Origin of the sequence: Streptomyces sp. NPDC057854 (assembly GCF_042797055.1) — a bacterium.
In the GTDB taxonomy this organism is placed as follows: Bacteria; Actinomycetota; Actinomycetes; order Streptomycetales; family Streptomycetaceae; genus Streptomyces.
Window position 1 is genome coordinate 690,954 of sequence record NZ_JBHVMF010000001.1, and the last position, 113,076, is coordinate 804,029.

A 113,076-nucleotide genomic window follows, 5' to 3' on the forward strand; every position below is an offset into this window, starting at 1 on the left:
CTGGCGGCCGGTGGTGCTCATGGCGCGCCTCACTTCCGGATGACGGAGACGTTCTCGCAGTCCAGGGTCTGGTAGCCCTGGCGGATGACGGCGAAGGCGCGGTCCCGCACCTCCAAGTCCTGGCCGGTACGCTTGGCGGCTTCGCGCGCCTTCGGCGTGTCGGCATTGATGAACTGCTGGTACAACGGGCACAGAACCTGTCCGGTGACCCGGTCCTGTATGCGTTCGATCTCCTGGGCCTGATGACGCATATCGGCCCCCATGAGGATGACGGCGATCAGCATGATGAAGATCAGGCCGAAGGCTATGCCGAGCGCAAGTACCATCCTTCGCTGCTTCTGCTGCCGCTCCTCCACTGTCGAGATACGTATACCCGACCTGTCGGCTATGGATTCCATTGCGGCTATCAGGCGGTCCGCCTGCGCGATCAGACGCTCCGTCTGATCTACAGGCATGCCCCTGCTTGCATCATTGGTTGTCATGTGCCTGATTCACTATTCGGGTTCAGTAGTCGGCCCAGAGCCTCCACTGCATCTTCTGTGCGCTTCAGCGCCTCCGCCATTATCTCTTCAGACGTGGCTCCCTCAATGGTATCCCTCGCCTTCAATGCCTCCAATGCCTGGAGCAATACCTCCCTATCTCTCTCCCGAGTCAGCTTCTTACTGAGATAGCTGGCAACGACCTCGCGCTCCGCCTCACGCTGCGCCGAGTCGTCAGGAAGCGGAAGCCTGTCCACGCCGGCCATCTCCGGGGAGATCAGCTTCGCCGTCACCGCCAGCCGAAGCGGATTGACATCGAAGAACTCGGCGATCTTCTGGGCGGCTTCGGGGGTAGGGAGGGTCCCCTTCTTCCATCGGGTCACCTGCGGGTCACTCACCCCGGCGAACTTCGCCAACTCGGCTTGACTTTTACCCGAGTTGGCGATGCTGCGAGCCAGCCATTCGCCCCAGTATTCCTGGTCTTTCCTGAGCCTCTGCTTCATGCGCCTTCCCCTTTGAGGGGTGTTCGTCGAACCCAGAGGTTGGGGGCCCGAGTTCCTTGTTGGGGTGAAGAAGGCCGGGATGTAACCACGGCCACCTACTTTTCGCAAGTACCAGACAGCTCCACGATTGCACCACCCGCAAGCAGGAGTCAAGCCTTTACGGGATCAGCAACCCGTTCCGACCAGCAAGTCTTCGCCTGTTTGCAAGGGATTCGTGGCCCAAAAAAATCTTGTCATTTGATCGACTGGCGCAGCTTTCTACAGAGCAAAAAGATCTTGAACTTTGCGATCGAGAGGGGTTGCATTCGGTGAAAAACCGGCGCAGGATTACAACCAGAGCAAGTCGGACAGGCCGGTCAATCCGGACACCGTAAGGCAGGCTCTGGGACATGTGGAACCCCCATGACGTCAGGCCGATGGGCTCGCAACAGCGGATCGGAACCTCCTGGTCGTCCCCACCGACAGGGCACCGCCCCTCCCCAAGAAAACGGCAGCGTGGAGCGATAGCACGTCCCCTGGAGGCAACGTGCGAAGGTCCTCGCGAAGACGAACAACTTCGACGCGTGGACGCCCTGCCAGGCGAACCCCTTAGCGGGGAGCGTGAGGCGGGATGCGCCTGAGGGTGCTGCGACGAAAGGGCCTGAGGCCCCGAGCGCGATGACCGTCGATCTCATACACCTCTTGCGGGCGGGGACCTCTTTGGGTCCCCGCCCGACAAGGGCGACATTCATCCCGGCCTGATGACGGAGGCCGGCTTCAGGATTCAGAGCGGCGACTGCGCGATCCCAGGTACGCGTTGAGATCGACGACGTTTTCAGGTGCCGCAGTGAGGAACCGCTTCCCTCGGAGGGATTCGTTGCGGGCCGCAATCTCCGCCTGCACACCCAGGTATCGCTCTGTAGTCTCAGCCTTCTGGTGCCCCAGAAACACCATGGTCTGCCTCAGCGCATGGTCGTGCGATAGGTCATGGCGTAGTCGGTCGAAGTAGATTCGAGCAGCGGATCTTCTCAGTACGTGCCACGCTTCGCGCGATTCAACGCGTATTCCGCAGTCCGCATAGAGCGGCTTGAGCTGATTGTGGCACCACTGATAAGAGATGCAGCGGGTGGGGTCGTAGTTACGCATCCCCCGACCGTGGAATGCATGCCTGTCGAATCCAGGGAACATGTAGTGATCCGGGAGGGCCGGTCCCACATTCGTTGTGTACCAACCCATATACGAGCGAATCTCCTCTTCCAGGTCAAGCGTTACGGGCATCTCGTCATATGCGCCCGTCTTCTGAATCCATACCGCCAATTCTCCGGTATGGATGTTGAGATCTTGAATCTTGATCTTTCTGACGTCTGATATTCGGAGTGCGGTGAAGATTGCGACCGCGACAACGCCTCGCATGATGGGGTTCGGCGCTCGCTCCATAACCAGGGCCAGCTCGGCCTCGGTCAGACGAGTCGGCGGGATTTGCGGCTTCGGGCCGCGCTGTCGGAATGCGGGTTCCGGCAGGGCCGGAGCCTGCCGCACCCACCCCTGCTCCACTCCGTATCTGAGGAAGGAACGCAGCGCCGCGCGGTATGTAGTAGCCGTGTTCGGATACAGCCCGTGGAGGATCCCATCCTTCCCGTACAGGAAGTCGGCCAGGTCGTCGCGCGTCAGGCCGGCGAAGTGTCGGCGGGGGTAGGCGGCGGCGAGCTGCCTGGCGATCCTCTCGTAGGTCCTGATCGTTCCCGCAGGAACGTGGCGTCTCTTCATCGCGTCCCGGTACGCGATGTACGCCTCGTGAAGATCTGGGCTGGCACGCATGGGGAAATTCCGTTCTTCTACACACATGGTATAGATCTGGGCACATGTGTGCAGAAGACCACTTCTACCCCGAGGTGGTGGACCCGGTGACGGGCGAGGTGCTGCCGGACGGCGCGGAGGGCGAGCTGGTCTTCACCTCCCTCACCAAGGAGGCGATGCCGGTGGTTCGCTACCGCACCCGGGACCTCACGCGGCTGCTGCCGGGCACCGCGCGGCCCGCGTTCCGCCGGATGGAGAAGGTGACGGGCCGCAGCGACGACATGATCATCCTGCGCGGGGTGAACCTCTTCCCCACCCAGATCGAGGAGATCGTGCTGCGGACGCCCGGCGTCGCCCCGCACTTCCAGCTGCGGCTGACCCGGGAGGGCCGGCTCGACGCGCTGACGGTACGGGCGGAGGCGCGCGCGGACGCGACGCCCGGCGACCGCGCGGAGGCGGCCCGGGCGATCGAGCGGGCGGTCAAGGACGGCGTCGGCGTCTCGGTCGCGGTCGAGGTGGTGGACCCGGAGACGCTGGAGCGGTCGGTGGGCAAGCTCAAGCGGATCGTGGACCTGCGGGAGAAGTGACCGTCCCGGGGTGGGGCGGCGCGGAGTACCCACTTTTTAGTGGGTACTTGTCGCCGCCGGCGCCCCGGGAGAGGGTGAGGACGTCGGCAGGGACGGCGCCTCTCACGGATCCGGAAGGGAGCGGGAGTCAGGAGGCGACGGCCCGCTCCTCGGCCAGCCGGTCGAGGTGGTCGTGGCCCCAGTCGGAGAGCGGGGCCAGCGCGAGGGAGAGCGCGCGCCCGGCGTCCGTCAGCGAGTAGACCGTCTTGGGCGGCACCACGTCGTGCGTCTCGCGGTGCACGAGGCCGTCCGCCTCCATCTCGCGCAGGGTCTGGGTCAGCACCTTCTCGCTGATCCCCGGAATCTGCCGGCGCAGTGCGCCGGGACGGTGCGGCCCGGATTCCAGCAGCCACAGCAGCAGGGTCTTCCACTTGCCGTCGATCACCGAGATCGCGGCGGCGACCCCGCAGACCGCGTCGCCGTCGTCGAGGCGGATGCGCGCCATCGTCGTCCCTTTCCCGATCCGTGCGCGGCCGGTCCGCCGCGTCCCTCCACCTTAATCCGCACGTCACCGCACAGGAGTTCACGCATGTCCGTCACCACCGAGTCCACCCCGTCCCAGCCCGCCGTCACCGTGCTCGGGCTCGGCCCGATGGGACGCGCGCTGGCCGGCGCGTTCCTCGCGGCCGGGGTCCGCACCACGGTGTGGAACCGCACGCCGGGGCGCGAGGGCGACCTCGTCGAGCGGGGGGCGGTCCTGACGGCGAGCGCCGCCGAGGCGGTCGCCGCGAGCCCGCTGACCGTGATCTGCATGGTCAACTACGACGCCACCGACGCGGTGCTGCGCCAGGACCCGGTCGTGGCCGCGCTCAAGGGCCGTACGCTGGTCAACCTGTCCGCCGACACCCCCGGGCGGGCCCGGGACACCGGCGCGTGGGCCGGGGACCACGGCATCCGCTACCTCGACGGCGCCATCATGACGCCGGCCGTCACGATCGGTTCGCCGGCGGGCGTGTTCCTGTTCAGCGGCCCCGCCGGGACGTACGAGGAGCACAAGGCGGTCCTCGACGGGCTCGGCGGCACCCACACGCACCTCGGCGAGGAGGTGTCCCGCGCGGCGGCCTTCGACATCGCGCTGCTCGACATCTTCTGGACGTCGATGGCCGGGTACGTGCACGCGCTGGCGCTGGCCGACGCCGAGGGCATCACGCCGCGCGAGCTGGCCCCGTTCGCGCAGGGCATCGCGCAGATCCTGCCGCCGCTGTTCGAGGAGCTGGCCGGGGACGTCGAGGACGGCACGTACTCCGGCGCGATCAACCCGGTGACCTCGGCGGTGTCCACCATGGCGCACGTCGTGCACGCCGCCGAGGACCACGCCATCGACTCGGGCGTCATGCGCGCGGTCGAGGGGCTGGCCCGCCGCACCGTGGCGCTGGGCCACGGCACGGACGGATTCTCCCGGGCGGCGGAGGTGCTGCGCCGCCGCTGAGCCGGTCAGGCGCCGGCGTACCGGTCGCGCAGCTCCCGCTTGAGGATCTTGCCGCTGGCGTTGCGGGGCAGGGCATCGGCGAACACGATCCGCTTCGGGGCCTTGAAGGACGACAGGGTCCCGCGGGCGTGGGCGAGGAGTTCGTCCTCGGTGACGTCGCCGCGCGGCACCACCACGGCGGTGACGGCCTCGATCCAGCGGTCGTCGGGCAGGCCGATCACGGCCGTCTCGGCGACCGCCGGGTGCGTGTAGAGGGCGTCCTCGACCTGGCGGGAGGCGACGAGGACGCCGCCGGAGTTGATGACGTCCTTCACCCGGTCGACGATCGTCAGGTACCCGTCGCGGTCGCGGACCGCGAGGTCGCCGGAGCGGAACCAGCCGTCGCGGAAGGCGGCGGCGGTCTCCTCCGGCTTGGCCCAGTACCCCTCGCAGAGCTGCGGGGACCGGTAGACGATCTCACCGGGGGTGCCGTCGGGGACGTCCCGGCCGTCCTCGTCGACGACCCGCGCCTCGACGTGCCGGACGGGCCGGCCGCAGGAGTCCATGCGGCCGTCGTGCTCGTCCGGGCCGAGGACGGTGGCGAGCGGGCCGATCTCCGACTGGCCGAAGCAGTTGTAGAAGGCGAGCCCGGGCAGGCGCGCGCGCAGCCGCTCCAGGACGGGCACCGGCATGATCGAGGCCCCGTAGTACGCCTTGCGCAGCGCGGACAGGTCCCGGCGCTCGAAGCCGGGGTGGTTCGCCAGGGCGATCCACACGGTCGGCGGGGCGAACAGGCTGTCCGCACGGCCCTCCTCGACCAGCGCGAACAGGGCCTCCGGGTCGGGCCCTTCGAGGAGGGTGCTCTCCGCGCCGACCGCCAGGTAGGGCAGCAGGAAGACGTGGGTCTGCGCGGAGTGGTAGAGCGGCAGCGCGTGCACCGGGCGGTCGTCCTCGGCGAGGTCCAGGGCCTCGACGGCGCTGGCGTACTCGTGCACGAGCGCCCGGTGGGTCATCATCGCGCCCTTGGGCAGGGCGGTGGTGCCGGAGGTGTACAGCAGCTGCACGAGGTCGCGGGGGTCGCTGTCGGAGTCGTACGGCTCCGGCTCCGCGAGCGCGTCGAGGAGCGAGCCCGGCGCGTCCCGCAGGGCCCGGACCGGCACGCCGGCGGGGATCCGCCCGGCGAGCGCGGGATCGGCGAGGACCAGCGAACTCCCGGACTGGTCCAGGAGGTAGGCGAGGTCGTCGCCGGTCAGGTGGTGGTTGACGGGGACGTGGACGAGACCCGCGCGGGCGCAGGCCAGGAAGGCGATCAGGTAGGCGTCGGAGTTGTGCCCGTACGTGGCGACCCGGGCGCCCGGCACGAGTCCCGGCTCGCGGCGCAGCACGGCCGCGGCGGTCGAGACGGCGGCGTCCAGCCCGGCGTAGGTCCAGGCGCGGTCCGCGTACCGCAGGGCGGTGCGGGCGGGGACGCGCTCGGCGCTCGCGCGCAGCACGCCGTCGACGGTGCGGTGGAGGAGTCCTCGTTCCATGGCTGGATCCTGGGCGCGGGCGCACAGGGGGTCAAGTACCGGGACGCCCGCGGAAAACCCGCGGCCTCGGATACCGAACGGGATGTTGACAGTGCGGGCGGGTGCTGGCTCCATGGCCCGACGAGCACCTACCGCTCCGTTGGGAGGCACCCATGCCTGTCCGCATCCCACTCCCCCGCCGTTCCCGAGGACGGCTCGCGCCGGTGTGCGCGGCGCTCGCCGCCCTCACCGCGGGGCTCCTCCCCGCCACCGCCGCGGCCGGCCCGCCGGGCCCCGACCGTGAACTCCGGCCGTCCGCGGGCCGGCTGAGCGCCGTCGTCCGGTACACCGAGTACGGCGTGCCGCACATCCTGGCCAGGGACTACGCGAACCTGGGCTTCGGCACCGGCTGGGCCCAGGCCGCCGACCAGGTGTGCGTGCTCGCCGACGGCTTCGTCACCGTCGCGGGCGAGCGGTCCCGCCACTTCGGGGCGTCCGGCACACCGGACGGCTCGCTCTCCTCCGCCGGCACCAACCTCGCCGGCGACCTGTACTTCCGGGGCGTCAAGGACGCCGGCACGGTCGAGGCGCTGCTCCGCACCCCGGCCCCGGCGGGCCCGAGCGGCGAGCTGAAAGAGCTGATGCGGGGGTGGGCCGCCGGGTACAACGCCTGGCTGCGGCAGAACCGGATCACCGACCCGGCCTGCGCGGGCGCCGCGTGGGTGCGGCCGGTGACGGCCGTGGACGTGGCCCGGCGCGGCTTCGCCCTGTCGGTGCTCGGCGGCCAGGGCCGGGCGGTCGACGGCATCACCGCGGCCCGCCCGCCGGCCGCGGGCGCGGCGGCGCGCGCGGCCGGGGAGCCGTCCCCGGAGGCCGTGGCGGAGGCGGCGCGGGCGCTGTTCGCGCCGGAGAACGCCACCATGGGCTCCAACGCGGTCGCCTTCTCTGGCGCGGTGACGGCGAACGGGCGCGGGCTGCTGCTCGGCAACCCGCACTATCCGTGGCAGGGCGGCCGGCGGTTCTGGCAGGCGCAGCAGACCATCCCCGGCGAGCTGAACGTCTCCGGCGCCTCGCTGCTCGGCACCACCGTCGTCAGCATCGGCTTCAACGAGAAGGTCGCCTGGAGCCACACGGTCGCGACCGGCGTGCCGCTGAACCTGCACCAGCTGACGCTGGTCCCGGGCGATCCGACGGCGTACCTCGTGGACGGACGGCCGGAGCGGATGACGCCGCGGACGGTGACGGTGGCGGACCGGGACGGCGCCCTGGTGACCCGTACCCAGTGGTGGACCCGGTACGGGCCGGTGACGAGCGGGCTCGGCGCGGGCCTGCCGCTGCCGTGGACGACGACCACCGCGTACGCGCTCCACGACCCCGGGGCGGCCAACCTGCGCGGCTCCGACACGGCCCTGGGCCTCGCCCGCTCCCGCTCCACGGCGGACGTCGCCGCGGCGCTGCGCCGCACCCAGGGCCTGCCGTGGGTGAACACGATCGCGGCGGACGCGGCCGGGCACAGCTACTTCGCGCAGGCGCAGGTGCTGCCCCGGATCACCGACGAGCTCGTGGAGCGCTGCTCCACCCCGCTCGGCCGGGTCGTCTACCCGGCGTCGGGCGTCGCCGTCCTCGACGGCGCGCGGACGGCGTGCGCGCTCGGCTCGGACCCGGACGCGCTGCAGCCGGGGATCTTCGGGCCGTCCCGGCTGCCGGTGCTGGAGGACGCCCCGTACGCGCTGAACTCCAACGACAGCGCCTGGCTGACCAACGCGGACCGGCCGCTGACCGGATACGAGCGGGTCTTCGGGACCATCGGCACGCCGCGCTCGCTGCGGACCCGGGGCGGCATCGCGGACGTGGCGGCGATGGCGGCGCGCGGCCGGCTGACGGTGGCGGACCTCCAGCGGCAGCAGTTCGCCGACCGGGTGCCGGCCGCCGGGCTCGCCGCGCCGGACCTGGCGGCCGCCTGCCCGGCGGCGCTGCCGGCGGAGCCGGGGGCGTGCCGGGTGCTGGAGGCCTGGGACGGCACCATGGACGCGGACAGCCGGGGCGCGCTGCTCTTCGACCGGTTCTGGCGGAGGTTCACCGCCTCGGTGCCGGTGGCGCGGCAGTGGAAGGTGCCGTTCTCCGCGGCGGATCCGGTGCGGACCCCGCGCGGGCTCGACACGGGGACGGCCGGTTTCGCGCAGGCGCTGGCGGACGCGGTGGCGGAGCTGCGGGCGGCGGGGATCCCGCTGGACGCGCCGCTGCGCGACCACCAGTTCGTGGTGCGGGGCGGGGAGCGGATCCCGGTGAGCGGCGGGACGGAGTCGCTGGGCGTCTGGAACAAGACGGAGGCGGTGTGGAACGCGGCGGCCGGCGGCTACGTGGAGGTCGCCCACGGCACCAGCCACGTGCAGGCGGTCGGCTGGGACGGCGGGCGCTGCCCGGTGGCCCGCACCCTGCTCACGTACGGCCAGTCCTCGAATCCGCTCTCGCCGCACTTCAGCGACCAGACGAAGCTGTACGCGGGCGAGCGCTGGGTCGTCTCCCGCTTCTGCGAGAAGGACATCCTGCGCTCGCCCGCGCTGCGGGTCGTGGTGGTCAGGGACTGAACGACAGGAAGACGAAGGCGGCGAAGAGCGCGAGGTGGACGCCGCCCTGGAGGAGCGTGGCCCGTCCGGGCACCACGGTCAGGGCGCTCACCACACCGGTGAGGGCGAGCAGGACCATGTGGAGGGGGCCCAGGCCGAGCACCAGGGGCCCGGACAGCCAGATGGAGGCGAGCGCGATCGACGGGATGGTGAGGCCGATGCTGGCGATCGCGGAGCCGTAGGCGAGGTTGAGGCTGGTCTGCACGCGGTTGCGGCGGGCGGCGCGCACGGCGGCGAGCGTCTCGGGCAGCAGGACCATCAGCGCGATGACGACACCGACGACGGCCTTGGGCAGCCCGGCCGACTGCACGCCGTCCTCGATGGTCGGGGAGATCACCTTGGCGTTGCCGACGACGGCGATCAGCGCGACCAGCAGCAGGCCGAGGCTGGCGAGGGTGGCGGCCTTGGTCGGCGGGTCCGCGTGGTCGTCCTCCGCGCACTCCTTGCCCTCGGGGGTGACGGGGAGGAAGTAGTCGCGGTGGCGGACGGTCTGGACGCCGACGAAGACCGCGTAGAGGGCGAGGGAGGCGACGGCGGCGAAGACGAGCTGGGCGCCGGAGAACTCGGGGCCGGGCTGGCTGGTGGTGAAGGTGGGCAGCACCAGGGTCATGGTGGCGAGGGTGCAGACGGTGGCGAGCGCGCCGCCGGAGCCCTCCGCGTTGAAGACGGCGACGCGGTTGCGGAGCGCGGCGACGAGCAGCGCGAGGCCGACGATGCCGTTGCAGGTGATCATGACGGCGGCGAAGACGGTGTCCCGGGCGTAGGTCGCGGTCTTCTCGCCGCCGCCCGCCATGAGGCTGACGATCAGTCCGACCTCGATGACGGTGACGGCGACGGCGAGGACGAGGGAGCCGAAGGGCTCGCCGACCCGGTGCGCGATGACCTCGGCGTGGTGGACGGCGGCGAGGACCGCGGCGGCGAGGCAGAGCGCGACGGCCGCCACGGCGAGGGCCGGCAGGTCGCGCCCCCAGGCGAGCACCAGCGCAAGCAGGGCCACCACCGGCCCCCACGTGGTCCACTCCCGGGTCAGCGCCTTGGTGCTCGAACTCATCCGTCCTCTTCCTGCTCGTGGGCCGGACTCCCGCCGCCGGGGGCCGGCCCGTTCCGGTCATTCTTCTGCGTCGGCCAGACCGTGCTCGTACGCGGCGAGGGTGTCGATGAACATCCGCCGTTCGGCCGGTCCCAGCGGGGCGAGGGCCGCCCGCCAGGCGCCGGCGCTGCGGCCGAGCCAGCCGTCGATGGCGCTCCTGCGCTCCTCCGCGATCGACACGATCTTGCGCCTGCGGTCGGCGGGGTCCTCGTGCCGCTCCAGGACCCCCTTCTTCGCGAGGTCCCCCACCATCAGGCTGACGGTGGTGGGGGCCACCCCCAGCCGCGCGGCCAGTTCGTTGACGCTCTGGGGGCCGTCGAAGAGGAGGTACGCGAGCAGGGAGAGGTGACGGGGCGCCAGCGTCAGCGACGCCAGCTCCTCCGGCACCTTGATGCGCTTGACCCGCCCCACCATCCGGGGCATGAGCAGCAGCAGCGTCCGGACGGCGTCGTCGACGTCCGGACCGGTGGCGCCGCTCGCCCCGCGGTCGGTTGACACCCTGGACCCTCCGATTTAGCTTTGCTTTCAAAGCAAATAGATCTGTCGTGATCGATGCTACCGGAGGGCTCCGCCATGTCCGCGTTCAACCAGCAGGTCATCGAGGAGTTCCGGGCCCACGGAGGCCGCGTGGGCGGCATGTTCGAGGGCGCGGACCTGCTCCTGCTCACCACCCGGGGTGCCCGCAGCGGGCGGGACCACACGACGCCCGTGGTGTACGTACGGGACGGGGCGCGGCTGCTGGTGTTCGCGTCGAACGGCGGCGCGGACCGCCACCCCGCCTGGTACCACAACGTGCGCGCCGCCCCGCGCGTGCTGGTCGAGATCGGCACGCCGGAGGGGACGATCGACCGCTTCGAGGCGGAGGCCGTGCCGGCCGAGGGCGCCGAGCGCGACCGGCTCTACGCCGAACAGGCCCGCCGCGACCCGGCGTTCGCCGCCTACCAGGCGGGCACCGCGCGGACGATCCCGGTCGTCGTCCTGCGCCGGGTCGCCGGGATCGCGGACCCGTCCCGGCACGCGGCGATCGCCGCGCACCTCGTGAAGGTGCACGACGAACTGCGCGCCGAACTGGCGGCGCTGCGGAGCGGTCCGCTCGACGCCGGGCAGCGCCTCCCCGACGGGCTGGCGCGCCACTGCCTCGCCTTCTGCGGGGCCCTGCACACCCATCACACCAGCGAGGACGGCGTCTTCGACCTCTTCCAGGAACAGTTCCCGGAACTCACCGAGGACCTGGACCGCATGCGCGCGGAGCACCGCCGGGTCGCCCGCGCCCTCACCGAGCTGGAGGCCCTGCTCACGTCCGGCCCGGCGCCGGAGGTCCTGCGCGCGGAACTCGACCGGATCGCCGCCGATCTGGAGGAGCACTTCGCCTACGAGGAGGCCCGGCTGCTGCCGGTCCTCACCCGCCAGGCGCCCACCGCGTGAGCGCTCAGGTGCCGCCGGACCCGTCGTCCTCGGCGCCGTCCACCGCCGTGTCCACGTGCATCGCGGCCTCCTCCGCCGGGGCGGTGCCGTCGTCGCGGCCGACGTCGCGGGCGACCGCCCGGTCCATGTGCCCGCCCCGCGCGGCCTCCGGCACCAGACGGCCCGCGCGGGTCGCGCCGGCCTCCGCGTCCACGGGCTCGCCCTCGCCCTCGGGCAGGTCGCCGATGCCGTCGTCGGCGGCCGGCGGCACCTCCGGCTCGTCCGGCACCTCCTGGCGGAGGCGCTCGTCCAGCGACTCGCCCTCCCGCTGCTCGCGCTGCGTGGTGCCGTGGCCGGTGACGGCGCGGGGGCGTTCGGGCGGGGAGTAGCCGGGGACGGTCATGTCGTCGACGGGGTCGGTGCCGAGCGCGTTGTCCGGGTCGAGCTCGCCGGAGGGTCGGTTGTCGGCGTCCGAGTGGGTGGGCTGGTAGACGTCGTCGGCGCGGCCTTCGCCCTCACCGGGCGTGGCCGGCTGGTCGGCGGGGGACATCGCGGCTCCTTTCGTGGTCTCGTGATCCGTCGTGCGTCGGTGCGGGACGGTCGCGAGTCGGTTGTTCGGTCGGGTCGGTGCGTCGGACGGGGATCGGTGCGCCGGCCGTGGGTCGCCCGGCTCGTGGCGCGCGCGTCAGTCGGTCGCGAGGACGATCGCGTACACGAGGAAGAAGAGGGCGACCAGGACGACGACCACCCACAGCGCCACCATGGGGCCCTTCGTCCAGCCGCGGCTCAGTGGGCGGTACGGTCCGGTCGCCGTGCCTGTGCCCGATTCCGCCGGGGGCGTCTCGCCCGGGCTGACGCCGCCGCCGGCGGCGGGGTCGCCGCGGGGGTCGCCGCCCCGGGTTCCGTCGGGGGCACGCCAGGGGGTGGGGTCGGGGTTGCTCGGGGTGGTGCTCATGGCTTCCGTCTTCCTGGGACGAGGGGGTGCGGGGATCGCGGGCGCGGGGGCGCGCCACCGAGTCCCCGGCCGTGGCCCGCGGCCCGCCGGGGCCGCCGGTCACCGGGAGCGCCTCCGCCGGGGCTCGTCATGTCCCGCGACTTGCCGCTCCGGCCCGTCCGAAACCGGATCCGGCCCGGTGCTCCTGTCGGAGCCCGGGCCGGTCGCGTACGGTGGCGGTCCGGCTACGGTGCGCCGACCCCCTCTCCCCTCTTCTCCGCCCGCTCAGAGCGGGCGCTCGTGCCCCTCCCAGTACGGGTCGCGCAGGCGGCGCTTGTAGAGCTTGCCGTTCGGGTCGCGGGGCATGGCCGGGATGAAGTCGAGGGACTTCGGGCGCTTGAATCCGGCCAGGTGCCCGGCGCAGTGGGCCAGGATCTCCGCGGCGAGCTCCGGCCCCTCCGCGTACCCCTCGGCGGTCTCGACGACCGCCTTCACCTCCTCGCCCCAGTCGGCGTGCGGCACCCCGAAGGCGGCGGCGTCGGCGACGGCGGGGTGGGCGAGGAGCGCGGCCTCGATCTCGGCGGGGTAGATGTTGACGCCGCCGGAGATGATCATGTCGATCTTGCGGTCGCGGAGGTAGAGGTACCCGTCCTCGTCGAGGTAGCCGAGGTCGCCGACGGTGAAGAAGTCGCCGACGCGGCTCCTCGCCGTCTTCGCCTCGTCCTTGTGGTACTGGAATCCGCCGGTGTTCATCTTCAGGTAGACGGTGCCGAGCTCGCCGGGCGGGAGGCGGTTGCCGTCGTCGTCGAGGACGGCGAGCTCGCTGATCGGCCAGGCGCGGCCCACGGTGCCGGGCCGCTTCAGCCACTCCTCGGCGGTGGCGAACGCGCCGCCGCCCTCGCTGGCCGCGTAGTACTCCTCCACGCACCCGCCCCACCAGGCGATCATCGCCCGCTTGACGTGTTCGGGGCAGGGCGCGGCGCCGTGGAGGGCGTGCCGCATCGAGGAGACGTCGTAGCGGGCGCGGACCTCCTCGGGGAGGGCGAGGAGCCGGTGGAACTGGGTGGGGACCATGTGGGTGTGGGTGCAGGCGTACGTGTCGATCAGCCGCAGCATCTCCTCCGGCGCCCACTTGTCCATGACGACCAGCGGATGTCCGATGTGCAGGGCCGCGGCGGCGAACTGGAGGACGGCCGTGTGGTAGAGCGGCGAGCAGACCAGGTGCGTGTTCCCGTCGAACGGCCGGATGCCGAAGATGCCGAGGAAGCCGCCGAGGTGGGACTCCTCGGGGAGCCGGCCGGGCAGCGGGCGGCGGATGCCCCGGGGTCGGCCCGTGGTGCCCGAGGTGTAGTTCATGACCCAGCCGAGGGTCCGGTCGGCGGGCGCCGACTCCGGCCGGCCGTCGAGGAGTTCGGCGTACGGGCGGAAGCCGGGCACCGCGCCGACCGCGTGCCGGTGGCTCGGCGGGAGGCCCGCTCCGTCGGCGGCGGCGACGGCCGCCTCGGCGAAGCGCTCGTGCGCGAGGAGCACCTTGGCGCCGGAGTCGGCGACGATCCAGGCGATCTCGGCGCCCACGAAGTGGTGGTTGACCGGGACGAGGTAGAAGCCGGCCTGGGTGGCGGCGAGATGGGCGGTGAAGAACTCGGCGCCGTTGGGGAGGACGACGGCGAAGGCGTCGCCGCGCTCCAGGCCGGCCGCGCGCAGGCCGTGGACGAGGCGGTTCGCGGCGGCCAGCAGCCGGCCCGCGGACCACTCCTCGCCGTCGGGCGCGACGAGCACCGTGCGGTCGGGGTCGGCGGCGGCCTGCGCCCAGAAGCCGTTGGGGGGCGTGCCGTTCACGATCCGCTCCTTCCGGCGATCCGGTTGATCCGGTCGACGGCCTTCTCGAAGCCGCGGGTCAGCTCGTCGACGACCTGCTGGACGCCGCGTTCGGAGGTCATCCGGCCGACGATCTGCCCGACGGGCGTGCCGAGCAGCGGGTCGATCTCGTACTTCTGGATCCGCGAGACGGCCTCCGCGACCAGCAGCCCCTGGAGCGGCATGGGCAGCGGGCCGGGCCCGGCCGGGTCGTCCCAGGCGTCGGTCCACTCGGTGCGGAGCTGGCGGGCCGGCTTGCCGGTGAGCGCGCGGGAGCGGACGGTGTCGCCGGAGCCGGCGGCGAGGAGCTTCGCGGTGAGGGCGCGCGAGTGGAGTTCGGCCTCGGTGGTGGTGAGCCAGATCGAGCCGAGCCACACGCCCTGGGCGCCGAGCGCCAGGCCGGCGGCGATCTGCTCGCCGCTGCCGATGCCGCCGGCGGCGAGCACGGGCAGCGGGTCGACGGCGTCCACGACCTCGGGGGTGAGCACCATGGAGGCGATCTCGCCGGTGTGGCCGCCGGCCTCGTACCCCTGGGCGACGACGATGTCGATGCCGGCCTCGGCGTGGCGGCGGGCGTGCCGGGCGCTGCCGGCGAGGGCGGCGACGAGCACGCCGTGCTCGTGCGCGCGGGCGACGACGTCCGGCGGCGGCGAACCGAGGGCGTTGGCGAGCAGCTTGACGGGATAGCCGAAGGCCACGTCGAGCTGGCTGCGGGCGACCTCCTCCATCCAGCCGGTGATCCGCCAGCCCGACGCCTCGCCGTCGGCGAGTTCCGGCACGCCGTGCCGGGCGAGGACGGACCGGACGTACTCCCGGTGCCCGGCGGGGATCATGGCCTCGACGTCGGCCTCGGTGACGCCCTCGACCTTCTTCGCGGGCATCACGACGTCGAGCCCGTAGGGCCGTCCGCCGGTGTGCTTCTGCATCCAGTCGAGGTCGCGGGCGAGGTCGTCCGGGGCGGTGTACCGCACCGCGCCCAGGACGCCGAAGCAGCCGGCCCGGCTGAGGGCGGCGGCGACCGCGGGGAAGGGCGTGAATCCGAAGATGGCGTGCTCGATCCCCAGTGTGCGACTCAGCTCCGTCTCCATGGGCGCAGGATGCCGCAGCCGGTCGGGGGAGGGAAGAGGTTTTCTGATGCAGCGTCAGATTTCTGGTCGCGCGTCCGCCGGGCCGGTGCGGGGAGGGGCGGTGCGGGAGTCGGTGCGGGCCGGGAGGGGCCGGGTGCGGGAGGGTGGAGGGGTACGGGCCCGCGCGTGGCCGTGGTCAGGGGTACGGAGGCGGCCGGATGGGCGAGGCGGGGCGCGGGCGGCCGGGGGGCGTCCTGCGGTGGGGCACGGCGGCGGAGGCCGGGCTGCTGGAGCGGGAACTGGAGGGCATGGTCGAGGACGTACGGGCCTTCCTGGGGCCCTCGCCGGTGCGGCCGTGGTGCGCGGGGGCGGTGCTGCTCGCCGGGCGGGGCCGCACGGTGGCGCTGCACCGGGCGGTCGGCTGGGCGGCGCGCTGGGCCGCGTACGACGAGAGGAGCGACACCGGCGTCGAGCTCGCGCCGGCGGAGCGGGTCCCGATGACCCCGGACACCGTCTTCGACCTCGCCTCCCTCACCAAACTGTTCACCGCGCTGCTGGCGGTGCGGCAGGTGGAGCGGGGCACGCTGGAGCTCGGGGAGCGGGTCGCCGCGTACCTGCCGGAGTTCGGCCGGGCGGGGAAGGAACGGATCACGGTACGGCAGCTGCTCGCCCACACCTCGGGGCTGCGGGCGGAGCTGCCGCTGTACGAGGCGCCGGACCGGCAGGGGCGGCTGCGGATGCTGTGGGAGGAGGCGCCGCTGGACCCGCCGGGCACGGCCTACCGCTACTCGGACCTCAATCTGATCGCGCTGCACCTGCTCCTGGAACGGATCACCGGTCACGGTCTGGAGAGGCTGCTCCACGACGAGATCACCGCTCCGCTCGGGATGCACCGCACGCGTTTCGTCCCGCCGCTCTCGTGGCGGGCGGAGACGGCCGCCACGGAGGACGCCCGCCGGCCGTGGGCCCGGCTCGACCGGGGCATGGTCCGGGGCGAGGTGCACGACGAGAACGCGTACGCGATGGGCGGCGTCGCCGGCCACGCCGGCGTCTTCTCCTGCGCCCGCGACCTCGCGGTCCTCGCCCGCACGCTCCTCGACGGCGGCGCGTACGGCTCCGTCCGCGTCCTCTCCCCTGCCTCCGTCGGCCTCCTCCTCACCGACGTCAACCAGGACTTCCCCGGCCACGCGCACGGCCTCGGCTTCGAACTGGACCAGCGCTGGTACATGGGCGCCCTGTCCGGGCCCCGCACCGCCGGCCACACCGGTTTCACCGGCACCAGCCTGGTCATCGACCCCGACAGCGACACGTTCCTGATCCTGCTCGCCAATGCCGTCCACCCCGTCCGCACCTGGCGCTCGGGCTCGGCCCCGCGGGTGGCGGCGGCGCGGCGCCTCGCCCGCGCCGTCCCGGTCCGCCCGCCGGCCGGCACCGGGCCCACGGCCTGGTTCTCCGGCATGGCGGCCCCCGGCGGCGCCACGCTCACCCTCCCCCCGGTGCCGCCCGGCGCGGCCCGCCTCAGCTGCCTCCTCTGGTGGGACACCGCCCCGGGCACCGACCGCCTCACCCTGGAGACGACCACCGGCACCCCGGCCGGATGGCACCCGCTCCCCTTCGCCACCGCCCCCGCCGAGGGGCCGGGCGACCCGGTCCCGCACCCGGACGGCACCGCCACCGGCTGGTCCGGCCGCCGCTGGCACCGCCTCACCGCCGCCCTCCCCCCGGCCCCCGGCCCGCGCGTCCGCTTCCGGTACGCCACCGCCTCCGCCGCCGTCGGGCGCGGCGTCTACGTCACCGCCCTGCGCGTCCTCGACGCGACCGGCCGGCCCCTCTTCGACGAGTCCCGCCCGGCCGACGCGGCCCGCGTCGACGCGGACGGCTGGCACCGCTCGGCGGACTGAGGAACGCGTCACGAGCGACGGCTACGGCACGCCCGGGCCGGGGGTCGCGGCGGCGCGGAGGGCGGTGAGCACGGGCTGGATGAGGGGGTGGTCCTCGGCGCCGCGGCGGACGGCCGCGAAGACGCGCCGGGTCGGCGCGACGCCGTCGACGGACCGCACCACGACGTCCGTGAGGTCCATGCCGCGCAGCGCCGAGCGGGGCACGAGCGCGGCGCCCGCTCCGGCGGCGACGAGTGCGACGACGGCCCGGAAGTCGTCCGAGACGTGCTCGAAGCGGGGCGCGAAACCGGCGTACTCGCAGGCCAGGACCGTCACGTCGTGGCACGGGTTGCCCGCCGACTGGCCGATCCAGGCGTCCCGGGACAGGTCGGCGAGCGCGACGCCGTCGATGCCGGCGAGCGCGTGGCCGGGCGGGAGCACCACGTCGAAGGGCTCCGCGTAGAGCGGCACCCGCGTGAGCCGGTCGTCGTCCTCGCCGGGCGCGCCCCGGTACTCGACGGCCACGGCCACGTCCACCTGCCGGTCCAGCACCATCAGCAGGCTCTCGTCGCCCTCGGCGTCCCGCACCCGGACCCGGATGCCGGGGGCGCCGGCCGCGAGACCGGCGATGGCCGGGGCGACGACGAGGCCGATGCCGGTGGCGAACGCGGCGACCGTGACGGTGCCCGCCTCGCCGGAACCGTACGCGGCGAGCGCCGCCTCCGCCCGCTCCAGCTCGGCCAGCACGGCGTTGGCGTGGCTCAGCAGGATCTCGCCGGCCGGCGTGAGCCGGACGCCCCGGGCGCCGCGGTCGACGAGCCGGTGGCCGGTCTCCTGCTCCAGCGCGGCGAGCTGCTGGGAGACGGCGGAGGGGGTGAGGTACAGCGCGGCGGCCGCCGCCGTGACCGTGCGGTGGTCGGCCACTGCGCGGAGGATGTGCAACCGCCGTGCTTCGATCATGCGCCCAGTCTCCCAGGCCGCGGACGGGACTCGCGCCCGCGGCCGGGGAGACGGGACCCGGGCCCCCCGGTGCGGCAGGCGGGCCCGGGCTCCGGGAGCCCCGGCCCGGAGGGTCAGCCGCGGAGTTCCGCCCGGGCCGCCACGAAGGCGTCCACCGCGCGGTTCACGTCCTCCGTGGAGTGGGCGGCCGAGAGCTGGACGCGGATGCGGGCCTGGCCCTGCGGGACGACCGGGTACGAGAAGCCGATCACGTACACGCCGCGCTCCAGCAGCAGCTCGGCCATCTTCCCGGCCTCGGCCGCGTCGCCGATCATGACGGGCGCGATGGCGTGGTCGCCGGGGAGGATGTCGAAGCCCTCCTCGGTCATGCGGCGGCGGAACAGCTCCGTGTTGGCGTGGAGCTTGTCGCGCAGGTCGCCGGCGGACTCCAGCAGGTCGAGGACCTTGAGGGAGGCGGCGGCGATGACCGGGGCGAGGGTGTTGGAGAAGAGGTACGGGCGGGAGCGCTGGCGCAGCAGGGCGACGATCTCGGCGCGCGCGGCGACGTAGCCGCCGGAGGCGCCGCCGAGGGCCTTGCCGAGGGTGCCGGTGATGATGTCGACGCGGTCCATGACGCCGTGCAGCTCGGGGGTGCCGCGGCCGCCGGGGCCGACGAAGCCGACGGCGTGCGAGTCGTCGACCATGACCATGGCGTCGTACTGCTCGGCCAGGTCGCAGATCTCGTCGAGCGGGGCGACGTAGCCGTCCATGGAGAAGACGCCGTCGGTGACGATCAGCTTGCGCCGGGCGCCGCCCTCGACGGCCTGCTTGAGCTGCTGCTCCAGGTCGGCCATGTCGCGGTTGGCGTAGCGGAAGCGACGGGCCTTGGAGAGGCGGATGCCGTCGATGATGGACGCGTGGTTGAGGGCGTCGGAGATGACCGCGTCCTCGGGCCCGAGCAGGGTCTCGAAGACGCCGCCGTTGGCGTCGAAGCACGAGGAGTAGAGGATCGTGTCCTCCTGGCCGAGGAAGGCGGAGATCCGCGCCTCCAGTTCCTTGTGCACCTCCTGCGTGCCGCAGATGAAGCGGACCGAGGCCATGCCGTAGCCCCAGCGGTCCAGCGCCTCGTGGGCGGCGGCGACGACCTCGGGGTGGTCGGCGAGGCCGAGGTAGTTGTTGGCGCAGAAGTTCAGCACCTCGCCGGGGCGGCCTCCGGCCGTGACCGCGACGGTCGCGGACTGGGGGGTGCCGATGACCCGCTCGGGCTTGTGCAGGCCGGCCGCCCGGATCTCGTCCAGGGTGGCGCGGATGTCGTCGCGTACGGAATCGAACATGGGTCAGGCTCCCGCAGTCCAGTCGAGGATGATCTTGCCGCTCTTGCCGGAGGCCGCGTCGTCGAAGGCGGCCTCGTAGTCGGTGTGGTCGTACCGGCCCGTGATGACCGGGGACAGGTCGAGCCCGCCCTCCAGGAGGACCGACATGGCGTACCAGGTCTCGAACATCTCGCGGCCGTAGATGCCCTTGATCGTGATCATGGAGGTGACGATCTTCGCCCAGTCGACGGCGAAGTCCTCGCTCGGCAGGCCGAGCATGGCGATCTTCCCGCCGTGGGTCATGTTGGCGATCATGTCGCGCATGGCGTGCGGGTTGCCCGACATCTCCAGGCCGACGTCGAAGCCCTCCTTCAGACCGAGGGTGCGCTGGCCGTCGGCGATGGTCTGCTCGCCGACATTGAGCGCGAGCGAGACGCCGGTCTTGCGGGCCAGGTCCAGGCGCTCCTCGCTGACGTCGGTGATCATGACGTTGCGGGCGCCGGCGTGCTTGGCGACGGCGGCGGCCATGATGCCGATCGGGCCGGCGCCGGTGACGAGCACGTCCTCGCCGACGAGCGGGAAGGACAGGGCGGTGTGGACGGCGTTGCCGAACGGGTCGAAGATCGCGGCGACGTCGAGGTCGACGGGGACGCGGTGCACCCACACGTTGGAGGCGGGCAGCGCCACGTACTCGGCGAAGGCGCCGTCGCGGCCGACACCGAGGCCGACGGTGGCGCGGCAGAGGTGGCGGCGGCCGGCGAGGCAGTTGCGGCACTTGCCGCAGACGAGGTGGCCCTCACCGCTGACGAGGTCGCCGACGGCGATGTCGGCGACGTCACGCCCGACGGAGACGACCTCGCCGACGAACTCGTGGCCGATGGTCATCGGGGTGCCGATGGTCTTCTGCGCCCAGCCGTCCCAGGCGCGGATGTGCAGGTCGGTGCCGCAGATGCCGGTCCGCTTGACCTTGATCAGTACGTCCCCGGGGCCGGTCTCCGGCTCGGGCACGTCCGTGAGCCAGAGTCCCGGCTCCGCCTTCAGCTTGACCAATGCCTTCAATGCCACGGCTCCCGACGTGCGTGTCCTGTGATGTACGGGTCAGGGCACGCGCGCGTGCCCAAGATCCTCGGGGAGGAATCTTCCGTACCGGGGGCTCCGGGTCCATCGAGGTTTTCTTAAGCGCGCTCGCAGTTCAGCTTCACGCCGGGGCGTCGCCCCTGTTCAGGCGGGCCCCGCGGAGTGCGCGGCGGTGACGAAGGCGGCGGGAAGCCAACTCGTACGGACGCGTCCCAGCGGGCCCTCCACGGCGACGGCCGCCGCGTGTCCGCCCGCGGTGGGCACGCCGCGCACGGACCAGCCGGCGGGGAGGGCGGCGGGGTCGCGCTCGCCGAGGTAGTCCTTGGCGAGGGACCGGGCCATGCCGATGCCGAGGCCCTTGAGGTACGCCTCCTTGCGGCTCCAGACGCGGGCGAAGGCCTCGGGCGCGTGCCCGGCGTCGGCGATCTCGGCGCGTTCGCGCGGGTGGAGGGCGGGGGTCACCTCGCGGACGGTGGTGGCCTGGGGGAAGGTCTCGACGTCGACGCCGACGGTGCGGGCGGCGATGCCGATGAGGACGACGTCGCCGCTGTGCGAGAGGGAGAAGTGCGGGGCGCCGGGCGGCCCGTCGACGGCCGGCCGGCCGTGGAGGCCGGCGCAGCCGGGGCAGGGTTCCCTGCGGTACGCGACGTCGGCCGGCGCGACGCCGAGGCGCGGGGCGAGCAGGCGGCGCAGGGCGATGTGGGCGACGCCGTACCGGAGCCGGTCCGCGACCCGGAGGGGGTTGGCGAGCCGGACGCGTTCCTCGGCGTCGAGTTCGGAGGGGTCGAGGTCGTCCTCGGCGAGGTCGTTCACCCGGAGCTGCCACAGGTCGACGTCGGTCCCGGCGGGGCCGGCGTCCGGCCCGGTGAGGAGCGTGCGGGGCGCGAAGGCGGGGTCGCCGAGGGGGGCACCGGGAGAGTCGTCGATCACATGGTCATTAAATCAGCGCGGTCGGGGGCGACTTCAGGGCGCCGGACCGGCTCGCGGGGCGCCGGGCTCGCTCAGGGCGTGCCCGGCGGCGGCGGTCAGGCGGAGCCGCGGGCGTCGGCGGCGGGCGCGGTGCCGCGGCGGACGGCGTCGGCCTCGGTGTGCCTGCCGAGCCGGTCCAGGCAGTGGGTGAGGTCGGCGAGGGCGGCGAGCGTGTCCGGGTGCAGGGGGCCCAGCGTCCGGCCCCGCGCCTCGGCGAGCGACCGCAGCGGGGCGAGGGCCTCGTCCCAGCGGCCGAGCCGGCCGAGGCAGACGGCGGCCTCGCGGCGGCTGCGGAGGGTGTCGGGGTGGTCCGCGCCGAGGACCCGCCGGCGGGCGGCGTGCACGGACTGGGCGGTGTCCAGGGCCTCCTGCCAGCGGCCGAGCCGGGCGAGGTGGACGGCGAGGGCGTGCCGGACGCGCAGCGTCTCGGGGGCGTCGGCGCCCTGGGTGCGGGTGCGGACGGCGACCAGGTCGCGGCAGACGGCGAGGGCGTCGGCGTCCCGGCCGAGCCGGCCCAGGCAGGCGCTGGTCTCGTAGCGGGCGGCGAGCGTGTCGGGGTGGTCGGGGCCGAGCGAGGAGGCGCGGCCCTCGGCGACCGCGCGGTACTGGTCGAGGGCTTCCTCGGCGCGGCCCAGCCGGCTCAGGGTGTGGGCGAGTTCGTGCCGGGTGACCAGGGTGTCGGGGTGGTCGGGGCCGAGCAGCCGGGTGCGGGTGTCGGCGACGGCGAGGGCGGTGCGGTACGACTCCTCCAGGCGCCCGAGCCGGGCGAGGGTGTACGCGAGGTTGTGCCGGCAGCGCAGGGTGTCGGGGTGGTCGGGGCCGGTGGTGCGCTCCCGGACGGCCAGGACGTCGGCGTAGACCGCGTGGGCCTCCGCGTGCCGGCCGAGGCGGCCGAGGACGTAGGCCCGTTCCTGGCGGGCGGCCAGCGTGTCGGGGTGGTCGGGGCCGAGGACGCGGGTACGGGCGTCGGCGACGCGCTCGAACGCCTCCAGCGCCTCGTCCTTGCGGCCGAGCCGGCCCAGCGCGAAGGCGAGTTCGTAGGCGCTGGCCAGGGTGTCGGGGTGGTCGGGGCCCAGCACCCGGGTCCGGTCGCCCGCGACGGAGCGGTGCAGCTGCTCCGCCTCGGTCCAGCGGCCGAGCCGGCCGAGGCCGAGGCCGGCCCGGTGGCGGGCGGCGAGGACGGCGAGCAGTTCGGGGGTGGCGTCCGTGGCGGTGATGGCGGCGGCGGGGCGGGCGGGGTCGGCGATGCCGGGGGCGCCCGGTCCCGCGGTGGTCCATTCCGTGGTGAGGACGGCGGCGACCGGGTCGTGGCCGGCGGCGCGGGGCGCGCCGGGCGCGGCGGGGCGGGGCCCGCCGGTGACGGCCCGCGCCCAGGCGGGCGTGCGGCCCGCCTCCGGTACGGGGACGGTGCCGGCGCCCGCTCCGTCGGTGAGCTGCGGCGGGCGGGGCGGCAGCGGCGGCGCCAGGGGCCCGCCGTCGCCGACGGTGCGGCCGTCGACGATCCGGCGGCGCAGGTCGGAGGCGTCGCGCGGGCGCTGGTCGGGCACCTTGGCGAGCAGGTCGACGACGATCCGGTCGAAGTAGTCGGGCAGTTCGGAGCGCAGGGCGCGCGGCGGGCGCGGCACGGTGTCCCGGTGGCCGACGAGCACGGCCCAGGAGTCGTCGAGGTCGAACGGCGGGGCGCCAGTGGCGAGTTCGTACAGCACGCAGCCCAGCGAGTACAGGTCGCTGCGGTGGTCGATCTCGCCGCCGCCGATCTGCTCCGGGGACATGTAGTGCGGGGTGCCCATGGCGATGCCGGTGCCGGTGAGGCGGGAGGTGAAGCCCATGTCGGCGCCGAGGCGCGCTATCCCGAAGTCGCAGATCTTCACGGTGCCGTCGCGCAGCCGCATGATGTTGGCGGGCTTGAGGTCGCGGTGCACGATGCCCATGCGGTGGGTGTACTCCAGGGCGTCGGCGACCTGGTCGGCGATGTCGACGACCTCGTGGACCGGCAGCGGGGCGCGGGCGTGGGCGGCGAGGAGCTGGCTGAGGTTCTGGCCCTCCAGGAGCTCCATGACGAGGAAGAGCACGCCCTCGTACTCGCCGAAGTCGTGGACGACGGTGATGCCCCGGTGCTGGAGCGCCGCCGCGACGCGCGCCTCGCGGCGGAACCGCTCGCGCACCACGGTCTGCACGCCCGCGTCCTGGTGCGGGCCGAGCGGTTTGAGGCACTTGACCGCGACGCGGCGGCCCAGTGCCTCGTCGGTGGAGCGCCACACCTCGCCCATGCCGCCGCGCCCGATGACCTCGTGCAGGCGGTAGCGCCCCTGGATCAGCCTGATGTCCCCCATCGTGTGCCGCCGCCCCCGTCGTCCTCGTGCACGCTCCCCGGCCCGTCCAGTATGGCCGCAGCCTCGGACAGTGTGTACGGGTCGGGTCGGGTGTCCGGGCCGAGGCGGTCCATGGCGCGCAGGATGTGGCGGGGCGGCAGCCGCCACCGGAGCCGTGCGGGGACGCGGCGCATCAGCCGCGCGGTGGCGGCGAGGCGCCGGGTGACGGTGGCGGCGGGCGGCACGGGACGGCCGTAGAGTTCGTGGGCCCAGTCCGGCAGGGTGTCGTACGCCAGGGAGCTGATCCGTCCCCACACCAGCGCCCGGCCGGGGACGAGGGCGGGCGGCACGGGCGGCTTCCGGAGGAAGTCGAGCACGGCGAACGCGTCCTCGCCCGCGGCGAGTTCGCCGCGGACCGACGCGAAGTACGCGGCGAGCGCGGCCTCGGTGGCCGGGACGGTCGCCGGGTCGAGCCCCACGAGCCGCGCGGAGGTGCGCTGTTCGTCCACGTACCGGTCGGCGGTCCGGCCGGTCAGCGGCAGCCCGGAGCGGCGGGCGACGGAGACGTACGAGTCGATCTCGGCGCAGTGCACCCACAGCAGCAGTTCCGGGTCGTCGACGCCGAGGAGCCGGTGGATCCGCCGCACCCGCGCGCCCGCCGCCTCGGCGGCCTCCCGGGTGCCGTAGCTGAGCGTCCCGACGAAGCTCGCCGTCCGCATCAGCCGCCCCCACGGGTCCTCCCGGAAGCTGCTGTTGATCATGACGCCCCGGACGGCGACGGGGTGCAGCGCCTGGAGGTAGAGGGCCCGCACCCCGGCGATCCACATCACCGGGTCGCCGTGCAGCTGCCAGGTGACGGAGCGGGGCCCGAAGAGCCCGGGATCGGCGTCCTGCCTCATGCGTTCAGGCTACGCGCGCGGAGCCGGAAGGGACCCCGCCGGTCGCGACTCCGCGCCCCTGCCCCCCTGCCCTCCTGCCTTCCGGTCATCCGGTCATCCGATCTCCACCACCCGCGCCCAACCCGGCGGCCGGCGCAGGTGGTCGCGGTACGCGTCGTCCTCGTCGGGGCCGGAATGCCGGGGGAAGAGGCCGACGACGGTGCGGCACGGGGGCGCGTGCTCGGGCCAGGGGGTCTGGCCGTCGGTGAGGACGACGAGGGCGTCCGGGCGCGGGGTGAGGCGGAGGGCACGGGCGAAGCCGGCGCGGAGGTCGGTGCCGCCGCCTCCGACGAGGGGCACTTCGGCCTCGGCGCAGAGGCGGCGGGCGGTGTGGGCGGCGGCGTCGCAGGCGATCACGGTGACGAGGTCGCGCCGGCCGCCGAGGGCGTCGGTGAGGGCGGCGACCTCCAGGAGGGCGCTGCCGAGTTCGGCGTCGGAGACCGAGCCGGAGGTGTCGATGACGACGGCGACGTGCGGCGGGGTGCGGCGCAGGCCAGGGAGGACGACGCCCGGCAGGGAAGCGGCGCGCCGGGCCGGCCGGCGGTAGGTGTAGTCGCCGCCCGTGCCGGCCGAGGAGACGGCGGCGCGCAGGGCCCCGCCGAGGAGTTCGCGCCAGGGCTGGGGCGGGTGGCAGACCTCTTCGGCCCAGCGCTGCCACCCGGCGGGGGCGGTGCCGGGCCGGCCCGCGATGCCCTGGGCGACGCGGAAGACGACGGCTTCGCGTTCCTGCGGGGTGAGGGCGTCGGCGCCGTCGGGGCCGAGCTCCCACGGCCGGTGGTGGCCGTCGGCGCCGCTGCCGCAGTCGAGCCAGGCCATGTCGGCGGTGCGGGGCGTGATGCGGACCGCACGGACGTAGTCCTCCATCAGCAGCCCGGGGGCCAGTGCGAGCATCTCGGGGTGGAGGGCGCCGGCCGGGCGCGGGAGGGGGGCGCCGGGCCCGGCGTCGTAGACGTCGTCGTTGATCTCGAAGTCGCCGGCGATGTTCATGCGGAGCCGTTCGGCCGGGCCGTCGGCGCCGGGGCCGAGGTCGGGGGCGAGGCGGTCGCCGCGGCCGTGGTGGTCGCGGAGGAGGTGGGCGACCTCGTGGACCCAGACGCCGGCGAGGTCCCGCACCGGGGTCCGGTCGACGAACGCCGGGGACACGTACATCCGCCAGTGCCGGTCGACGCCCATGGTGGGGACGTGCCGGGTGGGGACGACCCGCAGGGCGAAGAGCGCGGTGGCGAGGTAGGGCCGGACCCGGACGGCGTAGAGGCGGGCGGCGTACAGCTTGTCGTGGTCGAGGGCCTGCCCGGCGGGGACCGGCGCGGCTCCGGGGGCGGGGGCGCTCACCGGCCGCTCCGCGCCGCCGCCGGCGCGACCGCCCGGTGCGAGAGGCCGGCCACCCCGGCGAGCCGTTCGATGGCGGCGGGCACGTCCCAGTCGTCGCGGCGGAGCGCGGCGAGGGTGGTGGCGGGGACGACGACGAGGTCCGGCGGGCCGGTCTCGGCGGCGCGGGCGAGCAGGGCCCAGGCGGCGTCCCAGCGGTCACGGGCGGGGCGTTCGCGGACGGCGGCGACGACGCCTTCGAGGGCGGCCTGGCGCCGGTCGCCGCGCTCGGGCAGGACGGCGGCGTCCGGGTCGGCGAGCAGGTCCTCCGGGTCGGGGAGGTCCATCCGGTCGAGCCAGGCGAGGAGTTCGAAGCCGGGGCCGTCGCCGACGGTGCCCCGCACCAGGGCGGACAGCACCTCGCGGGAGACGCCGGCGACGGTCGCGAACGCGAGGAGCCGCAGGGTCATGTCCCAGCTGCGCGGCGAGGGCCAGGGGCCGCCCCTGCGGGTCTCCTCCCCCGGCAGCCGGTGGACGAGGGTGGGCCGCGCGCCGAGCAGTCCGCAGACCGCCCGGCGGGCGTGGTCGACGGCCTCGGGGAGCCGCAGCGGGTCGAGGCGGGGCAGGGTGGCGCGCGGCCAGGTGCCGCCGAGGCCCCGGACGACGACGTCGTGGTCGTGGGTCCAGCGCAGGTGCACGAAGCGGTTGGCGAGCGGGGCGCTCAGCTCCCAGCCGTCGGCGGCGGAGGCGCGCGGGTTGGCGGCGGCCACGATCCGCACGCCGGGCGGGAGGGTGAGGGCGCCGACCCGGCGTTCCAGGACGAGCCGGAGGAGGGCCGCCTGGACGGCGGGCGGGGCGGTGGACAGCTCGTCGAGGAAGAGCAGGCCCCGGCCCTCGCGGACGAGCCGGACCGCCCAGTCGGGCGGGGCCATCGCGACCCCGCGGACGGCCGGGTCGTCGCCCAGGACGGGCAGCCCGGAGAAGTCGGTCGGTTCGTGGACGCTGGCGATGACGGTGGTGAGCGGCAGGTCGAGCTCCTCGGCGAGCCGGGTGAGGGCCGAGGTCTTGCCGATGCCGGGCTCGCCCCAGAGGAGGACGGGCAGGTCGGCGGCGACGGCGAGGGTCAGCGCGGCCAGCTGCTCGTCGGCGCGGGGTTCGGTGCGGGTGTCGCCGAGGAGGGCGAGGAGGTCGGCGGCGACGTCGAGCGGGGCGGGGTCGGCGGCGACGGCGGACGGCGCGGAGTTCCGGGAAGGCATGGGGGCATCACCTGGGTGGCTGCGGGCGTGCCGGGGCACGCGGACGGGTCGAGCGGGCACGCGCGCGCGTGCCGGACGGCTGCTCGCCTGCGGGTCTGAGCGGGCGAGGGGGCGGACGGGGGTGAGGCTGTGCGGGTCAGCCGGTCCGTGCGGGTGGGAGGTCCGTGCGGGTGAGTGGTCGGTGCGGCGGCGTGCCCGCGGGTCAGCGCGCGAGCGCGTGCCGCGGGTGGCCGCGGTGGTCGAGCGGTCGCGGCGCGGGGTCGGTGGCCCGCGGGCGGCGGGTGCGCCGGGGACGGCCGCGGTCCGGGTCCGGTACGGCGGGCGGCGGGGGTTCGGGGACGGTGTCGGGGCCGGTGACGCGGAGGCCCGCCCGGTAGAGCCCGTGCAGGACCCTGCGGGCGGCGGCGCGTTCGAGGGCCTGGCGGAGCGGGCCGTCGCGCAGGACGGCTCCGGGGCCGAGCAGGGCCTCGACGGCGGTGAGGGCGCCAGACGTGTCGCCGTGCGCGAGGCGGGCGCGCACGGCGTCGAGGTTCTCGGGGTCGCGGTGGGCGGCGTCGATCACCCGCAGGCAGGGCATGGGCGTCCCGGAGAGGGCCGCGAGCAGTTCCTCGCGGCGGAGTTCGGCCGGGTCGTGGTCGAGGGGCGTGAGGACGCCGCCCACGAGGCCGACGCGGTGCCGGCGGCCCTGGCACTCCACGAACCGCGTCCCGGACTCCGGGGGCTCCGCCCGCCCGCCGGGAGCGGGCCGGTGACCGGGGATCAGCGCCTCGGCGACGAGCGGGTGCAGGTCGTCGGGGGTGATCAGTCCGGCGCGGAGCAGCGCGAGGTCGGGCGGGGTCCAGGTCGCCGCGTCGGGCAGCAGCGGCGGCCGGAGGTCCGGCCGGTCGCCGCGGCCGGTCCCGGGCCGTCGTCCGGCCGGCGCGGGTGCGGTCCGGACGCCGCCGTCCGGCTCCGGGGTGACGAGCAGCCGGTGCCGGGCCCCGAGGCGTACGAGGACGGGGCCGGCGGCCCGGCCGTCGGCGGCGAGCAGCAGCCGGGCCTCGGCGGCCCAGCGGTCCACCGCCCAGCCGGGACCGGGCGGCTCGCCGGGGCCGGCCGGGAGGGCCGGCCGGCGGTCGGCGCCGGACCGGGCGCGGAGTTCTCCGGCGCGGCCGGCGTCCCACAGGTGCCGGTGGAGGTCGAGCCGGAAGCGGGGGCTGGGGTGCGGGTGCGGGTGGGCGGCGAGGGCGGGGGCGTACGGGCTCCGCCGGGGCGGGGGCGTGCCGCCGGGCGGGCCGTCCCAGAGGGCCAGCGAGATCCGCTGTCCGGCGTCGGCCCAGGCGGGCGCGGTGCGGGCCACGAGGTGGACCGGTCGCGGGCCCCGGCCGCCGGGGGGCTCGTGGTCGGCGTAGACGGCGAGGGTGACGGTGAGTCCCGGGCGGAGCAGTCCGTCCGGGGCGGTCCTCGGCAGGTGCCAGCGGAGCAGGTCGGGGGCGAGCCGGCGGAGGTCGGCGCGCACGCGTGCGGCGAGTGCGGTGCCGTGGGTGCGGGCGACGGCCCGGGGGGTCAGGTCGAGGTCCACCGCGGCGGCGGCGCAGGCGCCGGCCCAGTCGCCCGCGAGGCGGCGGGCGGTCGCGGTCTCGATCATGGAGGGCGGTACGGCGTGGGTGCGCACGTGCCGCCAGAGGGAAAGGCGGGTGTCCTCCCGCACGGGTGTCCCCATCAGGACGCTCCGTGCGCGGTGAGGACCCCCCATCGGTGTGAGGAGTGAGTGATCATCACGGGCACGGTAACCCGCTCCGTCCCGGGTGCGCCAGGGGTTTTCCGCGCCGCTCCCCGGCCGAGGGATGTTTGGTGCGATTTGACGGGATTTCATGGGGATGTCGGAATGGAAGCGTCGTTGTCCGTCCCCGCCACCGCACGACGGGAGCCGTCATGACCGCTGGACCCGAGCCCCTGAGCGAGACCGCCCGCGCGGCGCTGAACCGCGAGCTGTCCGCGCTGAGGACCGAACGGGCGAACGTCGCCGCCACGCTCGGCGACGCCGACGAGCCCGGCGACCAGGCCGACGCGGCCGACGAGTTGCAGCGGGCGACGGAGGCCGACCGGCTGGACGCGCGGATCGAGGAGATCGAGGCCCGGCTGCGGGAGGGCGCCGCGGCCGGACCGCCGTCCACCGGGACGATCGGCGTCGGCAGCACCGTGCGCGTGCGGTTCGGTGACGGCACCGAGTCGACGCTGCACATCGGCGAACTGGCGGACGCGGACGATCCGGACCTGGTGACCGCCGCGAGCCCGCTCGGCCGGGCGCTGCTCGGGCACGCGGCCGGGGACGACGTGGCGTACGCGACGCCGCTGGGCCGCACCGCCGTGACCGTCCTCTCCGTGGGGGCGCCGGGCGGCGGCTCCTGACCGGGTCCGACAGCCCCGGCGCAAACGGGGACCTGGAGGAGGAGCGCCGGGCCGACCGGAAGGGCGGCCCGGGCCACACCGTGCTGCTGGCGCTGGCGCTCGCCGTGCCGGTGGCCAAGGTCGCGTACACGGTGGGCGGCGGGGACGCCGTGCGGGACGTGTTCGTCGGCATGGAGCCGGCGAACTGGCCCGACGTGCTGCTCGGCATGGTGATCACCGATCCGCTGCTCGGTTCGGTCCTCGGCGTGGTGGTCTCGCGGGTCGTCTTCGCGGTCTTCGCGGCGCGCGGCGTCGTCCCCGCCGGACGGGGCCGGGCGGCCGGGCTGCGGCGGGCCGCGATCACCGTGCTGAACCCGCTGGCCGTCGGCGTCATCGTCGCCTGCCTGTTCGGGCCGTGGTGGGGGCTGGGCACCGCCCTCGCGGCGTGCGCGCTCCGCGTGGGCGTGGTCGTGGAGTACCGGACGGGCCGGCGGCGCCCGCACCACCGGCGTACCGCCTCGCACGACCCGGGCTACCGGCCGCCCGCGTGGCTGCGCCGGGCCGCGGCGGCGGAGCAGGGGGTGGCCCTCCTCCTCACCGCCGTCACCCTGCCCGTCCTGACCTTCGCGTCGGCGCTGGACGGGCAGGCGTGGACGTCGATCGTGGCCTGCCGGGTCACCGACGGCACGCGCGCCTCGGACGCGCGGCTGATCGAACTCAGCCGCAAGGGCAACGGCGTGGTCGGCTGGAACCTGGACGCGGAGGAGATCTCCAACGGCCTCGGCTGCACGGCGACGGAGAGCCGTTACGTACGCGAGCCCTGGTGGCGGTCCTGACCATGGGCGAGGGGCCGCACGCGCGCGTGCGGGTGAAGCGCCGCACGCGCGCGTGCGTCTCTCAGCGAGCCGACGGCACGAACTCCGGCTGGTCGAGCACGCGCAGCCAGCTGCCGTCGGGCTGGCGCCGGACGACCTGGGCGCGGGCGCCGGTGCCGTCCTTCGGCGGGGTCGAGGTGAGGGCGATGTCGCCGTTCACCAGGGTGGGCAGCGGTTCCTCCGGCTCGAAGCGGGGCCGGTGGGCCAGCACCTTCTCCCACAGGACGCGGATCGCCTCCCGCCCCACCGTCACCTCGCCCGGCGGGTAGGCCAGCACCGCGTCCTCCGCGTACAGGGCGGCAACGCCCGCCGCGTCGCCCGCGTTGGACCGCTCGACGAAGAGACGGGTGATGTCCTCGGGGCGCATGGCCTTCTCGTACTCCGGCATCGATTCCTCCTGGCTGGGGGGGTGTTCGTCGTTCCGTGCCTCCAGCCTCGCCCTCCGGTGATCAGAAGTCCAACAGATGGTTGTGCTGGCTACTAGAATCTCCAGTCATGGATCTCAGGCAGTTGGAGTACTTCGTCGCCGTCGCCGAGGAGCGGAACTTCACCCGGGCCGCCCAGCGGGTGCACATCAGCCAGTCCGGCGTCAGCGCGCAGATCCGCCGGCTCGAACAGGAGCTGGGCGCCGAGCTGTTCGACCGCTCGGCCCGGTCGGTCACCCTGACCGCCGCCGGGGAGGCCGCCCTCGCGCACGCGCGCGCGGCGCTCGCGTCCGCCGAGGCGGTCGGCCGGGCGGTGGACGAGGTGACGGGCCTGGTCCGCGGCCGGCTGACGCTCGGGATGGTCGTCGGCTGCACGGTCACCCCGCTCTTCGACGCCCTCGCCGCCTTCCGCGCCGCCCACCCCGGGGTGGACGTCCTGCTCCACGAGGACACCTCCGACCGGCTCGTCGACGGCGTCCGCGACGGCACCGCCGACCTCGCGCTCATCGGTGCCGCCGCCGCGATCCCCGAGGGCCTGGAGGCCCTGACGATCCTCAGCGAACGGCTCGTCGCCGCCGTGCCGCCCGCCCACCCCCTGGCCGCCCGGAAGCGCCTCGCCCTGCGCGAACTGACGGCCCACCCGGTCATCTGCATGCCGCGCGGCACCGGCCTGCGCGCCGTCCTCGACCAGGCGTCCGCCGCGCGGGACGTGCACCCGGCGATCGCCCTGGAGGCCGGCGCCGCCGACGCCATCGCCGACCTCGCCGCGCGCGGCCTGGGCGTCGCGGTGCTGAGCGCGTCGATGGCCGCCTCCTACGCCGACCGCCTCACCGCGCTCCCCCTCGACGACGTCGACGTCCCCGCCCTCCTGGCCCTCGTCTGGAAGCCCGCGCCCCATCCCGCCGTCCACGCCTTCCTCGGCCACGCCCGACCGGCCTTCGGCCTGCCCGTCACCGCCTGAGCCCGGCGCGGCCGGCCTACCGCCAGGGCGGCCGGACGCCCAGGTGGCGGAGGGCCGCCGCGGCGGCGCCGGCGCCGGACATGCCGTGGGCTCCGGGGCCGGGCGGGGTGGCGGCCGAGCAGAGGTAGACGCCGGGGAGACCGGTGGCGTACGGGTCGACGGCGGGGCGGGCGCCCAGGACGAGCTGCGGGACGGTCTTGGCGCCGGTGAGGATGTCACCGCCCGCGAAGTTGGGGTTGGCGGCGGCGAAGTCGGCGGGGCGGGTGACGCGCAGGCCGACGATCCGGTCGCGGACGCCGGGGGCGAACTGTTCCAGGCGGGCCAGGATCGCGCCGGTCGCGTCGCCGTCGTAGCCGTGCGGCACGTGCGCGTACGTCCAGACCGGGTGCACGTCCCCCACCGAGCGGGACGGGTCGGCGAGGTACTGCTGGCCGACGAGCACGAACGGCCGCTCCGGCATCCGGCCGTCCGTCACGTCCCGCTCCGCGCGCACCACCTCGGCGAGCGGGCCGCCGAGGTGCACGGTGCCGGCGCGGCGGGCCGGCTCCGCGCGCCACGGCACCCCGCCCTCGACGGCGAGGTCCACCTTGAAGGCGCCCGGACCGCGCCGGAAGCGGCGGTACGCGGCGGCCGTCCGGGCCGGCAGCAGGTCCCCGTACACCCCGGCGACCTGCGCCGGGTCGAGGTCCAGCAGGGTGAGGTCGGCCGGCGGCAACTGGCCGTGCCGGGTGACCCGGACGCCCGTCTCGATCCGGCCGCCGTGGGCGCGCAGCGCCGCCGCGAGGGCGTCCGTGATGGCCCGGGAGCCTCCCTCGGCGACGGCCCAGCCGGCCGCGTGCCCGGCGGTGAGGATGCCCAGTCCGATGGCCGAGCTGAAGGGTTCGGTCAGCGGGCGGTACGCGTGGGCCGCGACGCCCGCCCACAGGGCCCGGGCGCCGGGGGTGCGGAAGAGCCGGGCGAGGGCGGCGGCGGGCAGGGCGGTCGGCAGGCCGAAGCGGGCCAGCAGCAGCGGGTGGTCGGGGACGCGCAGCAACGGGCCCATGACGTCGCCGGACAGCGCCTCCCAGCGGCGTACGGACGGGGCGAGCAGGGCCCGGTAGCGGCCGGCGTCCGCGCCGAGGCCCGCGGCGGTCTCGGTGACCGAGCGGTGGAGGACGGCGGCGGTGCCGTCGTCGAGCGGGTGGGCGCAGTCGATCTCGGGGAGCCGCCAGGTCAGCCCGTACCGGTCGAGGCGGAGGTGGCGCAGGGCGGGCGAGGCGACGGCGAGCGGGTGGACGGCCGAGCAGTGGTCGTGCAGCAGCCCGGGCAGGATCGCCTCGTCGGTGCGGGTGCCGCCGCCGATCGTGCCGGCGGCCTCCAGGACGGTCACGTCGACGCCGGCCTCGGCGAGCAGGGCGGCGGCGGTGAGCCCGTTGGGGCCGGCGCCGACGACGACGGCGGTCGGGGTGGTGCCGGCGGGGCGGGCGGGGCGCGGGCGCGTGCTGCTCATGGGGCGAGTCTGCCGGGACGGCCGCCGCCCCCGCACACCGGGGGCGGCCCGGCCGCGCCGTCACGCCTCCAGGACGACCACGGCCTCGTCGGTGTACGTGAGGAACGTCAGCGTCTCCTGGAGGTACAGCTCGACGGTCTCGGCGTCGTGCCGGGCGTAGCCGATGGACACGTCCTGCCCGAGGCGGAGTGCGAAGTCGCCGCCGCGGGTGGAGAGGACGAAGCCGCCGCGGACGGCGGGCGCCCAGATCGGGGGGCCGTCGAGCATGCGGCCGAGGTGGGCGGCGATCGGGTAGCCGTGGTCGGAGGTCTCGCTGACCGCCCGGTACTCGTCGGCGCCGAGGAGGAGCGCGTACGGGCCGTCCACGCCGGCCAGGCGCAGGGCGGTGAGGGCGCGGCTGACGGCGTCGGGGTAGTCGCGGGGTTCGGCGGGCAGCGCGACGGCGGGGTGGGAGGAGGAGGCGCGCAGGCCGCGGACGCCGGCGGCCCCGTAGCCGTCGAAGACGGTGCGGTCCTCGGCGAGGGCGAGGGCGCGGGCGGCGTCCTTGACGGGCTGCCAGTCGGAGTCCATGGCGCCGCGTTCGACGTCGTCGACGGCGGCGCGGTCGACGGTGAAGGGGGCCCGGAGCTCGACCAGCGCGCGGGCCTCGCGGAGCCGGGCGCGGACGCCGTCGGCGGGCGCGGCCAGGGGGGTGAGGTGGCCGGTGCCGACGGCGGCGAGCGCGGTGCCGCCGGGGTCGGGCATGTCCACGACGCGGCGGCCGGCGACGTGGCGGCGGAAGGTGCGGCGGGCCTCCTCCTCGATCTCGGCCCAGGCGGCGGGGGTGACGGGGGCGAGTTCGCGGTGCAGGTTTCCGCTGGTGGGGGGCGTGCCGGGGAGGCTGGTCATGACACCGGGGCTCCTTTCAGGCTGCCGATGCCCAGGGAGGTCCCGGGGTGCGGTGCGTCGGCGGGGAGGACGGCGCCGGCGGGTCCGGGCTCGGGCTCGGGCTCGGGCCGGGGTTCCTCGGCGGGGCCGGGGGCGGGGAGGTCGTCGAGCAGGTCGGCGCTCGGGACGAAGAAGAGGCCGCCGGTGACGGCGGTGGAGAAGTCGAGGATGCGGTCGGTGGTGCCCGGCGGGTCGCCGAGGAACATGTTGCGGAGCATCCGCTCGGTGACGGCGGGGGTGCGGGCGTATCCGATGAAGTAGGTGCCGAACTCGCCGGTGCCGAGCTGTCCGAAGGGCATGTTCTGGCGGACGATCTTCCGCTCCTCGCCGTCGTCGTCCTCGACGGTGGTGAGGGCGACGTGGGAGTCGGCCGGCTTGACGTCGTCGGGGAGTTCGACATTGTCGGCCTTGGTGCGGCCGATGACGCGCTCCTGCTCCTCGGTGGGGAGGGCGTTCCAGGCGGTCATGTCGTGGAGGTACTTCTGGACGACGACGTAGCTCCCGCCGCGGAAGGCGGGGTCCTCGTCGGCGACGAGGACGGCTTCGGGGGCGGCGGGTCCGGTGGGGTTCTCGCTGCCGTCGACGAAGCCGAGGAGGTCGCGGTCGTCGAAGTAGGTGAAGCCGTGCGTCTCGTCGACGACGGTGACGGCGTCCCCGAGGCGGTCCAGGACGACGCGGGCCAGTTCGAAGCAGAGGTCGGCGCGCCGGGCGTGCAGGTGGAGGAGGAGGTCGCCGGGGGTGGCGGGGGCGTGGTGCCGGGGGCCGTGGAGGGGGACGAAGGGGTGCAGTTCGCGGGGGCGGGGGCCGCCGGCGAGCCGGTCCCACGCGTCGGAGGACAGTCCGGCGACGCAGGCGAGGGCGTCGTCGCGGGCGCGGAAGGAGACGGACCGGGTCAGTCCGGAGAGCTCCTGGAGGACGGCGCGGGCGTCGGTCTCGCGGCCGGGCGCGACGGTGAGGGTGAGGAAGAGGGCGGCCTTCGCGGGCGGGCCGAGGACCAGTTGGGGGACGGGCTGGGGGGCGGCCATGCGACTCCCGTCGGGGGCGGTACGGATCGGGGGAAGCGCGCGTCGCCGCGGCCGGGTCCGGCGGGCCCGGCCGCGGCGGCGTTCCTATGCGGCCTGGTCCGCCCCGGCGGGGGCGCCCTTGCGGACGGTGCAGTGGAGGGAGTCGTCGACGACGTCGGCGACGATCGTGTCGCCGGGGTCGGCCTCGCCGCTCAGCAGCAGGGACGCGACGCGGTTGTCGAGTTCGGTCTGGACGGTGCGGCGCAGCGGGCGGGCGCCGAACTCCGGCTGGTGGCCGTGGGCGACGAGGAGCTTCGTCGCGGCCTCGGTGACCTCCAGGGTCATGCCCTGGGCGTGGACGCGGTGCCTGCTGCGGTCGAGGAGGTGCTCGACGATCTGCGTGAGGTCCTGCTCGGTGAGGCTGTGGAAGACGATGATGTCGTCGATGCGGTTGAGGAACTCGGGGAGGAACCGGCCCCGCAGGTCCTCCATCAGCTCGTCCTTCAGCTCGGCCGCGTCGCCCTGGTGGGCGAGGATCCGGTGGGCGCCGATGTTGGACGTCATGATGACGACGCAGTGCCGGAAGTCGACGGTCCGGCCCTGGCCGTCCGTCAGGCGCCCGTCGTCGAGGACCTGCAGCAGGGTGCTGAAGACGTCCTGGTGGGCCTTCTCGACCTCGTCGAAGAGGACGACGCTGTACGGCTGGCGGCGGACCTTCTCGGTGAGCTGGCCGGCCTCCTCGTAGCCGACGTATCCGGGCGGGGCGCCGACGAGGCGGGCGACGGTGTGCTTCTCCTGGAACTCGCTCATGTCGAAGCGGATCATCCGGTCCTCGTCGCCGAACAGCAGCTCGGCGAGGGTCTTGGCGAGTTCCGTCTTGCCGACGCCGGTGGGCCCGAGGAAGAGGAAGGAGCCGACGGGCCGGTCGGGGTCGCCCATGCCGGCGCGGTTGCGGCGGACGGCCTCGGAGACGGCGGTGACGGCCTCGTCCTGGCCGACGATCCGGGCGTGCATCTCCTCCTCCAGCCTGAGCAGGCGTTCCTTCTCGCTGGTGGTGAGCTGGGCGACGGGGATGCCGGTGCGGCGGGAGACGATCTCGGCGATGTCGGCGGCGGTGACGGAGACGACGCCCTCGCGGCGCTCCTCGATCCCGGCGAGTTCGCCCTCGACCTCGGCGATCTCCTCCTTGAGCCGCTTGGCCTTCTCGAACTCCTCGGCGGCGACGGCCTGGTCCTTCTCGCGGCGCAGCTTGGCCAGCCGGTCCTCGCGGCTGATCACCTCGGTGGAGCGGCCGGCGCTGCGGAGCCGGACGCGGGCGCCGGCCTGGTCCATGAGGTCGATGGCCTTGTCGGGGAGGAAGCGGTCGCTGATGTACCGGTCGGAGAGTTCGGCGGCGGCGGTGAGGGCGCCGTCGGCGAACCGGACCTGGTGGTGGGCCTCGTACGCGTCGCGGAGCCCTTCGAGGATCTGGACGGTCTCCTCGACGGTGGGCTCGGGGATGAGGACGGGCTGGAAGCGGCGTTCGAGCGCGGCGTCCTTCTCGATGTACCGGCGGTACTCGTCGATGGTGGTCGCGCCGACGACGTGCAGCTCGCCGCGGGCGAGGGCGGGCTTCAGCATGTTGCCGGCGTCCATGGCGCCCTCGCCGGCGGCTCCGGCGCCGACGACGGTGTGGAGTTCGTCGATGAAGAGGACGATCTCGCCCTCGGACTTCTGGACGTCCTCGATGACCTTCTTGAGGCGTTCCTCGAACTGGCCGCGGTACTGGGCGCCGGCGACCAGGCCGGACAGGTCGAGGGCGACGACCCGCTTGTCCTTGAGGGTGTCGGGGACCTCTCCGGCGACGATCCGCTGGGCGAGTCCTTCGACGATGGCGGTCTTGCCGACGCCGGGCTCGCCGATGAGGACGGGGTTGTTCTTGGAGCGGCGGGACAGGATCTCGACGGTCTGCTCGATCTCCTCGGCGCGGCCGACGACCGGGTCGAGCCTGCCGGCCCTGGCCTCCTCGGTGAGGTCGCGGCCGAACTCGTCGAGGGTGGTGGCCGGCTGCCTGGGCGCGGCGGGAGCCGCGGTGTCGCCGCCGCGGGTGGCCTGGTCGGTGACGCCGCGCAGCGCGGAGACGTCGAGGTCCTCGGCGCGCAGGTGGCGGGAGGCACCGGATTCGGCGTCGCCGAGGAGGGCGCCGAGGATGTGCTCGGGGCCGATGTACGAGACGCCCGCGGCCTGCGAGGTGGCGTGGGCGAGCGCGAGGGTCCGCTTGGCGGCGGGGGTGAGGCCCGGTTCGGCGGAGGGTTCGGCGGCCTCGTGGGGCAGCACCTTGGCGATCTTGTCGGCGAGTCCGTCGGGGTCGACCCCGGAGCGGGCGAGCAGCCGGCGGGTCGGCTCTACCTGGGTGGCGGCCCAGAGCAGGTGCTCGGTGTCGAGGTCGGTGGTGCCGTCCTCGACGGCCTTGCGGGTGGCCGTGTTGAGGAGTTCGTGCGCCGACTCGGTGAGGAGGCGGCCGATGGGCACACGCTGGACGGCGGGCGGCGAGGACGCCGGGGACATGCCGAAGAAGCGGTTCAGCAGGTCACCGAAGGGGTCGGAGGGGCCGAAGGGGGAACCGAACGCCATCGACATGTCACGAGCTCCTGAGGGGACGCGGGGGGTCCTCCACACTCAAACCCGGCCGCCTCGGGTCCGCAAACGGAGCCGGGCGCGCGGACGCCGGCGGGTCCGCGCCTACGATCGGCGGCATGTCCCTCCCGTACCCGCCCGCCGCGCCGGTCCGTCCGGCGACGGAGGCCGACCTCGACGCGGTCGCCGCGATCTACGCGCACTACGTGGACCACACGGTGGTCACCTTCGACGAGACGGCGCCCCCGCCGTCCTTCTGGCGGTCCCGGCTGGCCGAGCTGACCGGGCGCGGTCTGCCGTTCCTGGTGGCGGAGGACGCGGGGCGGATCGCCGGGTACGCGTACGCGGCGCCGTGGCGTCCGAAGCCTGCGTACCGCCACTCCGTCGAGCACTCGGTGTACCTCTCCCCCGCGCACACGGGCCGGGGTCTCGGCGGGGCCCTGATGGGGGCGCTGATCGACGCCTGCGCGGCGGCGGGGGTGCGCCAGATGATCGCGGTGGTCGCGGACTCCGGGACGGCCGCCTCGCTCGCGCTGCACCGGCGGCTGGGCTTCACGGAGGCGGGCCGGCTGACGGCGGTGGGGCACAAGCACGGGCGCTGGGTGGACACGGTCCTGCTCCAGCGGTCCCTGGGCGGGGAGGCTGCGGGCGGGGAGTCCGCCCTGTGAGAGGGGTGTCCGCCCGGCGGGCGCGTGCGGCTAGGGTGACCCCGCCCGCCGCCGGGACGCGCGCGGCCGGGCCGTCCCGTCCTTCCCACTCCCCCGAGGAATCCGCATGCTCACGGTCAACGAGTACTTCGACGGCACGGTCAAGTCGATCGCGTTCGCCCAGGAGGACGGCCGGGCCACCATCGGCGTGATGGCGCCGGGCTCCTACGAGTTCGGGACCGGCGCCCCCGAGGTCATGCGCGTGGTGAGCGGCGCCCTGACGGTGCTGCTGCCCGGCGCGGACGACTGGCGGACGTTCGCCGCAGGGGAGGAGTTCGCGGTCCCGGGCGACAGCTCGTTCCGGCTGGAGGTCGCGGTGGACACCGCGTACCTCTGCGAGTACCGCTGATCAGACCGGTACCACCGTCGCCTCGGTCGCCTTCACGCTGGTCCAGACGGGCACGCCGTCGGCCAGGCCGAGTTCGGCCGCGGCCTGCGGCGTGATCTCGGCGACGACGTCCGGCGCCCGGCCGGAGGTGACCAGGACCCGCAGCCGGCTGCCGCTGGCCGTGATCTCGCGTACGGTGCCCGGCCAGACGTTACGGGGGCTGCCCGCGGGCTTCTCGCGGTGGACCGACACCGCCTCCGGCGCGACGACCGCCAGCGCGCGCGTGCCGGGCGGCGGAGGATCGGCCGCGACCAGGACGCCGCCGTCGTCGAGGGCCAGGCCGTCGGCGGTGGCCGTGCCCGGCCAGGCGTTGCGGCCCAGCATCCGGGCCACCCACGGGGAGCGCGGGTGCCGGGTGACCTCCGCCGGTGGGGCGTCCTGGAGGGCGCGGCCCGCGTCGAGGACGAGCACCCGGTCCGCGAGCGACACCGCTTCGACGGGGTCGTGGGTGACCATCAGGCAGACGCCGCCGAAACCGGCCAGGTGGGTGCGGAGGGTGTGCCGCACATGCGCCCGGGTCGTCTGGTCGAGCGCGGCGAGCGGTTCGTCGAGGACGAGGAGCCGGGGGCGGGCGGCCAGCGCGCGGGCCAGCGCCACCCGGCCGGCCTGACCGCCGGACAGCTGCGCGGGCCTGCGGTGCGCCAGGTGGCCCACGCCGAGCCGGTCGAGCCAGTCCTGGGCCTCCCGCCGGGCCTCGGCCCGGCCGACGCCCTGCGCGCGCAGCCCGTACGCGGTGTTGGCGAGGGCCGTGAGGTGCGGGAAGAGGGCGCCGTCCTGCGGGACCCACGCGACCCGCCGCCGGTGCGGCGGCGCGGCGGTGACGTCGGTGCCGCCGAGGGCGAGGTCCGCGTGGGCGCGGGGGGTGAGGCCGAGGAGGGCCCGCAGCAGGGTGGTCTTGCCGGCGCCGTTCGGTCCCACGACGGCGATGGTGGTGCCGGGTTCGGCGTCCAGGGTGAGCCTGGTGAAGCCGGTGACCTCGGCGCGCAGCGCCCAGCGCTCCCCGGTGGCCGGCGGCGGGACGTCCCGCGCGGGAGGCTCCGCGGCGGCCGGCTCCGGGCCGGGCTCGGCGGCCCGCGCCCGGCGGGCGCGGCCGGCCGGGGTGCCCGTCCACCGTCCCCGCAGGGCGATCAGCACGCCCATCGCGATGGCCAGCAGGAGCAGCGAGACCGAGGTGGCGGCCTCCGGCTCCTCCTGGAGCAGCAGGTAGACCTGGAGCGGCAGGGTCTGGGTGGTGCCGGGCAGGTTGCCGGCGAAGGTGATGGTGGCGCCGAACTCGCCGAGCGCCCGCGCCCAGGTGAGCGCCGCGCCCGCGAGGACGCCGGGCGCGACCATCGGGAGCGTCACGGTGAAGAAGACCCGGACCGGTGAGGCGCCGAGCGACGCCGCCGTCTCCTCGTACCGGGGACGGAGACCGCCGAGCGCCCCCTCCAGGCTGATGACGAGGAACGGCATGGCGACGAAGGTCGCCGCGAGCACGGCCCCCGAGGTGTGGAACGGCAGGGTGATCCCGAAGGTCTCGTGCAGCCAGGGCCCGAGGAGGCCGCGCCGGCCGAACGCGAGGAGCAGGGCCACCCCGCCGACGGTCGGCGGCAGCACCATCGGCAGCAGGACCAGCGAGCGGACGAACGCCTTGCCGGGGAACGGCACCCGGGCCAGCAGCCATGCCAGCGGGACGCCGAGGAGCAGGGACAGGCCGAGCGCCCAGAAGGAGACGACCAGCGAGAGCCGGAGCGCCTCGACGGTGCCGGGGGCGCTCAGGTGGTCCGCCAGGTCTCCCCACTCGGTCCGGACGAGGATGCCGAGCAGGGGCAGGGCGAGGAAGGCGACGGCGGCCAGCGCGGGCAGCGCCAGGGTGAGCGGCGGCCGGGCGCCGGGGGTGCGTACGCGCGCGCGTGTCATGGCTTCTGGAAGCCCGCGTCCTGGAGGATCTTCTGTGCCTCGGGCGTGGAGAGCCAGGTGACGAACGCGGCGGCGGCCCCGGCGTGCCCGGAGTCCTTCAGGGTGGCGGCCGGGTACTGGGCGATCGCGTTCTGCGCGTCGGGGATCTCGACGGCGTCGACCTTGTCCCGCGCGCTCGCGGCGTCCGTCCGGTAGACGAGGCCCGCGTCGGCCTCGCCCAGCTCGACCTTGCTGAGCACCGCGCGGACGTTGGGCTCCTGGGACACCGGCTTCACCTCGATCCCCTGCCGGTCGAGGATCTGCTTGCTGTACTTGCCGGCCGGCACCTCCGGCGCGGCGAGCACGACCTTCAGCTTGCGGTCCGCGAGGTCCTCCAGCGCGTCGACCTCGAAGGGGTTGCCCTCGCCGGTGGCGATGACCAGCCGGTTCTTCGCGATGACGGCGGGGGTGCCGGTGTCGGCCCTCACCTTGTCCATGCTCTTGGTGTCGGCCGTGACCAGCACATCGGCCGGCGAGCCCTGCGACACCTGGGCCACCAGTTCCTGCGAACCAGCGAACGAGAAGGTGATCTTCGTGCCCGGGTGGGACTTCTCGTACGCCGCACCGGCGGTCTTGAACACGTCGGTGAGCGAGGCCGCGGCGAGGACGGTGAGCCGGACACCGGAGGAACCGCCGGCGCCGTCCTTCGTGCCGTCGCCGGAGCCGCAGGCCGCGAGCGGGGCGAGCAGGGCGGCGGTGAGGAAGGCGGCGCCCGCGCGGCGTGCGGTGACGGCGCGGGCGGGGGTGCGGGTCATGGGGGTCTGGGCTCCGGGTGTCAGGTGCGGTCGATGTGCACGCTGGTGGACTTCACGCGGGCGGTGGCCCGCATGCCGACCTCCAGCCCCAACTCCTCCACGGCCTCCCTGGTCAGCAGGGAGACGAGCCGGTGGGGACCGGCCTGGACGGTGACCTGGGCGGCGACGTCCCCGAGCTTGACCGCCGTGACGATCCCCGGGAACGCGTTGCGGGCCGTCGTGTACGACGGGTCGTCGTCCTCGCCGTCGGCCTGCGCGATCTCCACGGCGAACGCGGCGAGCGACTTCCCGTCGATCACGCGTCGCCCGCTCTCGTCGCGGTGGGTGGCGACCCGGCCCGCGTCGGCCCAGCGCCGTGCCGTGTCGGGGCTGACCCCGAGGAGACGTGCGGCCTGTCCGATGGTGTAGGACTGCATGGGCGTCACCGTAGGCCGTCGGGGGTCGCATCTGCAACAAGATCATGCGACTATCCATCGCGGATGCGAGGGTGCTGTAGGAATCGACGAACGGCTCCGCCGCGGGGGCGGCCCGGGGACGGCTCAGGCGGCCGGGGCGACGGTCACCTTCAGGTGCTTCATGATCGGCTGGTCGCTCTGGGTGCTGTAGTCGCCGAGGGCGCACAGCACGTTCATCTCCGGCATGTAGCCGGCCGCGCAGCCGCGCGGGATGTCGTACGGGACCGCCACATAGCCCTTCAGGCAGCGGCGGCTGCCGTCCCTGGCCGTGCTCGTGATGTCGACCCGGGCCATGTCCGCGATGCCGCGCTCGCGCATGTCGGCGCGGTTCATGAAGATCAGGGTGCGCAGGTTCCTCACGCCGCGGTAGCGGTCGTCGGCGGAGTAGACGGTGGTGTTCCACTGGTCGTGGGACCGCATGGTGCCGAGGGCCAGCGTGCCGGGCTCGGGCACCACGTCGGGCAGGGGGGCGGCGGAGAACTCGGCCTTGCCGGACGGGGTGAGGAACACGAGCTCGCGGGCCGGCTGCTTGATCCGGAAGCCCAGCGGGAGCCGCACCCGGCGGTTGAAGTCCTCGAATCCGTCGAGGACCTTGGCCATGGTGTCGCGGACGCGGTCGTAGTCCTCGACGTACCACTCCCACGGTGTCGCGCTGTCCGGCAGCGCGGCGCGTGCCATGCCGGCGACGATGGCCGCCTCGGACAGCAGGTGCGGCGAGGCGGGGCGCTTCATCCCGGTCGACAGGTGCACCATGCTCATCGAGTCCTCGACGGACGTGCTCTGGACGCCCTTGCGCTGGTGGTCCTTCTCCGTCCTGCCGAGGCACGGCAGGATCAGCGCCCGCCGTCCGTGCACGACGTGGCTGCGGTTGAGTTTCGTACTCACCTGCACGGTCAGCTCGCACCGCCGCAGCGCCTCGAAGGTCAGCGGGGTGTCCGGGGCGGCGAGCGCGAAGTTGCCTCCCATGCCGACGAACACGGTCACGTCGCCGTCGAGCATCGCCTTGATGGTGCCGACGGTGTCGAGGCCGGGCGCGCGCGGCGGGTCGATCGCGCAGACGTCGGCGAGCCGGTCCAGGAACGCCGGGGCGGGCCGGTGGTCGATCCCGCAGGTGCGGTTGCCCTGGACGTTGCTGTGGCCGCGTACGGGAGAGGGGCCCGCGCCCTCGCGGCCCAGGTTGCCGCGGAGCAGCAGCAGGTTGACGATCTCGCGGACGGTGTCGACGCCGTGCTCGTGCTGGGTGACGCCCAGGCACCAGCTGACGATGCTGCGGTCGGCCTCCTCGTACACCCGGGCGGCCCTGAGGACGTCGTCGCGGCTCAGGCCCGACTGGCGCTCGATCTCCTCCCAGGGCGTGGCCTCGCACAGCGCGCGGTACTCCTCGAAGCCGTGCGTGTGCCGGTCGACGAACTCGCGGTCCAGCGCCTTCGGGTCGGTGGCCGCACGCTCCAGGACGGCCTTCGCCATGCCGCGGAGCAGCGCCATGTCGCCGCCGATCCGGGGCTGGAGGTTGAGGGTGCTGGTCGGGGTGGCGCGCAAGGTGGCCATGTCCCGGAAGTCGTGCGGGATGATCGTGCGGGTGGCGGCCGCCTCGACCAGCGGGTTCACGTGCACGATCCGGGCGCCGCGCCGGTACGCCTCCGCCAGCGCGGTGAGCATCCGGGGCGCGTTCGACGCGGCGTTCACCCCGAGGATGAAGAGCGCGTCCGTGGTCTCCCAGTCCTGGAGGTCGACCGTGCCCTTGCCGGTGCCCAGGGACGCCTGGAGGGCCCGGCCGCTGGCCTCGTGGCACATGTTGGAGCAGTCGGGCAGGTTGTTGGTGCCCAGTTCGCGGGCCATCAGCTGGTAGAGGAAGGTGGCTTCGTTGCCGAGCCGGCCGGAGGTGTAGAAGGACGCCCGGTTCGGGTCGCCGAGGCCGCGGAGCGTCCGGCCGACCAGCTCGAAGGCGTCCTTCCATCTGATCGGCACGTAGTGGTCGGTGGCGGGGTCGTAGACCATCGGCTCGGTCAGCCGGCCCTGGTCCTCCAGGTCGTGGTCGGTCCACCCGGCCAGCTCCGACACCGTGTGCGCGGCGAAGAACTCCCGGCCGACCCGCTTGGCGGTCATCTCCCACGTGACGTGCTTGATGCCGTTCTCGCAGATGTCCAGGTGGAGGCCCTTGGTGTCGTCGGGCCACGCGCATCCGGGGCAGTCGAAACCGGTGTTCTCGTGGTTCATCTTCATGATCGCCCGGGGCCCGTCCAGCGGGAGGGCGCGCTCGCGCACCATGAACCGCGTCACGCTCTTCGCCGCGCCCCAGCCGGCGGCCGGGTGGTGGTACGGGTGGAACTCGGGCTTCCCCTGGGGTTCGGGGCCGACGCGCGACTCCGCCCCGTCTTCCGGCGCGTCCTTCTCGACGGTCACGATCGTCAGCCCTTCCGGCGGAGGTACACCTCCGAGCAGGCTAAGTCCGCCCCCGGGGCCCTGCCATTCGTGCGGCGGGGCCCCGCCCTCGCGGGGGCGCGGGGGCGGGGGTCCGGCCTTCCGTGGCGCGGCCGGCGGAGGGCCGGGACCCGCCGGGCCGGTGTCGTCAGCGCCGCAGGGTGAGCAGGCCGGGACGGTAGGGCAGCAGGCCGTAGTCGGCGCCGTCGGAGGCCGGGCTGCGGCCCTGGTACAGCAGCTGGAGGTTGCAGGGGTCGACGGTCATCGTCTGGTCGGCGCTGGTGCGCAGCAGCTCGCCGTGGCTGATGTCGTCGGTCCAGGTGGCGCCGCTGTTGGCCTTGCCGGCGAAGGGGTTGCTCTCCGTCGCGGCCTGCGGCGTCCACGTGCCGTTCAGGCTGGTCGCCGTGAACGAGCGGAAGTAGCGGTCCTCGTTCGCCCCGCGCGCCTCGACGATCATGAGGTAGCGGTTCTGGCCCTGGAGCTTGTAGACCTGCGGGGCCTCGAACAGGTTCTTCACCGTGTCGCTCATGATCGTCGTGTACGACGAGCCGAAGCTGCCCGGGAAGTTCCCGAGGGGCATGCTCGCCCGGTAGATCTTGCCGTTGTCACCGGCGAAGAACAGGTACATGTTCGACCCGTCGGCGATCAGGGCGTGGTCGATGGGACCGGTGCCCGAGTCCGCGAGGGTGCCGGTGAAGAGCACCTGCTCCGCCGACCAGCCGTTCGGGTTCGCGGGATCGCTCGACGTCCGGTACGAGAAGGAGGAGCCGCCCCACTGGTAGGCGAGCACCCAGACGTTCTTCGGCGCGAAGTAGAAGAGCGAGGGCGCGACGGCGGTGAACGGAAGGGCGCTCTGGCCGGCCGCGGCCATCTCCGGCCAGGTGGTGAACGGGGTGAAGCTCATCCCGCCCCAGCCCCTGCCCGTCCCGGCGGCTCCGTGGGTCGTCCCGTAGACGACCTGCTTGCCGTTGTGGGGGGCGACGGTGAAGTCCTTGAGCGCCGCCCATTCGGGGCGGGGCTGCGCCAGCGCGCCCGTCGAGGACCAGCGGTACGCCGACGGGAGCTCGCAGGTGCCCGGGGTGCCGGAGCCGACCTTGACGAGCCGCCACTGCTGGTTGGCGCCGCCCCAGTCGTCGTACTGGACGACGTTCGCGCCGTCGGCGGTGGAGGCGCCCTGGACTTCGAGGGCCTTGCCGCTGTGGCGGGCGACGAGCCGGACGTGGCCGTCGGCGCTGTCGGCGAGCCGCCACTGCTGGTTGGTTCCGTTCGCGTCGGACCACTGGACGATCGCGGCGCCGTTGGCGGTGGAGCCGTTCTGGACGTCCAGGACCTTGCCGGAGTGGCGGGACTTGACGCGGTAGTAGCCGTCGCCGGAGGCGACGAACTGCCACTGCTGCTGGTTCTGGTCGTTCCGGGCCCACTGGGTGATGCGGGCGCCGTCGCTCGTCGACAGGTTGTACACGTCGAGGGCCTTGCCGCTGGTGCGGTTGACCAGCACGTACCAGGCGCCGGTGTCGACGGTCGCCGCGGCGGCGGGCGGGGCCGTGAGGAGGGAGGCCCCGAGCAGCAGGGACGACAGGACCGCGAGGACGAGGCCGAGGATCAGGGGCGGGCGGTGCGTTCTCATCAGGGGTGCTCCTCAAGGGGGTGGGGAGGGGAAAGCCGGGGCGGACTGCGCCCGAAAACTTTTCGAAATACTCTCGAATTCCGCGCTGCCACAAACTAGGAACGCAGGGCTTATGGGTCAACCCCCCGCGTCCATTAATCTGCGTCCGGCGACTGTTCGCGGGGTTGACAACCGTGTCCGAGCGCCCGGAAACTCGTCGAAAGTTTGCGATACCTGTCGGCGCCGACGGAATCTGCCCGGAGGAGAGAAGTTGAGCGAGCAGCGCCCGACCCTGGCCGTCATCGCCGCGGCGGCGGGAGTCTCCCAGGCCACCGTCTCCAAGGTGATCAACGGCCGCTCCGACGTCGCACCCTCGACGCGCGAACGGATCGAGGGCCTGTTACGCAGCCACCACTACCTGCCGCCCGGCCGGCAGGGCCGCGCCGGCAGATCGGGGCTCGTCGACCTGATCATCGGCGGCCTGGACAGCGCGTGGGCGGTCGAGATCCTGCGCGGCGTCGAGGCCGAGTGCGCGCACCGGACCGCGCGCACCGTGGTGTCGCTCGTCCCGCCGGGCGAGGCCGCCCCGGCCGGCCGGACCGCGCTCCCCGCACCGCACCGCAGCGACGGCGTCATCCTCGTCACCGCCTCGGTCACCCAGGCCCAGCGCACCCGGGTCGAACGGGCCGGGGCGGCGCTGGTCGTCATCGACCCGGTCGACATGCCCGGCAACGACGTGCCGAGCGTCGGCGCGACCAACTGGGCCGGCGGCCTCGCCGCCACCGAACACCTGCTGGACCTCGGGCACCGGCGGATCGCCGCGATCGGCGGACGCCGGGAGATGCTGTGCAGCCGGGCCCGCGTCGACGGCTACCGGACCGCCCTGGAACGGGCCGGGATCGAGGTCGACCGCGACCTGATCCGCTACGGCGACTTCCAGCACGAGGGCGGTTTCCGGTGCGCCCAGGAGCTGCTCGCCCTCCCCGAGCCGCCGACCGCCGTGTTCGCCGGCAGCGACCAGCAGGCGATGGGCGTCTACGAGGCCGCCCGGCGGAGCGGGCTGAGGATCCCGCAGGACCTCAGCGTGGTCGGCTTCGACGACCTGCCGGTGTGCGACTGGCTGTCGCCGCCGCTGACGACGGTGCGCCAGCCGCTGGAGGAGATGGGCCGGGTCGCCGCCCGCACCCTGTTCCAGCTGCGCGACGGCCAGCCGCTGGTCAGCCCCCGGATGGAGCTCTCGACCGAACTCAGGGTCCGGCTCTCCACCGCCCCGCCGGGGCGGACCGGGTGACCGGGCCGTACGCGGGAGGCCCCGGCGACCTTGTGTTGCTGAGCGTCCACCCCCGGAGGGGTCGTCCTCCGCCGCGGGCCGCAGGTCCTGGCTCGCGCCCCGCCCGCGGGTCGCGCGCCTCGCCGGTCGACGGGCGGCCGTGGGACCGTATCCGGGCCGGATCTCGGATTTCCCCCGTTCGCCCGATGTCCGAAATCGGGTCACGTCACAGAGAAGACGCCGTTCACTGGGCATTTTCCGTCGAAACTTTTCGACGAAAAATGCCCTTCGCTATTTCTTCACCCTCACCCCGGCATCTCCTTTTCCGAAAAGTCTTCGAAACTCTTGACACGTTTCCGCGGGGTTTCCACACTGATTCCCGAGGCCGCTCGCTCACCTTTCTCGCGCGCCACTGCGCCGGCCTCGCATCTCCGCGCCCCGGCAGCACGCGCACTCTTTTCGCCGGCGGACGCCGACGCCGCAGACACCGATTCCCTCTGCCGCGCTCAGACCCCACCGTCCGTGATGTCCTCTGGAGGTCCCTCGATGCGTTCCCCCACCCTTTCCCTGTCCACCGCACGCCGCAGAATCGGCGGGCTGTGCGCGGCGCTGATCGTCGGCGTCCTCGGCTCCGCGACCGTGCTCGTGGCGCCGCCGGCGTCGCACGCCGCCGAGAGCACGCTCGGACGCGCGGCGGCGCAGAGCGGCCGCTACTTCGGCACCGCCATCGCCTCGGGGCGGCTCGGCGACGCGACGTACACGACGATCGCGAACCGCGAGTTCACCTCGGTGACGGCCGAGAACGAGATGAAGATCGACGCCACCGAGCCGCAGCAGGGCCGGTTCGACTTCACCGCCGGCGACCGCGTCTACAACTGGGCGGTGCAGAACGGCAAGCAGGTCCGCGGCCACACCCTGGCCTGGCACTCGCAGCAGCCCGGCTGGATGCAGGCGCTCGAGGGCAGCGCGCTGCGCCAGGCGATGATCAACCACATCAACGGCGTGATGGGCCACTACAAGGGCAAGATCGCCCAGTGGGACGTCGTGAACGAGGCCTTCGAGGACGGCACTTCGGGCGCCCGGCGCAACTCCAACCTGCAGCGCAGCGGCAACGACTGGATCGAGGTCGCCTTCCGCACCGCGCGCGCCGCCGACCCGGCCGCCAAGCTCTGCTACAACGACTACAACACCGACAACTGGACCTGGGCCAAGACCCAGGCCGTGTACGCCATGGTCAAGGACTTCAAGCAGCGTGGCGTGCCGATCGACTGCGTCGGGTTCCAGTCGCACTTCAACAACGACAGCCCGTACCCCAGCAACTACCGCACCACGCTGCAGAGTTTCGCCGCCCTCGGCGTGGACGTGGCCATCACCGAGCTCGACATCCAGGGTGCCTCGCCCACGACCTACGCCAACGTGACCAACGACTGCCTGGCCGTCCCGCGCTGCCTCGGCATCACGGTCTGGGGCGTGCGCGACACCGACTCCTGGCGGGCCGAGCAGACGCCGCTGCTCTTCCACGGCGACGGCAGCAAGAAGCCGGCGTACACCTCCGTCCTGAACGCGCTCAACGCCGTCTCGCCCAACCCGAGCCCCACCCCCACGCCGACCCCCGCCCCCGGCTCCGGTCCGCTCAAGGGCGTCGGCTCCGGCCGCTGTGTGGACGTACCCAACGCCGCCACGACCGACGGCACCCAGGTCCAGCTGTGGGACTGCAACGGCCGCACCAACCAGCAGTGGACCCACACCGCCGCCGGTGAGCTCCGGGTCTACGGCGACAAGTGCCTGGACGCCGCCGGCACCGGCAACGGCGCCGCGGTGCAGATCTACAGCTGCTGGGGCGGCGACAACCAGAAGTGGCGCCTCGCCGGCGACGGTTCCGTCGTCGGCGTCCAGTCGGGCCTCTGCCTCGACGCCGTCGGCGCCGGCACCGCCAACGGCACGCGGCTCCAGCTGTACGCGTGCTGGAACAGCGCCAACCAGCGCTGGACCCGGGCCTGATCCGGTCCGCTGACCCCCGCACCAGGGAGGGGAGCCGGGACGATCCCGGCTCCCCTCGGCGGGGTCAGGCGGAGGCGGGGTTGCCGTAGTACGCATCCGGGCCGTGCTTGCGGGTGAAGTGGCGGTCCAGGAGGTGCTGTGGCGGTGCGACCGGGCCCAGGGCGAGGGTGTGGAGGGCCATCTCGGCCACCGCCTCGCAGACGATGGCGTGCTCCAGGGAGGCGGTGGCGGTGGCACCCCAGGTGAACGGACCGTGGTGGGCGACCAGGGCGCCGGGCACCTCCCGGGCCCGGGTGTCGTCCCGTTCGAGCAGGTCCACGATGACCTGGCCGGTGTGGAACTCGTAGTCCGCGGCGCACTGCTCGGCGGTGAGGGGCGCGGTGACGGGCACGGGACCGTTGAAGGTGTCCGCGTGGGTCGTGCCGAGCACCGGGATCGCCCGCCGGGCCTGCGCGAAGGCGACGGCGTGGGTGGAGTGGGTGTGGGTCACCCCGCCGATCGACGGGAAGGCCAGGTAGAGGCTGCGGTGCGTCTCCGTGTCGGTGGACGGGCGCAAGTGCCCCTCCACCACACGGCCGTCGGCCAGGGAGACGACGACCAGGTCGTCCTCGGTCAGGCGGTCGTAGGTCACGCCGGAGGGCTTGATGACGAAGACGCCGGCCTCCCGGTCGACTCCGCTCACGTTGCCCCAGGTGAGGGTGGCGAGACCGGCCCGCGGGATGCGGAGGTTGGCCTCCAGCACCTCCCGGCGCAGCTCCCTGGAGACGGTGGTGTTCACGGCGGGCTCCCTCCTCGTGGGGGCGGCGGGCGCGGTCACAGGCTCTGCGCCAGACGGTGGTACGCCTGGTTCCAGCGCAGCTCGCGCGTGAAGCGCCGGACCGTGGTGTCCTCGTCGATGACGGCGAGTTCGGTCCGCAGCATCTCGGCGAGGTCGTCGAGCTCCTCGCCGACGAGAGCGGTGGTCAGCACGGTGTGGTGGGGCGCTCCGGCCGTCAGCCACGCCTCCGTGGAGGTACGCAGGTCGGGGCGGGGCCGCCAGACGGCCCGGGCGACGGGGAGCGCGGGCAGCGGCTCGGGCGGGGCGACGACGTCGATGCGGTTGGCGACGAGCCGGAACCGGTCCCCCATGTCCGCGAGGCCGACGACGACCGCGGGACCGGGGTCCGCGTCGAAGACGAGGCGGACCGGGTCCTCCCGTCCGCCGATGCCGAGCGGATGGATCTCGCACGACGGCCGGGCCGTGGTGAGCGACGGGCAGACCTCCAGCATGTGAGCGCCGAGGATGAGTTCCCGGCCGGGCGTGAGGTCGTAGGTGTAGTCCTCCATGAAGGAGGTGCCGCCGGGCAGGCCGTGCGCCATCGCCTTGAGGGTGCGCAGCAGGGTGGCCGTCTTCCAGTCGCCCTCGCCGCCGAAGCCGTACCCGTCGGCCATCAGGCGCTGCACGGCGAGCCCGGGTAGTTGCCGCAGGCCGCCGAGGTCCTCGAAGTTGGTGGTGAAGGCGCGGAAGCCGCCCTCCGTGAGGAAGGCGCGCAGGCCTGCCTCGATGCGGGCGGCGTAGCGCAGGGAGTCGTGGCGCTCACCGCCGGGCCGCAGCTCGGGGGCGAGCGCGTAGAGGTCCTGGTACTCCTTCACGAGGGCGGTGACGGCGGCCTCGTCGGCGGCGTCGACCGCGGCGACCAGGTCGTTGACGCCGTACGTGTTGACCGAGACCCCGAACCGCAGCTGCGCCTCGACCTTGTCGCCCTCGGTGACGGCGACGTCGCGCATGTTGTCGCCGAACCGGGCGAGTTTGAGGGTGGTGAGTTCGGCGCGGCCGGCGGCGGCGCGGGCCCATCCGGCGACGCGGTCGACGACGCCGGGGTCGGAGACGTGGCCGGCGACGGTCTTGCGGGGCACGCCGAGGCGGGTCTGGACGAAGCCGAACTCGCGGTCGCCGTGGGCGGCCTGGTTCAGGTTCATGAAGTCCATGTCGATGGTGGCCCAGGGCAGTTCGCGGTTGGCCTGGGTGTGCAGGTGGAGCAGCGGCTTGCGCAGGGCGTCGAGGCCGGCGATCCACATCTTGGCCGGGGAGAAGGTGTGCATCCAGGCGATCAGGCCGACGCAGCGGTCGTCGGCGTTGGCCTCCAGGCAGACGGCGCGGATGGCGGCGGCGTCGGTGAGGACCGGCTTCCACACCAGCCGGACCGTCAGTCCGGGCTGGTCCGCGAGGGTGTCGTGGAGGACGCGGGACTGGTCGGCGACCTGGGCGAGGGTGTCCTCGCCGTAGAGGGCCTGGCTGCCGGTGAGAAACCAGATCTCGCGGTCGGGCGGGGCGAGCGTCATGTCGGGTGTGCTCCTCGGAGGTACGGGGCGGGAAGGTGCGGGGGCGGGGAGGTGTGCGGCGGGGAGGTACGGAGGCGGGCAGGCGGTCGGTCAGCCGGTGGCGCGCGCGGTGTTGCGGATGCGCCGGAGGCGGTGCAGGAGGAGGTCCGCGCCGGTGCCGAAGTGCTCGTGCAGGGCCCGGTATTCGGCGAACAGCGCGTCGTAGGCGTCCGCGCGTGCCGGATCGGGGAGGTACGCGTGGCGCTTGACGCTTCCCATGACGGCGGCGGCGGTGCGGACGTCGGGATGGGCGCCCGCGGCGACGGCGGCGTGGATGGCCGAGCCGAGGGCCGGGCCCTGTTCGGAGGTGCCGACGGAGACGGGGCGGCGCAGCACGTCGGCGTGGATCTGCATGAGCAGCGCGTTCTTCTTGAGTCCTCCGGTGACGATGAACTCCTCGACGGGGACCCCGCCCGCCTCGAAGCCCTCGACGATCAACCGGGTTCCGTAGGCGGTGGATTCGAGCAGGGCGCGGTAGACGTCCTCGGGCCGGGTGTCGAGGGTGAGGCCCGCGACGACGCCGGAGAGGTGGTGGTCGACCAGGGGGGAACGGTTGCCGTTCATCCAGTCCAGGGCGACCAGGCCGTGCGCGCCGACCGGCTGCCCGGCGGCCTTCCGGGTGAGGAGCTGGTGCAGGTCCTCGCCCGCCGCCTCGGCCTCGGCGCGGTAGCCGTCCGGGACGCCCTGCCGGAGCCACCAGGCGAAGATGTCGCCGACGGCGCTCTGGCCCGCCTCGTAGCCGTAGGCGCCGTCGACGATGCCGCCGTCGACGACCCCGCAGATGCCGGGGACCCCGGCGAGCGTGGCGCCGTTGAGGACGTGGCAGGTGGAGGTGCCCATGATGGCGAGCATCCGCCCGTTCTCGACGGCGCCCGCGGCGGGCGCGGCCACGTGGGCGTCGACGTTGCCGGCGGCGACGGCGATGCCCTCGGGCAGGCCCGTCCAGCGCGCGGCCTCGGCGCTCAGTCCGCCGACGCGGGAGCCCAGGGGCGAGAGCGGGTGCTCCAGGCGGGTGGCGGGGAAGTCGGCGAAGTCCGGGTGGAGGCGGGCGAGGAAGTCCGGCGACGGGTACGCCCCGTCCTGGTGGATGCCCTTGTAGCCGGCGGTGCAGGTGTTCCGGGACTCGGCGCCGGTGAGCTGCCAGACGATCCAGTCGGCCGCCTCGATCCAGCGGGCGCAGGCGGCGTAGACGGCGGGGTCCTCCTCCAGGACCTGCAGGGCCTTCGCGTACTGCCACTCGGCGGAGATCCGGCCGCCGTACCGCGCGATCCACTTCTCGCCGCGGGCGTGCGCGAGGGCGTTGATCCGGTCGGCCTGGTCCTGGGCCGCGTGGTGCTTCCACAGTTTGGGCCAGGCGTGCGGGCGGCCGGCCCACGCGGGCGTCAGGGCGAGCGGGGTGCCGTCCGGGGCGGTCGGCAGGACCGTGCAGGCGGTGAAGTCGGTGGCGATGCCGATGATCCGGTCCGGATCGACGCCGGCGTCGGCGACCGCCGCGGGCACGGCGACGCGCAGCACGTCGCGCCAGTCCTCGGGGTGCTGCAGGGCCCAGTCCGGGGGCAGGGCGGCTCCGGTGGAGGGGAGGCGGTCCTCGATGACGGCGTGCCGGTACGCGTGGACCGCCGCCCCGAGCTCGGCACCGTCCCGGACCCTGACCACGACGGCCCGCCCGGAGAGGGTGCCGAAGTCGACTCCGATGGTGCATGCCTCGGGGTGGAGGGGGCCGGCGGGACCGGGAGGGACGGAGGGGGTCACGATGCGGTCTCTCTCGTCGGGAGCGGGGAGGTGGCGGAACCCTCTGATTGTTAACGCTCACATTTCCTGGCGACAAGAGTTGGGTGCGATTTCGTCGAACTTCCGGGCGGGGTGGGGTCGCATCGAAGTGAGCGCTCACTCGGTGGCGGGGCGCGGGCGGGCGCGGTGGCCGGCCGGGGCCGGGCGGCCCAATGGCCGACGCCCGCACCAGAGGCGCCTCCGGCCGACCCGTAGGAGGGCAACGCGCGACCGGTCAGCCGCCGAAAAAACGTCGCCGACGGATGGGCGGGGGGCAACGGGGCGAACCCACGGGCCGGTGGCGCGGGTCGGCGGACGCGACGGATGGCACCGGCGAACACGCGGGCGAGCCCGGGCAGGCCGGGCCGATGCGCGGACCGGCGAGGAAGGTCCGCCCGCGGACCGGCGGGGCAGGTTCGCGGGCGAACCGACGCGGACGGACCAACGAACCGGGCCCACGCCGCTGGTCCGGCCCGAGCGGGCCGGCGCCGGTGAGCCGGCACGGCCAGACCAGCACGGCAGGCCAGGGCGAGCAGCCCGCCGCAGACGCGCCGAAGCCAGCTACCGGGCGGCACCCGGAGGCGGGCGCCGGCGGGAGCCTCGTACCCCACGGCGGGCGTCGACAGGAGCCACGTACCGGTCCACGAAGGCCGCGACAGCCGCGTACCGGACGGCGGACGCCGCCGCCAGGCACCGGACGGGAGCGCGCTCCGGGCGCCACGCATCGAGCACCACGTGCCACGCGCCACGTACCGCCCACCGCGCCCCCCAGCCCCCGCCCCCGCCTCCCTCAGCCATCGCCCGCAGGGCGGGTGCTCGCGCGCATGATGAGCTGGGGTTCGACCAGGAGGTGTTCCGCCTTCGTGGCGCGGCCCTCGATGTGGTCCACCAGGAGGCGGATGCTCCGGCGTCCGATCGTGGCGAAGTCCTGCCGGACCGTCGTCAGCGGCGGCGGGAAGTACTCGGCCTCCGGGATGTCGTCGAAGCCGGCGACGGCCACCTGCGCGGGCGTGCGGATGCCGCCCTCGCGCAGCGCCCGCAGGACGCCGAGCGCCATCTGGTCGTTGGCGACGAAGACGGCCGTGACCGGGGCCGTACCGCGGCGGGCGAGCGCGAGGCCCGCGAGTTCCTGCCCGGCCCGGTAGCCGGAGAGCGGGCTCCAGTCGCCCGTCAGCACGCGCGGCGGGCGGATGCCGTTCTCCTCCAGGACGGCGCGCCAGCCCGCGGTGCGCGCCTCGCTCTCCAGCCAGTCGCCGGGGCCCGCGACGTGCCAGACGTCGGCGTGCCCGGCGGCGAGCAGGTGCTCGGTGACCAGGCGGGCGCCGCGCTCCTGGTCGAGGGAGACGCCGGGCAGGTCGAGCTGGTGGCCGCCCTCGACGGTGACCACCGGGAAGGGCGCGTCGAGTTCGGCGAGCGCCTGGACGAGGGAGCGCTGCGGGGTGATGGCGACGACGCCCTCGACGCCCCACGCCGCGAGGTGGTCGATGGCGTCCTTGAGTCCCTGTCCCCCGCCGCTGCGGAGGCTGACGGTGGAGACGAGGTAGCCCTCCTCCCGCGCCGCCTCCTCCAGGCCGGTGAGGGTGCTGGCGGGGCCGTACAGGGCGGTGTTGACGGCGATGACGCCCAAGGTCCTGGTGCGGCGCGTGACGAGGGCGCGGGCGGCGGAGTTGCGGCGGTAGCCGAGCCGTTCGATGGCCAGGGTGACCTGTTCGCGGGTGGCCGCGCGCACGTTGGGATGGCCGCTCAGCACGCGGGAGACGGTCTGGTGGGAGACCCCCGCCTCCCGGGCGACGTCGGCCATCGTCGGCGGGCGGACGTCTTCCGCGGGTTGCGCCACGTTCGCCTCCCTTCTCCGTGCTCACGGCTGGGTATCTATACGGGAAAAACCTTAGCGCCTCTTGTATCACGCCGTTGTGAGCGCTAACAATCTGTCTCGACCGGGGCGCCGACGTCCCGGCCACCCAACCGGAACGGCGTCGTCCCGGTGGTGCGAGGACCCGCGCTGCCGCCGAGCCTGTCCCGGTCGGAGCCGCCCTCGACGACGGGATGGGTATCGCTCATGAAGAAGTTCCGGTCCGCCTCCGCTCTCCTGGCCGCGACCACCGGATGCGCCCTGCTGCTGACGGCCTGCGGGCAGACGGCCGAGGGCGGCAGCCAGGAGGCGAAGGACGGGAAGGTCCGCACCATCGGCATCGCCATGCCCACCAAGTCCTCCGAGCGGTGGATCGCCGACGGGCGCAACATGACGGAGAGCCTGAAGAAGGCCGGCTTCGCCACGACCCTGCAGTACGGGGAGGACGACCCCGACCAGCAGGTCGCCCAGATCGAGAACATGATCACCCAGGGCGTCGACGCCCTCGTCGTGGCCGCCATCAACGGCGAGGCACTGTCGAACGTCCTGCAGCAGGCGGCGGACGCCGACATCCCGGTGATCTCCTACGACCGCCTCATCCTGGGCTCCCCCCACGTCGACTACTACGCCTCCTTCGACAACGAGAAGGTCGGCGAGCTCCAGGCCACCTACATCACCGAGAAGCTGGGGCTGAAGTCGGGCGCGAAGAAGGGCCCGTTCAACATCGAGCTGTTCGCCGGCTCCAACGACGACAACAACACCAAGTACTTCTTCGACGGCGCCATGAAGGTGCTGAAGCCCTACCTGGACAAGAAGCAGCTGGTCGTGCGCTCCGGCCAGACCCGTCTCAACCAGGTCACCACCCTGCGCTGGGACGGCGGGACGGCGCAGAAGCGCATGGACGACCTGCTGACGTCCACGTACGCCACGGCCCGCGTCGACGCCGTCCTCTCCCCGTACGACGGCATCTCCATCGGCATCCTGTCCGCCCTGAAGTCCGACGACTACGGCAGCGCCGCCAAGCCGCTGCCGGTCGTGACCGGCCAGGACGCGGAGGTCGCCTCCGTGAAGTCCATCATCGCGGGCGAGCAGACGCAGACCGTGTACAAGGACACCCGCGCCCTCGCGGAGGTGGCCGCCGGCATGGTGGCCGCCGTCCTCGACGGGAAGAAGCCGGAGATCAACGACGAGACCACCTACCACAACGGGAAGAAGGTGGTCCCGGCCTATCTGCTCGACCCGGTCAGCGTCGACCGGTCGAACTACCGGAAGGTCCTGGTCGACTCCGGCTACCTCGACGCCGGGGCGCTGAAGTGACCGCCCTCCTCCAGATGCGGTCCATCGGCAAGACCTTCCCCGGGGTCAGGGCCCTCTCCGACGTGACGCTGACCGTGGAGCGCGGCGAGGTGCACGCCCTGTGCGGGGAGAACGGCGCCGGGAAGTCGACCCTCATGAAGGTTTTGTCCGGCGTCCACCCGCACGGGTCCTACGAGGGCGAGATCCTCTTCGACGGCGAGCCGTGCCGCTTCAAGGACATCCGGGCCAGCGAACGGCGCGGCATCGTCATCATCCACCAGGAACTCGCGCTGGTCCCCCACCTGTCGATCGCGGAGAACGTCTTCCTGGGCAACGAACCGTCCCGGCGCGGGATCGTCGACTGGCGCGAGGTGCTGCGCCGCGCGTCCGGACTGCTCCGCCGGGTCGGGCTCGACGAGCACCCCGAGACCCGCGTCGCCGACATCGGGGTCGGCAAGCAGCAGCTGGTCGAGATCGCGAAGGCGCTGGCGAAGGACGTCCGCCTGCTGATCCTCGACGAACCCACCGCGGCCCTCAACGACGAGGACAGCGCCCAACTGCTGCGGCTCATGGGGGAGCTGAAGGACCAGGGCATCACCTCGATCCTCATCTCGCACAAGCTGAACGAGATCGCCCGGATCGCCGACTCCGTCACCGTCCTGCGGGACGGCCGCTCCATCGAGACCCTCGACGTCAGGGACCCGGCCACCACGGAGGAACGGATCATCCGCGGCATGGTGGGCCGGGACCTCGACAGCCGGTTCCCCGACCGCACGCCGTACGGGGGCCCGGCCGGCGCCGAGCCGGTCCTGGAGGTCCGCGACTGGACCGTGCGCCACCCGCTCGACCCCGGCCGCAGGGTCGTCGACGGCGTGTCCCTCCAGGTCCGCCGCGGCGAGATCGTCGGCGTGGCGGGGCTCATGGGGGCCGGCCGGACCGAACTCGCCATGAGCGTCTTCGGGCGCTCCTACGGCCGCTACGAGCGGGGCACGGTCCTCAGGGACGGCCGGGAGGTGCGGACGCGGACGGTCCCCGAGGCGGTCGCCCACGGCATCGCGTACGTCACCGAGGACCGCAAGCACTACGGTCTCGACCTCGGGGACTCCGTGAGCCGGAACATCTCGCTCGCCTCCCTCGGCTCCCTCGCCCGCCGCGGCGTCGTGGACGGGCACGAGGAGCGCCGGGTGGCCGAACGGTTCCGGCGCACCATGAACATCAAGGCGCCGAGCGTCCTCGAACCGGTGGGCCGCCTGTCCGGCGGCAACCAGCAGAAGGTCGTCCTCAGCAAGTGGATCCTCGCCGGACCGGACGTGCTCGTCCTCGACGAGCCCACGCGCGGCGTCGACGTGGGCGCCAAGTACGAGATCTACACCGTGATCGACCGCCTCGCCGCCGAGGGCAAGGCGATCCTCCTCATCTCCTCCGAACTACCCGAACTGCTCGGCATGTGCGACCGGATCTACACCATGGCCGCCGGGCGGCTGACCGGTGAGGTCGCCCGTGCCGACGCCACCCAGGAAGTGCTGATGCGCCACATGACGCAGGGCTCCCCCGCACCGCCGGCGGTCACCGCGGGCACCGCCTCCAGCGAAGGACACCAGGCATGAGCGTCGACACCGGCAAGGAAGCGACCACCCCGGCGGTCCCGGGCGGCGGGTCCCCGTCCCCGGGGGCGCCGGTGACCCGCGTGCTGCTCGACGGGGTCCGTAGGAACATGCGCCAGTACGGGATGCTCGTCGCGCTGGGCCTGATCGTGCTGCTGTTCCAGGTCTGGACGGGCGGCGACCTCCTGCTGCCGCGCAACGTCTCCAACCTGGTCCTGCAGAACAGCTACATCCTCATCCTGGCCATCGGCATGATGATCGTCATCATCTCGGGGCACATCGACCTGTCGGTGGGCTCGCTGATGGCGCTGGTGGGCGGCGTCGGGGCGGTGCTCATGGTCGAGCACCAGGTCTCCTGGCCGGTCGCGGTGCTCCTCACCCTGCTCCTGGGCGCGGTCGCGGGTGCGGTCCAGGGCTTCTTCATCGCGTACGTCGGCATCCCGTCGTTCATCGTGACCCTCGCCGGGATGCTGCTGTTCCGCGGGCTCACCGAGATCTTCCTCAAGGGGCAGACGCTCGGCCCGTTCCCGGACGGACTGCAGAAGGTCGCCAACGGCTTCCTGCCGGAGGCGGGTCCGCGCACGAACTACCACAACCTGACCCTGCTCCTCGGTCTGGGACTGATCGTGTACGTGGTCGTCCAGGAGGTCCGGGACCGGCGCCGGCAGCGGGAGTTCGCGCTGGAGACGCTTCCGGCCGGCCTGTTCGCGCTGAAGGTGACGGCGCTGGTCGCGGCGGTCCTGGTCACGACCCTGCTGCTGGCCAGCTACAAGGGCGCCCCCGTGGTCCTGCTGATCCTGGCCGTCCTGCTCGTCGGCTTCGGCTACGTGATGCGCAACGCGGTGATCGGCCGCCACGTGTACGCGATCGGGGGCAACCTGCCGGCCGCGAAGCTGTCCGGGGTCAAGGACCGGAAGGTCACCTTCGCGGTCTTCCTCAACATGGGGATGCTCGCGGCGCTCGCCGGCCTCGTCTTCGCGGCGCGCTTCAACGCGGCCTCGCCGAAGGCGGGCGTGAACTTCGAACTGGAGGCGATCGCGGCGGCGTTCATCGGCGGCGCGTCGATGAGCGGCGGCGTCGGGACCGTCCTGGGGGCCATCATCGGCGGCCTGGTCCTCGGCGTGCTCAACAACGGCATGAACCTCGTCGGGGTGGGCACCGACTGGCAGCAGGTCATCAAGGGCCTCGTGCTGCTCGCCGCGGTCGGCTTCGACGTGTGGAACAAGCGGCGGGCGGGCGCCTGACGCCCCTCCGGACACCGCTGTGCCCGCCGGCCCGGAAGCCGGCGGGCACAGCCGTGCCGGTACGCGGTCAGCCGCGCGTGCCGAACCGCAGGACCGTCCTCGACGCGTACCGCTCCCCCGGCCGCAGCACCGTGGACGGGTCGCCGGGGCGGTTCGGGGCGTCGGGGAAGTGCTGGGTCTCCAGCGCGATGCCGGCGCCCGCCCGGTAGGGCGTGCTGCTCTTGCCCAGGACCGTGCCGTCGAACTGCCCCGCGGTGTAGACCTGGAGGCCCGGTTCGGTGGTCAGCACCTCCATCCGGCGGCCGGTGGCGGGCGCGTACAGGACGGCGGCCCGGCGCAGCCGCCCGGTGCCGCGCGGCTCCAGGACGAAGTTGTGGTCGTACCCGCCGTCCGCGCCGGGGCGGGCCAGGGCGGCGGCGAGCGGGAGCGGCCGGCGGAGGTCGAAGGCGGTGCCGGCGACCGGACGGTGGTCCCCGCGGGGGATGAGGTCCGCGTCGACCGGGGTGTAGTGGGAGGCGTCGACGGACAGTTCGTGGCCGAGGACGTCTCCGGCACTCTCGCCGTCGAGGTTGAAGTAGGCGTGGTTCGTGAGGTTCACGTGGGTGGGGGCGTCCGTGACCGCCGTGTAGGAGAAGGCGAGTTCGCGGTCGCGGCCGACGAGGCAGCTGACGGTCACGTCCAGCTTGCCGGGGAAGCCCTGGTCGCCGTCGGGGCTGCGCAGGCGCAGGCGTACCCCGGTCCACTCGGGGGTGTGCACGCCCTCGGCCTCCCAGAGCCGGGTGTCGAAGCCGTCGGTGCCGCCGTGCAGGCTGTGGCCGTTGTCCTGCGTGCTGAGCCGGTACGGGGTCCCGTCCAGGGTGAACCGGCCGCGGGCGACGCGGTTGGCGTAGCGGCCGACGGTGGCGCCGAAGTAGCGGGCGCCGGTGGCGGTCTCGGCGGGGTCCCGGGGCGCGAGGACGACGTCGGCCGGGGTGCCGTGGCGGTCGGGCACCAACAGGCCGTGGAGGCGGGCGCCGCGGGTGTGCACCTCCGCGGTGAGCCCGCCGGGGAAGCCGAAGGTCCAGCGTTCTCCGGCGTACGGGTCGGGGCGGCGGACCGGGGGGACGCCGGTGAGCGGGGGCGGGGCTGGGTTCATGGGGTTCCTTGGTCACGAGGGAGCGCGGCGGAAGAGGGGGCGGGGAGGTCCCCGCCCCCTCGTGGCCCGGGGTGCCCGGGGTCTATTCCGCCCGGCGGACTCCGCCGAAGAGGCGCTGGAGGAGGATGAAGACGAACAGCAGACCGCCGATGACGATGCGGGTCCACCACGAGCTGAGCGTGCCCTGGAAGCTGATGACGGTCTGGATCAGGCCGAGGACCGCCACGCCCAGCGCGGTGCCCAGGACGAATCCGGAGCCGCCGGTCAGCAGGGTCCCGCCGATCACGGCGGCGGCGATGGCGTCGAGTTCCATGCCGACGGCGTGCAGGGCGTAGCCGGACAGCATGTAGAAGGTCAGCAGCAGGCCGCCGAGGGCGGAGCAGAGGCCGCTGATCGCGTACACCGCGACCTTGGTGCGTCCCACCGGCAGGCCCATGAGGCGGGCGGAGGACTCGCTGCCGCCGACGGCGTAGACGGTGCGGCCGAAGCGGGTGTGGTGGAGGACGACGAAGGCGAGCGCCAGCACGACGAGCGCGATGACGACGGCGGGCGAGACGAACAGGCCGCCGGGCAGCAGCACCCGGGTCTGGGCGATCGTCGTCGTCGTCGGGTCGGTGACGGAGATCGACTCGGTGCTGATCATGTAGCAGAGGCCGCGGGCGAGGAACATGCCCGCGAGGGTGACGATGAACGGCTGGATCTCGAAGGCGTGGATCACCCAGCCCATGAGGGCGCCGCCGCCGGCCCCCACCAGCAGGACCACCGGGACCGCGAGGGCGAGCGGCAGGCCGTTCTGCTCGACGAGCCAGGCCGTCAGCATGGTCGACAGGGCCACCATGGAGCCGACGGACAGGTCGATCCCGCCGGTGAGGACGACGAACGTCATGCCGATGGCCACGACGAGCAGGAAGCCGTTGTCGATCAGGACGTTGAGCAGGACCTGCGCGGAGAAGAAGCCTTCGTAGCGCACGGAGCCGACGGAGAACATCGCCACGAGCAGGGTGGCCGTCACCACCAGGGGCAGGCGCGCGGCGTGACGGGCCGGGAAGCGGCGGAGCGGCTTGGCGAGGGTGGTGCTCACGGGGTGACCTCCTGCCGGCGGGCCGTCAGGTCGCCGGCCGCGGGGGCCGGGTCGGGGGTGGTGGTGCGGCGACGGCGGGAGAGCCGCGCGCGGAACGCGGGCGACTGGACGAGACACACGACGATGACGACGAGGGCCTTGAAGACGAGGGTGGTCTCCGGCGGTACGCCGAGGGTGTAGATGGTGGTGGAGAGGGTCTGGATGATCAGCGCGCCGAGGACCGTGCCGCCGAGGGAGAACCGTCCGCCGGTCAGCGCGGTGCCGCCGATCACCACGGCGAGGATCGCGTCCAGTTCGATCCACAGGCCGGCGTTGTTGCCGTCGGCGCTGGACACGTTGGAGCTGATCATCAGGCCGGCGACCGCGGCGCACACGGCGCTGACGACGTAGACGGTGACGAGGAGCCCGGCGGCCCGGATGCCGACGAGCCGGCTGGCGACCGGGTTGCCGCCCACCGACTCGATGAGCATGCCGAGCGCGGTCCGCCGGGTGACGAGGGCGGCGACGGCGACGAGGGCGGCGGCGAGCAGGACGGCGAAGGGGAGGGTGAGCCAGTAGCCGCCGCCGATCATCTTGTAGGCGGCGCTGGAGACGCTGATGATCTGGCCGTCGGTGATCAGCTGCGCCACGCCGCGCCCGGCGACCATGAGGACCAGGGTGGCGACGATGGGCTGGACGCCGAGCCGGGCGACGAGGAAGCCGTTGAGGACGCCGATGGCGGCGGCCACGCCGACCGCCAGCGCGATCGCCGTCGTCACCGTGGACAGGCTTCCGGGGTCCTGCGCGGTGGCGATGTGCTCGCACGCGAGGGCGCCGGCGATGGCGACCGTGGAGCCGACCGACAGGTCGATGCCCCGGGTGGCGATGACGAGCGTCATGCCGGCGGAGACCAGGATCAGCGGGGCGCCGAACTGGAGGATGTCGATCAGGCTGCCGTACAGGTGTCCGTTCTGGACGCGGACGGCGAGGAAGCCGGGGGTGAGCGCGACGTTCCCGAGCAGCAGCGCGGCCAGCACGGCGGCGGGCCAGAAGAGCCGGTGCCCGGTCAGTCGCCGTGCTCCGGGCGCCCGGGCCGGGCGCCGTCCGGCGCCGGTGTCGTCAGGTGGTGTCATGAGGTGGCTCCGGTGGCGATGGCGCCCAGGATCCGGTCGGGCGTCAGGGTGGTGTCGTTGGGGAGGACGGCGACGAGCCGGTGGTCGCGCAGGACGCCGACCCGGTGGCTCAGCCGCAGCACCTCCTCCAGTTCGGCGGAGATGAAGAGGACCGCGGTGCCGTCGGCGGCCAGGCGGCTGACGAGTCCCTGGATCTCCGTCTTGGCGCCGATGTCGATGCCGCGGGTGGGTTCGTCCAGGATCAGCAGGTCGGGGTCGGTGAGCAGCCACCGGGCGAGCAGGACCTTCTGCTGGTTGCCGCCGCTGAGGTTGCGGACCTGTGCTTCGGGGTCGGCCGGGCGGATGTCGAGGGCCTCGGTCCACCGGGCGGCGATCTCGTCCTGCCGGGCGCGGGAGAGGGGCCTGGTCCAGCCGCGGGCGGCCTGGAGGGCGAGCACGATGTTCTCGCGGACGGTGAGTTCGCCGATGAGGCCCTCCGCCTTGCGGTTCTCCGAGCAGAAGGCGATCTTGCGGGCGATCGCGGAGCGCGGCGAGCGCAGCGCGGCGCGTCGGCCGTGGATCCGCAGCTCGCCGCCGTCGGCGTGGTCGGCGCCGAAGAGCAGCCGGGCGGCCTCGGTCCGGCCGGATCCGAGGAGTCCGGCGAGGCCGATGACCTCGCCGCGGTGGATGTCCAGGTCGTACGGCTGGATGGCGCCGGTCCGGGTGAGTCCGCGGGCGCTGAGCAGCGGCGTCCCGGCGGACGCGGGGCCGGCCGCGGTGCCGGTGTGGGAGGTCTCGGCCAGCTGGTCGAGGGTGCTCAGTTCGCTGCCGACCATGCGGTGGACGAGGGTGACGGGCGTCAGTTCGCCGATGCGGTACTCGCCTTCGAGGCGGCCGTTGCGCAGGACGGTGACCCGGTCGCACAGGTCGAAGACCTGGTCGAGGAAGTGGGTGACGAAGAGGATCGCGACGCCCCGGTCGCGCAGCCGGCGCACCAGGGCGAACAGCTGGGCGACCTCGTCGCGGTCGAGGCTGGAGGTGGGTTCGTCGAGGACGAGGACCTTGGCCCGGACGTCCACGGCGCGGACGATCGCGACGAGTTGCTGGACGGCGAGGGAGTGGGCGCTGAGCGGCATCCGGACGTCGAGGTCGAGTTCCAGCTCGGTGATGAGCTCGGCCGCGCGCCGGTGGAGGGCCTTCCAGTGGACGAGGCCGAGGCGCCGGGGTTCCCGGCCGACGAGGATGTTCTCGGCGACGGAGAGGTTGGGGCAGAGGTTCACCTCCTGGTAGACGGTGCTGATCCCGGCGTGCTGGGCGTCCAGCGGTTCGGCGAACCGCCGGGGGGCGCCGTCGACGGAGACCGTTCCCGCGTCGGGCGCGTGGACGCCGGTGAGCACCTTGATGAGGGTCGACTTGCCGGCGCCGTTCTCGCCCATCAGGGCGTGGACCTCGCCCGGGAAGAGCCGCAGGTCGACGCCGTCGAGGGCGAGGACGCCGGGGAAGGTCTTGCGGACGCCGCGGGCCTCCAGGACCGGCCGGCCGGCGGGGGTGCGGGGAGTGGGGGTGGCTGGGGTGGGGGTGGGTGGGGCTGTCATCCGCCCTCCTCTGCTGGGGGACCGGGAGCGCCGCGACGGCCGCCCCCGGGTCCGGTGCGGGCGGGCGGGTCAGTACTGGCGGCCGGGCAGGGCGGCGGCGGCCTGGTCCTGGGTGAAGACCCCCTCCTTCACCTCGACCCGCCGCGGCACGTCCTCCCCGGCGGCGACCTTCTTGACGAGGTCCATGAGCTGGTCGCCGAGGAGCGGGTTACACTCGACCACCACGTTGATCTTCTTCTGCTGCATGGCGACGAAGGCGTCCTTGATGCCGTCGACGGAGATCACCTTGATGTCGGTGCCGGGCTTCTTGCCCGCCTCCTCGATGGCCTGGATGGCGCCGAGGGCCATGTCGTCGTTGTGGGCGTAGAGGACGTCGATGTCCTGGTGGGACTTGAGGAACGCCTGCATGACCTCCTTGCCCTTGGCGCGGGTGAAGTCGCCGGTCTGGGAGGCGATCACCTTGAACTTGGGGTCGCCCTTGATGACCTCGGCGAAGCCGGCCTTGCGGTCGTTGGCGGGGGCGGAGCCGGTGGTGCCCTGGAGCTCGACGACGTTGACGGGGTCGGGGGTCCCCTCGTACTCCTTCACGAGCCACTTGCCCGCCTCCTGGCCCTCCTTGACGAAGTCGGAGCCGAGGAAGGTCCGGTAGAGCGAGGTGTCCTGCGAGTCGACCGCGCGGTCGGTGAGGATGACCGGGATGCCGGCGTTCTTGGCCTCCTTCAGCACGGTGTCCCAGCCGGACTCCACGACCGGCGAGAAGGCGATGACGTCCACCTTCTGCTGGATGAAGGTGCGGATCGCCTTGATCTGGTTCTCCTGCTTCTGCTGGGCGTCGGAGAACTTCAGCGTGATGCCCGCCTTCTCGGCGGCCTCGCGGACGGACCCGGTGTTGGCGGTGCGCCAGCCGCTCTCGGCTCCCACCTGGGCGAACCCGAGCACCAGCGGGCCGTCGGAGGAGCCCTTGCCGGCACCGCCGGCGGTACCGGTGGACGCGGGCTCGGTGGTACAGGCGGTCAGCACACCGGCGGCCAGGGCGGCGGCGGTGATCACGCGGAGGGCTCTGTGGGCCATGTCGTGGTTCCTCTCGGGGACGTGCGTCGTACCAGGCGGAGCCCTGCAGGGGACGGGCCCGGCGAAGGCGTGGCTGCGCGGCGGTGGTCGAACCGGGCGGGGCGGAGCGAAACGCCGGCCCCGGCGACCGGTGACCTGGCGAACGCGACACATTGTGAGCGCTAACAGAGCGGTAACTCAAGGGTCCGTACGCCTGTTACCCGTTTTTGATACGGGAAGGCGGGCGGTGCAGCAGACAGCGTCCGGCTCTCGGTTGTGAGCGTTAACAGCGCGACGGCTACGGCACAGGGTGGGCGCCCCCTTGAACGCCGGAAAGCGGGCGCCTTTCCGGCCATGGCACGCGCGAACGGGTCACCGCCCCGCGAAGTACGGGCGCGAAAGGGCCACTTGACAGTGCCGAGCGGCGAAATCCACGATACGGCCACGCCCCGGACCCGCCGACCGCGGAACCGGACCGCCTCCCATGGGAGCGCTTCCACGGACCTCGGGCCCGAGGCGCGCCGGTGACCCCACCGGTCGAACCGCCCCCCACGGGGACCTCGTACCGTCGCACTCCCCCGTGCGTCCCCCCACCACGAAACCGAGGTACAGCCATGCGCCGCAGGATCCGCGCCCTCGTCGCAGCCCTCTCCGCGCTGCCGTTGGCGCTCGCCGTCGCCCCGCCCGCCCACGCGGCGGACCCCACCACCATGACCAGCGGGTTCTACACGGACCCCGACTCCAGCGCCCGGAAGTGGGCCGCCGCCAACCCCGGTGACGGCCGGGCAGCCGCGATCGGCACGCACCTCGCCGCCACGCCCATGGCCCGCTGGTTCGGCGCCTGGAGCGGCACGATCGGCACCGCCACGGGCGCCTACGCCGGGGCGGCCGACCACGCCGACAAGCTGCCGATCATGGTCGCGTACAACATCTACCTCCGCGACTCGTGCGGCGGGCACTCGGGCGGCGGCGCCTCGTCGCCGTCCGCCTACGCGACCTGGATCGCGCAGTTCGCCGGCGGGATCGCCGGCCGTCCGGCCGTCGTCGTCCTCGAACCCGACTCCCTCGCGGACTACGGCTGCCTGACGCCCGCCCAGATCCGGGAGCGCCAGGGCATGATCAGCGGCGCCGTCGCCGAGTTCGGCCGCCAGGCGCCGAACACCTGGGTCTACCTCGACGCCGGCAACCCCGGATGGGTGAACGCGGCGACGATGGCCCAGCGGCTGCACGAGGCCGGGCTGCGCCAGGCGCGCGGCTTCTCCCTGAACGTCTCGAACCACTACACCACCGACCAGAACACCGCCTACGGCAACGCCGTCAACGGCGAACTGGCCGCCCGCTACGGCTACACCAAGCCGTTCGTCGTCGACACCAGCCGCAACGGCAACGGCGCCAACGGCGAGTGGTGCAACGCCGCCGGCCGCCGCATCGGCACCCCCACCCGGCTCGGCGGCGGCGCCGAGATGCTGCTGTGGATCAAGGCGCCCGGCGAGTCCGACGGCAACTGCGGCGTCGGGACCGGCTCCACGGCCGGCCAGTTCCTCCCGGAGGTCGCCTACAAGATGATCTACGGCTACTGACCTCGCGGCCGCCGGCGTGCGCGCCCCGCTCGGCCGCTCAGCGGCGGACGCGGGGCATGCCCAGGCCGATCCAGGAGATGATCTCCCGCTGGATCTCGTTGTTGCCACCGCCGAAGGTGAAGATCACGGCGGAGCGGTAGCCGCGTTCCAGCTCGCCGTGGAGGACGGCGCCGGCGGAGCCCTCCTTGAGGGCGCCGGCGGCGCCGACGACCTCCAGCAGGGCGGCGTAGGCGTCACGGCGCGCCTCGGAGCCGTAGACCTTCACGGCGGAGGCGTCCTGGGGGGTGAGGGTGCCGTGGTGGACGGCGTTGACCATCTGCCAGTTGAGGAGCCTCATCGCGTCGAGGCGGGCGTGGGTGCGGGCCAGGGAGCGGCGCACCCACGGCAGGTCGAGGACCCGGCGGCCGTCGGAGAGGAGCGTGCCGGCGGCCCAGCGGCGCACGTCGTGGAGGGCGCGGAGGGCCATGGTGCCGTGGGCGGCGAGGGTGACGCGCTCGTGGTTGAGCTGGTTGGTGATCAGCCGCCAGCCCTGGTTCTCCTCGCCGACCCGGTGCGTGACGGGGACCCGGACGCCGTCGTAGTAGCCGGCGGTGGTGTCGTGCGAGGCCAGGGTGTTGATCACCGTGCAGGAGTAGCCGGGGTCGGTGGTCGGCACCAGCAGCATGGTGATGCCCTTGTGGGGGGCGGCGTCCGGGTCGGTGCGGACCGCGAGCCAGACCCAGTCGGCGGTGTCGCCGTTGGTCGTCCAGATCTTCTGCCCGTCGACGACGTACGTGTCGCCCTCGCGCACCGCGCGGGTCTTCAGGGCCGCGAGGTCGGTGCCCGCGTCGGGTTCGCTGTAGCCGATGGCGAAGTCGATCTCGCCGGAGAGGACACGGGGCAGGAAGTACGCCTTCTGCTCCTCGGTGCCGAACCGCATGAGCGTCGGGCCTACCGTGTTCAGCGCCATCAGCGGCAGCGGGACGCCCGCCTGCGCGGCCTCGTCGAAGAAGATGAACTGCTCCATCGGGGTGAGGCCGCGTCCGCCGTACTCGACGGGCCAGCCGACGCCGAGCCAGCCGTCCGCGCCGAGGCGGCGGATCGTCTCGCGGTAGAAGCGCTTCTGCGCGGCCGGGTCCTCGTACCGGCCGTGCACGTCCTCGGGGACGAGGTCCGCGAAGTACGCCCGCAGCTCGGCGCGCAGGCGGTTCTGTTCCGGCGTGTACTGCAGGTGCATCCGGGCCTCCCGTGGCGGCGTCGTCGTCCCTGGGCACGACGGCCGACACGGTAGAACGTGTTCCATAAATGCGGAAGGCCCGGGACGCGGCGGACGCCGGCCCGGGCCCCGGGTACGCGCGCGCGTGCCCGGCCCGGGACGCGCGGCCGGACCCTACGGAAGGAGCTCGTCCAGCGAGGCGCGGCCCTTCTCCGCCATCCGGCGCTCCGCCCAGGCCAGGGTCTCCGGCGTCACGTCCCGGCCGGAGGCGAGCACCACGTCCTCGGCGGTGAACTCTCCCTCCGCACCGGAGTGCAGCAGCCGGTCGGGGGTGGGCACGTCCCCCCGGGACATCTCGTCGGGCTCAGCGTTCATGCCGCCTCCTCCATGCGTCTGCGGGTGGGTCCCGGCACTCGCCATTCTCGTGGCCGCTCCCCCGCCCCGCATCCGGGCGCCGGACGGGGGCCCCGGCGCCGCCGTCCGGCGCAACAGCCCGGCCGCCTCGCCCGCCGGGAGCGCCGCACCCGCCGCGTACCCCTCCGCGTACGCCTCCGGGGCGAGCGCGGCCTTCAGCACGGCCTCCGCGCGGCGCCGGATCAGGTGCTCGGTCTCCGGGGTGCACGGCCGGAAGCCGCCGCCCCGGGCGGCCCCGGCGTGGGCGTCGTACGCGCCGAGGAGCCGGGCCCCGGTACGGGCGTCGCCGGGCCCGCCGCGCCCGCCGAGCGCCCACGCGCCCATGGCGAGCTGGTCGACGAGCAGGTACGGCGCCACCAGGGGCGCCAGCGGCGCCAGGTCGCCGACCGCGCGGGCCAGCCGGTCCAGCGCCCGGTCCCAGGCGCCGTCCAGGCAGTCGACCCAGGCCCGCAGGCCGCCGACGAGCCCCCGGAACAGGCCCGGCGTGTGCTCGCCGAATTCGCCGTCCGCCCGGGCCAGCTGCTGCTGTGCGAGGGCCGTGCGGCCGGTGTGCGCGTAGTGCTGGGCGAGCAGCAGCCGACCGCTGCCCGCCGCCTCGGCGCCCCACTGCGCGGCCTCCTCCGCGGCGTCGGCCAGCAGCCGCTCCGCCTCCGGGTCGCCAGGCCGCAGCCGGAGCCGTACGGCCGCGAGGCGGGCGGTGAAGACGGGCACCTGGGAGCGGGCCCCGGTCTCCCCGGCGGCGGCCCCGGCCCGGGCGAAGTCCGCGGCGGCCTCCGCGAGCCGCCCGGCGCGCTCGTACGCCTCGCCGCGCGCCGCCAGGGCCTCGGCGATGCCCCAGGCGTCGCCGGCGTCCTCGAACAGGGCGAGGGCCTCGGCGGCCTCCGCCGGTCCGTCGCCGGCCAGCCGGGCCCGCATGAGCAGCGCGAAGGCAAGGTCCCAGCGATCACCGTGGGCACGGCAGGCGGCGACGACGTGCGCCAGGGCCTCGCCGAGGTCGCCGAGCCCGCCGGCCATCAGCCGGGCGAAGAACCAGACGGTGCCGGGCTGGCGGCAGAGCTGCGGCAGGCCGGGCCGGTACGCGGCGACGACGGCGTCGAGCCAGGCCCCGGCCCCCGCGTCCCGCTCCAGCGCGGTGGCCCCGGAGCCGCCCTGCGCGGCGAGCGCGTACAGCCGGACGCCGCGCCGGGCCTCGGCCAGCCGCTCCCCGGTCCACGGCGGCGGGGCGTCGTGGCAGCGGCCGGGGAAGGGCCCGGCGGGCGGTGCGGCGGGGCCGAACGGGTCGGGGCCGAAGGCGCTCGCGGCGGCCGACCAGGTGCGGGAGTCGTGCTGGTGGTTGCGGAGCTGCCAGAACCAGGAGAGGGAGTGGACCAGGCACAGGAGCTCCTGCTCCGCCCCGGCCGCCTGCGCCGTCCGCAGGGCGGTGCGCAGGTTGTCGTGCTCCCGCTCGAAGAGGGCGAGGGTGGCGGCCTGGCGGGGGCCGCGCAGGTCCGGGTCACGGGTGCGGGCGAGTTCGCGGTAGTACGTGAGGTGGGCCCGTTCCGCCGCCGTCCGCTCACCGGCCTCGTCCAGCCGTTCCGCCGCGTACTCCGCCACCGTCTCCAGCAGCCGGAACCGCATCCCCCGCTCCTCCGGCGCCGCCACCACCAGCGACTTGTCCACCAGCGCACCCAGCACCCCCAGGACATCCAGCCCCTCCGGCCCCGCGCACACCGCCTCCGCCGCCTCCAGATCACACCCGCCCGTGAACACCGCCAGCCGCCGCAGCACCGCCCGCTCCGGCCCCTCCAGCAACTCCCACGACCAGTCCACCACCGCCCGCAGCGTCTGCTGCCGCGGCAGCACCGTCCGCGCCCCCGACGACAACAACCGGAAACGATCGTCCAGCCGCGCCGCCACCTGCCCCACCGACAACACCCGCAACCGCGCCGCCGCCAGCTCGATCGCCAGCGGCAACCCGTCCAGCCGCCGCACCACCTCCCGCGCCGCCCCCGCATCCTCCTCCACCACGAACCCCGGCCGCGCCGCCGCACCCCGCTCCCCCAGCAACCGCAGCGCCATCCCCTCCGGCAACGGCCCCACCGGCCGCAACCGCTCCCCCGGCACCCCCAGAGGCTCCCGGCTCGTCGCCAGCACCCGCACCCCCGCACACCGCGCCAGCACCACCTCCGCCAGCCGCGCCACCGCCCCCACCACATGCTCACAGTTGTCCAGCAGCAGCAGCATCCGCCGCCCGGCGCAGTACTCCACCAGACGGGAGAGCGCGTCGCCGCCGAGGAGGCCGTCGGAGCCGCGGAGCAGGGTCTCGCGGGCACCGAGGGCCGTGAGGACGGCTCCCGGGACCTCCGACTCCTCGCGGACGGAGGCGAGTTCGGCGAGGTGCGGGGTGCCGTCCCCGGTGTACGCGGCGGCGGCCTCCAGGGCGAGCCGGGTCTTGCCGACGCCGCCCGGACCGAGCAGGGTCACCAGCCGGTCGGTCGCCGGCGCCTCACCGAGGGCGGCGAGTTCGGCGTCGCGGCCGATGAAGGAGGTCAGCCGGGCGGGCAGCGGCGGGGCCGGGCGGACGGGGGACGAGGGCGGCGCGGAGCCGGCGAGCGGGCCCTCGTGGGGGGTGAGCAGGTCCTCGTGGAGGGTGCGGAGTGCGGGTCCGGGATCGGCGCCGAGCGCGTCGGCGAGCATCCGGCGCACCTCCTCGTACGCGGCCAGCGCCTCCGCCGTCCGCCCCGAGTCCCGCAGCGCCCGGATCCGCAGCACCTGCAACGGCTCGTCCAGCGGCCGGTCCGCGCACAGCGCCGCCGCCTCCGCCAGCACCTCACCCGCCCGGCCCAGCCCCAGCAGCGCGTCCAGCCGCCACCGCCGCGCCTCCCACCGCCGCGCCTCCCACCGCGCCGCCTCCGCCTGCCGGTCGGGAAGGTCCGCCAGCACCGGCCCCGTCCACAGCCCCAGCGCCTCCTCCAGCAGCACCACCGCCCGCCCCGCGTCCCCCGCCACCAGCGCCGCCGACCCCTCGCCGACCAGCCGCTCGAACCGGAACAGGTCGACGTCCTCCCGGTCCGCGACCAGCCGGTAGCCGTCCGGTCCGGAGGCGACCGCGTCGGCGCCGAGGGCCCTGCGGAGCCGGCCGACGAGGGCCTGGAGCGCGGCGGCGGGGTCCTCGGGGCCCGCCGTGCCGTCGCCCCACACCCGGGCGACGAGGGCGGTGGCGGCCACGGGCCGGCCGCCGGCGGCGGCGAGCGCGGCGAAGAGGGCGGCGAGGCGGGCGCCGCGCACCGGGCGCTCCGTGCCGTCGGCGTGGCGGGCGCGCGCGGGACCGAGGACGCGGAAACGAGGCTGCACCGCCCCATTCTGCCCCGGTGCGCGGGCCGGTCCGGTGCCGGCCGGGCGTCCGTCCGGGCGGCGGACCGGGGGCGCCACGCCGTGTCGCAGGCATGGCGTTGGCGGGGTGCGGGTTCGACAATGGGGAGGATGACCGATGACGATCCGCGTGGGCGCAGTGGCGGGATCGGGCCCGCCGAGTGGCTCGCCATGAACCGGACCGGCAGCTTCGACTGGGACCTCGACACGGGCACCATCGATGTCGACGCGTCCGGGCTGCTGGTCTTCGGCGTGTCCCCGGACGGGTTCGACGGGCGGCCGGCGACGCTGGTGGGGCGGCTGGAGCCGGCGGAGCGGATGCGTCTCGACCGGGTGGTGCGGGCGGCGGTGACCGGCGGCGACACCTCGTACAGCACCCACTTCCCGATCCCGCAGGACGACGGGACACCCCATTGGACGCATGTGCTGGCGCGGATCCTGCGGGACGGGGACGGGCGGGCGCACCGGATCGTGGGGGCGGTGCGGGACACCACGGCGGAGGTGTCGCACGCGGCCTTCGTGCAGCAGCTGGAGAAGCGCCGCGAGATGCAGACGAGCATCGTCGAGCGGACCACGCAGGCGCTGTCGCGGGCGGTGACGGTGGACGACGTGACGGCGGCGCTGACGGGGCCGGGCGGGCTGGCGCGGCTGGGCGCGGACGGGCTGGCGCTGGGGCTGGTGGAGAACGGGTCGCTGAACGTGATCGCGCTCAGCGGCGACTCCCTGGACGTGCTCGACGGGCTGCGAACGCGGCGGCTGGACCGGGGGCTGCCGCTGGCGGAGGCGGTGCTGAGCGGCCGGCCGCGGTTCGTGTCGTCGTTCGGGGCGCTGGGACGGGACTTCCCGGAGCTGGCGCCGTACCTGGCCCGGCTGCCGTTCCAGGCGGCCTGCTATCTGCCGCTGGTGGCGCAGGCGCGGTCGCTGGGCGGGATGGCGCTGTTCTACCGGGGGCGGACGGCGTTCACGGCCGACGAGCGGAACCTGGCGCTGGGGCTCGCGGCGATCGTCGCCCAGTCGCTCCAGCGGGCGATCCTGTTCGACGAGGAGCGGGAGCTGGCGACCGGGCTGCAGGAGACGATGCTGCCGCGCCGGATCCCGGAGATCTCCGGCGGGGAGATCGCCGTCCGGTACCACGCGGCGTGGAGCGGCCGGCAGGTCGGCGGCGACTGGTACGACGTGATCGCGCTGCCGCGCGGCCGGGTGGGGGTCGTCGTCGGGGACGTGCAGGGGCACGACACCCACGCGGCGGCGATCATGGGCCAGCTGCGGATCGCGCTGCGGGCGTACGCGGGCGAGGGCCACGCCCCGTCGACGGTGCTGGCGCGGGCCTCCCGGTTCCTCGCGGAGCTGGACACCAACCGCTTCGCGACCTGCACCTACGCGCAGGTGGACCTGGCGAGCGGGACGGTGCGGGCGGTGCGGGCGGGGCATCTGGGGCCGCTGATCCGGCACACCGACGGGCGGGTGGGGCAGCCGAAGCTGCGCGGCGGGATGCCGCTCGGGCTGGCGACCGTGTTCGGCGAGGAGGAGTTCCCGGAGACCCGGCTCGACCTGGTGCCGGGCGAGACGCTGGTGCTGTGCACGGACGGTCTGGTGGAGCAGCCGGGCACGGACATCGAGGCGGGGCTCGCGGCCCTGTCGGAGGCGGTGAGCAGCGGGCCGCCGCAGGCGGAGGCGCTGGCCGACCACCTGTCGGAGCGGCTGTGGGAGCGGTGGGGCACGGGGGACGACGTGGCGCTGCTGGTGCTGCGGCGCAGTCCGGACCCGGGGACGCAGCGGGCGCCGCGCATCCACCAGTACATCCATCAGGCCGATCCGCAGGGCCTGTCGGACGCGCGGGCGGCCGTGGGGCAGGCGCTGCGGGACTGGGGCATGCCGGAACTCGCCGACGACGCGGAGCTGTTGACGGGCGAGCTGCTGGTGAACGTGCTGCTGCACACCGAGGGCGGCGCGGTGCTCACGCTGGAGGTGCTGCCGGAGCCGGTGCGGCGGGTGCGGCTGTCGGTGCAGGACCGGTCGAGCGCCTGGCCCCGCCGGCGGACGCCGGGCGAGGCGGCGACGTCGGGCCGGGGGCTGATGCTGATGGACGCGCTGGCGTCCCGGTGGGGGGTGGAGCCGCGCGGGGAGGGCAAGGCGGTGTGGTGCGAGATCGGTCCGGCGCCGGTGGGCGCGGACGTGTCGGGCGGCGGCTGAGGAGCCGGGCATGGACCCTGTGGCGGCGTTGAACCGGATCGCGTTCCTGCTGGAGCGCGGAGGCGCCCCGGCGTACCGGGCGCGGGCGTTCCGTACGGCCGCGGCGGCGGTGGCGGCGCTGCCGGCGGGCGAGGTGGAGCGGCGGGCTGCTGCGGGCACGCTGGAGTCCCTGAAGGGGGTCGGGCCGAAGACGGCCGGGGTGGTACGGGAGGCGCTGGAGGGCCGGGTGCCGGACTATCTGGCCGGTCTGGAGGAGAAGCTGGCGGAGTCGCTGGCCGTGGAGCCGGAGCCGGGCGGCGGGCGGGAGCTGCGGGCGGCGCTGCGCGGCGACTGCCACCTCCATTCGGACTGGTCGGACGGCGGGGCGTCGATCGAGGAGATGGGCCGGGCGGCGATCGAACTCGGCCACGACTGGGCGGTGCTGACGGACCATTCGCCGCGGCTGACCGTGGCGCGGGGGCTGTCGCCGGAGCGGCTGCGGGAGCAGCTGGACGTGGTGGCCGAACTGAACGAGCGGTGGGCGCCGTTCCGGCTGCTGACCGGCATCGAGTGCGACATCCTCGACGACGGTTCGCTCGACCAGGAGCCGGAACTCCTCGACCGGCTCGACCTGGTGGTCGGGTCGGTGCACTCGAAGCTGCGGATGGACGCGCGGGCGATGACACGGCGGATGGAGGCAGCGGTGCGCAATCCGCTGATGGACGTCCTGGGGCACTGCACGGGCCGGCTGGTCGCGGGCGGGCGGCTGCGGCCGGAGTCGGAGTTCGACGCGGAACGGGTCTTCGCGGCGTGCGTGGAGGCGGGGACGGCGGTGGAGATCAACAGCCGTCCGGAGCGGCTGGACCCGCCGCGGCGGCTGCTGCGGCTCGCCGTGGAGGCGGGGGCGTACGTGGCCGTCGACACGGACGCGCACGCGCCGGGCCAGCTGGCGTGGCAGATCCTCGGCTGCGCGCGGGCGGAGGAGTGCGGCGTACCGGCGGACCGGGTGATCAACACGTGGGACGCGGACCGGCTGCTGCGCTGGACGCGGGAGTAGCCGGGTCCGGGTCCCGGGCGGTCAGGCGCGCTGCCAGACCGTGGTGGCGTTGCAGAACTCCTTGATGCCGTGGCCGGACAGCTCGCGGCCGTACCCGGAGCGCTTGACGCCGCCGAAGGGGAGCGCCGGGTGGGAGGCGGTCATGCCGTTGACGAAGACGCCGCCGGCCTGGAGGTCGCGGACGAACAGGTCGACCTCCTCGTCGCGGCGGGTCCACACGTTGGAACTCAGGCCGAACGGCGAGTCGTTGGCGACGGCGACGGCCTGCTCCGCGTCGCGGACCGGATAGACGGCGGCGACGGGGCCGAACGCCTCCTCCTGGTGGATGCGCATGGCGGGGGTGATGCCGGTGAGGACGGTGGGCCGGTAGTACCAGCCGCGGGCCAGCTCCGGCTCGTCGGGGCGGGCGCCGCCGCACAGCACGTGGGCGCCGTGCCGCACCGCGTCGTCGACGAGCTCCTCCAGGTCGGCGCGGCCCTTCTCGGTGGCGAGGGGGCCGACGTCGGTGGACTCGTCGAGGGGGTCGCCGACGGTGAGGGCGTTCATGGCGGCGGTGAACCGCTCGGTGAAGTCCTCGTACACGTCCTGGTGGACGATGAACCGTTTGGCGGCGATGCAGGACTGGCCGTTGTTCTGCACGCGGGCGGTGACGGCCGTCTTGACGGCCCGGACGATGTCCGCGGAGGGCATCACGATGTACGGGTCGCTGCCGCCGAGCTCCAGGACGGTCTTCTTGACGACGTCGCCGGCGACGGAGGCGACGGCCCGGCCGGCCGGTTCGCTGCCGGTGAGCGTGGCGGCGGCGATCCGGGGGTCGCGGAGCACCGCCTCGACCTCGGCGGAGCCGATCAAGAGGGTCTGGAAGCAGCCGTCGGGGTAGCCGGCGCGGCGGAACAGGTCGCCGAGGTAGAGCGCGGTCCTGGGCACGTTGGAGGCGTGCTTGAGGAGTCCGGTGTTGCCGGCCATGAGGGCGGGCGCGGCGAAGCGGATCACCTGCCAGAGCGGGAAGTTCCACGGCATGACGGCGAGGACGGGGCCGAGCGGCCGGTAGTGGACGCGGGCCCGGTCGGCGCCCGAGTCCCGCACGTCGCTCTCCGCCGGGTGCTCGTCGGCGAGCAGTTCCTCGGCGTGCTTGGCGTACCAGCGCATGGCCTTGGCGCACTTGCCGGCCTCGGCGCGGGCGGCGGTGAGCGGCTTGCCCATCTCCAGGGTCATCGTGCGGGCGATGTCCTCGGCGTCCTCGTCGAGGAGGGCCGCGGCGGCGCGCAGCAGGCGGGCCCGCTCGGCGAAGGGCGTGGTGCGCCAGTGGCGGAACGCCTCGTGCGCGGCGGCGATCCGCCGCTCCACCTCGTCCGCCCCGTGCGCGTCGTAGGTGCGCAGCGTCTCGCCGGTGGCGGGGTTCACGGTGGCGATGGCCATGGCCTTCTCCTCCTGCGTCGGCCCCCACCGGAAACCTCCCGCTTCCGGCGCCGGGGCGCAAGGGGGGCGGGTGCGGTGGGGTGACGCACGCGCGCGTGGGCCGTCCGTCAGCCGAGGAGCCAGGTCAGCGCTCCGTCGAGGTGGGCGCGGAAGACGGGGTCGCGGTACGCCTCCGGGGCGTGGCCGAGGGCGGTGAACAGGAAGCGGCCCGCGTCGACGGTCCGGCACCAGGCGATCGGGTGGTCGTCGCCGAGCGTGCCGCCCTCGTACGCGGTCTCGTCGGCGCGCAGCAGGACGCGGACGCCGGCGGCGCGCGGGTGGGAGGTGTACTCGTACCACTCGTCGGTCCACTCCCACCGCTCCGGCAGCGGGGCGCAGGCCGGGTGGGCGGGGTCCTCGACGAGGACGGCGCCGGGCTGGAGCGGCGGGTGGCCGGCGAATCGGGTGCCGAGCAGGTCGCCGTAGAACGGCCAGTCGGGTTCGGCGTTGGCGGCGGCGTGCACGGCGAGCAGCGCACCGCCGCCGCGCAGGTACGCCTCCAGGGCGGTGCGGCCCTCGGCCGTGAGGACGGTGCCGGTGGTGGACAGCAGCACGACGAGGGCCCGCCCGCCGAGCCCCCCGGAGCCGAAGGCGGCGGGGTCCTCGGTGACCTCGGCGGTCAGCCCCCGGCCGGCGGCGAGCCCGGCGAACGCGGCGGCGCCGTCGGCGATGGAGTCGTGCCGGTACCCGGCGGTGCGGGTGTAGACGAGGACGTCGGCGGTGGACACGCGGGACTCCTGGGCTGGGCGCGGACGGGCGGCGAGGGCGGGCGCAAGCGCTTTCCCTCCCCCATCGCCGGACCGTAGCCACCGAAATCCCGCTGCCGCAAGCCCGCCGCCTCGGGCAGACTCCCGGCATGACGACGCCACCCGCCGCCCCTGCCCCTGCCCCTGCCCACCCGCTCCCCGACACGGCCCGGCGGGCGCTGGCGCACGTGGCGGCGATGTCCTCGGGCGCACCGCTGGATCCGGCGCTGCGGGTCACCCTCAACTTCCACCCGCACTTCCTGGACGCGCTGGCCGAGGACGGCGTCTACCGCTCGCAGTTCGTGACCGGCACCGGCAACGGCGGGCTGACCGCCCGGCCCGGCGGCGACCGGTGGCACTGGGAGAGCCGCATCTTCGGCGGCGCGTACGACGAGGCGCCGGCCCACGAGCGCCCGGTCTACGGCGCCCTCGACTTCCGCCGCCGCTCCTACGGCGCCGCGCCCCGCTTCGGCTCCGCCCATCTGCGCCTGACGCCGGAGGCCACCTCGCGCACCAGCTTCTGCTACCCGGACAGCTTCCTGGAGCCGTCCGACTTCGGGGTGGCGGCCCGGATGGGCCTCGTGGCGCTGGCGGAGGCGGACGCCGCCGACCCGCTGGACGACTACGTCGAGGCGCACGTGCACGGGCCGGTCGAGGTGGCCCGGGACGTGGAGGCGCTGGTCCTGGACCCGAGCCATCGCGGCACCGCCGTCGAGGCGGCGGCCCGGAGGCTGCCGTGCCCGGTCGAGTGGCACGGCGGCTTCCGCCTCACGGTCGCCGAACTCCGCCGCCATCCGGACTTCCGCGGCCCGGAGTACGTCGAGCTGGGCGCCCGCATCGCCGTCGACGGCCTGCTGACCCCGCGGATCGTCCAGGACGCCTCCCTCTCGCCCGCGTACGCCCCCCAGGACGTCAAACGGGTCTGGCACTACCTGGCCCGCTTCGGCGCCCCCGCCTCCTGACGTCCGAGCCACCGCGCGGGCACGGGACGCTCGCGGACTCCCCCGGCACCGTCCGGCTCCACCCGGTACAGCCGGGCTCCTTCCCGCCGGGTCACCACGTCCACGGGCCGGCCTCCGGCGAAGAGGGCGCCCACCCCGTCCTCCACGGCCCAGCCGGCGGGCAGCGCGCCGCCGGCGACGGCGGCCCGGTAGGAGGGGCGGCGGCCCGGCTCCCCGTCGTAGTGCGGGCAGACCGAGCCGGGCAGCAGCCCGAGGCCGTCCGGCAGGTGCGTCAGCGGCCCGAAGGAGTCGGTGTGCGAGCCCTCCGCCCAGCAGTTGGCGCCGGCGCTGATGCCGCACAGCAGCGTGCCGCGCTCCAGCGCCTCGCGCAGGATCCGGTCGACGCCGTGCGCGCGCCAGACGGCCAGCAGGTTGGCGGTGTTGCCGCCGCCGACGTAGACGACGTCCTGCGCGAGGAGGAACGCCTTCAGCTCCTCGTCGCCGGCCTCACGGCGGAACAGCGACAGCACGGACGGCGTGCAGGCGCGGTGCCGGAACGCGGCGAGGAACTGCTCCACGTACCCCGGGGCGTCACCGCTCGCGGTGGGCACGAAGCACACCCGGGGCCGGGCCACGCGCGCGTGGCCGAGCAGCCAGTCGTCCAGCAGCCCGTCGCCGTCGGTGGAGAAGCCGCCGCCGAGGAGGGCGATACGGGGCTCGGGGACGACGGTCATGCCGGTCTCTCCTTCGTGCGGGTACGCGCGCGTGGAGACACCCTGCCGGGCGCGGTCGGAGCCGCGCCACCGAAATGCGGGTGGGGTCAGGCGGTCGGGTCCGGGGTGGGGCGGGTGGAGGAGGCGAGGAGTGGGGGGAGGAAGTGGCGTTCCAGGGTGCCGGGGGGCAGGGCGTCCGGTTCCACGTAGGTCTGGGCGAGGCCGCCTTCGCGGAGGGCGATGAGGAGGCGGGCGAAGCGGTCGGGGTCGACGGTGAGTTCGCGGCCGGCGCGGCGGAGCACGAGGGTGAGGCCGCGGGCGATCTCGGCGCGGAGGCGTTCGTCGTGCCGGGCCAGCACCCAGGCGGCCTGCCGGTCGCGGATGGCGTGCAGGGTGAACTCGGTGGTGACCAGGTACCAGTCGCGTTCGTCCGGCTCGATGGCCGCGGCCAGTTCGGCGATCCGCGCGAGGGTGCACTCCTCGGGGGCGAGGGCGTCGACGGACTCGGCGAGGCGGCGCACGGTCCGCTCGCTGTGCTCGTCGAAGAGGGCGAGGAAGAGTTCTTCCTTGCTGGCGAAGTTCGAGTAGTACGCGCCGCGCGTGTAGCCGGCGCGGTCGCAGATCTGCTCGATGGTGGTGGCGTGGAAGCCGTGCTCGGCGAAGGTCTCCAGCGCGGCCCTCAGCAGCGCCGCGCGGGTGTGCGGCCGCCGTCTCGTGACGCCCTTCGGCACGTCCGCGTCCTCCCGTCGTTCCGGCGCCGCTCCCCGCGGCCCGGCGCCCACCCTACCCATGCCGCGGGCCTCCGCCCCAGGCGCGGGCGCGGGGCCCGGCGGATAGACTTTCACGCATGGGAGAGCGGCCGGTCGCGCCCGCCGCACCCGGCCTGGTCCTGCTCGTCGACGGGGTCCCGACACGGATGGACCCGGGCCGCGTCTACCGCGTCGGGCGTGATCCCACCAGCGACATCGTGCTCGCGGACGCCCGGGCGTCCTGGCACCACGCGGTGCTCCGCGCCGCCGGCGGCCAGTGGACGCTCGCCGACGAGGACAGCACCAACGGCACCTACGCCGACGGCGTGCGGGTGCGGCTCCCCCGGGTCGTCGGCCCGGGCACGGTGGTCCGCTTCGGGCACCCGCAGGACGGGCCCCGCGCGGTCCTCGCCGCGCCGCCCGGCGAGCGCCCCGCGCCACCGGAACCGCAGAAGCCGCGCGATTCGCACGAGCCGCCCGAGTCGCCCGGGCGACCGCCCGCGGCCGAGCGGAACGCCGGCGCCCCACCCGGCTCCTCCCCGGTCGCCGCCGACGCGGAGCTCGTACGGGATGGGGTCGTGCGGGGTGAGGGCGTGCGGGACGAGCCCGTACGGGAACCGGTGCCGCGGCCTTCGGGGGTGGCGCGGCCCGGGGCCACCGGGACCTTCCGGCGGCCGACGGCGGTGCGGCCGCTGCCGGAGCACACCGTGCGGATCGGGCGGGCGCCGGACAACGACGTCGTCGTCGCCGACCTGGTGGTCTCCCGGCACCACGCGGAGCTCGTCGCCCGGTCCGACGGCACGTACTGGATCCACGACCTCGGCAGTCACAACGGCACCTTCATCGACGGGCGTCCCGTCACCGAGCCGGTCCGGGTCACCGCCGACGACATCGTCGGCATCGGCCGCAGCGCGTTCGTCCTGGCGGGCGGGCAACTCGTCGAGTTCACCGACACCGGCGAGATCTCCCTCGACGTGCAGGAACTCGCCGTCACCGTCGACCACGGCCGCAAGACCCTGCTCGACGGCGTCTCCTTCCCGGTCGGCGAGAAGACCCTCCTCGCGGTCGTCGGCCCGTCCGGCGCCGGCAAGTCCACCCTCCTCGGCGCCCTCACCGGCCAGCGGCCCGCCGACCGGGGCACCGTCCTCTACGACGGCCGCGACCTCTACCGCGACTACGCCGAACTGCGCCAGCGCATCGGGCTCGTCCCGCAGGACGACATCCTGCACCTCCAGCTGACCGTCCGGCGGGCCCTCGCGTACGCCGCCGAACTCCGCTTCCCCGGCGACACCGCGGCTGCCGAGCGGCACGCGCGCGTGGACGAGGTGATCGGCGAACTGGGCCTCACCGAACGGGCCGACCAGCCGATCCACAGCCTCTCCGGCGGCCAGCGCAAACGCGTCAGCGTCGCCCTCGAACTGCTGACGAAGCCGTCGCTGCTCTTCCTCGACGAGCCGACCTCCGGCCTCGACCCGGGCATGGACCGCTCGGTGATGCACATGCTGCGCGGCCTCGCCGACGACGGCCGCACGGTCGTCGTCGTGACCCACAGCGTGCTCAGCCTGGACGTCTGCGACCGGCTCCTCGTGCTCGCCCCAGGCGGCCGGGTCGCCTACTACGGGCCGCCCGGCGACACCCTGTCCTTCTTCGGTTTCGACCAGTGGCCGGAGGCGTTCGAGGCGTTCGAGACCGAACGGGAGCGGGACTGGGCGGGCCAGTACCGGGGCTCCCGCTTCCACCGGCGGTACATCGAGGACGCGACGGTCCGTTTGTACGCGCCCGTGCCCGGCGGTTCCGCCCCCGGGGCCCAAGCGGCGGTGTCCGCGCCGCCGCCGAAGCCGCAGAGCTGGGGCGGCCAGTTGCGCACCCTGGTGCGCCGCTACACGGCCGCGCTCGCCGCCGACCGGACCTTCCTCGCCATCATGATCGCCCTGCCGTTCGTCATGGGCGCCATGGCCCGCGCCCTCTCCGAGGGCAGCCTGGGCCCCGAGTCCACCCTCAACGTGCTGCTGATCCTGTGCGTCGGCGGCGTCCTCACCGGCGCGGCCAACGCCGTCCGCGAGCTCGTGAAGGAGCGCTCGATCTACCGCCGGGAGAGAGCCGTCGGCCTGTCCCGCTCCGCCTACCTCGCCTCCAAGGTCGTCGTCCTCGGCACGGTGACCGTCGTGCAGGCGGTGGTGCTGACGCTGGTCGCGCTGGTCGGCGTGCCGCTCAACGTGCCCGACGGCAAGGGCGTGCTGCTGCCCCCGCTGGTCGAGCTCACGCTCGCCGTCGCCCTGCTGGCCTTCACCGCGATGATGCTCGGCCTGCTGGTGTCCGCGCTGGTCCGCAAGGAGGAGGTGACGATGCCGCTGCTCGTCCTCCTCGCGATCGTCCAGGTGGTGTTCTGCGGAGCGCTGCTGAGTGTGCAGGGGACCCCGGTCCTGGAGCAGCTGGCCTGGCTGGTGCCGTCGCGGTGGGCGTTCGCGGCGATGGGCGCGACCATCGACATCGGGGCGGTGGCGCCGAGCGACAAGACCGCCGATCCGCTGATGGACCACACGGCGGCGGCCTGGCTCTTCGACCTGGGCATGCTGGTCGTGCTCTCGGTGGCGCTGGGGCTCGCCGTGGCCCGGCTGCTGCGCCGTCACGAACCCGTCGTCATGCGCCGCTGAGCGCCGTCAGGAGGTGGGGCCGTGAGCGTTCCCGACCCCGGAGCGGATGCCGGATCCGACGCCGTCCTCGTGTCCGACTTCCGGCCGACGCACGTCGTGCCGCGCGGCGGCCTGCCCGCCTGGCAGGCGCCCGATCCCGGCTTTCCGACGGTCCCGCTGGACGCGTTCCTGCCGGTGCGGCTCGTGGAGCGCACGGGCGACTGGGGGCGGGTGCTGTGCTCCAACGGCTGGCAGGCGTGGGTGGACGCGCGGCTGCTGGTCGGCGTCCCCGACGACCCTCCGGCGGCGGGTTCGCCGCTCACCCGGACGGCCGATCCGCGCCCGCTGATCGCACGCGCGGAGGACGCGCTGGGCCGGTACCGGCGGGCGGTGGAGGAGCTGGCGGCGGGCCGCGCGGACGGCGAGACGTTCCGGCGGCGCACGCGCGGGCTGCGGGTCGGGATGGTCGTCGACGGGGAGTCGGTCTGGCTGTACGACGCCGAGCACGAGCGCTGGGTGTACGGCGACGGGGTGGGCCTGACGACGTACGCGGCGTCGTCGGCGCCCTCGCGCACGGCCCGGCCGCCGGGGGCGGAGACGGCGGTGGCGAAGCCCGTGCCGGGAGAACCCGAACGGGAGGAGCCCGTACGGGAGGAGCCCGTACGGGAGGAGCCCGTACCGGCGGAGCCCGTGCCGGCGGAGCCCGTACCCGCGAAGCCCGTACCGGCGCCGGTCGCGTACGAGCCGACGCAGGTGGTGCCGCAGGTGCCGCAGGCCGGTCCGGCGGGGGCGGCCGGGCCGCCGCCGCCCACGCAGGTGGTGCGCCGGCCGCCCGGGGCGGACGGTGAGGGCTGATGGCGGGCGCGGCGCGGGACACCGGGCTTCCGGCGGGGCGGCCGTCGGGGCTGGTCGGCCGGGAGATCGCCGGCTACCGGGTGGAGGCCGAGATCGGGCGCGGCGGGATGGCGGTCGTGTACCGGGCGCGGGACCTGCGGCTCGACCGGACGGTGGCGCTGAAGCTGCTCGCGCCGGAGCTGGCCCGCAACGACACGTTCCGGCGGCGGTTCGCGCACGAGTCGCGGGTGGCGGCGTCGATCGACCACCCGCACATCGTGCCGGTCTTCGAGGCGGGCGAGACGGAGGGGGTGCTGTACATCGCGATGCGGTACGTGGCCGGGCAGGACCTGGTGGCGCTGCTGGCCCGGGAGGGGCCGCTGCCGCCGGCGACGGCGGGCCGGATCGCGGCGCAGGTGGCGTCGGCGCTGGACGCGGCGCACGCGCACGAGCTGGTGCACCGGGACGTGAAGCCGGGGAACATCCTGGTCGCGGAGGGCACGGACCGGGAGCATCCGGAGCACGTGTACCTCACGGACTTCGGGCTGACGAAGAAGTCGCTGTCGCTGACCGGGTTCACGACGGTGGGCGAGTTCGTGGGCACGCTGGACTACGTGGCGCCCGAGCAGATCTCGGGGAAGCCGGTGGACGGGCGGTGCGACGTGTACAGCCTGGCGTGCGTGGTCTTCGAGACGCTGTGCGGGGTGCCGCCGTTCCGCCGGGACACCGACTGGGCGGTGCTGTGGGCCCAGCAGTACGACCCTCCGCCGCCGCTGGCGGAGCACCGGCCGGGCCTCCCGGAGGCGGCGGACGCGGTGTTCGCGCGGGCGCTGGCGAAGACGCCGGAGGAGCGGTACGGGACGTGCCTGGAGTTCGTCGCGGAGCTGCGGGCGGCGCTCGCGCGCGGGGAGGGCGGCCCGGTGGCGGCGGCCGGGGCGGGGCGGCGCGCGCCGGGTCCGCCGCCGGAACCGCCCGGGTGGGCGCGGCCGGTGTTCAGGCGTCTGGACGCCGCTCCCTGACCCGCCGCTCCCTGACCCCGGGCCCGGACTCCGGCGGGACTTCGCCGTGGTGGCGGGTGCGGGTGGCGAGGAGGCCGCCGAGGAAGCCGGCGACGAGTCCCCACAGGAGGCCGAGGCCGGCCGTGCGCCACACGTCGGGCCGCAGCACGACCTCGCCGCCGAGGGCCGCGAGGTCGCCGATGCCGAGGATCGACAGGCCGAAGCGGGCCTCGACGAGGGTGAGCGGCACGACGGCGAGCAGGGTGAGGCCGAGGGCGACGCCGAGGTGCAGGGCGTGGCGCAGCGGCCGGACCCGGGCCGGGGAGCGTACGGCGGCGGTGAAGCCGGCGGCGAGGACGAGGACGGCGGCGACGGGCAGCAGCCACCAGGCGCGGCCGTCCTCGGCGGCGAGCGCCGGCAGGTCCACCGTGGACAGGCCGGTGCCGTCGCCGCCGCGCAGCACGGCGTCGAGGAGCTGGGGCATGGGGAGGCCGAAGGGGCCGTCGACGGTGCCCTGCCAGGAGCCGCCGAGGCCGACGCCGAGGGCGAGCCAGGCGACGTTGGGCAGGCCGAGGAGGACGACGGCGAGGGTTTCGGCGGGGTGCCCCCTGGTGGCGGCGACGACCAGGCCGATGACGAGGGCCACGGCGACGTAGGCGAGGAGCAGCAGGAGCATCGCGGAGGCGGCCGGCCGGACGGTCTCCTGGTAGCGGAGCAGGCGTGCGGGCAGGGCGCTGCGGCGGGAGACGAGGAGGGCGGCCAGGAGGACGCCGAGGATCCAGAGGAGGCCGTGGCCGAGGGTGGGACCGAGGAGGGTGCGGAAGCCGACGGTGGGGTCGGTGGCGTCGAGGACTTCGCCGAAGAGGTCGGCGAGCGGGTCCTGGGCGTCGCCGGTGCCGAGGGTGAGGGGGAAGTCGTGGCGGGCGGCGGCGGAGAGGCCGGTGAGCGCGGCGAGCCACAGCACGACGACGGCCGCCGCCCTCGCGGCGAGGTCGCCGGCCCCGGTGACGGCGTGGTGGCGGAGCGGGCGGAGGAAGACGGCTCCGGTGACGATCGCGCCGACGAGGGTGACGGTGAGCGGCATGGCGGTCAGTTCGCCCTGGGTGCCGGCGAAGGCGCCGGCCGAGCCGGTGATCTCGACCTGGCCGCCGGCGGCCATGACGACGACGGCGGCGAGGACGGCGCCGAAGCCGCCGGGGAGGTCGGCGGCGCCCGCGGCCCAGAGGCCGAGGGCGGCGGTGGCGCCCATGGCGACGAGTCCGGCGGCGACGGCCGCGAGGGCCTGGGCAGCGACGCGGAGCCCGGTCCGGGCGGGTGCGCCGCCGGGTTCCGGGCGGGCGGTGGGGGTGGGGGGGAGCCTGCTGCTCACGCTGTCCACGCTAGTCCGGGGCGGGCGGCTCCGCCTGTGCATGGGGGCCGGACGGACGGCGGCGGGGGGCCGCCGCCGGGGCGGTGACGCTGGGTGAACGGGGCTTCATAGGAGGCATCCCTAACCCGTTCCGGCGGCGCCAAACGGGCTTCCGACCGGCGATCCGATAACGCTCCGGTGGCCCCGCGACACGGACGGCAGGTGTTATGCCGTCGTTATAAACCGGAGATCTGTCCCGATTTCACCGCCTCTGCACCCCGGCGATTCCTGGGATGATCGTCCACTGGGCGGTACGGCACCACCGGGCCATAACACGGAACCCACCCTTCCGGAACCCCTCGGGCCCAGGAAGTTCGCCGCTGCGCTGGGTAACTTCGGCGCCCATGACCCCAGCTCACACAGCACCGGAACACGTCCGGGACGAAGCGCCGGTCTCCGCCCGCGGCTGGACCGTGGGACGGCCCCGCGTCGGCGACGGAGCCCAACTCTGGCGCCTCGCCCGGGAGTCCGGGACCCTGGACGTCAACTCCTCGTACAGCTACCTCCTGTGGTGCCGCGACTTCGCCGAGACGTCCGCCGTCGCCCGGGACGCGGACGGACGCGCGCTGGGCTTCGTGACCGGCTATCTCCGCCCCGACGCGCCCGGCACCCTGCTCGTCTGGCAGGTCGCCGTCGACCCCGCGTACCGGGGACTCGGCATCGCCGGGGCGCTCCTCGACCACCTGTCGGAGCACGTCGCCGGCACCGGCCCGCTGGACGCCGTCGAGACCACCATCACCCCCGGCAACCTGGCGTCCGAGCGCCTCTTCAGCGCCTACGCCCGGCGGCACGGCGCCCGCGTGCGGCGGACGGTCCTCTTCCCGTCCACCGCCTTCCCCGCGCCCGGCCACGACGCCGAAGTGCTGCACCGCATCGCGCCGCTGGCCTTCTGAGCCCACCACCGCCCCGCCCCCTGCCCCCACCTTCCGGCCACTCCCCCGTACTGGAGTCCCGCATGACGCTCATCGCCACTGCCGAGCCCACCGTCTTCGAGACCGTCGAGTCGGAGGTGCGCAGCTACTGCCGCTCCTGGCCCACCGTCTTCGAACGGGCCACGGGCAGCCGCCTGTTCGACGAACACGGCCGCCCCTTCCTCGACTTCTTCGCCGGCGCCGGCTCGCTCAACTACGGCCACAACAACCCGGCCCTCAAGCGCCCGCTCCTCGACTACCTCGGCGGCGACGGCATCACCCACGGCCTCGACATGTCGACCACGGCCAAACGGCGCTTCCTGGAGACCTTCCACGCCACCGTGCTCGCCCCGCGCGCCCTCCCCTACAAGGTGATGTTCCCGGGCCCGACCGGCACCAACGCCGTCGAGGCCGCCCTCAAACTGGCCCGCAAGGTCACCGGCCGGACGACCGTCGTCTCCTTCACCAACGCCTTCCACGGCATGTCGCTCGGCTCCCTCGCCCTCACCGGCAACGCCGGCAAGCGCGCCGGAGCGGGCGTGCCGCTGAGCCACACCGCGCAGATGCCGTACGACCACTACCTCGGCGGCCGGGTCCCGGACTTCCTGTGGTTCGAACGGCTGCTGGAGGACACCGGGTCGGGCCTCGACCACCCGGCCGCCGTCATCGTGGAGACGGTCCAGGGCGAGGGCGGCGTCAACGCGGCCCGCGCCGAATGGCTGCGCGGCCTCGCCGACCTGTGCCGCCGCCGCGAGATGCTGCTCATCGTCGACGACATCCAGATGGGCTGCGGCCGGACCGGCGACTTCTTCTCCTTCGAGAAGGCCGGCATCACCCCGGACATCGTCACCCTGTCCAAGTCGATCAGCGGCTACGGACTGCCCATGTCCCTCTGCCTGTTCCGCGACGAACTCGACGTCTGGGAGCCCGGCGAGCACAACGGCACCTTCCGCGGCAACAACCCCGCCTTCGTCACCGCCACCGCCGCCCTCGACACCTACTGGCGGGACTCCACCCTCCGCGACCGCACCCTCCGGCGGGCCGCCACCGTCGAGGCCGCCCTGGCCGAGCTCGGCACCGGGACCGCGCCGCGCGGGCGCGGGCTCGTCTGGGGCCTGGAGTTCGAGAGCGGCGAGCGGGCCCGGGCCGTCTGCCGGCGCGCCTTCGACCTCGGGCTGCTGGTGGAGACCTCCGGCCCCGGGGACGAGGTCGTCAAGCTGCTGCCGCCGCTGACCGTCACCGACGACGAACTGGACGAGGGCCTCGGCATCCTCGCCCGTGCCGTCCGCCACTCCGCCTGACGCCGCCGCCGCCCGACCCCGCACCGCCCCCGCACCGAAAGGCCACCCCGTGATCGTCCGCAGCTTCGCCGAACTGGAGAACACCGACCGGCACGTGCGCTCCGCCTCCGGCACCTGGGAGAGCAAGCGCATCGTCCTCGCCCGCGAGCGCGTCGGCTTCTCCCTCCACGAGACCGTCCTGTACGCCGGGACCGAGACCGACATGTGGTACGCGAACCACGTCGAGGCCGTCGTCTGCACCGCGGGCGAGGCCGAACTCACCGACCGCGAGACCGGGACGACGTACCGGATCGTGCCCGGGACCATGTACCTCCTCGACGGCCACGAGCGGCACACGCTCAAGGTCAAGGAGGAGTTCCGCTGCCTGTGCGTCTTCAACCCGCCGGTCACCGGCCGCGAGGACCACGACGAGAACGGCGTCTACCCGCTGCTCACCGAACCGGACGACGCCTGACCGCCCACCCCTCCCCTCTCTCCCCCTCCCCACCCGCCGTACGAGAAAGGCCAGCACCGCGATGACCACCGCTCCCGCCCGCCCCGTCGACCCGTACCCCACCCGCGGCTCCGAGGAGGCCCTCGTCTTCCGCAAGGAGCCCGTCGTCTGGTCCGCACCGGGGACGCCCGGCCCGTTCTGGCCGCGCGAGCTGGAGGAGTACGAGCGCAACGGCTTCTTCGCCGTCGACGCCCTCGTCACCCCCGACGAGGTCACCGAACTCCGCGCCGAACTGGACCGGCTGGTGAACGATCCGGCGCTCCGCGAGGACGAGCGGGCGATCGTCGAGCCCCGCTCCCAGGAGATCCGCTCCGTCTTCGAGGTGCACCGGATCAGCGAGGTGTTCGCCCGGCTCGCCGCCGACCCCCGGCTCGTGGACCGGGCACGGCAGATCCTCGGCTCCGACGTCTACATCCACCAGTCCCGGATCAACGTCAAGCCCGGCTTCGGCGCCAGCGGCTTCTACTGGCACTCCGACTTCGAGACCTGGCACGCCGAGGACGGACTGCCCCTGATGCGGGCCGTGTCGGTGTCGATCGCGCTCACCCCGAACTACACCACCAACGGCAGCCTCATGATCATGCCGGGTTCGCACCGCACCTTCCTGGGCTGCGCCGGCGCCACCCCGAAGGACAACTACAAGAAGTCGCTGCGCATGCAGGACGCCGGCATCCCGTCGCCGAAGGCGCTCACCACCTTCGCCGAGGCGTGCGGGATCGAGCACTTCACCGGTGACGCCGGCTCCGCCGTCTGGTTCGACTGCAACGCCCTGCACGGCTCCGGCGACAACATCACCCCCTTCCCCCGCAGCAACGTGTTCCTCGTGTTCAACAGCGTCGAGAACGCGCCCGAGCTGCCGTTCGCCGCGCCCGTGCGGCGGCCGTCGTTCATCGCCGCCCGGGACACCACCCCCCTCGGCTGACCCGCCCCCGCTCCTCCCGCGACGGGGCCGGCGGGTGGGACGGCGGGCGGTCGGCGCGCAGTGCGACGACCGTGGCCTGGACCGCGACCGCCGCCGAGACGCCGGCCGTGACCAGCACGGTCGTCCAGCCCTCCCAGAGCTTCCCGACGCCGACGCCCAAGAGGAACGGGACGCCGAGGACGCCGGCGGTCTTCGCCGGTCCGAATCCGATCCGCGGCCGGACGGGCCGGTTCCGCGCGAGGGCACGGGACCGCCGTCCGCCGCCGTGCGCGGCGAGGAACGCGACCGCGGCCATCCAGACGCAGGCGGCGGTCAGTCCCCCCACCGGTCCCACCTCGCCGTCCGGCGGCGCGTCGACGTCCGCGCTCAGCCCCGCGTGCCGCAGGGAGACCCGGACGTCCCGCCACACGGTGACCTCCACCTCGTCCCCCGGCCCGAGGACCTGCGCCGGTTCGCTCGTCGTGCGCAGGTCCAGCGGACGGTCCAGCGGCACCGGCACCGGCGGGCGCAGCTCCACCCGGAACACGTCGGTCTTCCCGGAGCGCACCTCGCCGGCGGACGCCACCGTGCCGCGCACGGTGCGCAGACAGTCCGCCTGCCCGGCCGGCGCCGGCTCCCCGGCCGGGCACGGCTCGGCGCCGAGGTAGGCGCGCTCGGCGTCGATCAGGCCCGGGAGTGTCGCGCCGAACCCCGCGGCCCCGGCCAGGGCCAGCAGTCCGAGCGCCGCGCACAGCAGCGCCCACCACCGCTGGCCCCGTGCGGACCCCCACCGTTCCGTCGTCCCGGTCGCCATCCGTCTCTCCCCTCCGGTGCGGTGCCCGGGCGGTCCGGTGCGCCCCGGTCGTCACGATTCAGCCACGGGCGGCGAGCGGGAGGCAGGTACGGCCCCGGCAGTCTGGCGCCGTCCTCCGTACCGGCCTCCGGCAACGCGCGGTCAGGACAGGGTGAACACCGTCAGCTGGTGGATGGCGCTGTTCGGGGACAGGACGCCGCCGCCGAGGAGTGCGGCCGTGCGGTTGACGCCGAAGTGGTCGTGGTTCAGGGAGACCATCTCGTCGGTGCCGTCGCCGTCCAGGTCGGCGGCGACGTACTCCCGCCCGCCCATGACGCTCGCGCTGCCGATGCTCGACTGGAACACCCCGCCGTTCGTCAGCGCCGTCGGGTCGTACGCGGCGAGTCCTGCCTCGGTGCCGCCGGCCACCAGCTTGCGGCCTCCGGGGCCGGTGACGAACTGCGCGGTGCGCAGCGGCGCCAGGACCGAGCTGCGGGTCTGGACGCCGTCCGCGGCGAAGCCGTTGAAGGTGCCGAAGCTGAGCTGGTACAGCGGTGCCCGGTCGCCGTCGGTGAAGTAGTTCCCGTGCGAGAACGGGCTGCCGCCGAGGAACTGGTGCAGCAGCGCGCCGGTGCGTCCGTCGCGGATCTCGGTCACGGTCCTCGGGGTGGCGGTGGAGATGTCCCCGGCGACCGTCGGGTCGGCCCGGACGATCCAGGTGTGGACGACGGCGTTCCCGTCCGCGTACGGGATGCCCGGCGAGGCGAAGACGCCGTGGTCGAGGACGGCGCCGTGCAGCCTGCCGTCGGCCGCGCGGTCCGGGGCCACCGGGTCGGCGGTCCAGCGGACGGCTCCCGTGGCGGCGTCGAGGGCCACGCCGTTCGCGACGGCGTCGGGGGCGTTCAGCGCGCCCAGGGTGGTGTACTGCGTGTGCACCCGGCCCCCGGCGACCACGGTGTCGGAGAAGACGACCTCGCCGGCGTCCGCCGGGGCGGTGTACGCCCAGAGCAGCGTGCCGTGCCCGTCGTAGACGCGCAGGGCGTCGGTGGGGACGAGGATCTCGGCCCGGCCGTCGCCGGTCAGGTCGGCGACGGTGACCGAGCGGACGTACGCCCCGCCGCCGTCGACGGTCGCGAGGGTCGCGCCGGTCCTGCCGTCGAGGACGGCCGTCGCGGTGTCGGCGGCGACGGCGACGTCGGGCGTGCCGTCGCCGTTCACGTCGCCGGTGGCGAGGGCGTGGACCTCGCCGGGGACGGTGGCCCGCCACAGCACGCGCGGCGCGCCGCCGGCCAGTGAGGTGCCGGAGTAGGCCCAGACGCCGTCGGAGGTGCCGCCGGCCACGAGGTCCTGCCTGCCGTCGCCGTCCAGGTCGGCGGCCCGGCCGTGGTTGAGGGCACCCTGGAGGGGGGTGAGGTGCTTCTGCCGGCCGTTGCCGAGGCTGAACTCGCGGATGTTCTGCTGCTGGTCGACGACCCGTACCCGGTCCTCGCCGCCGGCGGTGTAGGCCTGCTGGTACAGCGGCGACGCCTCCACGCCGGTGTGCCGCCACTTGACCCTGCCGTTGCCGGCGAACGCGGTCAGCGAACCGTACCGCTGGCCGCCGGGGTTGGCGGCGGTGCCGAGGCCGGTGTCGTCCTGGGCGGCGGCGAGCAGGGAGCCGCCGTGGACGGCGAGGCTCCAGGTGCTGGGGCCGTCGCCCGGGTTGTCGGCGGCGCGCTTGGTGGTGTGCGTCCACCGGGCGGTCGTGCCGTCCGCGCCGTCGAGGACGCGGATCGTGGCGGCGTTGACGTACAGGGTGGGGCTGAAGGTGGACTCGGCGACGACGTACTCGGCTCCGCCGCCGCCGGCCGCGTCGCCGACGGTCAGCGCGGTGGGCACGGCGTTGACGCGGGTGTCGAGGGTGGTGCGGGCGCCGTCCGCGAGGGCGTAGGCGGCGAGTTCGTACGCCATCCCGTCGCCGTTGTCGGCCTGTTCGACGGCGACGAGCCGGTCGCGCGTGGCGTCGAGGCGCAGCTGGCGGGCGTACAGGGCGCTGTCCGTCTGCCAGCTGACGGAGCCGTCGGCGGTGTCGAGGAGGAGGGTGCGTCCGCGGGCGGCGGTGCCGTCGGTCCGGCGCAGGTCCCAGGCGGCGGCGACCTTGCCGCCGCCGGCGGGCTCCAGCGCGGCCCAGGTGGCGACGGCGGTCGTGCCGGTGTCGTACGTCCAGGTGCCGGCCGGGATGAGGGCGCCGTCGGCGTACGCGAAGCGGATGCCGGTGAGGGTGGCCGTCTGCGTCCGCGGCGCGTTCTGGTTGAGGCGCGGCGCGTCGGCGATCAGCAGGGTGCCGTCGACGACCTTGACGAGGGCGGCGTACGCGTACAGCTTCGACCACAGGGTGGTGCCGGTCCTGCCGTCGAGGACGGTCACGAAGGTGCCGGTGGGCAGGGGCGAGCCGGGCGAGGTGAAGGGCCGGTACGGGGTGGAGCCGACGCTCGCCGAGAGGACCAGGTCCGGCGTGCCGTCGCCGGTCAGGTCGGCGGTGTCGAAGCCCTGGTCGGAGTTGGGCGTGAACGGGGTGACGGCGTTGTAGCCCATCAGGATCCGCGCGGGGTAGGGCTCGGCCTGGTACGGCCGCAGGGGCTTGACCTGCCAGTCCGCGTACAGCGACGCGTTGTCGCGGGCCCAGGCGGTGGAGCCGTCGGCGCGGTGGAGCTGGACGTTGCCGAGGCTGTGCACGGTGAAGTAGGAGCCGTCGGCGCCGGCCGGGACGGTGGCGGCGGCGCCGCGCACGCCCTCCAGCACGGCCTTCCGGGTGAAGGTGACGGGCGCGGGGGCGGTCCCCTCGGCGGTCCCTTCGGCGGTCCCCTCGGCGGTCCCTTCGGCGGTCTCGGCTTCCGTCGTCCGCACGGGAGCGGGGGTGGGCGCGGCGGCCGGGCCGGCGTCGCCGTCGCCGTACACGTCGACGTGCACGCGCTCGGCGAGCGTCCGTGCCTGTGCGGCGCTGAGGGTGAGCGCGGTGGCGCCGGGCTCCTCGGCGGCCAGGGCGTGCGGCGCCGAGGTCAGGGCGAGGCCCGCCGCGACGAGGGCGGAGGCCAGCGCGAGGGCGCGCCGGGTGGCGGGGGTGCGCATGGGCGTCACTTCGCTTCCTGGGTGAATCGGATCGCCGTGCCGGCCGTCAGGACGGCCTGGTCGTGGGCGTACGGGAGGGCGTCGGTGCCGGCCTGGTTCTCGATGCCGACGGTGGCGGAGGCGCCGCCGCCGGGGACAGACCGGTACTGGAAGGTGACGGCGCCGGTGGCCTCGTCGAAGACGGCCTCGAAGGTGGTGCGGGCGCCGCTGCCGTCGGCGAACAGGACGTCGTTCCAGACGACGGCGAACCTGCGGGCGCCGGCGGTGCCGGTGGTCGCGGTCTGCACGCCGGACCTCTTGTCGAGGGTGAGGTCGTCCCAGAGCGGGGCGACGATGCCGTTGGGCCGGGCCGCGTCGGGCAGGGCCGTGTTGGCGTGGTCGCCGACGCGCGGCTCCAGGAAGTTCACCAGGCCGTCGGTGGTGACGGAGGCGCGGGTGTAAGGGACGCCGTACAGCCGCACCGGGAACGGCAGCGCGATCGTCTCGGCGTCCTCGTCGCCGCTGAGGGCGACCCTGGCGGAGCCGGGGATCCAGGCGTACGGGGCCGGGGCGCAGGTGGTGCCGGAGGCGTCGGAGCGGGCGGGGAGGCGGACCGTGCGGTTCTCGGCGCCGTCGACGGCGAGGGTGGTGGTGGACGTGCCGTTGCAGAGGGCGGGCGCGGCGGGCGTCACGGTCAGCGGGTGGCTGCCCTCGGCGACCGGCGGCAGGGTGAAGGTGCCGTCGGCGCGGGAGGTGGTTCCGGCGACGGGCGTGCCGGGGAGCTGGACGGCGGCGCCGGCGAGCGGCTTGCCGGTGACGTCGAGGACGGTGCCGGTGACGGGGTGGGCGGGCAGCGCGGTGAGGGCGACGTCCTGGGTCAGCGGCTCGCCGGTGGTGAGGGCGACGCCGGGGAGGGTGGTGGTCGCGTAGCCGTAGCCGGTGAAGGCGAAGTCGTACGTGCCGGGGGCGAACGCGAGGCGGTAGCGGCCGTCGGGGCCGGTGCGGACGGTGCGTTCGCCGGTGGTGGCGTGCGTGGCGGTGAGGGTGATGCCCTGGAGGGGCGCGCCGGTGGCCCGGTCGGTCACCGTGCCGGTGACGGTGACGGCGGTGTGCGGGGCCTTGGCGACGGCGGCGAGGACGTCGAGCCGGCCCTCGCCCCACACGTTGTTGCGGGCGGGGGTGCCGCCGCAGCGGGTGTCGTCGACGTCGGCGGCGGTCTCGTCCAGGAGGCGGCGGGTGGCGGCGATGTCGCCGGTCAGCGAGGGCGCGGAGGACCACAGGAGCGCGACGGCGCCGGCGACGTGCGGGGTGGCCATCGAGGTGCCGGAGCTGGACTTGTAGCGCGAGCCGGGCCAGGTGGAGGTGACGTCGACGCCGGGGGCGGCGATGTTCGGCTTGGCGGAGCCGTCGACCGGCGAGGGGCCGAAGCCGGAGAACGAGGCGATCCGGCCGGCGGCGTCGTAGGCGCCGACGCCGTAGGCGGGGGCCTGCGCGCCGGGGGCGGCAGCGGTGGAGCAGGTGGTGCCGTCGCCGTCGTTGCCGGCCGCGAACGCCTCGAAGATGCCGGCGGCGTTCCACGCCTCGACGATGTCCTGGTAGAAGGTCGTCCGGCCGCCGGACCAGGAGTTGTTGACGATGTGCGGGGCGAGGTCGGGGCGCGGGTTCCGCCCGTCGCGGTCGGTCGGCGCGAGGATCCACTGGCCGGCGGCGAGCAGGTTCGCGTCCGAGCACGCGGACGACTCGCAGCCCTTGGCGGCGATCCAGGTGGCACCCGGGGCGACGCCGACGCCGTTGCGGCCGGCCATGGTGCCCATGGTGTGGGTGCCGTGGCCGTTGTTGTCGCACGGGGTGGTGCTGGTGGGGCAGGTGCCGGACGGGTCGTAGAAGTTGTGGTCGTGGGTGAAGGTGCCGTCGCCGTTGTTGCCGCGGTAGCCGGCGACGAGGTCGGGGTGGTCGTACTGGACGCCCGAGTCGACGTTGGCGATGACGATGCCCTCGCCGCGGTTCTCGTACTCGGCCCAGACCTGGTCGGCCTTGACGGCGCGGACGCCCCACTCGGGGGTGGCGTCGCCGCTCGCCGAGGAGGCGGTGCGGGTGGGGCTCGCCGCGCCGCCCGCCGACGCGATGTCGTCGAGGCGGTACGTGCGTGCCAGGACGAGCCCCTCGACGTCGTCGCGCCGGGCCAGTTCGGCCACGAGGTTCGCGTCGCCGGTGACCTGGACGGTGTTGGCGATCCAGAAGTCCCGGTGCCCGATCCGCCGCTTGTCGAGGAAGGCGCCGAGGGACCGCTGGCTGTTCCGCGCGTGCTCCTTGAGGGCGGTGTACGCGGCGGTGGCGGCCTTCGCGTGCGCGGTCTGCCTGCGGGCGGCGGCCAGGTCGGCCCGGTTCTCCAGGACGACGAAGAAGGAGGCGTCGCGGCCGTCCCGGACGGCTTCGGTGAGCGCGGCGTCGACGTCGGCGGCCGGTGCTCCGGGCCGCGCCGGCCCGGCGAGCGCGGGGGTCGGACCGGTCAGCAGGGCGGCGGCGCACAGCAGGGCCGACGCCCACAGGGCGCGTCTGCGCCTCGGCGGTCGAGACAGGGACATGGGGGCACCCTTCCGGGGGGGAGGTACGGGGATGGCCGCACCCTAGGAAGGGGCCGTTACTGGGCCATTACAGGCTGCCGGGGGCGTTACGGCGGAAGGGGGCCGGACAGGCCCGGGGGCCGTACGGCGGAAGGGGGCCCGGCTTGCGGGCCGGGGCTGACGTGCCGTCCGGTTCCGGGGCTCCTTCCTCCTGGCCGTCGACTCGCATCGCACCCCGAATCACCCGATACTTCCGGAAACGGACATCGTCGGGCGCGTGAAAGGCCGTCACCTTGGGGAAAGTCGACGCGGCGGCGGCCCGGCGGATGGCCGACTCGCTCTTCATCGCGCGGGACTGGCGCAGCCCCAGCTCCTCCCGGTTCTGGGTGCTGTTGCTGCTGGCCTCGGTCATCGCGGGCGCCGGCGTGGTCGGCGACTCCACCGCCACCGTCATCGGCGCGATGATCGTGGCGCCGCTGATGACCCCGATCCTCGGCACCGCCCTGGCCCTGGTCCTCGCGGACCGCCCGCACGTGGTGCGCAGCGCGCTGCTGGTGCTGGGCGGCGCGGTGGCGGTGGTGTGCGTCGGGATGCTGCTGGGCTGGATCGTGTCGCCGCCGGACGCGTTCGCGAACAACAGCCAGGTGGCGTCGCGGATCAGCCCGCGGCTGATCGACCTGTTCGCGGCCCTGGCGACGGGGACCGTCGGCGCGTTCGCCCTGGTCCGCACCGACATCTCGGACGCGCTGCCGGGGGTGGCCATCGCCATCTCCCTGGTGCCGCCGCTGGCAGTCACGGGGCTGCTGATCGCGGTGCACCGCTACCACGACGCCGGGGAGTCCGCGCTCCTCTTCGCGACCAACGTGGCGGCGATCGTGGCGACCGGCACCCTGGTGTTCCTCGGGTACCGCGTGCGCGACGCGGCCCGCGCGGCGGGGCTGGCGGTCGGGGAGTTCCACGGCCGGACGCTGGCGGCCGTGGCGGCCGTGGTGCTGCTGGTGGCCGTCCCGCTCACCACCGGCACGATCGCCGTGGCCCGGGACCGCGCCCTGGCCGCCGACGCCGGGCCGGTCGCCGAGCGCTGGGCCGCGGCCGGCGCCTGGCAGATCGCCTCCGTCGACGCCCGGAACGGCGTCGTCCTGATCGACGTCCTCGGGCTGCCGCCGCAGCCGGCTCCCGGGGCGCTCCGCGCCGCCCTGGACCGCGCCGGGATGGCCGGCGCGGACCTCCAGCTCCGGCTCGTCGGCGGTCGCACCCACTGGTGCCCGGCGCACACCACGGCCTGCACGGTGGAGCACGCCCGGACCGACTGAGCCCGCGTGCGGGTGCGGGGTGTGCGCCCGGCGCCCAGAATGGCGCCGAACGGAAGAAAGGGACACGCACGTGACTTCCCCACCACCGCCGCCGCCGTCCGGCCCTCCGTCGGTCCCGCCCGCCGGCCCGCCCACGGGCCCGCCCTCGGGACCGCTGTCCGGCGCGGCCACCCGTCCCGGAGCCTCCGGCCCGCCGGCCCCGCCCGGGCCGCCGCACGACGGCTCCGGCGGCGGGGGCGGCGGAGGCGGGGCGGGCGGGGGCGGGAGTGCGGGCGGGGGCTCCGGGAGCAGTCACGGCGGCGGGAGGGGCCGCGGGACGCCGTGGTGGCGGTCGGTGCCGAAGGTCGCCTCGCTCACCGCCCTGGTCGTCGCGGCCGCCGCGCTGACGGTGGTCCTCGTCGGCCGGTCGGACGACAAGGGCGACACGGCCGGGTCGGGCGGCAGCGGCGAGGTCTTCCTCCAGAACACGTCCGCCTCCGGGCCCGATCCCTTCACCGCCTCCACCGCCCGCGAGGACAGCGCGTCGGGCGCGGCGACGCTGCCGCCGCGGACCGGCACCGCCGAGACCGCGACGCCGCGGGTGTCGGGCTCCACGCCGGGCCTGTACGGCGGCACGCGCGCGTCGGCGAGCTGCGACGTCGAACGGCAGGTCCGCTACCTCGCCGCCGAGCCCGCCAAGAACGCCGCCTTCGCCGAGGTCCTCGGCCTGGAGGTCGGCGCGGTGCCCGGCTACCTCCGCTCCCTGACGCCGCTCCAGCTCCGGGTGGACACCCGGGTCACCAACCACGGCTTCCAAAACGGCTCCGCCACCGCGTACCAGGCGGTCCTCCAGGCGGGGACCGCGGTCCTCGTCGACGGCCGGGGCGTGCCCCGGGTGCGGTGCGCCTGCGGCAATCCGCTGACGGAGCCGGTGGCGCAGAAGCAGCCGCGCACCACGGGCACCCCGTGGCCCGGCTACCGGTCGTCCCAGGTCGTGGTGGTGGCGCCGGCGGTGACGGTGGTGAACGTGTTCGTGGTGTACGACCCCGAGGACGGCGCCTGGTTCGCGCGGAAGCACGGCGACACCGGGCGGCACGACAAGCCGACCCCGCCGCCGCCCCGGCCGACGCCGACGCCCACCTCCCCCTCGCCGTCGGTCACGCGAACCTCGCCGGTGCCGTGCGTGACGGTGCCCGAGGGCGAGACGCCGGCGCCGAGCGGCGGGGTGACGCCGTCGCCGTGCCCGACGTCGCTCTCGCCGTCGGGCACGGCGACGACCCCGAGCCCGTCGACGGACACCACGTCCCCGTCCGACCCGCCGCCGGACTCCCCGTCCGACCCGCCGTCCGACCCGCCTTCCGACACCCCGTCGGACGAGCCGACCGACTCGCCCTCGGACCCGCCGCCGGACACGGAGACGCCGTCCGCCGCGACGGACACCACCACCCCGGCCGACGGCACGGGCGGCACGGACGGCACCGACGGGCGGTCGGCGTCGGCCAGTTCGTCCTCCGGCCCGGCGTCGCCGCCGGCCCCCGGGCCCGGCCGTCACCCGGTGGCCTGAGACCCCCGCTCCCCGGGGACGGTCGTCCCGGTCACGTGGCCTCCTCGGGCGTACGGGAGGCGGGCCGGTGGATCCGGAGCGTGGCGCGCAGGGTGCGCAGCCAGGCGCCCACCGGGAGCGGCCGGGCGGACTCCTCCGCCCGGCGCTGCCACAGGCGCTCGTCGCGGTCGCCGAAGTGTGGGGTCATGGTCGGTCCCTTCTCGGTGGTGCCGTCGTGAAGGTGGCTCGCGCGGTGCCGGTTCCGGCGAAACCGCCGGGCCACTGACGGAGAGTCTGTAGCCTTATTGGCCTGGACAGCAGAGCCAATGAGGAGTGATTGGCATGACGCAAGGCCGTGTGGTCCACACCGCGGACCGGACCTTGTCGGGCCGGCAGCTCGCCTCGCTGCTCACTCCGCCGCCGGAGGGCCGGTTCGGCTACCGGGAGCTGGCGCGGGCGGTGCGGGAGGCGCTGCTGGACGGGCGGGTGGCGCTGCGGCTCCGGCTGCCCGCGGAGCGGGAGCTGGCGCAGGTCCTGGCGGTGAGCCGGACGACGGTGACGGGGGCGTACGACCTGCTGCGCGACAGCGGGTACGCGCACAGCCGGCGCGGCTCGGGCACCTGGACGGCGCTTCCGGACGGGCAGGCGCCGGCGTCCCTGGGGCCGTACCAGGATCCGGCGGACGAGGTGATCGACCTGGCCCTGGCCGCGCCGCACGCGCCAGGCGACGAACTCGCGCGGGCGCTGGCGGAGGCGTCGGCCGAGCTGCCGCGGTTCGCGACCGCGCCGGGCTACCACCCGTACGGCCTGCCGGAGCTGCGGGCCGCGGTGGCGGAGCGGTACACCTCCCGCGGCCTGCCGACCCGGCCCGAGCAGATCCTGGTGACGACCGGCGCGCAGCAGGCGCTGTCGCTGGTCCTCGCGCAGTTCGGGCGGCCGGGTGACCGGGTGCTGGCGGAGAACCCGTCGTACACCAACGCGCTGGACTCGATGCGGGGCCGGGGGATGCGGGTGACGCCGGTGCCGGTCACCGACCAGGGCTGGGACACGGGGCTGGTGGACGCGGCGCTGCGGCAGACGGCGCCCCGGCTGGCGTACCTCATCCCGGACTTCCACAACCCGACCGGGCGGCTGATGCCGCGCGAGCAGGCGCGGGAGCTGGCGCGGTCGGCGCGGGCGACGGGGACGTGGCTGGTGGTGGACGAGACGCTCACCGACATGGCGCTGGACGTGCCGGCGCCGGCGCCGTTCGCGGCGGCGGCCGGGACGGGCGGCGGCGAGCAGATCGTGTCGGTGGGCTCGCTGAGCAAGAGCTGCTGGGGCGGGCTGCGGGTGGGCTGGGTGCGGGCGTCGGCGCGGGTGGTCACCGAGCTGACCCGGACCCGGGTCACGGCCGACCTGGCGGGTTCGGTGCTGGACCAGCTGGTGGCGGTGGCGCTGATGCGGCGCCTGGACGCGGTCGTGCACGCGCGCGTGGCGCAGCTGCGGCGGAACCGCGAGGCCCTGGGCCTCGCGCTGGCCCGGCACCTGCCGGAGTGGCGGTGGACGGTGCCGCCGGGCGGGATGTGCCTCTGGATCGACCTCGGGCGGCCGGTGGCGACGCAGCTGTCGGCGCGGGCGCTGCGGCACGGGGTGCGGGTGGAGGGCGGGGCCCGGTTCGGAGTGGATCCGGGGACGCACGAGCACCGGCTGCGGATCCCGTACACGCTGCCGGAGGAGCGGTACGAGCCGGCCGCGGAACGGCTCGCGGCGGCCCTGGAGGGGGCGCCGGGCCGGTTCACGGATCCGGCGCTGCCGGAGTGGGTGGCCTGACCGGAGGCGCCGTCGAGGCGGTGGGCGGGGGGCGGAAATCCGGATGCCCCGCCCCCGGACATGCGTGTACGGTCCAACGAGTGGAACCGTTGACTGAGAAAGAGATCCGCTCGTCGTTCGTGAACGCGACGCGAGGGGATGCCGCGCGGCTGAAGCTGCCGCTGGACTTCGCCGAGACGCCCTGGGAGGACCTGGACTTCCTGGGCTGGGTGGATCCGGGGGCGCCGCTGCGGGCCCATCTGGTGGTGCGCCGGGAGGACGGCCCGCTGGGGGTGACCCTGCGGGTGCCGGCGGCGGGCCGGACCAGTGCCGTGAAGACCAGCATCTGCCGGATCTGCATGACCGGGCACGCGTCCTCGGGCGTGACGCTGCTGGCCGCGCCGCTGGCCGGCGCGCGCGGCCGGGACGGCAACACGGTCGGCCTGTACGTCTGCGCCGACCTGGCGTGCTCCCTCTACGTGCGCGGCAAGCGGGTGCCGAAGCTGCGCGGGCTGCGCCACGAGGAGACGCTGTCCCTGGAGGAGCGGGTGTTCCGTCTCACGGAGAACCTGGACGCGTTCCTCGCGCGCGTGACCGCGGGCTGAGAGGCCGGGCCGGTGTCCGCCGGGCTGCCCCGGCGGACACCGGCCGCGGGTCAGCGGAACGCCTGCTCGCCGGTGAGCGCCTTGCCGATGACGAGCGCGTGGACCTCGCTGGTGCCCTCGTAGGTGAGGACGGACTCCAGGTTGTTGGCGTGCCGGAGCACCGGGTACTCGAGCGTGATGCCGTTGGCGCCGAGGATCGTCCGGCACTCGCGGGCGATGGCGATGGCCTCGCGGACGTTGTTGAGCTTGCCCACGCTGATCTGCTCGGGCGTGATCTCGCCGGCGTCCTTGAGCCGGCCGAGGTGGAGGGCGAGCAGCATGCCCTTGCCGAGCTCGACGGACATGTCCGCGAGCTTCTGCTGGGTGAGCTGGTAGGAGGCGAGGGAGCGGGCGAAGACGGTCCGGTCCTTCGCGTACGAGATCGCGGTCTCCAGGCAGTCGCGGGCGGCGCCGAGGGCGCCGAAGACGATGCCGAAGCGGGCTTCGTTGAGGCAGCCGAGCGGGCCGGAGAGGCCGCGGGCGCCGGGCAGCATCGCGTCGGCGGGGAGCCGGACGTCGTCCAGCACCAGTTCGGCGGTGACGCTGGCCCGCAGCGACAGCTTCATGGTGATCTCGGGGGCACTGAAGCCGGGGGTGCCGGCCGGGACGAGGAAGCCGCGGACGCCGTCCTCGGTGCGGGCCCAGACCACGGCGACGTCGGCGACGGAGCCGTTGGTGATCCACATCTTGGTGCCGTTGAGGATCCAGTCGTCGCCGTCCCGCTTGGCGTGGGTCCGCATCGCGCCGGGGTCGGAGCCGGCGTCGGGCTCGGTGAGGCCGAAGCAGCCGATGTACTCGCCGGCCGCCATCTTCGGCAGCCACCGCTGCTTCTGCTCCTCGGAGCCGTGCTTCCAGATCGCGTACATCGCGAGCGAGCCCTGCACGGACACCAGGGAGCGCAGACCGGAGTCGACGGCCTCCAGCTCCATGCAGGCCAGGCCGTACGCGACCGCGCTGGTGCCGGCGCAGCCGTACCCGTCCAGGTGCATGCCGAGCACGCCCAGGTCGCCGAGGGTGCGGGCGAGTTCGCGGGCGGGGATCCGCCCCTCCTCGAACCAGCCGGCGACGTGCGGGCGCAGTTCGCGGTCGGCGACGGCGCGGACGGTGGCGCGGATCTCCCGCTCCTCGTCGCTGAGCAGGCCGTCGACGGCGAGGAGGGCGAGGGGGTGGACGGGGCTGGACGGCGAGGACTTCACGGGCGGCCTCCTGGCGGCTGTGACGAGGGTCGTGCTCGGCGTGGCGAGCCGAGCGTAGCGGCAGATTGGATTTTGGATCCAGTATTGAAAATCCGGTTCCCGGCCCCTACGGTCCCGAGGGGATCAGCGGGTCTCGCCCGCTCCTGATCCCCCGTCCGATGCCCACCACCGAGGGAGCACGGCCATGCCCACGGACCACCCGCAGCCCGCCGCCGACCCCCTCTCGGGCGCTCCGTCGCCCGCGCCCCCGGACGCCGCCGCCGGCGCCCTCTCCGGCGTCGTCGTCGCCGACTTCGGCCGGGTCCTCGCCGGCCCGTACATGACGATGCTGCTGGCCGACCTCGGCGCCGACGTGATCAAGATCGAGCGGCCGGACGGCGGGGACGACACCCGTGCGTGGGGGCCGCCGTTCGCGGACGGGCAGGCCACGTACTTCCTGGGCGTCAACCGCAACAAGCGGTCCGTCGCGCTCGACCTCACCGACCCGGACGGCCTCGCCGCGGCGCGGGCGATCGTCGACCGGGCGGACGTCCTGGTGGAGAACTTCCGCCCCGGGACCATGGAGAAGCTGGGCCTCGGCTACGAGGACGTACGCCGCACCAACCCCGGCCTCGTCTACTGCTCGGTCACCGGCTTCGGCACCGACGGCGGCGCCGCGCTGCCCGGCTACGACCTGCTGGTGCAGGCCATGGGCGGCCTGATGAGCGTCACCGGCGAGCCGGGCGGGCAGGGCACGAAGGCGGGGGTCGCGCTCGTCGACGTCATCACCGGACTCCACGCCGGCCTCGGCGTGCTGGCCGCCCTGCGCCACCGCGAACGCACCGGCGAGGGCCAGCGCGTGGAGGTCTCGCTGCTCGGCTCACTGCTGTCCGCCCTCACCAACCAGGCCGCCGCGCACCTCGGCGCCGGCGTCGTGCCGCGCGCCATGGGCAACCGGCACCCGAGCATCACGCCGTACGAGGTCTTCGAGGCGAGCGACCGGCCGCTGGTCCTCGCGGTCGGCAACGACCGGCAGTTCCGGGCGCTGTGCGAGCGGATCGGCCGGCCCGGCCTGGCCGGCGACGAGCGGTTCGCCACCAACACGGCCCGCGTCGCCCACCGCGAGGAGCTGGCGGCGGCGCTCGCCGGACCGCTGGCGACCCGCACCGCCGACGCCTGGTTCGCGGAGCTGACCGCGGCCGGCGTGCCGTGCGGCCCCATCAACGACCTGGCGGGCGCGTTCGCGCTCGCCGACCGGCTCGGGCTCGGCGCCCGCGTCCCCGAGGAGGCCGCCGGTCCCGGCCAGGTCGCGCACCCGGTCCGGTTCGGGGCCACCCCGCCCGCGTACCGCTCGGCTCCGCCGCGGCTCGGCGAGCACACCGCCGAGGTCCTGGCCGCGATCCCGCCCGTGGACGGCTCCGCGGCGGACCGCCGGTCCGTAGGAAGATGACGGTCACCGCCGGCGGCGAGAGCCGCCGGTGCGCAGGTCACGCGGAGGAAGGTCGGATCGATGAGCGGCGGCACGGTGGAGAGGCGACGGCCCCAGACGGCCCAGCAGTTCGTCCTGGAGGAGCTGCGGAGCGCCATCACGCGCGGTGAGCTCCGGCCGGGCGCCCCCATCCGACAGGACGCGCTGGCGGCCCGGCTCGACGTGAGCCGGGTGCCGCTCCGGGAGGCCCTGAAGGCCCTGGAAGCGGAGGGCCTGGTCGTCCACCACGTGCACCGCGGCTACTTCGTGGCCGAGCTGTCGCTCGCCGACCTGGAGGAGATCTACCGCATCCGCGCCCTGCTGGAGACCGAGGCCGTGCTGCGGGCCATCGACCTCGCCCCCGCGGACCTGGCGGACACCCTGGCGGCCGTCCAGGACGACGTCGAGCGCGCGGCCCGGGCCGGTGACGTGCCGGAGATGGGCGCGGCCAACCGCCGCTTCCACCTCACCCTCGTCGACGCCTGCGGCATGCCCCGCCTGGTCCGGATGATCACCACGCTCTGGGACGCCACCGACGCCTACCGCTCGCTCTACTACACCGACGCCGACCACCGCGGCCAGGCGGTCGCCGAGCACCGCGCCGTCCTCGCCGCCCTGCGCGCCGGCGACCGCGACGCCGTCGTGCGGGAGCTCGACGCGCACCGCGCCCACGCGGTGGCGGCACTGCGCGCGGTCCTCGCCCCGCACGAGGCCTGACCCGCCGGAAAATCCGGGTGCCCCGCACCCGCCCGCCTCCTACGCTCCCCGCATGGACACCCACCACCTGATCAACGTCGTCGACGTCGAGGCGACCTGCTGGGAGCGGCAGCCGCCGCCCGGCGAGGTCAGCGAGATCATCGAGATCGGGCTGACCGTCGTGGACCTGACGGCCGGTGAGCGGGTGGGCCGGCACCGGATCCTGGTCCGCCCGGTCCGCTCCCGCGTCAGCGCGTTCTGCACGGAGCTGACCGGCCTCACCCAGGCCGAGGTCGACACCGGCGTCGACTTCGCGACCGCCTGCCGCCTCCTCGCCCGCGACCACGCCGCGGGCACCCGCCCCTGGGCGAGCTGGGGCGACTACGACCGCCGGCAGTTCACCGCCCAGTGCGCGGCCGGCCGCGTCCCGTACCCCTTCGGCCGCCACCACACGAACGCGAAGGCCGTCTTCACCGACGCCCACGCCCTGCGCCGCCGCCCCGGCATGGCGCAGGCCCTCGCCCACGCCGGCCTCCCCCTGGAGGGCCGCCACCACCGCGGCGAGGACGACGCCTGGAACATCGCGGCGCTGGTGCTCGGCCTCGCGCGCGCGGGCGCGTGGCCGTCCTCGGCCTGAGCGGAGGCGCCGGACGGCGGACGGTTACCCTGGCGCCCGGACGCGAGGAGGAAGCATGGGGCGGATGCCGTCGGCGGAGCGACGCCGGCAGCTGGTCGAGGCGGCGATCAGGGCGATGACCAGGGACGGGGTGGCCAGGACCACCACCCGGTCGATCTCCGCCGAGGCCGGGGTCTCGCTGAGCGTCTTCCACTATTGCTTCGACTCCAAGCAGGCGCTCCTGGAGGCCGCGCTGGAGACGATCGTCGGCGACTACGTGGCGCGGGTCCGGAAGGCCGTGGAGCCGAAGGCGACCCTGCGCGAGACCGTGCGGGCGGCGCTGCGCGCCTACTGGGAGGACGTCACCGCGCACCCGGGCGCCCACATGCTGACGTACGACCTCACCCAGTACGCGCTGCGCGAGCCGGGGTTCGAGCATCTGGCCCGCGCCCAGTACGAGCAGTACGTGCGCTCGGCGACGGCGCTGGTGGAGCAGGTGGCGTCCGCGCTCGGGACGGAGCCGAAGGTTCCGGTGGGGACGCTGGCGCGGCACCTCGCGGCGGCGGTGGACGGGATGACGCTGCAGTACCTGGTGCTGCGGGACGAGCAGGCCGCCGCCGAACAGCTCGAACTGACGGCTGATCAGCTCGTTCGGCTGATCGAGGGCTGAATCGCCCGAAGGCAGGCGCCGGGCCGACGCCCGGACCTCAACAGGTCATCTGACCCGGACTCTTGACTCGGTCCTTTCGCACCGCGATCCTCGGGGCGCCCGGTACACCCCCACCGACCGGAGGCTTCGCGACCATGACCCCCCGCACCATCCGAAGCGCTTCCCCCTTCCGCCGGACACGCCGCCTCGGTCTCGTGTCCCTCCTCCTCGCCCTCGCGGCCGTGCTGTTCGGCGCGGCGCCGGTCCCCGCCGCCGGCGCCCCGTGGTGGGAGCCGGCCGCCCGGCCCGCGCCCGACGCGCAGGTCAACGCCACGGGCGCGCCGTTCACCGGCACCGACGCCCAGGGGCGGGTGCGCGGCTTCGTCGACGCCCACAACCACGTGATGTCCAACGAGGGCTTCGGCGGCCGGCTGATCTGCGGCAAGCCGTTCTCCCCGGCCGGCGTCGCCGACGCCCTGAAGGACTGCCCGGAGCACTATCCGGACGGCTCCGGCGCGCTCTTCGAGAACCTGACCGGCGGCGCGAACGGGAAGCACGACCCGGACGGCTGGCCCACCTTCGCCGACTGGCCGGCCCACGACTCGCTGACCCACCAGCAGAACTACTACGCCTGGCTGGAGCGCGCGTGGCGCGGCGGCCAGCGCGTCCTCGTCAACGACCTCGTGTCCAACGGGCTGTTGTGCTCGCTGATGCCCCGCGACCGCGGCTGCGACGAGATGGAGGCCATCCGGCTGGAGGCCCGCAAGACGTACGAGATGCAGGACTACGTCGACGCGATGTTCGGCGGCCCGGGCAAGGGCTGGTTCCGCATCGTCACCAGCGCCGACCAGGCGCGGTCGGTGATCGAGCAGGGCAAGCTGGCGGTGGTGCTCGGCGTGGAGACCTCGGAGCCGTTCGGCTGCAAGCAGATCCTCGACGTGGCCCAGTGCGACCAGGCGGACATCGACCGCGGCCTGGACGAGCTGTACGGGCTCGGGGTGCGCAGCATGTTCCTGTGCCACAAGTTCGACAACGCGCTGTGCGGCGTCCGCTTCGACAGCGGCACGACGGGCGTGGCGGTGAATATCGGCCAGTTCCTGTCCACCGGCACCTTCTGGGCGACCGAGAAGTGCGCGGGTCCGCAGCAGGACAACCCGATCGGGCTCGTGGCGCCGCCCGCCATGGCGGAGAAGCTGCCGGCGGGGGTGAGCGTGCCGGCCTACGCCTCGGACGCCCGCTGCAACACCAGGGGCCTGACCCGCCTGGGCGAGTACGCGCTCCGCGGCATGATGGAGCGGGGCATGATGCTGGAGCTCGACCACATGAGCGTGAAGGCGGCCGGCCGGGCGCTGGACATCCTGGAGGCCGAGGAGTACCCGGGCGTGCTCTCCACGCACAGCTGGATGGACCTCGACTGGACCGAACGGCTCTACAAGCTGGGCGGGTTCACCGCGCCGTACATGCACGGCGCCGGCGGCTTCATCGGCGAGGCCGGCGCGAAGGCGGAGCTGCGCGACAAGTACGGCGTGGGCCTCGGGTACGGCACCGACATGAACGGCGTCGGCGGCTGGCCCGGCCCGGTCGGCCCGGACGCGCCGAACGCGGTCACGTACCCGTACCGCAGCTTCGACGGCGGCACCGTCCTCGACCGCCAGGTGACCGGCGAGCGGACCTGGGACCTCAACACGGACGGCGCCGCGCACGCGGGCCTGGTGCCGGACTGGATCGAGCAGATCCGGCTCACCCCGGGCGGCCCCGAGGTCATCGCGGACCTGGCGCTCGGCGCGGAGTCGTACCTGCGGACGTGGCGGGCGACCGAACGGCACGAGCCGGGCGAGAACCTGGCCGAGGGCAGGCCGAGTTCGGCCAGCTCCAGCGAGTGGCACCCGTTCACCAGCTACGCGCCGGGACGCGCCTTCGACGGCGACGCGGAGTCGCGCTGGGCGAGCGACTGGTCGGACGACCAGTGGCTGCGGGTGGACCTGGGCGAGGTCCGGCGGATCGGCCGGGTGACGCTGGACTGGGAACGGGCCCACGCCCGGAAGTACCGGATCGAGGTGTCGGAGGACGGCACCGTCTGGCGGACGGTGTGGTCGACGGAGGCGGGGGACGGCGGTTACGACACCGCCGTGTTCGCCTCCACGCCCGCCCGGTACGTACGGATCCAGGGGGAGCGGCGGGCCACGCAGTGGGGTTACTCGCTCCACGAGGTGAAGGTCACCCGCTCCTGACGCGCACACACAAGGAAGCGGCCGGATCGGGAGACCGATCCGGCCGGTTCCGTACGTGAGGATCCGTCAGTTCGGTGTCGGCGAGGTCCAGTCGGCGGGGACGCGGGCGAGCCGGACGCGCTGGGGGTGGTCGCCGACCGCCACGGTCGCTATCCGCTCGCCGGTGGCGAAGTCGATGGCGCTGACCCGGTCGGCGCCGCTCTCCGAGACGACGCAGGCGCGCCCGTCGCCGCTCACGGTCGCCCAGTACGGCTTGCTCGCGGGCACGAGCGGGCCCTGGGCCAGGGTCTCGCGGTCCACGACGGTGGCGTAGTCGTCCATGGTGCCGGCCACGCAGAGCTTGCGCCCGTCGGGGCTGATCGAGAGGCCGTGGTGGCGGGAGTCGTTGACCCAGCGGGTGCGGTCGGGGTCGGTGGTGGGGCTGCCCGGCAGGTTCTTGAGGCGGGTGACGCGGTCGGCCTCCACGTCGTACTCGAGGAATCCGCCCAGGAACGAGACCTGGAAGTACAGCTTCTTCTCGTCGGGGGTGAAGACGAGCGGGCGGACGGCGTCGGAGAGGTCGTCGCGGCCGAAGGCGTCGAGGCGGGAGCGCATGTCGATGACGCGGACCGTCTCGAAGGTGGTGGCGTCGACGACGGTGATCCGCCGGTCGCCCTTGGTCCAGTCGAGCCACGGCGCGTCGAGGGCGGTGGTGACCTCGCCGATGGACATGTTCCAGAGGCGTCCGTCGGAGGTGAAGACGTTCTCGTGGGGCTTGTCGCCGGTCCTGAAGCTGCCGAGTTCGCGGCCGGTGGCGATGTCGAGGACGTGGACGGTGTTGGCGGTGGACGCGGAGACGGCGACGCGGGTGCCGTCGGGCGAGACGGCCATGTGGTCGGAGCGGTAACCGTCCACGGGGAAGCGCCAGTTGATCCGGCCGGTACGGAGGTCGAGCGAGACGACGTCGGCGAAGCTGGGGCGCGAGACGACCATCGCGGCACCGTCGGGCGTGGCGTACATGTCGTCCACGAACTGGTCGTGACCCTCGCCCGGGCCGTTGCGGACACCGAGGAAGAAGGCGAGCTTCACGGGGTTGAGGTGGATCTCCCGCAGGCGCTCCTCCTTGTCGGGGATGACGTTCACCCGGCCGATGCGGTGGAAGTCGCCGCGGGCGGCGATGACGTCGGCGGTGCCGTCCCAGTTGTTGCCGACGAACATCACCTCGCGCAGCGGGGCTTCCGCGGCGGGGGCGGAGGCCGGGGCCGCCGGGGGCGCGGCGACGGCCGGGGCGAGGAGGGTGAGGGAGGCCGTGACGGAGGCGGCGAGCGCGACCGCGAGGCGGCGGGTCCGGGTCGTACGTGCCGAGGGCATGGGGGTGCCTCTCTTTCCTTGGCGCAACGGGAACTTACCGGAGGTAACCCGCAGGTAACCACGGACCCGTCGCACCCACAAGACGTCTTCGCACCCCCGTTCCCCACCCCTCCCGCGCACCGGGCGCGGCGGATGCGGGATCATGGAACCGTCACCCGCAGAAGGGACGGAACGGACGATGAGGCACCGCAGTGTCGCGGACCTGATGACCCCCACGGCGGTCGCGGTCCAGCGCGGGACCCCGTTCAAGGAGATCGCGCGGCTCCTCGACGAGTACGGCATCACGGCGGTACCGGTCGTCGACGAGGAGAACCGGCCGGTGGGCGTGGTCTCCGAGGCGGACCTGCTGCGCCGGCACACCGCCAAGGACGGCCCCAGCACCGCCGAGGCCATGATGTCCAGCCCGGTGCACACCGCCCGCCCGTCCTGGACGGCGGTCGAGGCGGCGCGGCTGATGGAGCGGCACCGGGTGAAGCGGCTGCCGGTCGTGGACGCGGGCGGGCGGCTCATCGGCGTGCTCAGCCGCAGCGACCTGCTCCAGCTGTTCCTGCGCCGGGACCGCTCGATCCAGGAGGAGATCCGCGAGGACGTGGTCGTCCGGATCCTGGGCCTCTCCCCCGCCGCCGTCCACATCGACGTCGACGAGGGCCGGGTCACCCTCAGCGGGACCGTCGGCCGCGCGGACCTCGTCCCGCTGCTGCGGCGCCTGTGCGAGTCCGTCGACGGGGTCGTGGAGGTCGTCGACCACCTGGTCGTGGAGCCCCCCGGGGAGGAGTAGGGCGGACGGCGGCAGCGCGTACGCAGCACGGCCCCCGGACGGGGGCCGTGGCATGGGTGCCGGTGGCGGCGGGCTCCTCAGGAGACCGCCTCCGGCCAGCCGTACCCGGGGCCGGTGCGTTTCGGTACGGTCCCGGCGCCGGCCGCGTCCATCTCCCGGTTCGCCTCCCTCATGAGCTTGCCCGCCAGGTCCTTCATGGCCCGGCTCGCGGCCAGCTCGTCCCCGATGACCGGTACGTCGGTGTCCGCCGGGTTGCAGCGGGCCGTGCCGTGCCCGGTGAAGGTCGCGGTCCCCGTGTCGAGGCGGGCCTCGGCCCTGGTCCTGCCCGCGTCCTCGCTGAGTTCCAGGCCGACCCTCCATTCCAGGTTCCGTGTCATGGTCTGCCTCCTCGCATGCCGCCGCGCGCCGCCGGAGCCGTACGGTCCCCGGGGCGCCGCTCCCCCGTTCTTCCAGGATCCGCCCGCGACGGCACCGGCGCACGCGCGGCGGCCCCCGGGGACCGGACGGAGGCGCGTGTTCCGCCGCGGAGGGGCGGGAACCACCCCCGGCACGGACACTTCACGCGAAGGGGAACCGCTATGGCCGGCCGGTTAGGCGCGCGCAGACGGCTGGAGGTGCTCCAGGTGGCCGTCGCCGGCCTGGGGGTCCCCGCGAGCCTGGGCGCCGGCGTCCTGCTGAACGCGACCGGCCTGCACGTCGGCGCCGGACTCGCGGCGACCGCGCTCGTCCTGATGGCGACGGCCACCGCGCTCGCGAAACTGGACGCGCTGCTGTCCCGCTACCCCGCGCCCCCGTCGCAGCGGCACCGCCACGTCCGGGGCGCGGACGCGGCGGGCATGGCGGAAGCGGCGGGAGCGGTGTACGGGGCGGACACCGCCGACGGGGCCGGCGGGGCCGAGAGAGCGGAGGGGACGGAGGGGGCGGGCCCGGACGGCGCGCGGCGCGACCCCGGGGACGGCCTTCCCTGACCGGTCAGCCGGACGCGGGCCGGTCGGGCGCGGGGCGGTCGGGCGCGGTGTGCGCGAGGAGGAACTCGGTCGCGCCGGCGATGGCCTCCGCGTAGCTGGCGTGGACCGGCTCGGACTCCCACTCCTGCTGGTCGGCGGCGGTCGCGGTGAACCACCAGGCGTCGGCCTCCGCGTCGTGGTGGACGACGGCGGTGCCGCCCGCGTAGTGCAGCGGGATGGACTCGCTGGCGGTCTTCCTGACAACGGCGTGGGGCCACTTCAGCCGCGCCGACTGCCGCTTGATGCCGCCCCAGGCGGCCCCGAGCTGCGCGTAGGTCGCGCCGCTGCGGCCGGCGACGGTGGCGGCGCTCTCGGCGAGCCGGTCCACGGACTGCTTGGCCTCGTACAGCGCGCGGAGGAGCGCGAGCTGCACGTCGGGCGCCGCCATCAGGACGGGGTCGGGGGTCTTGCCGGCGGCGCGGTAGGCCAGCAGGCGGGTCGAGATGCGGTCCGCCAGGTCGCGGACCGCGTCGTGGATGCGCTCGTCCATGGTGAACGCGTCGTCATGCGCGGGCTCGTTCCACGGCGGGTCCACCAGGTCCGCGAAGGCGGCCCAGAAGTCGTCGTCGGTCTTGTCGGGAGTCGGGATCCCCATCGCATCGCTCATGCGACAAGCGTACCTGTCGACGGATGGTTTCGACAGGAAATACTGTCGGTGATTCTCCCTGGGCTCACGCCCGCCGACGCGGCGTCTGCCGGTGACGCGGTCCGGTGTGGGACGGTGGGGGCATGCCGGTTCCCGTGATCCTCGACTGCGACCCCGGTCACGACGACGCCTTCGCCCTCCTCCTCGCCGCCGCCCACCCCGCCGTCGACCTGCTCGCCGTCACCACCGTCGCGGGCAACCAGACCGTGGAGAAGACCACGCTCAACGCCCGGCGGGTGTGCGCGGCGGCCGGCATCCGGGGGGTGCCGATCGCCGCGGGCCGCGACCGGCCGCTGCGCGGACCGGGCCGGGTCGCCGCGGACATCCACGGCGCCTCGGGGCTGGACGGGCCCGGCTTCGGCGCGGCCGAGCCCGACGTGCCGCAGGACCCGCGCGACGCGCTGACGCTGCTCCGGGAGACGCTGCTGGCGCACCTGGAGCCGGTGACGCTCGTGCCGACCGGGCCGCTCACCAACATCGCGGTGCTGCTGCTCGCGCACCCCGAGCTCGCCGCCCGCGTCGAGCGGATCGTGCTCATGGGCGGCTCGACGGAGCGGGGGAACACCACGCCCGCGGCCGAGTTCAACGTCCTGTGCGACCCGGAGGCCGCCGACATCGTCTTCCGCAGCGGGCTGCCGGTCACGATGTTCGGCCTCAACGCCACCCACCAGGTGCGGGCCACGCCCGACGTGATCGCCCGGATCGCCGCCCTGGGGACCCCGCTGAGCCGGCTCTGCGTCGAACTGCTCACCTACTTCTCCTCCACCTACCGCGAGGTGTTCGGCTTCGACGCGCCGCCGCTGCACGATCCGCTGACCGTCGCCCATCTGATCGACCCCGGCCTGGCCCGGCTGGTGCGGGCGGCGGTGACGGTGGAGCTGAACGGCACCTACACCAGGGGCGCCACGGTGGTCGACCTGCACGGGGTGACCGGCCTGCCGGCCGCCGTCGACGTGGCGACGCACGTCGACGCGGACCGCTTCTGGGACCTGATCGTCGACGCCGTACGCGTCCTCGGCGGGCCCGCCGGCCCCTGAACCCGCCCGCATCACGGTCGGCGCCCCGGGCAGACGCCCCCCATGAACGAACGCGCGCACACGGGTGACTCGTACTGGATGCGGACGGCCGCGCTGCCGTCCTTCGGCCCGCTCCGGGAGGACACGGAAGCGGACGCGGCGGTCGTCGGAAGCGGCATCGCCGGCCTCAGCACGGCGTGGGAGCTGGCCCGGGCGGGCCGGAGCGTCGTCGTCCTGGAGGGGGACCGCCTGGCGGGCGGCGTCACCGGGCACACCACCGGCAAGCTCACCGCCCTGCACACGGCCGCCTACCACGG

The 113,076-nt window shown here is 74.4% G+C and carries 93 protein-coding genes and 1 pseudogene (2 of these 94 running past the window's edge); 39 read left to right on the forward strand and 55 right to left on the reverse strand.

What is annotated here, in order from left to right:
- The 4 genes from ACFVQZ_RS03365 to ACFVQZ_RS03380 form a co-directional block, all read right to left on the reverse strand.
- On the reverse strand, positions 1-21 hold the 5' end (the start) of the coding sequence (locus ACFVQZ_RS03365) for a hypothetical protein (protein WP_383619284.1). The gene continues 270 nt to the left of window position 1, outside the view; only the first 21 of its 291 coding nucleotides appear in the window; its start codon is at positions 19-21; its stop codon lies off the left edge, out of view.
- 8 nt (positions 22-29) lie between these two features.
- Positions 30-482: a hypothetical protein gene (locus tag ACFVQZ_RS03370; protein ID WP_383619286.1), complete on the reverse strand. Its 453-nt coding sequence runs from the start codon at positions 480-482 to the stop codon at positions 30-32.
- Positions 479-982, reverse strand: coding sequence for a helix-turn-helix domain-containing protein (locus ACFVQZ_RS03375; RefSeq protein WP_383619288.1), 504 nt, complete (start codon positions 980-982; stop codon positions 479-481). The genes ACFVQZ_RS03370 and ACFVQZ_RS03375 overlap by 4 nt, the downstream gene beginning before the upstream one ends.
- A 756-nt stretch (positions 983-1,738) precedes the next feature.
- On the reverse strand, positions 1,739-2,779 hold the full coding sequence (locus ACFVQZ_RS03380) for a tyrosine-type recombinase/integrase (protein WP_383619290.1): 1,041 nt from the start codon (positions 2,777-2,779) through the stop codon (positions 1,739-1,741).
- A 53-nt stretch (positions 2,780-2,832) separates the two neighbouring features.
- Between ACFVQZ_RS03380 and ACFVQZ_RS03385 the strand changes: the two are divergent.
- Positions 2,833-3,345, forward strand: a pseudogene (locus tag ACFVQZ_RS03385) (phenylacetate--CoA ligase); the annotation flags it as partial.
- 127 nt (positions 3,346-3,472) lie between these two features.
- Here the strand turns inward: ACFVQZ_RS03385 and ACFVQZ_RS03390 are convergent.
- Complete coding sequence (locus ACFVQZ_RS03390; protein WP_030494997.1) at positions 3,473-3,829, reverse strand: helix-turn-helix domain-containing protein; 357 nt, start codon at positions 3,827-3,829, stop codon at positions 3,473-3,475.
- A gap of 84 nt (positions 3,830-3,913) precedes the next feature.
- Here ACFVQZ_RS03390 and ACFVQZ_RS03395 point away from each other — a divergent pair, with 84 nt between their 5' ends.
- Positions 3,914-4,813, forward strand: coding sequence for an NAD(P)-dependent oxidoreductase (locus tag ACFVQZ_RS03395; protein WP_383619292.1), 900 nt, complete (start codon positions 3,914-3,916; stop codon positions 4,811-4,813).
- Between the two features lie 5 nt (positions 4,814-4,818).
- Here ACFVQZ_RS03395 and ACFVQZ_RS03400 read toward each other — a convergent pair whose 3' ends face one another.
- Positions 4,819-6,321: a fatty acyl-CoA synthetase gene (locus ACFVQZ_RS03400; RefSeq protein WP_383619294.1), complete on the reverse strand. Its 1,503-nt coding sequence runs from the start codon at positions 6,319-6,321 to the stop codon at positions 4,819-4,821.
- A 152-nt stretch (positions 6,322-6,473) separates the two neighbouring features.
- On the opposite strand from ACFVQZ_RS03400, the gene ACFVQZ_RS03405 reads away from it, so the two are divergent.
- Positions 6,474-8,888: a penicillin acylase family protein gene (locus ACFVQZ_RS03405; RefSeq protein ID WP_383619296.1), complete on the forward strand. Its 2,415-nt coding sequence runs from the start codon at positions 6,474-6,476 to the stop codon at positions 8,886-8,888.
- Here the strand turns inward: ACFVQZ_RS03405 and ACFVQZ_RS03410 are convergent.
- Both ACFVQZ_RS03410 and ACFVQZ_RS03415 read right to left on the reverse strand, forming a co-directional pair.
- Positions 8,878-9,978 (reverse strand): ionic transporter y4hA, encoded by a 1,101-nt coding sequence (locus ACFVQZ_RS03410; protein WP_030495001.1) that lies wholly within the window; start codon positions 9,976-9,978, stop codon positions 8,878-8,880. The two genes, ACFVQZ_RS03405 and ACFVQZ_RS03410, sit on opposite strands and share 11 nt — an antisense overlap.
- A gap of 57 nt (positions 9,979-10,035) precedes the next feature.
- A complete protein-coding gene (locus tag ACFVQZ_RS03415) occupies positions 10,036-10,440 on the reverse strand; it encodes a MarR family winged helix-turn-helix transcriptional regulator (protein ID WP_051787871.1) in 405 nt (134 codons plus the stop codon).
- Between the two features lie 150 nt (positions 10,441-10,590).
- Here ACFVQZ_RS03415 and ACFVQZ_RS03420 point away from each other — a divergent pair, with 150 nt between their 5' ends.
- Positions 10,591-11,442, forward strand: coding sequence for a nitroreductase/quinone reductase family protein (locus tag ACFVQZ_RS03420; protein ID WP_383619298.1), 852 nt, complete (start codon positions 10,591-10,593; stop codon positions 11,440-11,442).
- A gap of 4 nt (positions 11,443-11,446) precedes the next feature.
- Here the strand turns inward: ACFVQZ_RS03420 and ACFVQZ_RS03425 are convergent, their stop codons facing one another.
- From ACFVQZ_RS03425 to ACFVQZ_RS03440, 4 genes are all read right to left on the reverse strand, one after another.
- Positions 11,447-11,971, reverse strand: coding sequence for a DUF5709 domain-containing protein (locus ACFVQZ_RS03425; protein ID WP_383619300.1), 525 nt, complete (start codon positions 11,969-11,971; stop codon positions 11,447-11,449).
- 135 nt (positions 11,972-12,106) lie between these two features.
- A complete protein-coding gene (locus ACFVQZ_RS03430; RefSeq protein ID WP_030495005.1) occupies positions 12,107-12,376 on the reverse strand; it encodes a DUF6480 family protein in 270 nt (89 codons plus the stop codon).
- A gap of 264 nt (positions 12,377-12,640) precedes the next feature.
- Complete coding sequence (locus ACFVQZ_RS03435; RefSeq protein ID WP_383619302.1) at positions 12,641-14,194, reverse strand: acyl-CoA synthetase; 1,554 nt, start codon at positions 14,192-14,194, stop codon at positions 12,641-12,643.
- The gene (locus ACFVQZ_RS03440) at positions 14,191-15,300 is read right to left on the reverse strand and encodes a nitronate monooxygenase family protein (protein ID WP_030495007.1); all 1,110 of its coding nucleotides are present in this window, start codon (positions 15,298-15,300) and stop codon (positions 14,191-14,193) included. The genes ACFVQZ_RS03435 and ACFVQZ_RS03440 overlap by 4 nt, the downstream gene beginning before the upstream one ends.
- 197 nt (positions 15,301-15,497) lie before the next feature.
- Here ACFVQZ_RS03440 and ACFVQZ_RS03445 point away from each other — a divergent pair, with 197 nt between their 5' ends.
- A complete protein-coding gene (locus tag ACFVQZ_RS03445) occupies positions 15,498-17,180 on the forward strand; it encodes a serine hydrolase domain-containing protein (protein ID WP_081959070.1) in 1,683 nt (560 codons plus the stop codon).
- Between the two features lie 21 nt (positions 17,181-17,201).
- Here ACFVQZ_RS03445 and ACFVQZ_RS03450 read toward each other — a convergent pair whose 3' ends face one another.
- From ACFVQZ_RS03450 to ACFVQZ_RS03490, 9 genes are all read right to left on the reverse strand, one after another.
- Positions 17,202-18,119 carry a LysR family transcriptional regulator gene (locus ACFVQZ_RS03450; protein WP_030495009.1) on the reverse strand — a complete coding sequence of 306 codons (918 nt, stop codon included), beginning with the start codon at positions 18,117-18,119 and terminating at the stop codon, positions 17,202-17,204.
- Positions 18,120-18,232: 113 nt separating this feature from the next.
- The gene (locus ACFVQZ_RS03455; protein ID WP_030495010.1) at positions 18,233-19,432 is read right to left on the reverse strand and encodes a glycine C-acetyltransferase; all 1,200 of its coding nucleotides are present in this window, start codon (positions 19,430-19,432) and stop codon (positions 18,233-18,235) included.
- A gap of 3 nt (positions 19,433-19,435) precedes the next feature.
- Positions 19,436-20,470 carry an L-threonine 3-dehydrogenase gene (tdh, locus tag ACFVQZ_RS03460; protein ID WP_030495011.1) on the reverse strand — a complete coding sequence of 345 codons (1,035 nt, stop codon included), beginning with the start codon at positions 20,468-20,470 and terminating at the stop codon, positions 19,436-19,438.
- Between the two features lie 162 nt (positions 20,471-20,632).
- Positions 20,633-21,418 carry a 4'-phosphopantetheinyl transferase family protein gene (locus ACFVQZ_RS03465; RefSeq protein ID WP_383619305.1) on the reverse strand — a complete coding sequence of 262 codons (786 nt, stop codon included), beginning with the start codon at positions 21,416-21,418 and terminating at the stop codon, positions 20,633-20,635.
- 95 nt (positions 21,419-21,513) lie between these two features.
- The gene (locus tag ACFVQZ_RS03470; protein ID WP_383619307.1) at positions 21,514-23,790 is read right to left on the reverse strand and encodes a tetratricopeptide repeat protein; all 2,277 of its coding nucleotides are present in this window, start codon (positions 23,788-23,790) and stop codon (positions 21,514-21,516) included.
- Positions 23,772-24,668, reverse strand: coding sequence for an oxygenase MpaB family protein (locus ACFVQZ_RS03475; protein WP_383619309.1), 897 nt, complete (start codon positions 24,666-24,668; stop codon positions 23,772-23,774). The genes ACFVQZ_RS03470 and ACFVQZ_RS03475 overlap by 19 nt, the downstream gene beginning before the upstream one ends.
- Before the next feature lie 93 nt (positions 24,669-24,761).
- Positions 24,762-26,039, reverse strand: coding sequence for a VWA-like domain-containing protein (locus ACFVQZ_RS03480; protein ID WP_383619311.1), 1,278 nt, complete (start codon positions 26,037-26,039; stop codon positions 24,762-24,764).
- Positions 26,036-27,271: an AAA family ATPase gene (locus ACFVQZ_RS03485; protein ID WP_383619313.1), complete on the reverse strand. Its 1,236-nt coding sequence runs from the start codon at positions 27,269-27,271 to the stop codon at positions 26,036-26,038. The genes ACFVQZ_RS03480 and ACFVQZ_RS03485 overlap by 4 nt, the downstream gene beginning before the upstream one ends.
- Before the next feature lie 202 nt (positions 27,272-27,473).
- Positions 27,474-28,973, reverse strand: coding sequence for a hypothetical protein (locus ACFVQZ_RS03490; RefSeq protein WP_383619315.1), 1,500 nt, complete (start codon positions 28,971-28,973; stop codon positions 27,474-27,476).
- A 212-nt stretch (positions 28,974-29,185) separates the two neighbouring features.
- On the opposite strand from ACFVQZ_RS03490, the gene ACFVQZ_RS03495 reads away from it, so the two are divergent.
- Together ACFVQZ_RS03495 and ACFVQZ_RS03500 are read left to right on the forward strand one after the other, a co-directional pair.
- Positions 29,186-29,662 (forward strand): GreA/GreB family elongation factor, encoded by a 477-nt coding sequence (locus ACFVQZ_RS03495; protein WP_030495018.1) that lies wholly within the window; start codon positions 29,186-29,188, stop codon positions 29,660-29,662.
- Positions 29,659-30,477, forward strand: coding sequence for a hypothetical protein (locus ACFVQZ_RS03500; RefSeq protein WP_383619537.1), 819 nt, complete (start codon positions 29,659-29,661; stop codon positions 30,475-30,477). The genes ACFVQZ_RS03495 and ACFVQZ_RS03500 overlap by 4 nt, the downstream gene beginning before the upstream one ends.
- A 61-nt stretch (positions 30,478-30,538) precedes the next feature.
- Here ACFVQZ_RS03500 and ACFVQZ_RS03505 read toward each other — a convergent pair whose 3' ends face one another.
- The gene (locus ACFVQZ_RS03505; protein ID WP_383619317.1) at positions 30,539-30,904 is read right to left on the reverse strand and encodes a YybH family protein; all 366 of its coding nucleotides are present in this window, start codon (positions 30,902-30,904) and stop codon (positions 30,539-30,541) included.
- 107 nt (positions 30,905-31,011) lie between these two features.
- On the opposite strand from ACFVQZ_RS03505, the gene ACFVQZ_RS03510 reads away from it, so the two are divergent.
- Complete coding sequence (locus ACFVQZ_RS03510) at positions 31,012-31,902, forward strand: LysR family transcriptional regulator (protein ID WP_383619319.1); 891 nt, start codon at positions 31,012-31,014, stop codon at positions 31,900-31,902.
- 16 nt (positions 31,903-31,918) lie between these two features.
- Here ACFVQZ_RS03510 and ACFVQZ_RS03515 read toward each other — a convergent pair whose 3' ends face one another.
- From ACFVQZ_RS03515 to ACFVQZ_RS03530, 4 genes are all read right to left on the reverse strand, one after another.
- Positions 31,919-33,391 (reverse strand): NAD(P)/FAD-dependent oxidoreductase, encoded by a 1,473-nt coding sequence (locus tag ACFVQZ_RS03515; RefSeq protein WP_036414843.1) that lies wholly within the window; start codon positions 33,389-33,391, stop codon positions 31,919-31,921.
- A gap of 60 nt (positions 33,392-33,451) precedes the next feature.
- Positions 33,452-34,279, reverse strand: coding sequence for a family 1 encapsulin nanocompartment shell protein (locus tag ACFVQZ_RS03520; RefSeq protein WP_383619321.1), 828 nt, complete (start codon positions 34,277-34,279; stop codon positions 33,452-33,454).
- Complete coding sequence (locus ACFVQZ_RS03525) at positions 34,276-35,343, reverse strand: Dyp-type peroxidase (protein ID WP_383619323.1); 1,068 nt, start codon at positions 35,341-35,343, stop codon at positions 34,276-34,278. Before ACFVQZ_RS03525 ends, ACFVQZ_RS03520 begins: the two co-directional genes overlap by 4 nt.
- A gap of 84 nt (positions 35,344-35,427) precedes the next feature.
- The gene (locus ACFVQZ_RS03530; RefSeq protein ID WP_030495025.1) at positions 35,428-37,941 is read right to left on the reverse strand and encodes an AAA family ATPase; all 2,514 of its coding nucleotides are present in this window, start codon (positions 37,939-37,941) and stop codon (positions 35,428-35,430) included.
- Between the two features lie 116 nt (positions 37,942-38,057).
- Between ACFVQZ_RS03530 and ACFVQZ_RS03535 the strand changes: the two genes are divergently transcribed.
- Positions 38,058-38,606, forward strand: a complete 549-nt coding sequence (locus ACFVQZ_RS03535; protein ID WP_036414846.1) for a GNAT family N-acetyltransferase — start codon at positions 38,058-38,060, stop codon at positions 38,604-38,606.
- A gap of 106 nt (positions 38,607-38,712) precedes the next feature.
- Entirely contained in the window at positions 38,713-38,994 is a 282-nt protein-coding gene (locus ACFVQZ_RS03540) for a pyrimidine/purine nucleoside phosphorylase (protein ID WP_030495027.1), read from the forward strand.
- Here the strand turns inward: ACFVQZ_RS03540 and ACFVQZ_RS03545 are convergent, their stop codons facing one another.
- From ACFVQZ_RS03545 to ACFVQZ_RS03565, 5 genes are all read right to left on the reverse strand, one after another.
- Positions 38,995-40,932, reverse strand: coding sequence for an ABC transporter permease (locus ACFVQZ_RS03545; protein ID WP_383619325.1), 1,938 nt, complete (start codon positions 40,930-40,932; stop codon positions 38,995-38,997).
- Entirely contained in the window at positions 40,929-41,726 is a 798-nt protein-coding gene (modA, locus tag ACFVQZ_RS03550) for a molybdate ABC transporter substrate-binding protein (RefSeq protein WP_383619327.1), read from the reverse strand. The genes ACFVQZ_RS03545 and modA overlap by 4 nt, the downstream gene beginning before the upstream one ends.
- Before the next feature lie 20 nt (positions 41,727-41,746).
- Positions 41,747-42,142, reverse strand: a complete 396-nt coding sequence (locus ACFVQZ_RS03555; protein ID WP_030498252.1) for a helix-turn-helix transcriptional regulator — start codon at positions 42,140-42,142, stop codon at positions 41,747-41,749.
- A 123-nt stretch (positions 42,143-42,265) separates the two neighbouring features.
- Positions 42,266-44,584, reverse strand: a complete 2,319-nt coding sequence (locus tag ACFVQZ_RS03560; protein WP_383619329.1) for an FdhF/YdeP family oxidoreductase — start codon at positions 44,582-44,584, stop codon at positions 42,266-42,268.
- A 166-nt stretch (positions 44,585-44,750) separates the two neighbouring features.
- Complete coding sequence (locus tag ACFVQZ_RS03565) at positions 44,751-46,229, reverse strand: non-reducing end alpha-L-arabinofuranosidase family hydrolase (RefSeq protein WP_383619330.1); 1,479 nt, start codon at positions 46,227-46,229, stop codon at positions 44,751-44,753.
- Between the two features lie 250 nt (positions 46,230-46,479).
- Here ACFVQZ_RS03565 and ACFVQZ_RS03570 point away from each other — a divergent pair, with 250 nt between their 5' ends.
- On the forward strand, positions 46,480-47,499 hold the full coding sequence (locus ACFVQZ_RS03570; RefSeq protein ID WP_383619332.1) for a LacI family DNA-binding transcriptional regulator: 1,020 nt from the start codon (positions 46,480-46,482) through the stop codon (positions 47,497-47,499).
- A gap of 525 nt (positions 47,500-48,024) precedes the next feature.
- Positions 48,025-49,479: an endo-1,4-beta-xylanase gene (locus ACFVQZ_RS03575; protein WP_383619334.1), complete on the forward strand. Its 1,455-nt coding sequence runs from the start codon at positions 48,025-48,027 to the stop codon at positions 49,477-49,479.
- Positions 49,480-49,543: 64 nt separating this feature from the next.
- On the opposite strand, the gene araD is transcribed toward ACFVQZ_RS03575, so the two are convergent.
- From araD to ACFVQZ_RS03595, 4 genes are all read right to left on the reverse strand, one after another.
- Positions 49,544-50,257 (reverse strand): L-ribulose-5-phosphate 4-epimerase AraD, encoded by a 714-nt coding sequence (araD, locus tag ACFVQZ_RS03580; protein WP_383619336.1) that lies wholly within the window; start codon positions 50,255-50,257, stop codon positions 49,544-49,546.
- Positions 50,258-50,292: 35 nt separating this feature from the next.
- Positions 50,293-51,801 (reverse strand): L-arabinose isomerase, encoded by a 1,509-nt coding sequence (gene araA / locus ACFVQZ_RS03585; protein WP_030498246.1) that lies wholly within the window; start codon positions 51,799-51,801, stop codon positions 50,293-50,295.
- 90 nt (positions 51,802-51,891) lie between these two features.
- On the reverse strand, positions 51,892-53,592 hold the full coding sequence (gene araB / locus ACFVQZ_RS03590; RefSeq protein WP_383619338.1) for a ribulokinase: 1,701 nt from the start codon (positions 53,590-53,592) through the stop codon (positions 51,892-51,894).
- Between the two features lie 808 nt (positions 53,593-54,400).
- The gene (locus ACFVQZ_RS03595; protein ID WP_030498244.1) at positions 54,401-55,447 is read right to left on the reverse strand and encodes a LacI family DNA-binding transcriptional regulator; all 1,047 of its coding nucleotides are present in this window, start codon (positions 55,445-55,447) and stop codon (positions 54,401-54,403) included.
- Between the two features lie 222 nt (positions 55,448-55,669).
- Here ACFVQZ_RS03595 and chvE point away from each other — a divergent pair, with 222 nt between their 5' ends.
- From chvE to mmsB, 3 genes are read left to right on the forward strand one after another with little or no spacing between them, the layout of a single operon-like run.
- The gene (chvE, locus tag ACFVQZ_RS03600) at positions 55,670-56,779 is read left to right on the forward strand and encodes a multiple monosaccharide ABC transporter substrate-binding protein (protein ID WP_030498243.1); all 1,110 of its coding nucleotides are present in this window, start codon (positions 55,670-55,672) and stop codon (positions 56,777-56,779) included.
- Positions 56,780-56,793: 14 nt separating this feature from the next.
- Positions 56,794-58,365, forward strand: coding sequence for a multiple monosaccharide ABC transporter ATP-binding protein (mmsA, locus tag ACFVQZ_RS03605; protein ID WP_383619539.1), 1,572 nt, complete (start codon positions 56,794-56,796; stop codon positions 58,363-58,365).
- A complete protein-coding gene (mmsB, locus tag ACFVQZ_RS03610; RefSeq protein ID WP_030498241.1) occupies positions 58,362-59,606 on the forward strand; it encodes a multiple monosaccharide ABC transporter permease in 1,245 nt (414 codons plus the stop codon). The genes mmsA and mmsB overlap by 4 nt, the downstream gene beginning before the upstream one ends.
- A gap of 67 nt (positions 59,607-59,673) precedes the next feature.
- On the opposite strand, the gene ACFVQZ_RS03615 is transcribed toward mmsB, so the two are convergent.
- The 5 genes from ACFVQZ_RS03615 to ACFVQZ_RS03635 form a co-directional block, all read right to left on the reverse strand.
- Positions 59,674-60,741 (reverse strand): aldose epimerase family protein, encoded by a 1,068-nt coding sequence (locus tag ACFVQZ_RS03615; RefSeq protein ID WP_383619341.1) that lies wholly within the window; start codon positions 60,739-60,741, stop codon positions 59,674-59,676.
- 82 nt (positions 60,742-60,823) lie between these two features.
- Positions 60,824-61,822, reverse strand: coding sequence for a galactofuranose ABC transporter, permease protein YjfF (gene yjfF / locus ACFVQZ_RS03620; protein WP_383619343.1), 999 nt, complete (start codon positions 61,820-61,822; stop codon positions 60,824-60,826).
- Positions 61,819-62,934 carry an ABC transporter permease gene (locus ACFVQZ_RS03625; RefSeq protein ID WP_030498238.1) on the reverse strand — a complete coding sequence of 372 codons (1,116 nt, stop codon included), beginning with the start codon at positions 62,932-62,934 and terminating at the stop codon, positions 61,819-61,821. Before ACFVQZ_RS03625 ends, yjfF begins: the two co-directional genes overlap by 4 nt.
- Positions 62,931-64,508 (reverse strand): sugar ABC transporter ATP-binding protein, encoded by a 1,578-nt coding sequence (locus ACFVQZ_RS03630; RefSeq protein ID WP_383619345.1) that lies wholly within the window; start codon positions 64,506-64,508, stop codon positions 62,931-62,933. The genes ACFVQZ_RS03625 and ACFVQZ_RS03630 overlap by 4 nt, the downstream gene beginning before the upstream one ends.
- A 69-nt stretch (positions 64,509-64,577) precedes the next feature.
- Positions 64,578-65,579 carry an ABC transporter substrate-binding protein gene (locus ACFVQZ_RS03635; RefSeq protein ID WP_030498733.1) on the reverse strand — a complete coding sequence of 334 codons (1,002 nt, stop codon included), beginning with the start codon at positions 65,577-65,579 and terminating at the stop codon, positions 64,578-64,580.
- A 593-nt stretch (positions 65,580-66,172) separates the two neighbouring features.
- On the opposite strand from ACFVQZ_RS03635, the gene ACFVQZ_RS03640 reads away from it, so the two are divergent.
- Entirely contained in the window at positions 66,173-67,138 is a 966-nt protein-coding gene (locus tag ACFVQZ_RS03640; RefSeq protein ID WP_030498734.1) for a glycoside hydrolase family 6 protein, read from the forward strand.
- Positions 67,139-67,175: 37 nt separating this feature from the next.
- Here the strand turns inward: ACFVQZ_RS03640 and ACFVQZ_RS03645 are convergent, their stop codons facing one another.
- Positions 67,176-68,354, reverse strand: coding sequence for an acyl-CoA dehydrogenase family protein (locus ACFVQZ_RS03645; protein WP_383619347.1), 1,179 nt, complete (start codon positions 68,352-68,354; stop codon positions 67,176-67,178).
- 153 nt (positions 68,355-68,507) lie between these two features.
- Complete coding sequence (locus ACFVQZ_RS03650) at positions 68,508-72,080, reverse strand: ATP-binding protein (RefSeq protein ID WP_383619349.1); 3,573 nt, start codon at positions 72,078-72,080, stop codon at positions 68,508-68,510.
- Positions 72,081-72,209: 129 nt separating this feature from the next.
- Here ACFVQZ_RS03650 and ACFVQZ_RS03655 point away from each other — a divergent pair, with 129 nt between their 5' ends.
- A complete protein-coding gene (locus ACFVQZ_RS03655; protein WP_383619351.1) occupies positions 72,210-74,291 on the forward strand; it encodes a SpoIIE family protein phosphatase in 2,082 nt (693 codons plus the stop codon).
- A gap of 10 nt (positions 74,292-74,301) precedes the next feature.
- Entirely contained in the window at positions 74,302-75,327 is a 1,026-nt protein-coding gene (locus ACFVQZ_RS03660; protein ID WP_030498564.1) for a PHP domain-containing protein, read from the forward strand.
- Positions 75,328-75,348: 21 nt separating this feature from the next.
- Here the strand turns inward: ACFVQZ_RS03660 and ACFVQZ_RS03665 are convergent, their stop codons facing one another.
- Together ACFVQZ_RS03665 and ACFVQZ_RS03670 are read right to left on the reverse strand one after the other, a co-directional pair.
- Positions 75,349-76,746, reverse strand: a complete 1,398-nt coding sequence (locus ACFVQZ_RS03665; protein WP_030498565.1) for an NADP-dependent succinic semialdehyde dehydrogenase — start codon at positions 76,744-76,746, stop codon at positions 75,349-75,351.
- Positions 76,747-76,853: 107 nt separating this feature from the next.
- A complete protein-coding gene (locus ACFVQZ_RS03670; RefSeq protein WP_383619354.1) occupies positions 76,854-77,513 on the reverse strand; it encodes a ThuA domain-containing protein in 660 nt (219 codons plus the stop codon).
- Positions 77,514-77,728: 215 nt separating this feature from the next.
- Between ACFVQZ_RS03670 and ACFVQZ_RS03675 the strand changes: the two genes are divergently transcribed.
- The gene (locus tag ACFVQZ_RS03675) at positions 77,729-78,493 is read left to right on the forward strand and encodes a DUF3626 domain-containing protein (protein WP_383619540.1); all 765 of its coding nucleotides are present in this window, start codon (positions 77,729-77,731) and stop codon (positions 78,491-78,493) included.
- Here ACFVQZ_RS03675 and ACFVQZ_RS03680 read toward each other — a convergent pair.
- On the reverse strand, positions 78,460-79,206 hold the full coding sequence (locus ACFVQZ_RS03680) for a Type 1 glutamine amidotransferase-like domain-containing protein (protein WP_383619356.1): 747 nt from the start codon (positions 79,204-79,206) through the stop codon (positions 78,460-78,462). The two genes, ACFVQZ_RS03675 and ACFVQZ_RS03680, sit on opposite strands and share 34 nt — an antisense overlap.
- 86 nt (positions 79,207-79,292) lie before the next feature.
- On the reverse strand, positions 79,293-79,916 hold the full coding sequence (locus tag ACFVQZ_RS03685; protein ID WP_383619357.1) for a TetR/AcrR family transcriptional regulator: 624 nt from the start codon (positions 79,914-79,916) through the stop codon (positions 79,293-79,295).
- Between the two features lie 116 nt (positions 79,917-80,032).
- Here ACFVQZ_RS03685 and ACFVQZ_RS03690 point away from each other — a divergent pair, with 116 nt between their 5' ends.
- The 3 genes from ACFVQZ_RS03690 to ACFVQZ_RS03700 are packed head-to-tail and all read left to right on the forward strand — an operon-like array spanning position 80,033 to position 84,420.
- Positions 80,033-82,588: an FHA domain-containing protein gene (locus tag ACFVQZ_RS03690; protein WP_383619359.1), complete on the forward strand. Its 2,556-nt coding sequence runs from the start codon at positions 80,033-80,035 to the stop codon at positions 82,586-82,588.
- A gap of 21 nt (positions 82,589-82,609) precedes the next feature.
- A complete protein-coding gene (locus ACFVQZ_RS03695; protein WP_383619361.1) occupies positions 82,610-83,422 on the forward strand; it encodes a hypothetical protein in 813 nt (270 codons plus the stop codon).
- Positions 83,422-84,420 carry a serine/threonine-protein kinase gene (locus tag ACFVQZ_RS03700; RefSeq protein ID WP_383619363.1) on the forward strand — a complete coding sequence of 333 codons (999 nt, stop codon included), beginning with the start codon at positions 83,422-83,424 and terminating at the stop codon, positions 84,418-84,420. Before ACFVQZ_RS03695 ends, ACFVQZ_RS03700 begins: the two co-directional genes overlap by 1 nt.
- Here the strand turns inward: ACFVQZ_RS03700 and ACFVQZ_RS03705 are convergent.
- Positions 84,395-85,777: a streptophobe family protein gene (locus tag ACFVQZ_RS03705; protein WP_383619365.1), complete on the reverse strand. Its 1,383-nt coding sequence runs from the start codon at positions 85,775-85,777 to the stop codon at positions 84,395-84,397. The genes ACFVQZ_RS03700 and ACFVQZ_RS03705 overlap by 26 nt on opposite strands.
- A 374-nt stretch (positions 85,778-86,151) precedes the next feature.
- Between ACFVQZ_RS03705 and ectA the strand changes: the two genes are divergently transcribed.
- From ectA to thpD, 4 genes are all read left to right on the forward strand, one after another.
- Complete coding sequence (gene ectA, locus ACFVQZ_RS03710) at positions 86,152-86,700, forward strand: diaminobutyrate acetyltransferase (RefSeq protein ID WP_081959722.1); 549 nt, start codon at positions 86,152-86,154, stop codon at positions 86,698-86,700.
- 62 nt (positions 86,701-86,762) lie between these two features.
- A complete protein-coding gene (gene ectB / locus ACFVQZ_RS03715) occupies positions 86,763-88,019 on the forward strand; it encodes a diaminobutyrate--2-oxoglutarate transaminase (RefSeq protein ID WP_383619367.1) in 1,257 nt (418 codons plus the stop codon).
- A 49-nt stretch (positions 88,020-88,068) separates the two neighbouring features.
- Positions 88,069-88,473 carry an ectoine synthase gene (locus ACFVQZ_RS03720; protein WP_030498574.1) on the forward strand — a complete coding sequence of 135 codons (405 nt, stop codon included), beginning with the start codon at positions 88,069-88,071 and terminating at the stop codon, positions 88,471-88,473.
- 61 nt (positions 88,474-88,534) lie between these two features.
- Positions 88,535-89,434 (forward strand): ectoine hydroxylase, encoded by a 900-nt coding sequence (gene thpD / locus ACFVQZ_RS03725; RefSeq protein WP_030497854.1) that lies wholly within the window; start codon positions 88,535-88,537, stop codon positions 89,432-89,434.
- On the opposite strand, the gene ACFVQZ_RS03730 is transcribed toward thpD, so the two are convergent.
- From ACFVQZ_RS03730 to ACFVQZ_RS03740, 3 genes are all read right to left on the reverse strand, one after another.
- A complete protein-coding gene (locus ACFVQZ_RS03730; RefSeq protein WP_383619369.1) occupies positions 89,400-90,227 on the reverse strand; it encodes a hypothetical protein in 828 nt (275 codons plus the stop codon). The two genes, thpD and ACFVQZ_RS03730, sit on opposite strands and share 35 nt — an antisense overlap.
- Before the next feature lie 141 nt (positions 90,228-90,368).
- Positions 90,369-93,314, reverse strand: coding sequence for an FG-GAP repeat domain-containing protein (locus tag ACFVQZ_RS03735; RefSeq protein WP_383619371.1), 2,946 nt, complete (start codon positions 93,312-93,314; stop codon positions 90,369-90,371).
- A gap of 5 nt (positions 93,315-93,319) precedes the next feature.
- Complete coding sequence (locus tag ACFVQZ_RS03740) at positions 93,320-95,878, reverse strand: S8 family serine peptidase (protein ID WP_383619373.1); 2,559 nt, start codon at positions 95,876-95,878, stop codon at positions 93,320-93,322.
- A gap of 272 nt (positions 95,879-96,150) precedes the next feature.
- On the opposite strand from ACFVQZ_RS03740, the gene ACFVQZ_RS03745 reads away from it, so the two are divergent.
- Both ACFVQZ_RS03745 and ACFVQZ_RS03750 read left to right on the forward strand, forming a co-directional pair.
- Complete coding sequence (locus tag ACFVQZ_RS03745) at positions 96,151-97,170, forward strand: DUF389 domain-containing protein (protein ID WP_383619375.1); 1,020 nt, start codon at positions 96,151-96,153, stop codon at positions 97,168-97,170.
- Between the two features lie 70 nt (positions 97,171-97,240).
- Entirely contained in the window at positions 97,241-98,713 is a 1,473-nt protein-coding gene (locus tag ACFVQZ_RS03750; RefSeq protein ID WP_383619377.1) for a DUF6777 domain-containing protein, read from the forward strand.
- A 31-nt stretch (positions 98,714-98,744) separates the two neighbouring features.
- Here the strand turns inward: ACFVQZ_RS03750 and ACFVQZ_RS03755 are convergent, their stop codons facing one another.
- Complete coding sequence (locus ACFVQZ_RS03755; RefSeq protein ID WP_321193430.1) at positions 98,745-98,900, reverse strand: hypothetical protein; 156 nt, start codon at positions 98,898-98,900, stop codon at positions 98,745-98,747.
- A 134-nt stretch (positions 98,901-99,034) separates the two neighbouring features.
- Here ACFVQZ_RS03755 and ACFVQZ_RS03760 point away from each other — a divergent pair, with 134 nt between their 5' ends.
- Together ACFVQZ_RS03760 and ACFVQZ_RS03765 are read left to right on the forward strand one after the other, a co-directional pair.
- Positions 99,035-100,504: a PLP-dependent aminotransferase family protein gene (locus ACFVQZ_RS03760; RefSeq protein WP_383619379.1), complete on the forward strand. Its 1,470-nt coding sequence runs from the start codon at positions 99,035-99,037 to the stop codon at positions 100,502-100,504.
- Positions 100,505-100,584: 80 nt separating this feature from the next.
- The gene (locus ACFVQZ_RS03765) at positions 100,585-101,088 is read left to right on the forward strand and encodes an FBP domain-containing protein (RefSeq protein WP_030497861.1); all 504 of its coding nucleotides are present in this window, start codon (positions 100,585-100,587) and stop codon (positions 101,086-101,088) included.
- 50 nt (positions 101,089-101,138) lie between these two features.
- Here ACFVQZ_RS03765 and ACFVQZ_RS03770 read toward each other — a convergent pair whose 3' ends face one another.
- Entirely contained in the window at positions 101,139-102,323 is a 1,185-nt protein-coding gene (locus ACFVQZ_RS03770) for an acyl-CoA dehydrogenase family protein (RefSeq protein WP_383619382.1), read from the reverse strand.
- A 184-nt stretch (positions 102,324-102,507) separates the two neighbouring features.
- Between ACFVQZ_RS03770 and ACFVQZ_RS03775 the strand changes: the two genes are divergently transcribed.
- The 5 genes from ACFVQZ_RS03775 to ACFVQZ_RS03795 all read left to right on the forward strand — a co-directional run bounded on the left by ACFVQZ_RS03775 (position 102,508) and on the right by ACFVQZ_RS03795 (position 107,962).
- Entirely contained in the window at positions 102,508-103,752 is a 1,245-nt protein-coding gene (locus ACFVQZ_RS03775; protein WP_383619383.1) for a CaiB/BaiF CoA transferase family protein, read from the forward strand.
- Between the two features lie 60 nt (positions 103,753-103,812).
- Positions 103,813-104,487, forward strand: coding sequence for a GntR family transcriptional regulator (locus ACFVQZ_RS03780; protein WP_030497864.1), 675 nt, complete (start codon positions 103,813-103,815; stop codon positions 104,485-104,487).
- Between the two features lie 52 nt (positions 104,488-104,539).
- Positions 104,540-105,103 carry an exonuclease domain-containing protein gene (locus tag ACFVQZ_RS03785; protein ID WP_383619385.1) on the forward strand — a complete coding sequence of 188 codons (564 nt, stop codon included), beginning with the start codon at positions 104,540-104,542 and terminating at the stop codon, positions 105,101-105,103.
- Between the two features lie 55 nt (positions 105,104-105,158).
- Entirely contained in the window at positions 105,159-105,752 is a 594-nt protein-coding gene (locus tag ACFVQZ_RS03790) for a TetR/AcrR family transcriptional regulator (RefSeq protein WP_383619387.1), read from the forward strand.
- Positions 105,753-105,886: 134 nt separating this feature from the next.
- Positions 105,887-107,962, forward strand: a complete 2,076-nt coding sequence (locus tag ACFVQZ_RS03795; RefSeq protein ID WP_383619389.1) for a discoidin domain-containing protein — start codon at positions 105,887-105,889, stop codon at positions 107,960-107,962.
- A 66-nt stretch (positions 107,963-108,028) separates the two neighbouring features.
- On the opposite strand, the gene ACFVQZ_RS03800 is transcribed toward ACFVQZ_RS03795, so the two are convergent.
- A complete protein-coding gene (locus ACFVQZ_RS03800; protein ID WP_383619391.1) occupies positions 108,029-109,312 on the reverse strand; it encodes a YncE family protein in 1,284 nt (427 codons plus the stop codon).
- Positions 109,313-109,490: 178 nt separating this feature from the next.
- Between ACFVQZ_RS03800 and ACFVQZ_RS03805 the strand changes: the two genes are divergently transcribed.
- On the forward strand, positions 109,491-110,090 hold the full coding sequence (locus ACFVQZ_RS03805) for a CBS domain-containing protein (RefSeq protein WP_030497869.1): 600 nt from the start codon (positions 109,491-109,493) through the stop codon (positions 110,088-110,090).
- 77 nt (positions 110,091-110,167) lie between these two features.
- Here the strand turns inward: ACFVQZ_RS03805 and ACFVQZ_RS03810 are convergent, their stop codons facing one another.
- Positions 110,168-110,467, reverse strand: coding sequence for a DUF1876 domain-containing protein (locus tag ACFVQZ_RS03810; RefSeq protein WP_383619393.1), 300 nt, complete (start codon positions 110,465-110,467; stop codon positions 110,168-110,170).
- Positions 110,468-110,668: 201 nt separating this feature from the next.
- Between ACFVQZ_RS03810 and ACFVQZ_RS03815 the strand changes: the two genes are divergently transcribed.
- Positions 110,669-111,058: a hypothetical protein gene (locus ACFVQZ_RS03815; RefSeq protein WP_321193432.1), complete on the forward strand. Its 390-nt coding sequence runs from the start codon at positions 110,669-110,671 to the stop codon at positions 111,056-111,058.
- A 4-nt stretch (positions 111,059-111,062) separates the two neighbouring features.
- Here ACFVQZ_RS03815 and ACFVQZ_RS03820 read toward each other — a convergent pair whose 3' ends face one another.
- Positions 111,063-111,704: a hypothetical protein gene (locus tag ACFVQZ_RS03820; protein WP_383619395.1), complete on the reverse strand. Its 642-nt coding sequence runs from the start codon at positions 111,702-111,704 to the stop codon at positions 111,063-111,065.
- A 122-nt stretch (positions 111,705-111,826) separates the two neighbouring features.
- Here ACFVQZ_RS03820 and ACFVQZ_RS03825 point away from each other — a divergent pair, with 122 nt between their 5' ends.
- Both ACFVQZ_RS03825 and ACFVQZ_RS03830 read left to right on the forward strand, forming a co-directional pair.
- Entirely contained in the window at positions 111,827-112,780 is a 954-nt protein-coding gene (locus ACFVQZ_RS03825; RefSeq protein WP_383619397.1) for a nucleoside hydrolase, read from the forward strand.
- Between the two features lie 42 nt (positions 112,781-112,822).
- A protein-coding gene (locus ACFVQZ_RS03830) for an FAD-dependent oxidoreductase (protein WP_383619399.1) crosses the window boundary here: on the forward strand, positions 112,823-113,076 show its 5' end (the start). 1,306 nt of this gene lie beyond the right edge of the window; 254 of the gene's 1,560 nt are visible here — the first part of the coding sequence; the start codon lies at positions 112,823-112,825; its stop codon lies beyond the right edge, outside the window.

What these genes read in the sequence shown, in the direction of transcription:
- ACFVQZ_RS03370 (WP_383619286.1), bottom strand. Translation starts at nt 482, where the DNA reads ATGACAACCAATGATGCAAGCAGGGGCATGCCTGTAGATCAGACGGAG.
- ACFVQZ_RS03375 (WP_383619288.1), bottom strand. Translation starts at nt 982, where the DNA reads ATGAAGCAGAGGCTCAGGAAAGACCAGGAATACTGGGGCGAATGGCTG.
- ACFVQZ_RS03380 (WP_383619290.1), bottom strand. Translation starts at nt 2,779, where the DNA reads ATGCGTGCCAGCCCAGATCTTCACGAGGCGTACATCGCGTACCGGGAC.
- ACFVQZ_RS03390 (WP_030494997.1), bottom strand. Translation starts at nt 3,829, where the DNA reads ATGGCGCGCATCCGCCTCGACGACGGCGACGCGGTCTGCGGGGTCGCC.
- ACFVQZ_RS03395 (WP_383619292.1), top strand. Translation starts at nt 3,914, where the DNA reads ATGTCCGTCACCACCGAGTCCACCCCGTCCCAGCCCGCCGTCACCGTG.
- ACFVQZ_RS03400 (WP_383619294.1), bottom strand. Translation starts at nt 6,321, where the DNA reads ATGGAACGAGGACTCCTCCACCGCACCGTCGACGGCGTGCTGCGCGCG.
- ACFVQZ_RS03405 (WP_383619296.1), top strand. Translation starts at nt 6,474, where the DNA reads ATGCCTGTCCGCATCCCACTCCCCCGCCGTTCCCGAGGACGGCTCGCG.
- ACFVQZ_RS03410 (WP_030495001.1), bottom strand. Translation starts at nt 9,978, where the DNA reads ATGAGTTCGAGCACCAAGGCGCTGACCCGGGAGTGGACCACGTGGGGG.
- ACFVQZ_RS03415 (WP_051787871.1), bottom strand. Translation starts at nt 10,440, where the DNA reads ATGCCCCGGATGGTGGGGCGGGTCAAGCGCATCAAGGTGCCGGAGGAG.
- ACFVQZ_RS03420 (WP_383619298.1), top strand. Translation starts at nt 10,591, where the DNA reads ATGTCCGCGTTCAACCAGCAGGTCATCGAGGAGTTCCGGGCCCACGGA.
- ACFVQZ_RS03425 (WP_383619300.1), bottom strand. Translation starts at nt 11,971, where the DNA reads ATGTCCCCCGCCGACCAGCCGGCCACGCCCGGTGAGGGCGAAGGCCGC.
- ACFVQZ_RS03430 (WP_030495005.1), bottom strand. Translation starts at nt 12,376, where the DNA reads ATGAGCACCACCCCGAGCAACCCCGACCCCACCCCCTGGCGTGCCCCC.
- ACFVQZ_RS03440 (WP_030495007.1), bottom strand. Translation starts at nt 15,300, where the DNA reads ATGGAGACGGAGCTGAGTCGCACACTGGGGATCGAGCACGCCATCTTC.
- ACFVQZ_RS03445 (WP_081959070.1), top strand. Translation starts at nt 15,498, where the DNA reads ATGGGCGAGGCGGGGCGCGGGCGGCCGGGGGGCGTCCTGCGGTGGGGC.
- ACFVQZ_RS03450 (WP_030495009.1), bottom strand. Translation starts at nt 18,119, where the DNA reads ATGATCGAAGCACGGCGGTTGCACATCCTCCGCGCAGTGGCCGACCAC.
- ACFVQZ_RS03455 (WP_030495010.1), bottom strand. Translation starts at nt 19,432, where the DNA reads ATGTTCGATTCCGTACGCGACGACATCCGCGCCACCCTGGACGAGATC.
- ACFVQZ_RS03470 (WP_383619307.1), bottom strand. Translation starts at nt 23,790, where the DNA reads ATGGGGGACATCAGGCTGATCCAGGGGCGCTACCGCCTGCACGAGGTC.
- ACFVQZ_RS03475 (WP_383619309.1), bottom strand. Translation starts at nt 24,668, where the DNA reads ATGAGGCAGGACGCCGATCCCGGGCTCTTCGGGCCCCGCTCCGTCACC.
- ACFVQZ_RS03485 (WP_383619313.1), bottom strand. Translation starts at nt 27,271, where the DNA reads ATGCCTTCCCGGAACTCCGCGCCGTCCGCCGTCGCCGCCGACCCCGCC.
- ACFVQZ_RS03490 (WP_383619315.1), bottom strand. Translation starts at nt 28,973, where the DNA reads ATGGGGACACCCGTGCGGGAGGACACCCGCCTTTCCCTCTGGCGGCAC.
- ACFVQZ_RS03495 (WP_030495018.1), top strand. Translation starts at nt 29,186, where the DNA reads ATGACCGCTGGACCCGAGCCCCTGAGCGAGACCGCCCGCGCGGCGCTG.
- ACFVQZ_RS03505 (WP_383619317.1), bottom strand. Translation starts at nt 30,904, where the DNA reads ATGCCGGAGTACGAGAAGGCCATGCGCCCCGAGGACATCACCCGTCTC.
- ACFVQZ_RS03510 (WP_383619319.1), top strand. Translation starts at nt 31,012, where the DNA reads ATGGATCTCAGGCAGTTGGAGTACTTCGTCGCCGTCGCCGAGGAGCGG.
- ACFVQZ_RS03515 (WP_036414843.1), bottom strand. Translation starts at nt 33,391, where the DNA reads ATGAGCAGCACGCGCCCGCGCCCCGCCCGCCCCGCCGGCACCACCCCG.
- ACFVQZ_RS03520 (WP_383619321.1), bottom strand. Translation starts at nt 34,279, where the DNA reads ATGACCAGCCTCCCCGGCACGCCCCCCACCAGCGGAAACCTGCACCGC.
- ACFVQZ_RS03525 (WP_383619323.1), bottom strand. Translation starts at nt 35,343, where the DNA reads ATGGCCGCCCCCCAGCCCGTCCCCCAACTGGTCCTCGGCCCGCCCGCG.
- ACFVQZ_RS03530 (WP_030495025.1), bottom strand. Translation starts at nt 37,941, where the DNA reads ATGTCGATGGCGTTCGGTTCCCCCTTCGGCCCCTCCGACCCCTTCGGT.
- ACFVQZ_RS03535 (WP_036414846.1), top strand. Translation starts at nt 38,058, where the DNA reads ATGTCCCTCCCGTACCCGCCCGCCGCGCCGGTCCGTCCGGCGACGGAG.
- ACFVQZ_RS03540 (WP_030495027.1), top strand. Translation starts at nt 38,713, where the DNA reads ATGCTCACGGTCAACGAGTACTTCGACGGCACGGTCAAGTCGATCGCG.
- ACFVQZ_RS03545 (WP_383619325.1), bottom strand. Translation starts at nt 40,932, where the DNA reads ATGACACGCGCGCGCGTACGCACCCCCGGCGCCCGGCCGCCGCTCACC.
- modA (WP_383619327.1), bottom strand. Translation starts at nt 41,726, where the DNA reads ATGACCCGCACCCCCGCCCGCGCCGTCACCGCACGCCGCGCGGGCGCC.
- ACFVQZ_RS03555 (WP_030498252.1), bottom strand. Translation starts at nt 42,142, where the DNA reads ATGCAGTCCTACACCATCGGACAGGCCGCACGTCTCCTCGGGGTCAGC.
- ACFVQZ_RS03565 (WP_383619330.1), bottom strand. Translation starts at nt 46,229, where the DNA reads ATGAGAACGCACCGCCCGCCCCTGATCCTCGGCCTCGTCCTCGCGGTC.
- ACFVQZ_RS03575 (WP_383619334.1), top strand. Translation starts at nt 48,025, where the DNA reads ATGCGTTCCCCCACCCTTTCCCTGTCCACCGCACGCCGCAGAATCGGC.
- araA (WP_030498246.1), bottom strand. Translation starts at nt 51,801, where the DNA reads ATGACGCTCGCCCCGCCCGACCGCGAGATCTGGTTTCTCACCGGCAGC.
- chvE (WP_030498243.1), top strand. Translation starts at nt 55,670, where the DNA reads ATGAAGAAGTTCCGGTCCGCCTCCGCTCTCCTGGCCGCGACCACCGGA.
- mmsA (WP_383619539.1), top strand. Translation starts at nt 56,794, where the DNA reads ATGCGGTCCATCGGCAAGACCTTCCCCGGGGTCAGGGCCCTCTCCGAC.
- mmsB (WP_030498241.1), top strand. Translation starts at nt 58,362, where the DNA reads ATGAGCGTCGACACCGGCAAGGAAGCGACCACCCCGGCGGTCCCGGGC.
- ACFVQZ_RS03615 (WP_383619341.1), bottom strand. Translation starts at nt 60,741, where the DNA reads ATGAACCCAGCCCCGCCCCCGCTCACCGGCGTCCCCCCGGTCCGCCGC.
- ACFVQZ_RS03625 (WP_030498238.1), bottom strand. Translation starts at nt 62,934, where the DNA reads ATGACACCACCTGACGACACCGGCGCCGGACGGCGCCCGGCCCGGGCG.
- ACFVQZ_RS03630 (WP_383619345.1), bottom strand. Translation starts at nt 64,508, where the DNA reads ATGACAGCCCCACCCACCCCCACCCCAGCCACCCCCACTCCCCGCACC.
- ACFVQZ_RS03635 (WP_030498733.1), bottom strand. Translation starts at nt 65,579, where the DNA reads ATGGCCCACAGAGCCCTCCGCGTGATCACCGCCGCCGCCCTGGCCGCC.
- ACFVQZ_RS03640 (WP_030498734.1), top strand. Translation starts at nt 66,173, where the DNA reads ATGCGCCGCAGGATCCGCGCCCTCGTCGCAGCCCTCTCCGCGCTGCCG.
- ACFVQZ_RS03645 (WP_383619347.1), bottom strand. Translation starts at nt 68,354, where the DNA reads ATGCACCTGCAGTACACGCCGGAACAGAACCGCCTGCGCGCCGAGCTG.
- ACFVQZ_RS03655 (WP_383619351.1), top strand. Translation starts at nt 72,210, where the DNA reads ATGACCGATGACGATCCGCGTGGGCGCAGTGGCGGGATCGGGCCCGCC.
- ACFVQZ_RS03660 (WP_030498564.1), top strand. Translation starts at nt 74,302, where the DNA reads ATGGACCCTGTGGCGGCGTTGAACCGGATCGCGTTCCTGCTGGAGCGC.
- ACFVQZ_RS03665 (WP_030498565.1), bottom strand. Translation starts at nt 76,746, where the DNA reads ATGGCCATCGCCACCGTGAACCCCGCCACCGGCGAGACGCTGCGCACC.
- ACFVQZ_RS03675 (WP_383619540.1), top strand. Translation starts at nt 77,729, where the DNA reads ATGTCCTCGGGCGCACCGCTGGATCCGGCGCTGCGGGTCACCCTCAAC.
- ACFVQZ_RS03680 (WP_383619356.1), bottom strand. Translation starts at nt 79,206, where the DNA reads ATGACCGTCGTCCCCGAGCCCCGTATCGCCCTCCTCGGCGGCGGCTTC.
- ACFVQZ_RS03690 (WP_383619359.1), top strand. Translation starts at nt 80,033, where the DNA reads ATGGGAGAGCGGCCGGTCGCGCCCGCCGCACCCGGCCTGGTCCTGCTC.
- ACFVQZ_RS03700 (WP_383619363.1), top strand. Translation starts at nt 83,422, where the DNA reads ATGGCGGGCGCGGCGCGGGACACCGGGCTTCCGGCGGGGCGGCCGTCG.
- ectA (WP_081959722.1), top strand. Translation starts at nt 86,152, where the DNA reads ATGACCCCAGCTCACACAGCACCGGAACACGTCCGGGACGAAGCGCCG.
- ectB (WP_383619367.1), top strand. Translation starts at nt 86,763, where the DNA reads ATGACGCTCATCGCCACTGCCGAGCCCACCGTCTTCGAGACCGTCGAG.
- thpD (WP_030497854.1), top strand. Translation starts at nt 88,535, where the DNA reads ATGACCACCGCTCCCGCCCGCCCCGTCGACCCGTACCCCACCCGCGGC.
- ACFVQZ_RS03730 (WP_383619369.1), bottom strand. Translation starts at nt 90,227, where the DNA reads ATGGCGACCGGGACGACGGAACGGTGGGGGTCCGCACGGGGCCAGCGG.
- ACFVQZ_RS03735 (WP_383619371.1), bottom strand. Translation starts at nt 93,314, where the DNA reads ATGCGCACCCCCGCCACCCGGCGCGCCCTCGCGCTGGCCTCCGCCCTC.
- ACFVQZ_RS03740 (WP_383619373.1), bottom strand. Translation starts at nt 95,878, where the DNA reads ATGTCCCTGTCTCGACCGCCGAGGCGCAGACGCGCCCTGTGGGCGTCG.
- ACFVQZ_RS03755 (WP_321193430.1), bottom strand. Translation starts at nt 98,900, where the DNA reads ATGACCCCACACTTCGGCGACCGCGACGAGCGCCTGTGGCAGCGCCGG.
- ACFVQZ_RS03760 (WP_383619379.1), top strand. Translation starts at nt 99,035, where the DNA reads ATGACGCAAGGCCGTGTGGTCCACACCGCGGACCGGACCTTGTCGGGC.
- ACFVQZ_RS03775 (WP_383619383.1), top strand. Translation starts at nt 102,508, where the DNA reads ATGCCCACGGACCACCCGCAGCCCGCCGCCGACCCCCTCTCGGGCGCT.
- ACFVQZ_RS03780 (WP_030497864.1), top strand. Translation starts at nt 103,813, where the DNA reads ATGAGCGGCGGCACGGTGGAGAGGCGACGGCCCCAGACGGCCCAGCAG.
- ACFVQZ_RS03785 (WP_383619385.1), top strand. Translation starts at nt 104,540, where the DNA reads ATGGACACCCACCACCTGATCAACGTCGTCGACGTCGAGGCGACCTGC.
- ACFVQZ_RS03790 (WP_383619387.1), top strand. Translation starts at nt 105,159, where the DNA reads ATGGGGCGGATGCCGTCGGCGGAGCGACGCCGGCAGCTGGTCGAGGCG.
- ACFVQZ_RS03795 (WP_383619389.1), top strand. Translation starts at nt 105,887, where the DNA reads ATGACCCCCCGCACCATCCGAAGCGCTTCCCCCTTCCGCCGGACACGC.
- ACFVQZ_RS03800 (WP_383619391.1), bottom strand. Translation starts at nt 109,312, where the DNA reads ATGCCCTCGGCACGTACGACCCGGACCCGCCGCCTCGCGGTCGCGCTC.
- ACFVQZ_RS03805 (WP_030497869.1), top strand. Translation starts at nt 109,491, where the DNA reads ATGAGGCACCGCAGTGTCGCGGACCTGATGACCCCCACGGCGGTCGCG.
- ACFVQZ_RS03810 (WP_383619393.1), bottom strand. Translation starts at nt 110,467, where the DNA reads ATGACACGGAACCTGGAATGGAGGGTCGGCCTGGAACTCAGCGAGGAC.
- ACFVQZ_RS03815 (WP_321193432.1), top strand. Translation starts at nt 110,669, where the DNA reads ATGGCCGGCCGGTTAGGCGCGCGCAGACGGCTGGAGGTGCTCCAGGTG.
- ACFVQZ_RS03820 (WP_383619395.1), bottom strand. Translation starts at nt 111,704, where the DNA reads ATGAGCGATGCGATGGGGATCCCGACTCCCGACAAGACCGACGACGAC.
- ACFVQZ_RS03825 (WP_383619397.1), top strand. Translation starts at nt 111,827, where the DNA reads ATGCCGGTTCCCGTGATCCTCGACTGCGACCCCGGTCACGACGACGCC.